This is a genomic window from Clostridium fessum (genome assembly GCF_003024715.1).
GTDB lineage: Bacteria > Bacillota > Clostridia > Lachnospirales > Lachnospiraceae > Otoolea > Otoolea fessa.
Genome location: NZ_PYLO01000002.1, coordinates 57,672 through 173,014, shown reverse-complemented (window position 1 = coordinate 173,014; position 115,343 = coordinate 57,672). Strand labels below are relative to the sequence as shown.

Sequence of the window (115,343 nt, the reverse complement as noted above, 5' to 3'; positions counted from 1 at the left end):
TGGAATGCTGTCGGCATTGATTTACGGTGTTTTGACTGTCACATTTATGGCAAATCAGAACGTAACGGGATTGACCCTGACGATTTTCGGCGTCGGATTAGCCAATTTTATCGGCGTCTTTATGCTGGAAAAATCAGAGAACGGCACCCTGAAACTTCCGGATGCGGTGACGGCACAGATGCGTAACATCCACATCCCGGGACTCAGTGATCTGCCGGTGGTCGGAGAATTATTATTTTCCTATAACCCGTTCGTTTATCTTGGAATCATCATCGCGATTGTGACGAGTTTCTACTTATATAAAACACAGGTTGGTTTAAATGTGCAGGCGATCGGAGAAAATCCGGGCGCAGCAGATGCGGCAGGTATCGAAGTTACAAAGTGGAGATACATTAATATCCTGCTATCCGGTGCGATCTGCGGTATCGGCGGCGCATATTGCTCGATGATCATCAACGGCGGCGTGTGGCTGCGCGACAGCGTCGGCGGTCTTGGCTGGATTTCCGTTGCCCTCGTTATCTTCGCGGCGTGGAAGCCGATCAATGTTATTTACGGTTCCTTTATTTTCGGGGCGCTGCGCGTGCTGAAATACTATGTGCCGAAAAACACGTATGCGATTCCAACGGCATTTTTCGATGCCCTTCCGTTCATTATCACCGCATTGGTGCTGGTGATCGCGTCGATGCGTAAGAATAAAGGGGCACATATCCCGGCGCATCTGGGCGAGAATTATTTCCGGGAGGAACGGTAGGAAAATGAAGGGGAACTTATAGGATTTGTGGGAGGGCTGCAAAAAGTAGTCACATGAAATAATAAGGGAAGCCCTTGATAGGTGATGTCAGATGGCGGCTTGAGATGATAGGACGACATCAGAAATGATATAGAAATAATAGAAAAGACGGTTGTTTGTCAAAGATTTTAAAGGGATAGAACAGAAAGATCGGACGAAAACCGTCTTTTTCTGTTTGAAATGGAAGGAAAGGTTATAAAACGATGTGGCAGGTTCGGAAATTCAGAAGATAAAAGGAAGAATTTGAAAAATGAATTTCGGACATAGAAAGGCTGATGGGAGGAAAATCTATGATTGCATCGAAACAGATTGCAGAAAATTATGTGGAGACGGGCAGAAAAAAGGCGGAACTTCCGGTGTCTCATATGCTGATACTCGGCTTTTTCGCCGGAATGTTCATCGCGCTGGCAGGCGCGGGGGCTTCGGTTGCCTCGGCAGCAATGACAAATGCCTCGGCATCGCGGATTGCTTCGGCACTCGTATTCCCGGCAGGATTGGCGCTGGTGGTCTGCACCGGGGCGGAACTTTTCACTGGGAACTGCCTGATGACGATCTCGGCGCTGCAGAAACGGATTTCCGTGGGTGGGCTGTTTAAAAATCTTCTGTTTGTCTATCTGGGAAATCTGATTGGCGCGATCTTTGTGGCGGTTTTATTTGTCTACGGGCATATTCCAAGCCTGTACGGCGGCGATCTGGCGCAGGTTCTTCTGAATACAGCCGTTTCCAAGGTGACCCTGACTCTGCCGGAGGTGCTGTGCCGTGCGGTCCTCTGTAATGTGCTGGTTTGTATTGCAGTCTGGGCGGCGATGAGCTCCGAGCAGGTATCTGGCAAAATTCTGGCGCTTTATCCGCCGGTGGCGATTTTCATTCTCTGCGGCTTCGAGCATTGCATCGCCAATATGTTTTACATCCCGGCGGGGCTGATGATCATGGGCGAGTATGGTCTGGCAGCGGAAGGGCTGACGATCGGAACCTTTATTCTCAATAATCTGATTCCGGCTACGATCGGAAATATGATCGGCGGGATGCTGGTGATTGGAGGCGGGTACTGGCTGGTGTATCTTCGGGGAACGAAAAATCGTGAAATAAAATGAATGCGTGAAAAAATGAAATAGGACGAAAGGGTATTTTTGTCTGGTCTCCATGTTAGGTTTGGAGTCGGGCGGAGGTGCCCTTTTTGTATTAGAATTGATGAAAAGTTTGACTTCTATTCCCAAGGAATATCTATGTTTAGCTGATTCAATTTTATCAAACAGAACAAATGTTTGCAAAGACTTTTGGAATGTGTTATACTAAGCATAATTACAGGGAAGACTGTGACTATAATGACTATAAAATAAGTCAGCAGCGACATGATAAAACAGAGCAGAGTCGATGATAATTGAGGTACAGATATGGCGAAGCAATATATAAAGATACGAGGTGCCAATGAGCACAATCTGAAAAATATTTCCATTGATATTCCGAGAAATGAGCTGGTCGTCCTGACCGGACTTTCTGGTTCGGGTAAATCATCTCTGGCATTTGACACGATCTATGCCGAAGGGCAGCGGCGGTATATGGAGTCCCTGTCGTCCTATGCGCGTCAGTTCTTAGGTCAGATGGAAAAGCCGGATGTCGAGAGCATCGAGGGCTTGTCCCCGGCGATCTCTATCGACCAGAAATCGACGAATCGGAATCCGCGTTCGACGGTCGGTACAGTGACGGAGATCTATGATTATATGCGTCTTTTGTACGCACGGATCGGTATTCCGCATTGCCCGAAGTGCGGTCGTGAGATCCGCCGTCAGACGGTCGATCAGATGGTTGACCAGATCATGGCGCTGCCAGAGCGCACAAAGATCCAGCTTCTTGCCCCGGTCGTGCGCGGTCGGAAAGGACGCCACGAGAAAGTGCTGGAGCAGGCAAAGAAGAGCGGCTATGTCCGTGTGCGGGTGGACGGCAGCTTATACGAGCTTTCCGAGGAGATCACGCTGGATAAAAATATCAAGCACAATATTGAGATTGTGGTCGATCGCCTGGTGGTCAAGCCGGGGATTGAGAAACGCCTTTCGGATTCGATTGAAACGGTCATGGGTCTCTCCAATGGTCTGATGCTGACCGATACGGCGGTGCGGGATGAAAATGGCGAAGAAAAGCACGATACCCTGACGTTCAGCCAGAATTTTTCCTGCCCGGACTGCGGTATCAGCGTGGATGAGGTCGAGCCGCGCAGCTTCTCTTTCAACAACCCATTTGGTGCGTGCCCGGACTGTTTCGGTCTGGGATATAAGATGGAGTTTGACGAGGATCTGATGATTCCAGACAAGAGCCTGAGCATCAATCAGGGTGCGATCACGGCGATGGGATGGCAGTCCTGCACGGACAAAACGAGCTTTTCCGGCGCGATCTTAAATGCATTGGCAAAAGAATACGATTTCAGTCTGGATACCCCGTTTGAAGATTATCCGAAGGAGATCCATGATATTTTAATTTACGGAACCGGCGGCAAAGTTGTGAAGGTGTATTACCGTGGACAGCGTGGCGAGGGAATTTATGATATTGCCTTTGAGGGGCTGATTCAGAGCATGAACCGCAAATACCGTGAGACGTTTTCTGATTCAATGAAGGCGGAATATGAGACATTTATGCGGATCACGCCGTGTCCAGCCTGCAAGGGGCAGCGATTAAAGAAGGAATCTCTGGCAGTCACGGTTGGCGGGAAAAATATTTTCGAGGCGACCGATATGTCGATCGTCAAATTCCGCGAATTTATCGATGCGCTGGAGCTGACGCCGATGCAGCAGGCGATCGGTGCGCCGATTTTGAAAGAGATTCGGGCGAGGATCAGCTTCCTTATCAATGTCGGTCTGGAATACCTTTCCCTGTCGCGTGCGACTGGCACGCTGTCCGGCGGCGAGGCGCAGCGAATCCGCCTGGCAACCCAGATCGGCTCCGGTCTGGTCGGTGTGGCATATATTCTGGACGAGCCGAGTATCGGACTTCACCAGCGGGACAACGACAAGCTTCTGGATACCCTGAAACACCTGCGGGATCTGGGAAATTCAGTTTTGGTGGTTGAGCATGACGAGGATACGATGCGCGCGGCAGACTGTATCGTGGACATCGGTCCGGGCGCAGGCGAACACGGCGGCGAGGTCGTGGCGATCGGCACAGCGGAAGAGATTATGAAAAATGAAAAATCGATCACCGGCGCATATTTGAGCGGGCGCATTCAGATTCCGGTGCCGTCCGAGCGGAGAAAACCGGCTGGCTGGCTGACGGTAAAAGGCGCAGCGGAAAATAATCTTAAGAATATCGACGTCAAATTCCCGCTGGGCGTGATGACCTGCGTCACCGGCGTTTCCGGTTCGGGAAAGAGCTCACTTGTCAATGAGATTCTTTATAAAGCGCTGGCAAAGAAGCTGAACCGAGCACACACGATTCCGGGAAAACATAAATCCATCGAGGGCGTCGAGCAGCTCGATAAGATTATCGCGATCGACCAGTCTCCGATCGGGCGGACGCCGCGTTCCAATCCGGCAACCTATACGGGGGCATTTGATCTGATCCGGGATCTGTTTGCGGCATCTACGGATGCCAAGGCAAAAGGCTACAATAAAGGACGTTTCAGCTTCAATAAAAAAGGCGGGCGCTGTGAGGCGTGCTCCGGCGACGGCATCATCAAGATCGAGATGCATTTCCTGCCGGATATCTATGTGCCGTGTGAGGTCTGCGGCGGCAAGCGCTATAACCGGGAAACGCTGGAGGTCAAATATAAAGGGAAAAGCATCTATGATGTCCTCAATATGACGGTCGAGGAGGCGATGAATTTCTTCGAAAATGTGCCGTCCATACACCGGAAGATTGCGACACTCTACGATGTAGGACTTTCCTATATCCGCCTGGGACAGCCATCCACCGAGCTGTCCGGCGGTGAGGCACAGCGAATCAAGCTGGCGACGGAGCTGAGCAAGCGTGGAACCGGCAAGACGATCTATATTCTGGACGAACCGACTACGGGACTTCATTTTGCCGATGTACACCGTCTGATTGAGATATTAAGACGTTTGTCGGATGGTGGAAATACCGTGGTTGTCATTGAGCATAACCTGGATGTCATCAAAACTGCTGACTACCTGATCGACATCGGACCGGAAGGCGGCGAGGGCGGCGGAACCGTGATTGCGAAAGGAACACCGGAAGAGGTGGCAGCGACGCCGGGATCGTATACGGGGAAGTATGTGAAGAAATATTTAAATGTTTAGGACAATAAGCGGGAATCCTCGGCAATTCAATTACCGAGATGAAAGCGCAGGGTGTGCATATCTGCACAATGCAAATAGTATAATAATTCTCATCCTTTGCTCTCAGTTGAGAAGCCCCCACCTCTTTAGGTGGCGAGTAATAACAAATTTGTCTCAGTGGGAGTTAGGTCTCCGATTGAGATAAACGCTCCGCGAGGATGCGCAGTGATTCTGCATAGAATATGCATTTTTACTTGCGGATAGGAATTTTCCGCACTGAAAATTCCGTACGATATCATACTGGTAGCGGATTTTGCCGATGCTTCGCTGACCAGAATCACGCGCCAAGTCTCACGGATGTTCGACTTGAATTGAATCGAAAAGCATTTTTCTGAAAAAAGTGCCTGAAAATACCGTAAAAATGGCTTGTCTTTAATTGCCGGGTATTTTATAATAAAAGTTACAGGAATTGACAGGAAGAGAACGTGGTATAGCTGCTGAACAGATTGCGACCGGTTATTTTTCGATTGGCGGCGATGGGGCTGGAACGGAGTGATTACCTGCGGTAGCAGTATGACTGTTACAGTTCACATGTTGTGCAAGCGTGTGACCATAAATCCTGGAAGTTGATTCGAAGCTACAAGTTGATGAAGTACGGATCGCAGCATAAAATTATAGGAGGAATACTCGTGGAGAAAGAGATGATCATTGTACTGGACTTTGGCGGACAGTACAATCAGTTGATTGCCAGAAGAGTAAGAGAGTGTAACGTATATTGTGAGGTTCATCCTTACACCCTGCCGCTGGAAAAAATCAAAGAGATGAACCCGAAGGGTATCATTTTCACCGGCGGACCGAACAGTGTATACAAGGAGGAATCTCCGAGATGTTCAAAGGAAATCTTTGATCTGGGAATCCCGGTACTGGGTATCTGCTATGGCGCACAGCTGATGTCCTACCTGTTAGGTGGCGAGGTTGCCACAGCACCGGTCAGCGAATACGGAAAGACTGAGGTAGAGGTAGACACAACATCTAAGCTGTATGAGGGTGTATCCCCGAAGACCATATGCTGGATGAGCCATACCGACTATATTTCCAAGATGCCGGAAGGTTTCCGTGTGACAGCCCATACTCCGGTCTGCCCGATTGCAGGTATGGAAAATGAAGAAAAAGGCTGGTACGGCATCCAGGCACATCCGGAGGTACTTCATACACAGGAAGGCTCCAAGATGCTGCATAACTTCGTATACAGTGTCTGCCATTGTGCAGGTGACTGGAAGATGGATGCGTTCGTAGAGAAATCCATCGAAGAAATCCGTAAAAAAGTAGGAAATGGTCGTGCCCTTCTGGCTCTGTCCGGCGGTGTAGACTCTTCCGTAGCAGGCGTCCTGATGGCGAAAGCGATCGGCGACCAGCTGACCTGCGTATTCGTCGATCACGGTCTGCTTCGTAAAAACGAGGGTGACGAGGTAGAGGCAGTATTTGGTCCGAACGGTCCGTACAAGCTGAACTTCGTCCGTGTCAATGCACAGCAGCGTTTCTACGATAAGCTGGCAGGTGTAACCGATCCGGAGCGCAAGCGTAAGATCATCGGCGAAGAGTTCATCCGCGTATTTGAGGAAGAAGCAAAGAAGATTGGCAAAGTAGATTACTTCGTACAGGGTACGATTTACCCGGATGTAATTGAGTCCGGTCTTGGAAAATCCGCTGTTATCAAGTCCCATCACAACGTAGGCGGACTTCCGGAACACGTAGATTTCAAGGAGATCATCGAGCCGCTGCGTATGCTGTTTAAAGATGAGGTCCGCCGCGCCGGTCTGGAGCTTGGTATTCCGGAAAATCTGGTATACCGTCAGCCGTTCCCGGGTCCGGGACTTGGCGTTCGTATCATCGGTGAGGTAACCGCAGAGAAGGTACGCATCGTACAGGATGCAGACGCTATTTACCGCGAGGAGATCGCAAAAGCAGGTATCGACCGCACACTCGGTCAGTACTTCGCAGCCCTGACCAATATGCGTTCCGTAGGCTGCATGGGCGATGTCAGAACCTATGACTATGCCATCGCACTTCGTGCCGTCCTCACATCCGACTTCATGACCGCAGAATCCGCAGAACTTCCGTGGGAAGTACTTGGAAAAGTCACAAGCCGAATTGTCAATGAGGTAAAAGGTGTAAACCGCGTACTGTATGATTGTACGGGGAAACCGCCGGCTACGATTGAGTTTGAGTGATGATATGAACTTGAAAAAGCCTTTATTTATGCGGGATGCAAACAAATTTGTTTAAGCACTGGCAACGATTTGGCAACATTTCGGGTATCACTCACTAAATAACAGAATACTTCAATAACAGAAAAACCTTGCTGATTTTCAGAAATGAAGCTGAAAGTCGGCAAGGTTTTTTGTGTATTTCGAGACAAAAATAACACGCTCTATTGGGATTCAGTGTCCTTTTTCAAGGCTTCTGTGAGATAGTCGCTTAACTCCTTTGAGGGGACTACTTTATGCCAGTGATTCGAGGTATCTAATTCAGGATATTTATACCGCCACTGGTCGTATTCCTCTTTGGTTATCTCTCCCTGTTCCAGACGGGCAGCTTGTTCCTGCCATGCGTGGAACATATCAAACATGGAGGAATAGGTGGAGCCGGTGGACTTGTCCAGTCGCAGACACACTTCTCCGTCAATCTCTCCGATTTTCAGCCCGTACATATCTTCCAGCGCAAAGAGCGTGTGCATAAGCCCGATATAGCTGTCAATCTCCGGGACTGTGATTGCTCGCGGGCTGACATCAAAGATATGTGCCATTTCTTTTACAAGGTCTTGCTTCGGCGTTCTGGCTTCTGATTCATACTGCGCCATACGGACATCAGAGGTCTTTCCGAGAAAACCGAGGATTTCGCCTAATTGCTTCTGCGTCATGCCTTTCCGATTGCGGAAAAAGCGGATTCGTTTGCCGATTGCCATAATAAAACCTCCGTTGTAGTTATAGTGATACAACCATTCTTGACTTAACCATTTCTGTTGAAGTTAGTATAACATGGTGCAATAGGAATAGCAAGAGGAACTTAAATAAAAAGAGTTAAGATTTTTCTGCAAACCACTTGACTTAACGGAACTTATTTAGTATTATGGATATAACTTAAACAAAAATAGTTAAATTGAGAAAGGGGAGGATAACCGAATGGTAGAAAAATCATTTATGACTGTGGAGGAAGTGGCAGCGGAATTGCGGGTGTCAAAGTCAAAAGCCTACCAGATTGTGCGGGAACTGAACGCAGAATTACAAAAACAGGGTTATTTGACGGTGGCTGGTCGTGTGAACGCTACATTTTTTCATAAAAAGGTCTGTTACAGCGATTAAGAGGAAAGGAGATGATTTGAATGGCTGTATACAAAGACAATGCTACGGGAACGTGGCGGGTAATCTATCGTTTCACAAACTGGAAAGGGGAGCGGAAGCAGACCCAGAAACGGGGATTTGCTACGAAGCGGGAAGCACAGGCGTGGGAGCATGAAGCCATGCTGAAACAGGGTGCAAAGCTGGATATGACGTTTGCCAGTTTCTTTGAGGTTTACGAAGCCGACAAGAAACAGCGTGTCAAGGAAAGCACATGGGAATCCAAAAGCCATGTAATCCGCACAAAGATTTTACCGTATTTCGGGAATCGGGAGATAGCGGAGATTGAAGCAAAAGACATTATCGCATGGCAGAATGAACTCATGGCGTACCGGGACGAGAAAGGGAAGCCCTATTCGGCGGATTATCTGAAAACCATACACGCCCAGCTTACAGCGATTTTCAACCATGCTGTGAACTTCTATAACCTGCCCTACAATCCGGCAAGGCGGGCTGGCACAATGGGAAATGAGGTTCCGAAAGAAATGGACTTCTGGACGAAAGAGGAATATCTGAAATTCTCCGAAGCCATGATGGATAAGCCCCGTTCCTATTATGCCTTTGAAATGCTTTACTGGTGTGGAATCCGCTCCGGCGAACTGCTGGCGCTTACTCCGGCTGATTTTGACTTCCAGAAGCAGACAGTCACAATCAGCAAGACATTTCACCGATCTAAAGGGAGTGATATTATCACAAGCCCGAAAACGAAAAAGAGTAACCGTACAATCAAAATGCCGCCATTTCTCTGTGAGGAAATGCAGGAATATATCAAAATGCTTTACGACATTCAGCCGAACGAGCGGCTGTTTACGGTCACAAAATCCTATCTCAATCACGAAATGGAGCGAGGGGCAAAGCAGGCGGGCGTAAAAAAGATTCGCGTTCACGACATCCGGCATAGTGCGGTTTCCCTGTTAATAGACATGGGATTTTCAGTGCTGGCGATTGGGGATCGTATGGGGCATGAAGCGGAGAAAATCACTTACCGCTACGCCCACTTGTTTCCTACGGTGCAGACGGAAATGGCAGAAAAACTGGAAATGGAGCGAATGACAAAGGAGGACGCAAATGGAAAGAACACTTGATTATAAAGGGCGGTGGCGCAATCATACAGTAGCGTTCCGGGTATCGGACGAAGAAGCGAAGCTGCTTAACGATTTGGTGGCATTGTCGGGTTTGACAAAGCAGGACTATATCACAAGGCGGCTGCTGTGCCGGGACGTAGTAGTACAGGGCAATCCGAGGGTGTATAAGGCTCTGAAAAATCAAATGGCGGCTATCTACGAGGAATTGAAGCGATTGGAAGCATTAAGCCCGGACAATGACGAACTGCTCTACACGTTGCAGGTAATCGCAATTACATTAGACGGTCTGAAAGGAGAAGATGAATGACAGAAAAAATGAAAACGACTGCTCCCGTATCATCTGTTGGCGCAGATGGGGCGCAGCCGCAATTAAAAAATTACAATGAAATTATAGCAAATGAAACAGCACAAATCAATCTGCAAGCCGCACAAAACCCGGAGAAATCCGGGAGCGGCGGGCTTCAAACCGTTTCCATGACGGAACTGTATGATACACTCTACCCGCCGAGAACGCCGGTTGTGGACGGGTTTCTCTATGGCGGCACTTATCTTTTTGTAGGTGCGCCGAAAGTTGGGAAATCGTTCTTTATGGGACAGCTTGCCTATCATGTGGCAATGGGGCTTCCGCTGTGGGATTATCCTGTCCGAAAGGGTACGGTGCTGTATCTTGCACTGGAAGATGATTATGCAAGGCTTCAGCGGCGGCTCTCCGGTATGTTCGGTGTGGAATGTGCGGATAACCTGTACTTTGCGACACAGGCAAAGACCTTGAATGAGGGCTTAGACAAACAATTAGAGGAATTTCTGAAAGAGCATACGGACGCAAGGCTGATTATCATTGACACGCTCCAGAAAGTGCGTGAGGTCGGTGGGGACAGGTACAGCTATTCCAGCGACTACGAGATTGTGACAAAGTTAAAGTCGTTCAGCGATAAATACGGTATCTGCCTGCTGGTGGTTCATCACACACGCAAGTTGGAATCCGAGGACAGCTTTGATATGATTTCCGGTACGAACGGGCTGCTTGGAGCGGCAGACGGGGCGTTTATCATGCACAAGAAAAAGCGCACTGACAATGAGGCGGTCATGGATATAGTGGGGCGTGACCAGCCGGATCAGGAACTGACTATAGAGTTTGACCGGGAGCGCTGCGTCTGGAAATTCAAAAAGGCAGAAACGGAACTGTGGAAACAGCCGCCGAATCCCCTGCTGGAAGCAATCAACAATTTTCTGACAGAAGATAAGCCGGAATGGGAGGGGACAGCAACAGAACTTGTGAGCCAGTTGCCGGATATGCAGATACAGGCAAACGTGCTTTCCAGAAAGCTGAATGTAGTCAATAGCCAGTTGCTTAATGATTATGGAATTTTCTATGACAATAAGCGGGGGCATGAAAGGAAGATTATTCTGAAACGGCTTGAGCCGAGAGAGTAAAAGCGACGATATGCGTCGGTTGCGACGGTATTTTTTACAGAGGGCTGGTATAGAAAATATCGACGCTATCGACGCAAACCGACGCAGAAAGGATTAAGTGATGAAAAACGTGCAAATTCCTTATGAATTGTTTGTATCTCTGCTCCGCTATCATCTAATGGAAGATGATGATTGTCTGAATGAAATCCGGCAGGGATTGGAGCAGAAATTGGATTCGCTGGTGCGCCATGAATTATATGCGAAATATAAGACTGCGCCCACACAGGAAGAACGGGAAAAAGCCAGACAGGAATATCTGGAAAAACGTGGAGTGTCGGACAACTTCCGCTGGTAGTTTTCCTTTGATAATAGACAGGAGCGTGTTACGCTCCTGTGGATAGAAGACAACGAGAAAGGTGTGATTCAATGATAATTCAGCCAGAATGGGGAACTCGGAACGTGAACAAATATTTATACGAAAGTGAAGCCCGGAGGATTGCTGCACTCAACGAAATCTTTGGAGATGTGGAACTGACTGTGGCAGAAATGCGGACGCTGGTATGGCTTGCCGGATGGGAGGAATGTACGGTGGAAAACGTACTTTCGGCTATCCGAAAAGCTATGGCGGCGGAAGCAAAGCGGCGGGAACAGCCGCTCCGTCCGTAGGACGGAAAAGCCCTCGGCAGAGCGCAAAGGCAGCTTTTGATGGACGGAACGGCTGTCAAAAGTGCTTTTGCGTTACTTTCGGCGAAAGTAACAAAGCCTATGCGCCGTATCCGGCGCTGATTACCCGGACAGGGAGAAAGGATATTGATTGAAGCGAACGATCAGCTTTATGACAGGAAAAGGCTCTGTCAACCATAACAGCAGAAAATTCCATGCAAAGAATACTGACCCGGAGCGAAGTTGTCTGAACGTGGAATACTGCAACGAAAATGTTAAAGACGTATATCACGAATGGTTTGATGAAGCACTTGCCCGGTACAATGAGAAACAGACCAGAAGTGACCGCCGGATTGATGATTATTACAATAAAATACTGCGTGGAAAGCAGGAAAAACCATTCCATGAAATCATTGTGCAGATAGGCGATAAGGACAATATGGGGGCAAAAACAGAGGACGGACAGCTTGCGGCAAAGGTACTTGATGAATATATGCAAGGTTTCCGGCAGCGCAATCTCACTTTGAGAGTATTTGCTGCCTATCTTCACATGGACGAAGCAACGCCCCACTTGCACATAGATTTTGTACCGTATACGACAGGAAGCAAGCGGGGGCTTGATACAAGAGTATCACTGAAACAGGCGTTATCTGCTCTCGGCTTTAAAGGCGGTACAAGACGTGAAACAGAATTAAATCAGTGGGTGGCTTATGAGAAAGAACAGCTTGCCGCTGTCATGCTGGAACATGGGATTGAATGGGAGAAGAAAGGCACACATGAAAAGCATTTATCCGTCTTGGATTTTGAGAAAAAGGAGAGGGCAAAGGAAGTTGCAGAGTTGGAAGCGAAGAAAGCGAAATTGCAGGAAGAAAATGCCGCTTTTCAAGAAATCAACGAAGATTTGCATGAACAGTTGTTACAGGTTGATGATGAGATTCGCTCCTTGCAGGAAGATTTACAGGAGTCCCGGCAGGAAGCAGAGAAAGCGCAGAAGCAGGCGGATAAATACCAGAAACGCATGAATGAACTTGCCCCTATGGTTAAGAACATGGAGAAGCTGGCGGCAGATTTTTCCGCAGATCCGGAGCAGACGCTTCCAGAAGCGGCGGTTGTAGAATCTGCAAAATCATACCGGGAGAAAAAGGCGAAACCTCTTGTAGTGAAAATGGTTCAAGTTATGCGCTCTATCTATTCGGCGTATCTGGATATTTCAAACAAATTTACGAAGCTGCAAGCGGCTTATAACAGGGAACGGAGCGGAAACGAGCGGTTGACAAACAGGCTGGAAGAAGTTTTAGACGAAAACAGGGAACTGCGGATAGTGGCGGCAGATTTTGGACGTATAAAGGCGGTGGTCGGCTCTGAAAAGGTAAACGCTGTTATTAACCGGGCGAAGCAACAGGAACAGATAGAAGCCGAGCAGAAACGGGCTATAAGGAGAAAATACAATCGGGAAGCCCGCTGACAGGCAGAGGGCTGCTTAAAGCCCTCTTAGCTGCCATGAAGCGAATCTCCGCCAGTTAGTCAAGAGCGGCGTAGTCGTTCAGTTTACTCTTGACTGGCTGGTGGGGATTTGCTATTTGTTTTTAAAATTACATGGATAATTGAGCAGGTATCTGGTAAAATGACCTTGCAGTATGAGAAAATTTAATTAGACAATCGTGTCTAATGGCGAAAATAGGGCATTTCTCGCTTTGTGTCGTGTTTTGCTGTAGACATTTATGGTAATGTGCAAGTGAAAGGAGGGGAAAGGAATGGATACGAAAAAGATAGGAGAATTTTTAAAGGTGCTTCGTAAAGAACGAGGATTAACACAAGAACAGCTTGCAGAAATTCTTCTTGTATCGGGAAGAACGATCTCTCGGTGGGAAACAGGAACCAATATGCCAGATTTAAGTATCCTTATCAAAATGGCAGAGTTCTATAATGTAGAAGTGAAAGAAATTTTGGACGGAGAAAGGAAAAGCGAGAGTATGGATAAAGAATTGAAAGAAACATTATCTAAAGTGGCAGACTATAACAAACTGGAAAAAGAGAGGGTAACAAAAGCCGGAAATATTGCATTTGGTCTAACCTTTGCTATTTGTGCGGCTGTGATAATTATTCAGCTTCTCATGGTGGGAGAATTGGCGATTGTGGCAGGAGAAACTGCTGTTTTACTTGTTGGTGGAGCGGCTTATATTGGAGTGATGACCTATAATGGAGTTTGGGAGACTGGTTCCAGATTCAAAAGTACGCCATTTACAGATGCGTTGATAGCTGTGATATGTGCCGGAGTATTTGCGGTGGCATTGGTTATTTGCTATATCAGATTAGGCGCAACAACGTCTCAAGCGGTTCATAGCGCACTTATATTTTTTGTGGGAATTGCCATAGTTGGTTTTGGGGTATTGAGAATACTGGCTTGTTTCAATCATAAAAGAAGAGAAAAAAGTATGCCGGACAATGAGACTGTACTGGTTAAAGAGCAACAGCCTGTAAATGTATTTATAGCGGACGGAAATATGCAGGCGGAAATGATAATAAGTACATTGAAAGATAACGGTATTATGGCATACGGACAGGATTTAGGAGATGCCGGATTTGCGTCTGTACGTTATGGCATGGGCAGAGGTATTGATGATAGGATTGCAATTATTGTACCCAGTGATAAAGCGGATAATGCAAAGCAAGTGATAAAGGAAATGGGGCTGGAGCAGAATGTTACGCATTAGGCGCTCCGAAAGACTTATTTTTCAAGGGATTTCAGAGATGATAAAAGGTGCTGCGATACTTTAATCTAAATCTCCGAAAATGAGCTTCTATTGCGTAACATTTCAAAAATAGGTTGTTAATCTGCGAGGATTTGCTATAATAAGGATGTAGAAATGGTTGCGATAGACTAAGCTGATTTTATTTTGAATGGAGAAAAATATATGCGTCTTAAGGATTGGAGTTTTTTGGGCAATTATGAATTTTTTACAAATAGATTACAAATGTTGGCAACGAATGATTTACCGGCTGAAAAATGGAGTTATGCAGGAAAAGAAGATTTTGGTATCTTGAGAAATTATCTGTATTTTACTTTTGAAAAATTGTGGAAAGAACGAGAAGAAGCTCCTGACAGTGATAAGCAAAAGTATATTTATATGGATGATAAAGTGGGTTGTTTTAATACAGGATTATATGATAAGACATGGCAGCCAATTTACTTTTATTGCATTAAAAATCCGATAGCTGGATTTCAAGAGTGGAGATTTACTGCGTTTTACAATAGTTACACGATAAAATTTGCAGATATTTCTAATTCTGCTGCATTAGATTTGCAGAGAGCAAGTTATTTTGATGATCCGAGTGCGTTAATATATGATATTAAGTTAGACATCATTCCACAGTGGGATCATATATTGTATGACGAGGAAAATTTTTTGAGAATACCTGAACAGTTACGTGCTAATGGTAAAGAGTTTTGTCAGAATTTAATTGATGGGGCTATCAGGTCAGTTAAGAAGCGCATAGAAGCTAATTATAAAACGGTTGTTCCGCAATTTTATAATGACAAAATTCAATTGTTAGCTCCTTTATACTTAACGAATCCAGATAAACCAGATTTAGCTTTGGTTTTATCTCTGAGTGATGATGGAACCGTTTATTATGGACATACATGTCTTACAACGGAAATGGCATATAATAATGCGAGACTAATTGCCCGTCCAGACAGTTATTGGCTTCAGCCTTAAATATTAGTTGACTTTTTGATGAAAACTGGATATACTATATTTGTTAGGTAAGTTAGCTATATGGTTATGCATTACTAGATAAGATTGTATTTTGATAATTGTTGTGTAATGTTATGTTTGGGGCAATAATCTTTTGGGATTATTGCCCCAAAGTTTTAGACAGAGTGGCAACATTTTGGCAACAGAAAATCAGCAAGCCAGAATAAATGATGTAATTGAAGTAAAAAACGGTGTGTATTTGCATAAAGCTTAAACAAATATAGTTAAGAGCAACAAAGGACACGCCGAGTTTGAATAACGGACTAAAATGCCGAAAGCCTGTATTTATGTGGGCTTCCGGCATTTGTTTTATCAAATGGCTCTAGTTTGGCTCTATTTGTGGGCGGAGTAATGTATAATCATTGCAGAGCAGATGCAGACAGCTATAGCTGAGAACAGCCGGACGGCACTTGACCAGAATGAATATGAAAGAAGATATGCTGACCTTACCGAAAAGTACAATACCATCAAAGCAGATTATGACAAGATTTCAGAACAGATTGAAAGCAAAAAGGCTCAGAGGGAATTATTCAAGGGATTCATCCGGGCATTGGAAAAGTAGGGTGCTTTGGTAGAGGAATTCGATGAGGGACTTTGGAGCAGCCTTGTGCAGGAAGTGGTGGTAAAGTCAAAGGATGATATACTATTCATCTTTAAGAACGGATTTAAGATAAAGACGAGATAAATTAAATCCTGATTTGACACATATTATAGTAGAAGAAAAAATTCAGAAAGTTGATTATAAAAGGTCAGATTCGTCAGTAACCATCGGGCTTGACGGGTTTGACCTTTTATATTGCAGAAATATGACATAAAATGGATATGCGAATTTGCCGATATAAGGTATAATAGAATTGATTAGAAAAAGGGGAAAATATGCAATGAATGTAGAATTGGAAAAATTTTTACATAAAACACCAGAAGATGCTTATTGGATAAATAAGCAGGGTAATAGGTGTTGTCAATCGGTTCATGGAAAAAGCTATGTAAGATATAATGAAGCAAAAAAGCAGGCTGATAGTAAGGCTATTGATAAAGAAATAATAATAAAATACACTTTGGACTACTTGAATAAAGTAGGAATTAAAACTACAAAAAATCCTAAATGCGAAAATCCTAAATGTATAGATTATGATAAGATTCAACAGAAGTTTCAGTTAAATGATCGCAGCGATTTAGTCTGGATGAAATTTACAAGAGATGGATATTTGGGTGTTGTAGCAGTAAGCGATGATGTGAATTTTGATATGCCAGAAGATTGGAGTGTGTATGATAAAAAACATATAGTGTACAATTCATATAAAAAGCGCAATGAAGAAGAATGGGTTCATAATTCAGCGGGAATCCTTGTTCATAAACTTGGAAAGGAATGGGATGAATCATTTGTGCTGATTTTTCCTTTAAAAGGGATTCCTGATGGTTATACCAGATCCGATGTGGAAACAGCAATTGGAAATATGTTGATAGAAAAAGATGTTCCGATTTTGGATTTTTACTCTCATATGTACTAAAGGAGGACGATAATATGGAGATTAAAAAATTGGCAAATGAAATGGTTGATACACTGAGAGAAAGTGTGTGGAATAAAATTGACCAAGAGGTGACCGATGAAAGATGGAACAATATAGGATTTGCAGCACAAGCAATGGTTGAGTCGGAAGTGCCAGAGCAACAAATTTTGAATATGCTTATAAAATATTGGGATTTGCAACCAAGTGAAGCAAAAGATATTTTACGATTTGCAAAGAAAAATAGTTTTAGAGAATGATCTAAATATGATGGGAATATCGTATTTTAAGTCGAGAACTACTGCTGGAAGCAGGCCAGTTGATTTTCCATTCAAAGTATTCGTCCTCTGAAATTTCTCCGCTTTTTAGCTGTTCTTTCTGTAAACACCATTCACGCAGAAATTCATTTACCAGACCATAATCAATCCACATACCGACAGGGCCATGAGCAGGCCATTCGTCACTATTATTATAGTGAACAGACTTATCATCAGAAGCGTTGCACATGCCGGGATTGCGGACAAGCTGGAACAGATGAAAGGTATTGCGGTTGTCCTCGTCAAGCCAGAAAAAGTCTGCATAATGTCCGCATGAAATCACTCTGTAAAGAACGAGACAGCTTGTATGAGAAGCAAACGATTTGAAAGGGCAGAAAAAGAAAATCGAGAGAACGTTGGAACGGTAAGAATTTGGGGCATGGCGGCGGCTGTGTCCCTTATTTCTTGTGGTAAAATTGCTAATGGTATGCTAAAATCAAGGAGCAAAGATAAAAACGCAACGTAAGAGAAAATTCCTTACAGAGCCGGTAGGTAGCCCGGCCGCACCATCTGGTGTAAGTAACCCTCCCTCCTTAGGGTCGTCCGTTCTTTGTTCATACAATCATTTAAGGAGGAATTGTCATGGACAAAGTATCAGGTAGATTGACAGTATTTTTTGAAGAACCATTCTGGATAGGTGTGTTTGAACACATATCGGAGAAGAAATTGTCTGTATGCAAGGTTACATTTGGTGCGGAACCGAAAGATTACGAGATATATGATTTTGTTCTGAAAAATTACTATCGATTGAAATTTAGTCCGGCTGTGGCAACTGATGTAAAAGAAGCTAGTCGCAATCCGAAACGGGTACAGAGGGAAGTGCGAAAACAGGTACAGAATACCGGGATAGGCACAAAGTCGCAACAGGCTTTGAAATTACAGCAGGAGCAGTTGAAAACTGAACGTAAGACTGTGAGCCGGGAAAAACGGGAAGTAGAGAAACAGCGGCAGTTTGAACTGAAACAGCAGAAAAGGAAAGAGAAGCATAGGGGTAGGTAATGCCTGCCCCGGCTTTTTGTTAAAATACACATTGTTACTCTTTAGTGAGTTTAGAATATTCATTTTACAGAAGTTGTCGATTGTAAAAGTGATACTGGTAATGATTTAATAGAATGCAGTTTATGTTGTGTAACGGAAGCAATGATATATTTCTTTAGCGGATATAAATACGTGGTGCTAGCACAATATTGGATTGTAGATAAAAGAGGCTGATGATGACAAAAGATGAATTTGATGCATTATTGATGTGCTGCAGGAATGATGAGGATATTCTCGATTTTGCACGAAAGTTTATAATTCATGGAATCCCCTATGTTTTTAATGGTCGTGAAGATGAATTTTTTGAATTTAGAAATAGAATTGGAAAACATTTTTCCATTGACTATTATCAAGTATATATTGTAGGTTCAGGAAAATTGGGATTTAGTTATTTAAAAGGAACAGAATTTAATTATGATTCTGATATAGATGTAGCGATTGTTAGCGAGGAACTGTACGATAGATATTTGAAATATATTCGGAAATTTCAGTATGATTTAGAACGTTCTAGAGAAAGATTAGTAGAACGGGAGTATAAGAATTATATTAAATTTTTGAAGTATATGGCAAAAGGCTGGATGAGACCGGATTTATTACCAATCAAAATTGAAGGAATTGATTTAAAAACAAACTGGTTTGATTTTTTTAATACAATTTCATATGATAAAAGTGAAGTTGGAAATTATAAAGTGAGCGCAGGTGTTTATAAAAGCTATAATTATTTAGAATATTATGCGATAAATAGTTTGAAAGAATACATACAAATATTAAAGGTAGAAAAGGAGACCGGAAATGAGTAAACAGATCACAACTTCCCCTAGTAATAGAAAAATATCAGCTTTATATAAAGATATAAAAAGAGAGAATCTTATTTTGCAACCCGATTTTCAAAGAAGATTCGTGTGGAATAATAAGCATAAAGAAAAATTTATTGACACAATATTGGAAGGGTATCCCGTACCAGAAATATATGTTGCACAAAGAGGGATAGATATAGAAACTATTGAATCAGAAGAAGTTGTGGTTGATGGACAACAAAGATTACATACAATTGTTGAGTATATAGATGAACCAGAGGAATCAAAGGTCTTTGGGAATATTGTAAAAAAGTATAGAAATCTTAGCAAAGATGAAAAAGAAGACTTTCTTAACTATACTTTATTGATTCGAGATTTAGGAGATATCTCTCCTGAAAATATAAAGGAGGTCTTTAAAAGAATAAACTCGACGCAATATGCACTGAATTCAATTGAATTACATAATGCGATATATGACGGAGAGTTTATTGCAACAGCGAAAGAAATTTTAGAAGAAGTAGATGTTACTAAATTACCGTTTTTTAGTGATTCTAAAATAAGTAGAATGGATGATTTATTATTCATTTTGCTTATTATGTCGACTGTTCAAGAGGGAGGGTATTTTGTTGGAGACAAATATATTGAAAAATATGTTGCTACGTATAATGAGAATTATCCAGATAAAAACAATGTAAAGAAGAAGATAGTTGATGTATTCTCTTTCATAAATGAATTATCTTTGTTGAACGATTCGTTGTGGATGAGAAAATCCTGTTATTTTACAATGTTTATTGAGATTTTTAAAGAATTTGAAAAAATAGAGAAGAAAAGAAAAATATTAAGAGAGTATTTACAAGAAGTGGAGAGTAAAGTAGAAGCAAATAAAAGCAGTAATGCTGATACTAATCAATATGCAAAATTTTATTCATATATTTATACCGGAACAAATAGTAGAAAAGCGCGGGTGGAAAGAGGCAATTTTTTGAGGAAAGAAATAATAGAACCAGTTATGGAAAATTGAATTTTAGATGGCTCTATTTTGGCTCTAAAAATTTGGACTGGCACAAATACGAGAGCATTTTTTGAAGAATATGGATAATAAATCCTTTAAAAAGCAGAGAAAAGCAGCCAGTTCAAATTATCCGCCGAGGAGTTTGAATAAACAAAAATGTTTAGTAAATCCAGCGTTTATGCGGGTTTGCGGCACTTTTAAAAGTCTTTTGATAACAAATTGATAACAGTTGCATGAGAGCCATTATTCTTGTAACCCGGTGGTTTTAGGGTTAGAGAATAATTGACAGGTGGTTGTGCAACAAATAAATCCATATTATAAACGAAGCCCTTAGCTGTGGGTATAAAACTCATAGCTAAGGGCTTTTGTCGTGCTTATTTATCTGGTTTGAGTTTGTCTTGAAACATTTCGACCGTAAATGGTAAACCACACATCTCTAGAACTACACCTCCAAGTTTGAGATAATGTTGGAAAAGTTGTACAATACACTTTTCCCATTTTTCACACTAGGAGGTCAATTATGAACACCAAACTTGCCACAGCACAGATCCGTGTAAAAAACTGGGCTGCTATTATTTAGGAGCGCAACGAATCTGGTCTGTCTGTCAAAGATTATTGTGCACAGCATCAGCTTTTATGAGACTCTTATTATTACTGGCTCCGCAAAGTGAAAGAGGTCCTGCTTGTAGAAAGCGGCTTTGTTGAAGTAACGCAGCCAAAGCAGTTCCCTGTGCAGAGGTCTGTAACAGCTGATCCAAATGAAATGTTAACGCTCAAATTCTTCTGGGGTTCCAGTAACCGGAAGATCAAAGGGCTGGTCTGGGAGGAAGACGGCTTCCTGCTTATTTATAAGCGGCTGGAGGCGGGAACTTTTCAATGGCCCCGATCGGAAGCGGAAGCCCGGAACATCACTTCGGAGCAGTATCATCTGCTCATGAGCGGATACTCCATAGATCCATCTGTCCATAAGATCGATCCAAAACATCCAGTGTGACTTTTGTACAAAACAGAGAAGTTTTCTGTTTGATTCGAAAGCCTGTATGGGGATAAAAAGTTCTGTTTTTTATCCGCTTAACATGAATTGTGGACAGTCTTCTCTGCCACATGAAAAGTAAGCCGGATCCACCTGTTTTCAGGCAGCCTGGAAGGTATTCTCTACAGAAAGAACTGCTTTTGGAGCAGGAGTTTTCCACCGTCAAAATACCGAAAAGATATCGGTCTGATTTTTGTGTTTTTTCGCTTCTTCTGTTATACTGGATCCATAAAAGCGAAGGAGACTGATCGTCCGTATGGCACTTGCGTTATCAAAAGAACAGCTGGCAAAACTGAATAAAAAAGATATCCTGTAGCTCTTGCTTGAAAGCATGGAGCAGGAAAAAGAATTACGTAGCCAGCTGGCTGTTCTTACGGATGAGTTGAAACGGACAAACCAGCAGATGCAGGTGATCCTTGAAAAATGGAACCTTGCGCAGGCAACTCGCTTTGGACGTTTTTCTGAAAAAATGACATATGATACCGGAGCCTGCCAGCAGTTGGAACTAGCCATCATGTACGCGGAATGTTTCAATGAAGCAGAAGCATGTTTTTTACGGCAAATCTTGCTAATAACCCCAGGTTTCGCCTATAATAGGATTCAGTATGAATAATAGAAAGAAGGGGGTTAAGCAATGCAGGCATATACATATATTTCTAAGGGAAAGTTTGAATTAGTGGAAAAACCAAAACCGGTGCTTATGCACGAACGGGATGCGATTGTAAAGGTAACACTGGCCAGCATCTGTTCCAGTGATCTGCATATCAAACACGGAAGTGTGCCGCGGGCGGTCCCTGAAATTACAGTCGGTCATGAGATGGTAGGAATTGTGGAAGAAGTTGGGTCAGCGGTGACCCATGTGAAGCCGGGGGACAGAGTCACTGTAAACGTAGAGACCTTCTGCGGTGAATGCTTTTTCTGTAAAAATGGATATGTAAATAACTGTACGGACGAGAATGGCGGCTGGGCCCTGGGATGCCGTATCGACGGCGGGCAGGCCGAATATGTGCGGGTTCCATTTGCAGATCAGGGATTAAATAAGATTCCGGATGGAGTGACGGACCGGCAGGCACTGTTTGTGGGAGATGTGCTGGCGACCGGCTATTGGGCGGCGAGAATCTCTGAGATCACGGAGGAAGATACGGTTTTGATCATCGGTGCCGGTCCGACGGGTATCTGTACCCTTCTCTGCGTAATGTTAAAGAAACCGAAACGAATTATTGTCTGCGAGAAAGATGAAAACCGCGTCCGCTTTATAAAGGAGCACTATCCGGATGTATACACCGTTTTACCGGAGGAATGTCTGGAATATGTTCAGAAAAACAGTGATCACGGCGGAGCCGATGTGGTTCTTGAGGTGGCAGGAGCATCCTTTACTTTCCGGTTAGCCTGGGAATGTGCAAGGCCTAATGCAATCGTCACAGTGGTAGCGCTCTATGACGAAGCCCAGACGCTGCCGCTTCCGGATATGTATGGCAAGAATCTTACCTTTAAAACCGGCGGTGTAGATGGATGCGACTGTGAGGAGACGCTTCGCCTCATTGCAGAGGGCAAGATCGATACGGAACCGCTTATTACCCATACCTATCCGCTTAGCCGGATCGAAGATGCATACGAGCTTTTTGAGAACAAGAAAGATGGAGTGATTAAGGTAGCGGTGGAGTGCTAGTTGGATAAAGAAAGGTAAGAGATACATGCAGAACATCAGATGGGCAGTTCTTGGAACCGGAGTGATTGCAAATGAAATGGCCGTGGCCTTAAAGAAAAACGGGCGAAACATCGATGCGGTGGGTAACAGAACCCATGAGAAAGCGGTTGCATTTGCAGAAAAATATGGGATAAAAAAGGTATATGATAATTATAATGACATGTTTACAGACCCGGATATTGATGTAATCTATATCACAACTCCCCATAATACCCATATTAATTTTATGCGCAGGGCAATTGAGAATGGAAAGCACATTCTGGTCGAAAAATCTATCACCTTAAACAGCCGGGAACTGGATGAGGCAATTGCTCTGGCGGATAAAAAGGGTGTTGTCATAGGTGAGGTCATGACGATTTATCATATGCCGATTTATAAAAAGCTTAAAGAGATTCTTGAGTCAGGGAAACTTGGAAAGGTGAATCTGATCACTATGAATTTTGGAAGCTTCAAAGAATATGATATGAACAACCGCTTTTTTAATAAAAACCTGGCAGGAGGTGCCATGCTGGATATCGGGGTGTACGCGCTTTCCTTTATTCGGTGGTTTATGGATTCCAAGCCGGATCAGCTTTTATCCCAGGTAAAACCGGCACCTACAGGAGTGGATGAACAGGCAGGATTGCTGCTGATGAATCAGGAAGGCCAGATGGCATCTGTCATGTTGTCGCTGCATTCCAAGCAGCCGAAAAGAGGCATGGTATCCTGTGAAAAGGGATATATAGAAATCATGGAATATCCGAGAGCCTGGGAAGCGAGAATCACCTATACAGATTCCGGAGAAACGGAAGTGATTCAGACCGGTGAGCATGCAGATGCGCTGGCCTATGAGCTGGCGGATATGGAGAAAGCCATCCGTGGGGATGCAGAATGCATGCATTTGGATTATACAAAAGATGTGATGGATATGATGACGGAATTCAGAAAAGAATGGGGATTTCAGTATCCGGAGGAGATGTAAATTATGGTACGAAAACACATCTTTTTTTCAGGTGATGTCCAGGGCGTCGGCTTCCGCTACCGCTCCTTTTATATCGCCCAGTCCCTTGGCCTGGCCGGCTGGGTGGAGAACCTGTGGGACGGAAGAGTGGAGATGGAAGTGCAGGGAAGCGAAGTTTCCATTCGGGAAATGTTAGCTAGGATTCAGCAGCAGAGATGGATCAACGTGGCGGATATGGAGATCACAGAGATTCCCTGTGAAGAAGAACGGGGATTTAAGATAAGATAAAAACGAGGGGGATGTTACTATGTTTATCAATTTTTCCAATCATCCAAGCAAACTTTGGGCAGAGGATGAGAGAAATGCGGCTCTTCAGTATGGCACGATTGAGGATCTGGCCTTTCCGCAGGTTCCGGAAGGCGCAGTCTAATCACTGGCTAAGCCAGTGGTCATGATTTGCATTACCAGAGCCAATTCCATTTTTGGGTGTATAAAAATACAGGAAAATGACAAAAAACATGTAAATTTTTAGTTGGCTTTTTAGCATTCTATGGTAGACTAATATGGTATATCAAAAAAATGGGAAGGAGACTCAAAAATGAGCCAAAAAGAAGAAAAAGGGCTAAAGTCCTTTAACAAGGGATTCCAAGTGCCAGATACCTACATTATCATCTTTTTAGTAGTTGTTATCGCAGCACTTCTGACATTTCTTGTACCAAAGGGATTTTACGAAACACAGGATATTTCATATATGATCAATGGTGTTGAGAAAACCCGTACAGTAATCAAGGACGGAAGTTTCCAGTATCTGACAGATGATGCAGGAAATGTAGTAACAGAAGGAGTAGCACTCTTTAGCGGAGATGGTGGAACAGGATTCTTCAACTATATGTATAACGGAATCGTAAATAGTTCTGCAATCGAGATTATCGCATTCCTTATGGTAGTAGGTGGTGCATTTGGTATCATGATCCGTACAGGTGCGATTGAATCTGGATTGATCGGATTGATCCGTAAGGCCAAGGGAGCAGAAAAACTACTGATTCCGATACTTTTCGTACTGTTTTCTCTTGGTGGAGCAGTTTTCGGAATGGGAGAAGAAGCGCTTCCGTTTACTATGATTCTTTGTCCGTTGTTTGTAGCAGTTGGATATGATTCAGTTATCGCAGTTCTTGTTACTTATGTTGCCACACAGATTGGTTTCGGTTCATCTTGGATGAATCCGTTCTCTGTAGGCATTGCACAGGGTATTGCAGGTATTGACGTATTCTCCGGTGCAGGATTCCGTATGGTAATGTGGGTCGTATTTACAGCACTCGGCTGTGGAATGACTATGTTCTATGCATCAAAGATTAAAAAGAATCCGACAATCTCAATCGCATATAAGACGGATTCATATTTCCGTGAGCAGAATGAAACAACAGGAATTGACGAAGGACATTCATTTGGTCTTGGACACATTTTAGCCCTTCTGACACTGGCTGTTACAGTAGTATGGGTAGTTTGGGGAGTTATGACTCAGGGATACTACATGCCGGAGATTGCAACACAGTTCTTTATTATGGGAATTGTTTCCGGTGTGTTTGGAGTTATCTTTAAACTGAATGATATGAAACTGAATGATATTGCAACATCTTTCAAAGATGGAGCAAAAGACCTGATCGGTGCTGCCCTTGTCGTTGCTATGGCACAGGGAATCATGCAGGTTCTTGGTGGTTCTGATCCGACAACACCTACAGTTATTAATACAATTATGTATAATATTTCAAATGCATTGTCTGGAGTTTCCGGAGCAGTTGCAGCCGTACTTATGTATCTGTTCCAGTCCGTATTTAACTTCTTCGTTGTATCCGGAACAGGACAGGCTGCCATCACAATGCCGATCATGGCTCCGCTGTCAGACCTGTTAGGTGTTTCGCGTCAGACAGCTGTAGTTGCATTCCAGCTTGGTGATGCATTTACAAACCTGATTGTTCCTACATCCGGATGCTTGATTGGATCTCTTGCAATTGCAAAGATTGAGTGGTCTAACTGGATTAAATTCATGTGGAAATTCCTTGGTGTCTTAATGATTGGTGCAATCATTACAGTTCTTGTTGCAGTTGGAATTGGATTCTAAAATATGTATTTTATCTCAGTCGAGAAGACTCCCACCTCTTTTGGTGGCGAGTAATAGCAAATTTGTCTCAGTGGGAGTGATTTGTGATGAAATTAATTCAGAATATTGATGTTTATGCGCCACAGCATCTGGGGAAAAAAGATGTACTTATAATCAATGATAAGATTGTTAAGATTAAAGATGCGGGTTCTATATCCGCAGACGGATTTCTTTCTGAGGCAGAAAGGATCAATGGAGAGGGGCTACTTTTAACTCCGGGATTCATTGATAGTCATGTTCATGTACTCGGAGGCGGTGGCGAAGGCGGATTCGCCAATCGTACTCCGGAAGCAACCATGGAAGGACTTACGAAGTTTGGAGTGACAACCGTTGTTGGCTGCCTTGGAACAGATGGAATCGGTCGTGATATGTGTGCACTGGTTGCAAAGACAAAAGGATTGAATGAGCAGGGAATGTCTGCATACTGTTATACCGGAAGTTATCAGATTCCGGTCCGCACGTTGACTGACAGTATTGTGAAAGATATTATGATGATTCAGGAAATCATTGGAACGGGAGAAATCGCGATCTCTGATCATCGTTCTTCACAGCCGACTTTCGAGGAATTTGCACGTGTCATTGCGGATACAAGGCTTGGTGGTGTTCTTTCCGGGAAAGCTGGCATTGTAAATGTTCATCTGGGCGATAGTCCGAGATGCTTAGATCTGATTGAACGAGTAGTCGATGAGACAGAGATACCGGCAACTCAAATACTGCCAACACATATCAATCGAAATGAGATGCTTTTTGGCAAGTCGATTGAGTATGCACTGAAAGGCGGAGCAGTAGACTTTACTGGAAATGAAGATATTGACTATTGGGAAACTATCTGTGATGAGGTACGTGTATGTAATGGTATCAAACGGATGTTAGATGCAGGAGTAAATCCTGACCGCATAACAATTTCTTCTGACGGGCAGGGAAGCCTTCCGATGTACAGTAGTGATGGCAAATTCCTTGGAATGGGCGTTGGACAGTCCAGCTGCCTTCTGAAGGAAGTAAAGGAATGTGTATTTAAAACAGAAATTCCTTTAGAAATAGCAATTTCTACAATTACATCGAATCCAGCAGATATTCTTTGTCTTAAGGGAAAAGGTAAGGTTGAAGAAGGCTATGATGCGGATCTTTGTATTCTCGACCAGGAACTTCAGCTTGTTGAAGTGATTGCAAAAGGGAATACAGTTTATAAAAAATAAAGGATATCAGATGTGAGAAGCATCAGTCACTTAGTTGGCTGGTGCTTTTTTGCGTGCTTATACAGTTGATAAAATGATAACCTTGCATAAAAAGAGATGCTGTCTGCTGGTAGAATTAAAAAGAATAGCAAGAATGAACAATATACAAGCGTGTGCAAGGGAGATTGTGGATAAAGAGATGATATATGCTTAGAAATGAAAGAGCAAGTTCTTAGATAGGGCTTGCTTTTTCTTTCCCTATAACAATAGATGGTGTATAATAGTCTTAATACAAAAATTTTGAATGCGTAATTAGCAGGGAACAAGGGAGAAGTAATGGAAGAACTCGAATTTTCACAAAGAATAGTAAAGATTTTGACAGGGAAAGCATTACAGGATACGTTAAGAAAAGCAGGAATGCAAGGATTTACTGTGCCGGGGTTTGCAAAAAATGTTAGCCAAGCACCCCCATCAATATTAGCAGCAGCAATGACCAAAAGAAAACGAGGAAAAGGTTTTCAAAGTGGGATTTTTTTGAAATGCTTATCAGAATTAGATGAAGATATTCTGGAGAGTAAACTTACCCAAAAGTGGCTTGAAGGAGGTGTAAGTAAAGAAGAAGCTGAAAGGGAGCTAAAAGATATTGAAATTTCTATATTGGAGAAACAAAAACAAAACGAGAATGTGCAAGATGGTATTGAAATAGAGGATAGTATCAAAACGGATGATAAAGACGATACTCAAGTTATAAAAAAACAACAGGAACGTATAAAAAAATTACAAGCTACGATACAAAGCTATAAAATAGCAAATGACAATTATAAAAAGGAAATAGAACAACTGAAAAGGGAAAATATCAAATTAGAGGCAAAAAATGCAGAAGAACTTAGGAATAAGACATTGATGGAGGATACCATAGAAGAACTAAACAATGAAATACATGAACAGAAACAGAAACTTGCAAAAATGGGAACAGAAATAGAAAAATATAAAAATATGTATGAAAATGCCCCCAAAGTCTTATGCTTCTCCAAGAAAGAAATTGATAAAGAAATGTTTCCATTTTATAATGTTGAATGGATTTGTGAATGGAAGAATGATTATGTAGAAACAATTGACTGGATAAAATACAGTGAGGTTTGGATTGCAGAAAGCGATTTTAGTTATTCAGAGACCAAAACAATAAAGAATCTGGCAAAAGGAAAAGTGATTATTGCACGTAATACGAATATGTTAATTACAAAGGTAGGAGGAAACAACTAATGGATATTCAAGATAGACAGTATATTGGAATTTTAGCAAGTGTGGATGAATCTTATGGGAGGGATAACGTTTTTATTAATAAAGGGTCTTATATTCAGTATAGAGTGAAATCGCTTTTGTTACCGCAGGAAAGCCCTAATTTTCTGTCGGGTTTTATTAGTTCATTTGAAGATGATTCTGAAATAAATGATGATGAATATTCGTCAGAAGAAGAACGGATTAACAATTTTGAAGAGACTGTGAAAGATAAACTATTTGTTTATTCATACAGGGTAAATGAAGAAGGACATGCTAATTTGGGAAATAGAAAAACAAGTTTGGTAAAACGTCCTGAAAAAATCACCAGGGACACTTATTTTTATGCAGTGCCAGTATTTTGCTCTAAAAATAATGATACCTCACGTGAATGGGAATTAGAGCGAAAATGGAGCCTATTTCGAGAATATGAAAACAAAGAAGAATTTATTGAGTTTTTAAAAAATAAAAAACCCGTTGGGAGTACATATGGCTATTATCCAGATGCGTTTACGCCATCTTTTGTAATTTGGTTGGACGATGATGGAACAATGTATGCTATTGGACACGTTATTGACAATAGACATAATACGCAAGGTGGATTAATCATTGAATGTGACAAAATTGCAATTGTTAATATTGATGAATTTGATGAGTTTTGGGTTTATCAAGCATCGCTAAATCCGACACTTATGTTTATTCCGGAAGAGATATATGCAAAAGTGGAAGATAAATTGTTAAAAACATCCTCTGTTGAAAAAATAGGAGAACGCGTGGAAATAGATTTGCAAAATAATTCTAATAAGATGAGAGAAAATGTTTCTGCAAATGCAGAAAGTACCAAATGGGAAGAAGAACTGATAGAGATAGATGTGAGTGAAAAAACAGATGACTTGATAATTAAATCTATGGATTATCATAGTCAAAAGCGTAATTTGTTTTATAATGTGAAAGATTTTGTGAATATTCATACAGCGCTTAAATGTAGTAGTTTAGTTATTTTATCAGGCCTAAGTGGAACAGGAAAATCTGCGATTGTAGATATCTATGCACGTGCATTGGGAATTAATAATACAGGCAACCCAGACGAAAATAGATTGTTGTTTATTCCAGTAAGACCATCATGGAATGATGATTCTGATCTGTTAGGATATGTTGATTTAGTTCATATGGTATATCGAGCATCGGATTCAGGATTTGTCGATTTTCTGGTTAGAGCTCAAAAAGAAGAAAATAAAAATAAGTTATTTATTGTTTGTTTTGATGAAATGAATTTGGCAAGAGTGGAGCATTATTTTAGTCAATTTTTGTCACTTTTGGAACGACCTGCAAACCAGAGAGAATTGCAATTATATGATAAGCAATATAGTGGAAGATTGTATAATTCAACAGAGTATCCAAACAGAATTAAGATAGGGGATAATGTTAAGTTTATTGGAACTGTAAATATCGATGAATCTACATATCATTTTTCAGATAAAGTTTTGGATCGCGCAAATGTAATACAATTAGACGTTTTGAACTATGCTAACATGTGGACGAAAACGAAATATGCTTCGTTAGGAAATATCAATTGGACGATAGATGATTATAATTCTATTACAGTTACAAACTCGGATGAGGATATGCAGTTAGTACATCAATTATTATGGGATATACATACATTATTGCATTCGGCAAATTCAAAATATGGTGTGGGACCAAGAATAGTAAAAAGTATTGAAATGTACTTATGGAATTTACCAAAATCAGGAATAGGTGAGTTTTCTTATTCGGATGGAATAGATTTACAGATCGCACAAAGAGTTCTCACAAAAGTTCGTGGACCAGAGAATCAGTTGGGAGAAATTCTAGATGAAAAAAGTGAAAATAATATCTATTTAATTTTTGATAAATACCATGATTTATCTAAGTTTAGTATTTGTAGAGATATTGTGCAGCAGAAACAAAAGGAGTTAGAGTCGTATGGATATTGTATCTGATTTGCCGTTTAAATTACAAGTTATCAAACAATTTCCGAAAGTATCTTATCAGAATGCAACATTTTTTTTAAGTAATCCTAAAGAACTTTGGTCACAGGAAGAAATAACATTGTCAATTGAAGAAAATGATGAGATTGAGATACTGTTTGACTCTGAAGATTCAGAGGCAAAATTATATTTAGAAGCATTAGATATTGTTCCAATAGATGATAGGAAAATAGCATATGACGAAAAGGGACATGTCTATAGGATGCCTAGTAGGGAACCGTTTACGCTTTATAAAGTTAATAGTGGATACGATGCACTTTGTGTAGATATGTTTCAAATCTCGGTATATTGTTACAAAAAATGGTACTATGGTACTTTTCAAGTTTTACCTAAACCAATGAGTGTAGGTGAATGGACAATGATGAAAGATGAGCTTGAAAAGGAAATGGTGGGATTAGCGCAAGATATTGTACGAAGAAATATAGGAGTTGGCAATCAAAAATATGGCGATGTACCACCTAAGGTATTATATAGTTTTATCATAATAAAGAAATATGCACAAACTGTTCTTGCTGCATTAATAGATATTGCTGAGAATCCAAGATGTGAAATTATGACACAATATAAAAACGTAGGCAATAACAGAAACTGCAGGTTTGATGAAGAGAGTATTCGAAGGTATGCAACTAGAGCTGGATCAGAAGCTACCTATAGAGTGCCAGAAAAAGTTACTAATTATGATATTCAAGATAACCGGTTACTAAAAATGATTCTTTTGGATTACGAAAAAAGATTAAATCAATTTTTGGTATTGTTGGATGAAATGGATGATTATTCAAAAACTTTTAATTCGGGACAAACAGAGCAGTATAAAAATGAATGGGAAAAAAGCATATTGGAATTTCGTATGGTAGCTAGAAAATTAAAAAAAATAACATCACTTCTAAAAACGAAAGAGTGGTATTTTTCAGTGAGCGATGTGACAGAGGCATATATTCCACATTCATTTATCATGGATACAAGATATAATACACTTTATCAAATGTATCTTGAATTAAGGAAAGATACATTTCAAGTGGAATTTGATTCGGAATTTTCTTATACATGGAAAAGAAGTAGCTATTTATATGAAATGTGGTGCTTTTTTAGAATATGTCACTTATTATCGGGAAAATACGAACCAGATGTTAGAGGATGGAATAATATATTTGCAGGGAAAATATTATTCCCGTTTCTTAAAGCGGGGACGGTGATGCAATTTTCGGATGGAGAAATTCTTCTTAAAGTGGTTTTTGATCAACCACTTCTTGTATTTAGTAATAAAAAAACTACGCATGAGGTGCCACTTTATATAGCAGAAACGCATGAAGCTTTAAAGATTCATAATAGACCAGATATATTGATTCATGTGTATGATGTTAAAAAAGAGTGGTACTTAGGGGCAATTGTATTGGAATGTAAATACAGAAAAATTAATTCATTTTGGACAGAAAACGGTGGGAGATCCAGTATTGGACAATTACAAGCATATTATAATAATACGCGATCAGATTATCATTTTGGTGGTAAAGGTAAACGTTTAAATATACGTCCAGTAAAGAAAGTAATTGTATTGACCCCAGATATACATGGTGACGGAAGGAGTCAAGAAGATTTTGGTATATTAGTTAAAAGTTTTAAGCCAACGGATACTGGTGAGTTAGTTGAATCAGTGACAGATGAATTAAATGCCGTTATTTCTGAATTGAAAGAAATTAGTCAAGAATTGCAGTGGTAGCGAAGTATAGAAAAAGTAATTCGAATAATTGTAAACAGCATATAATTTTAATGGATAGTTCTTGAGTTTCCGCAGAATGTAATTTTAAAATGAACACAGCTTCCCAAAGCACCAATCTGCTGAATTTTTGAAGCGTTGAGAATAGCAGTTTTACGAATAGGGGTACTTTAATAAGCCCCGCCGGAACCGGACTTTGGGAGAGTTATTTTTTTATCTATTTAAGCGACCAGCTTAAGGCAAAGTTGACGGTATATCGGACGTTTTGTCCGAAACCATAGCCTGATCCCTTCTTTTACATACGACAGTATGCCTGAGATACTTTTAGCCAGCCGATAATAGCTGAAATGGATTTTTTCTTTTATAGGGTCTGCTTTCTGTATGATTGCAACCTTCAGGGCATGCGTTTCTGATTTCATGGACATATGTGCCAGAAATGCCATGCACAGGGTAATATAAAAATTTAGGGCATTGATTGCAGTGAGCTTCCTTACACGGAAGTTTTCAAACTGAAACATCTGCTTTTTTAGAGGTTTCTGGGCTTTGTGCTTGCAAAATGCTTGCAGTAAGTAAAATTTCTTATAATTTGAAAATACCAAGATGAAAATATCAATGAAAATATCAAGGAAAGAAATCCCTTGACATTTCCCACCAACATGCCTAAAATAATAAACAGATTGCATACATGAAATCAATCAAACCAAACAAACAAACCAAAAGCTATGATCGTGTTCTATAAGATACTGTTTCCGGTCAGAGAGAAGAGGTCAGCGGCTGTGAGCCTTTTCCCGTTCAGACAGATATCCGAATTTCCCACGGGAGCTGCATTGCTGAAATTTAGAGTAGGCATTGCCGTCTGGTGTACGTTACATACCGGAAAGTGTCTGTGGCAGACGAAAAAATGACCTGCCGACAGGAAGCTGGGTGGTACCGCGGTATAGATATGATCGTCCCTTTGCACGTTTTGTGCGAAGGGATTTTTTTATGTCATGTCGCAAGCGACCGCGCGAGACGCCCGAATGTGCCAGAGAACATCCTTTATGCACAAATTTGTGTCCACAAGTTAAAGCAATATCAAGATAAAAAGCAACAAAAGTAATAGAAGGAGAGAAATCATGCAGGATTTAAAAGAACTGAATGAAGTGATCACTGCGATCAAAGAGGAAATCCGCCAGGGTGCGGATGCTCTGACGACTTCCAAGAGTGTCTATGAGTTTAAGAAGACCTTTCTGGATAATAAGCAGGGCAGAATTGGTCTGCTGATGAAAGAAATGCGCAATGTTGCCAATGACCAGAAAGCGGAATTTGGTAAGACTATCAACGGCGCCAAGGAGTGGGCAAACAATTTCTTTGACGAGCTGGATCAGAAATTAAAAGAGAAAGAGCAGCAGCAGCGCTATGAATCGGAGAAGATTGATATCACGATGCCGCCGGTTAAAATCCGTTACGGTAATCTGCATCCAGTTACGACGGTCCGCAATCAGCTGACGGATATCTTCACCTCTATGGGATTTGAGGTATATGAGGGAACCGAGATCGAGACCGATTATTATAACTTTACAGCTTTAAATACACCGCAGGATCATCCGGCGCGCGATATGCAGGATACATTCTATCTGTCTCCGGAATTCTTGCTCCGTACCCAGACATCGGCTGGACAAGTTCATGTCATGGAAGCGAAAAAACCGCCGATCAAGGTTGTTTCCCCGGGTAAAGTATTCCGTTCTGACGATGATGCGACCCATTCTCCGATGTTCAGCCAGATGGAAGGTCTGGTTGTTGATGAGGGCATCACCCTGTGTGATTTAAAGGGTATGCTGGATATGTTTGTTCAGAGAATTTTCGGTGAGCAGACAAAAACGAGACTTCGTCCGTCCTATTTCCCGTTCACGGAGCCGTCTGTTGAGGTCGATGTAAGCTGCTTCCAGTGCGGCGGCAAGGGTTGCCGTCTGTGCAAGGAAACAGGCTGGATCGAGGTCCTCGGCGCTGGTGTGGTAAATAAGAAGGTACTGGAAAACTGCGGCATTGATTCCAATAAATACAGTGGATTCGCATTCGGATTGGGTCTGGAGCGTATCGCAATGCTGAAATACGGCATCAACAACATCAAGATGCTTTTTGAATCTGATCTGCGTGTGCTGGATCAGATCGATGACTGATCAGGACAGGAGGATTAGAAATGCTTGTACCGTTAAGCTGGTTAAAAGATTATGTAGATATTAATATTTCCGCAGATGAGCTGGAGAAGAAGCTTTTTGACTGTGGATTTGAGGTAGAAGAAAAATGGCAGGTTGGCAAGGATATCAGCGGCATCGTCGTTGGTTATGTTGACTCCTGTGAGCCGATTCCGGAAACACATCTTCATGTGTGCCAGGTCAATGTAGGTGGTCCGGAACTCTTACAGATCTGCTGTGGCGCTGACAATGTAAAAGCTGGCGGAAAATTCCCAGTTGCCATGATTGGCGCGAAAGTATATGCAACTGCAAAAGATCATGTGACGATCGAGGGCGTGGCTACCATTAAAAAGGGTAAATTGAGAGGTTATGAGTCCCAGGGTATGCTGTGTTCCGGTACCGAGCTTGGCTTAAACGAGGATCTGTATCCGGGTGCTGGTTACAACGGATTGCTGGTTTTGCCGGAGGATGCGGAAATTGGTTCGGATGTCAAAGAGCTGACTGGCTTAAATGACTGGATCTTCGATGTTTCTATCACGGCAAACCGTCCGGACTGCCAGAGTATTTTCGGTCTGGCAAGAGAGGTTGCCGCCGCACTGGGCGAGCCGCTCAAGACACCGGCACTGGATTACACTGAGACAGAAGTTGAGAAAGAAGGCTTCAACGTAACGGTAGAGGCACAGGATCTTTGCCCGCGTTACATTGCACACTATGTATATGACGTAAAACTGGGTCAGTCCCCGGCATGGATGAGACGACGTCTGGCTTTGGTAGGGAATAATTCCATTTCCAATATTGTTGATATTACAAACTATATCATGCGTGAGTTAGGTCAGCCGCTTCATGCGTTTGACTGCGATTATCTGGAGGGCAATGCGATCAACGTAAGACGCGCGGCCGAGGGCGAGAAGATCGTGACGCTGGATGAGAAAGAATTTACCTTAAATCCGAACAATCTGGTTATCTGCGACGGCAAAAAGCCGGTAGCACTTGCCGGAATCATGGGTGGTTTAAATTCTGAGGTCCGTGATACCACGACGGAAGTGATGTTCGAGGCAGCTAAATTTGCCCGTGACAACATCCGCAGAAGCTCCCGTGCATTAGGACAGGGATCCGACGCGAGCCAGCGATATTCTAAGGGCGTCGATGAGTACACAACCGAGATGGCGATGAAACGTGCCCTGCACCTGGTTGAGGAGCTGGGAGCTGGTAAGATTTCCAAGACCCATAAAAATGTAAATACCGGAAACTCCTTAGAGCCGACCACCTTCAAGACAAGTGTTAAGAAGGTAAACGCTGTTCTGGGTATTACCGTTCCGGACGAGGATATTTTACGCATCCTGACTGGCTTAAACTTCCAGCCGGAGATCAACGGCGACGAGCTGATCATGCATTTCCCGGCATACCGCGAGGATATGGAAGATTACCCGGATGTTGCCGAGGAAGTGATCCGTATGTATGGTTACGATCACATCACATCGACCTTCCTGCCGAGCGCTAAGGTGACGATCGGTGGAAGCAACCTGCGTCAGAGAACAATTCTGAAAGTAAAGAGAACGCTGTGCAGTGTTGGCGCATTTGAGGGAATCCACTATTCCTTCTTCTCCCCGTCGGATCTGGATGAAATGGGATTTGCAGAGGACGCGCCAGAGCGCAGGGCGATCCGCATCATGAATCCGATCAACGAGGATCTGTCCCTGATGAGAACAACACTGGCACCGCAGATGATTCATGCGATGGGACGCAACCAGAAGAGAGGCATCTTCGAGGGACGTATCTTCGAGATTGGAAATGCATTTATTCCGAAGTCCCTGCCTCTGACGGAATATCCGGAAGAGCGGGAGACGCTGTGCATCGGTGCATTTGGTAAGGAAGAGTCCTTCTTTACCTTAAAGGGAATGGCAGAGGCAGTTGCCGATGTTTTAAATATTACTTTTAACTATGAAAAAGCAGAGAAACCGTTCCTGCATCCGTATCAGACCGCAGCGATCTTCTGCGAGGGCGAGGAGATTGGTTACCTCGGTAAGGTAAAATATGAGATCATGAAGGAAGAGGCAATGCGCGAAGATGCGTATGTGTTGGAGATCAGCATGAAAGCGCTGGAGAAATGGTATGGAAAAGCCAAAGTATTTGAGCCGCTTCCAAAATTCCCGGAGGAAAAACGTGATCTGGCGCTGGTTATGGACAAAGACATCACCTGCGGACAGGTTGAGGGCTGTATCCGCGAGGCTTGTGCTTACGTCAAGGATGTTAGTCTGTTCGACGTATACGAGGGCAGACAGATCGCAGCCGATAAGAAATCGATGGCATTTACCGTTCTCTTCACTCCGAAGGAAGAGGCGTTCAAGGCAGATACCGTTGACGGATATGTCAAGAAAGTGCTGAAACAGCTGAATAAGACGTATGGAATTGAGCTGAGAAGCTGATTTTGAAGGAAAGAAAAGGCTGCTGTCCAGAGAGAGAAACTTTGGACGGCAGTCTTTTTGTGTAATAGGAAATTCCTTGGAATTCCCTATTACACAAAAAGGCACTAACGTGCCAATGATGCGCACTCGCGCGAAGCAGAAACATGTCGCAAGCGACCGCGCTCGGCGCGAGAATGTGCCAAGGCACATTCTTTTTCACGTTCATAAAAAAATGTTTGATGATAAGTTTGATTATGCTTCATTTTCTATTCGTATAATCACAATATCATTTAATTTCAAAACCATATTTTTCTGCGGAAGCACCGACAGATCATCGCGCAGCACCAGAAATATCTTGATATTCTGCTCTTCTTCCATCTCTTCAATGGTTTTTCCGGCATACCGTTTATCGACGAAAACCTCGGCAATTTCCTGAATATCCGCGTCCTTCATGCTGGACAGGCTGCTCTTGCGCTGGTACTGTTCGACGAAACCGGCGCTGATGATACCGGTTGGGATCGCGACGGCACCGACACCGAGGTAGGCGATGCAAATCGCCATCACGCGCCCAAGTGTTGTGACCGGGTAAATATCGCCGTAACCGACGGTCAGCAGCGTGGACATACTCCACCAGATGCCGCTGAATGCATTGCGGAAAATGTCCGGCTGAGCGTTGTGCTCGACACTATACATGCACATGCTGCTCGCCAGCATCAGCACCATGACGATGAACACAGAGGAAATGATCTGGTTCCGTTTTTCATAGAGTACGGTGGTAATGATGTTGAACGAGTCGTATTTCGCATTGAGCCGGAACAGATGGAAAATCCGCGCCACGCGCAGCATACGGAAAATGATGAAGCCCGACAGAAAAAAGACCGGGATGATCGTCAGCAGATCCACCACTCCATCAAAGGAAATGAGAAAGCAGAACCGGGCGCGTCCCGGCGTTTTTTCTGGATAGAGATAGTCGGCAGTCCAGATGCGCAGCGCGTATTCAATACAGAAAATCAGGACACTGGCATGTTCCAGCATGGTAAACAGACCACCGAAGGATGTTAATTGATCAAATGTTTCCAGAAACGTGACAATGATATTGCAGATGATCGTGAAGGTGATGAAAATATCGAATGCACGGCTGATACGGTTGCTCTTGTCGCCGATCTGGATGATGTTAAATATTTTTTCTTTCATAGTGGATATTTTTATAATAATTTTTGGGTGAATGTGTTTCCCTGTTGGTATAAAAGAGGGGGGTTATCTCAGTCGAGAAGACTCCCACCTCTTCAGGTGGTGAGTAATAGCAAATTTGTCTCAGTGGAAGCCTTGTCTCCGACTAAGATAAACGCTCCGCGAGGATACGCAGTGATCCTGATAGGAATATGTCAGCTTCGCTGACCAGGATCACGCGCCAAGTCTCACGGACGTTCGACTTGAATATAGTTACAGATATTATTATTGTATCATTTTCAGGCATCCCTTGCAATCTTTCTGGTGTCTGGGTATAATTTCTGTAGGTAATTTAAAAAGGTAAAATGCTTTGTTTAGAACGGTCGCATTTAAAATAGAAGGTGCCGTATAATAGCAAGCATACTCACAAAGGAGGAATACGATGCTGTTTATTTATTATCCAAAATGCAGTACCTGCCAGAAAGCGAAAAAATGGCTGGATGCACAGGAAATTTCATATACAGAGCGCCATATCGTGGAGGAAAATCCGACGTATGAGGAATTGAAGAAGTGGCAAGCGAGAAGCGGGCTGCCGATCAAGAAATTTTTCAATACGAGCGGGATGCTATATAAGGAAATGCAGTTAAAGGATAAGCTGCCGCAGATGAGCGAGGACGAACAGTTGAAGCTGCTTGCCACCAATGGGATGTTGGTAAAACGCCCTGTCATTGTGGATGGAGATACTGTTTTAACGGGATTTCGGGAGAAGGAATGGGAAGAGAAGCTGCGGTGATGGACTGGGATCAGAAGTTTCCTTTCTTACGTGAAAAAGGACACGTGGTCTCGCTGATTGGCGGAGGCGGAAAGACGACGCTTCTGTATGCGCTGTCGGCGTACTGCACGGCGAAGGGATGGCGGGTGCTGACGGCGACGACGACGCATATTCGGAAGCCGGTAAATGTGCCGTGGATTGTGGTAAATGAGGAAGAAAATACCGCGTGGGAGAATGCCAGAAAAGAGCGCGATCGTCTCTGGCAGCAGGGAACCTATGTCGTAGCCGGAACCCCAGCCCCACACGAAAAATTGACAATTCTGCCAGAATCGATTCGAAGCGAGTGGATTTCGGATGCAGATATCACATTTCTGGAGGCGGATGGCGCGAAATGTCTTCCGTGTAAATTTCCGGCGGCGTATGAGCCGGTGATACTGCCGCAGAGCGATATCGTGCTGGCGGTTGCGGGGCTGAGTGCCCTGTATCGTCCGCTGGGGGAGGTGTGCTTTCGGGCGGAACTGGCGATTGAGGCGTGGAACAGGGATGTGTGCGAGTATGGGGACGCAGCTTATCCCAAAGAAGGAAAAAGACTGCTCAAAGAAGTGCCCATTTCGAAAGATACGCCTTTGACCCCAGAACTTCTGGCGTGGCTTCTTGGTAGCGAAAACGGTGCCAGAAAAGATATATCGGGGCGTTCGTTTTTTGTGGTTCTGAACCAGGCGGACACGTCAGAGCGCCGGGAGGATGGCAGAAAGGTACTGGATATCCTGAAACATAGCTACGGAATTCAGGGAATTTTAACTTCCTTTTCAGAAACAGAACGAAATCAGGGGTGAGAAAAATGAGTGAGAAAAAGGACATTGTATTTTGTACGGGCGGCGGCTGTACGGCGAAGCTGGGAGCCGGTGTTTTAAGCCGCATTTTGGAAAAACTACCGCGCGGCGAGAAGGATCCGAATCTTTTAGTCGGATATGACAGCCGGGACGATGCGGCAGTGTATCAGGTTACGGAGGAGCTGGCGCTGGTACAGACGGTTGATTTCTTCCCGCCGATGGTGGACGATCCGTATATTTTTGGACAGGTTGCAGCGGCAAATGCGCTGAGCGACGTGTACGCGATGGGCGGTGAGGTCAAGACGGCGCTGAATCTGGTGTGTTTTCCGGAATCAATGGATTTGAATGTTCTGGGACAGATTTTACAGGGCGGCGCGGAGAAGGTGGCAGAAGCAGGCGGCATTCTCGCGGGCGGTCACTCGATTGCGGACACGGGCGTGAAATACGGTTTGTCCGTGACGGGACTGGTAAATCCGAAAAAGCTGTACGCCAATGATGCCGGACAGCCGGGCGACCGCCTGATTTTGACAAAGGCATTGGGTGTTGGGCTGATTTGTTCGGCAAACCGCGTCGGAGAAGTGACAAAAGAGCAGATGGACGGAGCGGTACAGTCGATGACGACGCTCAATAAAACAGCGGCGGAAATCAGCCGGAAGTACACGGTTCACGCGTGCACAGATGTGACTGGGTTCGGTTTCCTGGGACATCTGCATGAAATGATGGGGCGCGGGCTGTCGTGCGAGATTGATGTGAAGCATATCCCGGTGCTTCCGGGCGCACGTGAGTCGGCAGATGCGTTTTTATACACGGCGGCAGGACAGAGAAACCGCAACCATGTCGGGGCGGCGGTGCAGTTTGAAAATGTACCGTTTTCAATGGAAGAGGTCTTGTTTGACCCGCAGACCTCCGGCGGACTTCTGATGGCAGCTGCCCCGGATGAGGCGGAGAAACTGGAACAGGAGCTGCAGAACGTCGGGCTTCCGGCGCGGATCGTGGGAACGATCACGGAACCGGGAGAGGTTGAAATTTTTGTACGAGGATAGGAGGAAACAGAAATGAAGAAAGTAGATGCAAGAGGAGACGCATGCCCGATTCCGGTCGTAAAGGCAAAACACGCGATAGAGGAACTTTCGGGTGCCGGACAGGTGGAAGTGCTGGTGGATAATGAGATTGCAGTTCAGAATCTGACGAAAATGGCGGAGCAGAAGGGCTATCAGAGCAGTGCAAAGAAGCTGGCGGATCAGGAATATCAGGTTATCTTTACGGTGGGTGAACAGACAGAAGAGGAAAAAGCACAGGCAGGAGCCGGATGCGAAGCCTGTATTCCGGACAGCCGTACCGATACCGTGGTTGTGATTGCCAATGATAAGATGGGCGAGGGCAGTGAGGAACTTGGAAAGACGCTTTTGAAGGCATTTACATTTGCCCTGACCCAGCAGGACAACTTGCCGAAAACCATTCTTTTCTATAACGGCGGAGCCAGTCTGACCTGTGAAGGATCTCCGATGCTGGAGGATCTGAAGACACTGGAGGCAGAAGGTGTGGAGATCCTGACCTGCGGCACCTGCCTGAATTTCTATGGTCTGACCGAGAAGCTGGCAGTCGGCGGTGTAACCAACATGTATGTCATCGCTGAAAAAATGCTGGGCGCTGGAAATGTGGTAAAACCATGATTTATATGGACAATGCGGCGACTTCGCTTCAAAAGCCGCTGCAGGTGGAACAGGCAGTCCTTGAGGCGCTTCGCACCGCAGGAAATCCGGGGCGCGGCGCGCATGAGGCAACCTTACATGCTTCAAGACTGGTGTACGGGGCACGTGCGGCAGCAGCAGAATTGTTTGATGCGGAAGATGCGTCGCGGATTGCCTTTACGGCAAACGCAACGGAGGCGCTGAACATAGCCATTTCCGGGCTGATTCGTCCGGGCGATCACGTGATCACGACGGTCTGTGAGCATAATTCGGTGCTGCGCCCTCTTTACCGTCTGCGTGATCAGGGAGCGACGCTTAGTTTTGTGGGTGTGGATGCGCGTGGAAATCTAAAATATGAAGAGTTGGAAGCATTTCTGCGCCCAGAGACGCGTGCGGTGGTAATTACCGGCGCGTCCAACGTGACAGGAAATGTGACGGATCTTTCCTATATTTCTTCGTTTGTTAAACGGAATGGACTGCTTCTGATTGTGGATGCGTCGCAGACTGCAGGGGAAGAACTGTTTTCCGTGCAGAAGCTCGGAATCGACGTGCTCTGTTTTACCGGGCATAAGGCGCTTCTGGGACCACAGGGAACCGGCGGGCTGTATGTGAAGCCGGGACTTTCGGTGGAACCGCTTCTGGTTGGCGGCAGCGGCATTCACAGTTATGATGAACACCATCCGAAGGAAATGCCAACGGCACTCGAAGCCGGGACGCTCAATGTCCATGGTCTGGCGGGGCTGGCAGCAGGCATCCGTTACCGGATGGATCAGGGGATCGAGAAATTGCAGAAACGGGAGCGGGATTTAACACGCCGTTTTTACGAACAGGTGAAGGAAATTCCGGGCATCATTGTGTATGGAGATCCGGCGGCAAAAAGTCATGCGCCGATCGTCTCCCTCAACCTTGCCGGGGAAGATTCGGCACGTGTGGCGGATGCACTCTGGGAAGAATACGGCATCTGCGTCCGCGCGGGGGCACACTGTGCGCCGCTCATGCACCGGGCGCTTGGAACGGTCGGTCAGGGAGTGGTGCGGTTCAGTTTTTCGCATTTTAATACGGAAGAGGAGATTGAGAGGGCAGCAGAAGCAGTTCGGGCGCTGGCAGAAGAAGCGTAGGGGAGAAATTGGTAGTATGAGAGAAAAACATCCATTTATCGTACTGTCCTTTCAGACAACTGTGGCGGCGATGGAATGGGAAAAACGATGTATGGAAACGGGCATTTCGGGACGTTTAATTCCACTTCCGAGGGAGATTTCTGCCGGCTGTGGTCTTGCGTGGCGGATGCGTCCGGAAGAGTGGGAGCAGTGGAGCGGACGGATAGACACTTCTGTTTATGATAAGGTGTCGTGTGTGTGGCAGTAAAAAGAATTACTCTAAAAGCAGAAAACACAATCAAAAGAATTATTTGAAGAAGAAGCTGCATAAACAGGTAATGGAAATAATAGTAACAAAAGTGAGATAGGAGAAGGCATCCTCATGAAACGAGATGATTTAATTATTGTGCGCGGCGGCGGTGACCTGGCAACTGGAACGATTCATCGGCTCTGGGCGGCAGGGCTTCGGGTGCTGGTGCTGGAGATTGAAAATCCGGCGGCGATCCGGCGACAGGTAGCTCTGTGTGAGGCGGTTTATACAAAAACAACTGAGGTCGAGGGGCTTCGTGCTGTCCGGATTGATCGATATGAGGAGGCAGAAGCGGTCTGGCAGGAAAATAGCGTGCCGATTTTGATTGATCCGAAAGGTGTGTCGATTGGAGCGCTGAAACCGGCTGTTGTGATCGATGCGATTTTGGCAAAGCGAAATCTTGGAACCCGCCGGGATATGGCACCGCTCACGATTGCACTTGGTCCGGGCTTTACGGCAGGTGAGGATGTGGATGTTGTGGTGGAGACAAAGCGCGGTCACCGGCTGGGGCGAATTATCCGCGAGGGTGCGGCAATCCCGAATACGGGGATTCCGGGCGTGATCGGTGGATACGGTGCAGAGCGGGTGATTCACGCACAGGCAGCTGGTATTTTCAAAAATGTGCGTGTGATCGGTGATATCGTCGAAGCCGGGGACACGATCGCGGAGATTTGGCAGGAGGACGGAACGAAACTTCTGGTTCAGACACAGATCACGGGCATTCTGCGAGGTCTTTTGCGGGATGGTTATCTGGTGACGGAACATTTCAAGGTAGCAGATGTTGATCCGAGAAAAGAGGAACTTTCCAACTGTTTTCTGATCTCGGACAAGGCGAGATGTATCGCGGGAAGTGTACTGGAGTTGGTGTGTGCCCAGTTATGGAAGTAAAAGAGAGACTATAGCAATAGTTCCTTTGAGAAAAATTCTAAGAAATTTCATCCTAATCATTGACGTATAGCAAAAAAACAGCGTAAAACTTTCTGGATAAGCTCCTTTGGCAGGCAGCTTTGATAAACATCAGGATCTGGTTTTGGAAGATGATCTCTATGATTGTTAGAATCTTCATGTCATAGGAAACTTCGTCCTATGACACAAAAAATGCTCCGCGGAAAAGCACAGCGAACTATAAAGACGCTGTGCCTTCCGGGTTTTCTTCCCCTTCATTTGCTTTCTCCATGGTGACAATCGGCTGGATGGCCTCATCGGTGTAGCGGACGCGCAGAACTGCCTGCGGCCAGTTAAGCTTAATGAGGGCTGTTTTCTGCCGCTCTTTTCCGGCTTTTTCGATTAGGTCGAGCAGTTCACGCAGAACTTCCTTTGTCAGATAGCCGCCGCGCCAGTGAAACGTCAGTGTTTTTCCTTTTTTGGCCGCCTGTAAGGAGCGCTTGTAAACGTCCTCCTGTTTGGTAAAGGAGAGCTTCTTTTCTTTATAATAGAAATGGTCGCTGTCCGTGCAGGCAGGCGCCGGGGCGATGAGCGGTTCGTGGTCGCGGAAGATCGCCTTGTCGTCGAGATTGAAGTAATCGTAGCGGATCTCCTCCCCTGTCTGGCTGCATTTGCCGAGACTGTTGTCGAAGGTAGCGTCCAGATGGTAGTACGTTTTCCCGATCTTGACGATGTTCCAGGTATGGCGGTATTTGATGCCCTTTTCAGGGTTATTGCCGCAGAGCGCGATCATGCACCAGATGCCGAGCGTATCACAAAGAATTTTGACCGATTTGGCGATGCCCTCGCAGACGCCGACACCCTGTCCCAGAGGTCCGATGATCTCATGGGAGTAGGGCTTTTTTAATTTGTCATAGTGAACGTGTTCGCAGATAAAATCGTGGATATAGCGTTCTTTTTCCAGTTCAGTCAGCTTCATTGCCGGGCGGGCAAGTTTTTCGACGCGGGCGTCCATCGCTTTCTGATGTTCGCGGATCTTGCCCTTGTCAAAGAGGTATTCCGGTATCAGAATCAGGTTCGGGGAATCTGGGTAATACTTATATTTAAAGCCGGAAGCCCAGAAAATCTCCGGGTGATCGAGCCGCAGTTCAAAAAATACATTGCTTAAATCCTTTCCCTCCAGGCGCGGAATCTGAAATTCGTCGGAGAGATTGGTAAGCCCCTGCTGCATGGCGCGGTAGGCGGCTTGCTGGTTCTTGTTCATGTGATTATAGTAAAATGGTTCCATTTTGATATTCCTTTGTAACTCTTTATATTTTAGTGTGATTCAGCCGCTTTCTCAATCTGCCCGGATTCCGGGTCAAACCAGACGCGATCGCCCTCATCGATTCCGGTATCATAGAGTGCCTGATCCGCGGTGCGTATCGTATATTCTGGATGCTCTGAGAGGTTTGCATTTTCAGTTGTGTCCAGCAGACGGACACAGACCATCGTTTCCTGTCCGTCCGGGCGTTCTTCACAGCCAAAATCGGCTTCGTATATTTCTAAAACCCGGCAAAGACGCGGGAATGTTTGATTGTTGTTCATTGTGTATATGCCTCATTCCATGAGAAAATTTCTGTTTTTATCTTTTTAATTTTAGCAGAAGATGATAAGGCAGGCAAGTAGAGAAGAAAGGGAGGAAATAAATTAAATGCGAAGCCACGGCAAATTCCGTTACTGGGCATGATGCGTGAACAGTAACGATGGGGCGGCTGGGAAGAAAAGCGGGAGGGGGGGGGGAAAATTTGAGGGGAAAATTGCTGGCAGATACTTGTAATTCTAATAAAAACAGGTAGAATAGAAGCTGTCTATGTCCGCGGGAGACGGACATAAAAGTTACAATCACGGGGGTTATAAGTAAATGGCAAAAAAGAAAAACAGCTTCAGCGGTTCGCTGGGGTTTGTGCTGGCAGCAGCCGGAAGTGCTGTCGGTGTAGGAAATATCTGGCGTTTTCCGTATTTATGTGCGAAAGACGGAGGCGGACTGTTCCTGCTGGTGTATCTGGTGCTGGTGGTGACATTTGGATTTGTACTTCTGACGACGGATGTGGCGATCGGCAGAAGAACGAAGGAGAATGCGCTGCGGGCGTTTGGAACGCTGCATCCGAAGTGGAAGTTTGTTGGATACCTGACGTTTCTGGTTCCGATGTTAATTATGACGTATTATTCGGTCATCGGCGGATGGATCACGAAATATTTCTTTGAGTATTTGACGACATCCGGCAGGGATGTGGCGGAGGACGGATATTTTACATCGTTTATCACGGAAAAGAATGCGCCGCTGATCTTCACGGGAATCTTTCTGGCGCTCACAATCTGGGTTGTATACAGAGGTGTGGAGAAAGGAATTGAGAAATTTTCCTGTTTTATCATGCCGGGACTGATCCTGTTAGTCATCGGAATCGCGATTTTTTCACTGACGCTTTCCTACACGGACGCGGATGGGACGGTCCGGACGGGAATACAGGGATTCCTCGTCTACGTGCGCCCGGATTTTACGGGACTGACGGTAAAAGGATTTCTGGAAGTACTGCTGGATGCGATGAGCCAGCTCTTTTTCTCACTGAGTGTGTCGATGGGAATTATGGTAACATATGGCTCTTATGTCAAAGATGAGATCGATTTGAATAAGGCGACCAACCAGATTGAATTTTTTGATACAGGTGTGGCGCTTCTGTCCGGCATGATGATTATTCCGGCGGTCTTTGTATTTTTAGGACGCGACGGCATGGCGTCCGGTCCGAGTCTGACCTTTATTTCGCTTCCAAAGGTATTTCAGGCGATGGGCGGCGCCGGTCATATCGTGGGACTTGCATTTTTCCTGATGCTTGGCTTTGCGGCGCTGACATCCTGCGTTTCTGTCATGGAAACGCTGGTTGCCAACTGCATGGAAGTGTTTGGAAAGACGAGAAAACAGATGTGTGTGATGGTCGGAAGCTATTCCCTGCTCACGGCGGTTCTCATTTGTCTGGGCTACAATGTTCTGTATTTTGAGTTGAAGCTGCCGAACGGTTCCACCGGACAGCTGCTTGATGTGATGGATTATATCAGCAACAGCTTCCTTATGCCGATCATTTCCTTCTTAACCAGCATCCTGATCGGATGGGTGGTCGGACCGAAGTGGATCGTGGAAGAAGTCGAGAAAAATGGGGAACATTTTTCAAGAGCAGGTATGTACAGCTTCTTAATCCGGTATATTGTGCCGGCTGTCATGCTGGTTCTTTTCCTGGTATCGACCGGGTTTATTAATATGCTGTAATGAAAAATGGTTTTAGCCGATTTTCACGGAAAGTGCGAGAATTGGTTAAAACCTTTTTTATAGAAAAATGCGTCCCATTATTCTTCACGGTCATCCGACTCGATCTCATAGGTATATCCGGCATTTTCGATCGCCTGAATTGTATCCTTGATGCCCTGTCCGCCTGCTTTTTTTATAGGATTCAATAAAAACAGGAATCTGTTCGGAATAAAACCTATTAAATACGTAGGAAAATAGGAACTATTAAAACCGATTTTATCATTTTTACCGGCTAGTGTCAACTTATAAAATTGTAAAAGTTTACAATCAAAACTGGACAATATATCGATTTTTTGCTATGATAAGCTAGTTAGAAAAAACTAACTTGCAGAGAACGTGAAAACGCAGTAAATTAGGTGCATAGGTGTGAAAGCTAGGCAGCCTGATTGGATAGAGTGGAGAAACAATGCAGTATTTGTGGATAAATCCGGTTTCTGCCGGGATGTGTGAGGAAGATTCGCTGAAGCGTTTTTTAGAACGGCATGGTCTGACGCGGGTCGAGTGCCGGGGCGATTGGGGACGGATCGTCCGGGAAAGATATGAAGCTAGTCTGCGGGCGGGCGTGACGCTTGCGGATGCGCGCTGTCCGGAGGCGGTTCGGCTGCTTGAAGAGATACAGAAGGAGCCGGAAAACGAATCTGGAATTGAAAACCTGAAAGTTGCCCCGATCGAGCCGATTTTACTTCACTGTGCGCGGGAATTAAGCACGCGTCCGGATCTGGCGGATGGGGAGAAGATCATCACGACGCCATGCCAGAGTCTTGCGGTGCTTGGAAATTCGCTGGGACTTGAGAATACGCGGTTTATCGCATGGAATCGTCTGGCGGGCGGTGAGGTGTGCGTCCGGGCGATCGAAGACAGCCCGATTCCGCCGGGGTATTTTGCGGGAATCTGCCGGAAAGATGGACAGGCGGCGAAGGTAGAGAGTGTCAGCAGTTCGGAGAAAATCCGGGCATATGTGGAGAGCGGAAGCTGGAAGCAGGCGGATCTGCTGGAACTTTTGTATTGTAAGGATGGATGCCATCACGGGGATGGCGTGCAGACAGAGTGAGAGAAATCTGCGGTTCATGGAAAACGCTTGAGGAAGCGGAAAATGCATGAATTGCGGCAAAAGAATGGGAAGAATGAAAGAAACGAAGAAATTCAAGGATAATTGGCAGAAATACTTCGGTCCGGCGCTGGGAATCGGAGCGGTATTTCTGATCTGGTGTTTGGTCTGCCGCATGGAGATGGTCAGTGCGTATGTGCTGCCGTCCCCGGCGCGGGTGTGGACGAGCTTTTTAAAAATGGTGAAAACCGGGGAACTGTGGGGGGATATTTCAATCAGTTTCCTGCGTGTCATGAAGGGATTTGCGATTGCGTTCCTGTTTGCCTTTGTGCTGGGAATGTTCCGGGCGCTGTTTCCGGGCAGCAGCGTTTACTATGAGTATATTGTGCAGTTTTTCCGCAATGTCCCGCCGCTCAGCATGATTCCGCTGCTGATTCTCTGGTGCGGAATCGGAGAGACGACGAAGACGGTGATTATTGTGCTGGCGTCCTTTTTCCCGATGTACTTAAATATCGTGAAGGGATTTACCGGGTGCGATTCGAAACTTCTGGAAGTGGGCGATATGTTCGGCTACTCGAAGCGCCGCAAATTTTTCCGCATCATTCTGCCCTATGCGATGGCAGATATTCTGGTCGGAATGCGGATCGGGCTTGGCTATAGCTGGCGCGCCATTATCGGTGCGGAGATGGTGGCGGCGTCCACCGGGCTTGGACATATGATTTTATTTGCGCAGCAGATGTCGCGGACCGACAAGGTGATCGTGGGGATTCTGGCGATCGGGGCAGTCGGATATGTGACGGACCGCCTGTTTGGATGGATGATAGGATTTGTGCTGAAAGGATCCGGGGAAAATGGCTGGAATTGAACTGATTGATATTCATAAAACATACCTGGTGGATAACCGGGAGATTCCCGTTTTAAACGGGATCAACCTGTCGCTTCCGGCGGGGAGAATCACTGTGATTCTGGGGCAGAGCGGATGCGGGAAAACGACGCTTCTGCGGCTGACCGGAGGACTGGAGACGGCGGACAGCGGAGAGATTCGCTGGGAGAGCGCCCACAAGACGGCATTTGTCTTTCAGGAACCGCGCCTCATGCCGTGGTTGACCGTCTGGGAAAATGTGGTGTTCGGGCTTTCAAAAAAGGAGACAGATCCGGGGAAAATAGAGGCGGTTATCCGCACGGTCGGATTATCTGGATTTGAAAAAGCATATCCGGCACAGCTCTCCGGCGGAATGCAGCAGCGGGCGGCGATCGCGCGGGCGCTGGCGTATGAGCCGACCTTTATCATGATGGATGAGCCGTTTGCCGCACTTGACTATTTTACAAGGGAACAGATGCAGAAAGAGCTTCTGCGCGTCCAGCAGGAGCGCAGTGCGAGCATTCTGTTTGTGACGCACAGCATCGATGAGGCACTGATTCTGGGAAGCCAGATTGCGGTCATTGAAAAGGGCATGGTCAAGGCGCTCTATGAGGTCAAGGCGCCGCAGGAAGAGAGGAATCTTTTGGAGGATGAGATGATAACCCTGAAAAGGGATATTATAAATAATTTACATTTTATTTAGAGGAGGAACGATTATGATGAAACGATGGATGGCAATGGGAATGGCACTCTGCCTTACCGCAGCTTCCCTGGCAGGCTGCTCAGGTACAAAAGATGCGGCTGAGAGCACGCAGGCAGAGGCAGAAACCAGCGCAGAGGAGGAGACAGCGAAAGAATCTGATCTGGATAAGCTGACCTTTACGTATGTAACTTCTCCGCTCAATGTGCCGACGATCATCGAGAAAAATCAGGGTATTTTTGAAAAAACATTTGGCGATATGGGGATTGAGGTTGATTATGCGGAGCTGACCTCCGGGGCAGATCAGACACAGGCGCTGGCTTCTGGCGATGTGCAGGTTTTGTATGCGGTTGGCGGTACTTCGGTGATTCTGTCTGCAGCAAATGGAGCGGATATCAAGGTATTAAATATGTACAGCCGTTCTCCGAAGGCATTCTGTATGTATTCTAAGGATGAGTCCCTGACGACGCCGGAAAGTCTGAGAGGAAAGACAATCGCAGGACCGACCGGAACCAACCTGCATGAGCTTCTCGTTTCCTATCTGGCAACGGCTGGCATGACGATCGACGACGTTAACTATGTCAATATGTCGATCCCGGATGCAAAAGCAGGTCTGGACGGCGGCAGTGTAGACGTGGCTCTGGTTGCTGGCGCAACTGCTTACAATGCAGGGCAGCAGGGTTACCACCTGGTAGCCGACGGCGAAGGCCTGATTAAGGCGATCATTGCAGTGGCAGTGACACAGAAATTCTATGACGAGCACCCGGAGATCATCGAGAAGCTGGAAGAAGCACAGACCGAGATTGCTGATTTCATGGAAGAAAAATCGGATGAGACGATGCAGATCGTAGCCGATGAGCTGGATCTGGACACCGATGCAGTCAGAAGCATGTACGATCTCTATGATTTCTCTACCGAGATCACAGATGATGACAAAGAAGGCTTCCAGAAGACCGCTGATTTCATGTATGAATCCGGCATGATCGACGAGGCATTTGATGTAAAACAGTTATTTATTGAAAAATAATCAGTGAACATTTGAGAGGATAAACGATTGAAAAGCAGCTCCCGGAGTGTGGATTCCGGGGGCTGCTTTTACGATTGCATATGCAATTATGAAAATACGGAATGTTTACGCTAATACCTTTTTAATCGCTTCTAACAGCTCATCATACGTCTCATAAGCCGGAATCTGCGGATATTCTGCCTTGATCTCCTCCGTCGTGCGGAAGAGGAAGCCCGCCTTGCTTGCCTCAATCATGGCGAGGTCGTTGTGGCTGTCGCCGCTGGCGATCGTCTCGAAGCCGCAGGACTGGAGTGCTTTGACGGTTGTATATTTGGATTTCTCACAGCGCATCTTAAAATCGGTAATCTCACCATTTTCGCTGACAACCAGAGAGTTGCAGAAGATGGTCGGATAGCCAAGTTTCTTCATCAGAGGTCCGGCAAACTGGGAGAAGGTATCGCTGATGATGATTACCTGAGTGATTTCTTTTAATTTGTCTAAAAACTCCCTTGCGCCCGGAAGCGGATCAATTTTAGAGATCGTTTCCTGAATTTCCTTGAGTCCCAGTCCGTGCTCGCGCAGGATGTTTAAACGGTAATTCATCAGTTTGTTATAATCCGGCTCATCGCGGGTGGTGCGTTTTAACTCCGGGATTCCGGTTTCTTCAGCAAATGCGATCCAGATTTCCGGCACTAATACACCTTCTAGATCTAAACATACAATATCCATGTCTCCTCCTGTCTGATACAACGCCTGTCAGCGCTGTGTTCGGTTGAAAAATTTGCTTTCTATTATAGACGAAATGCAGGGGAAATACCAGAGAAATTTGAGAAAAGATGAAAGAATAGAAAAAAGTGCGTTACTGGGCACGTATGCGTGAACAGTAACAAAAGTGCCAATTATTCGCGGTGAGAAAGATTCAGAAGTGAAGAGTTGGCATCATATAGCAGCAGAGTGGTTATCAATAGAATTAAAAAATACCAAAAAAGGGAGTCTCTTTTCGTGAGCGAGAGACTCCCTTTTTGGCACCTATAGTCGGGTTATAATTTGATTTTGATGAAATCATTAGCAATGCGCCGGTTTATTCATTTCAGATCTTTTATCGTTTTCTGTCTTCGAAGCAGTCGATTTCGAAAACAGTACTTTACCGGAATGAACCACAATAATGACACCCAGAACCATCAGCAGAACCGCGATGATAAGCTGCAGTCCTTCTACCATAAAGACAGCGGTTCCGGCATTGTAAGCCTTTACCAGTGCGATGCAGCGCTCAACGAGTGCGGTGAAGGTAACGCACAGCATAACAACCAGTGGAACCAGCAGCGTGCGGTTTTCACGGCCGGTGACGCGTAAGAAGACGCACAGGGTGATGAGAACCAGGGCGCTTAACAGCTGGTTGGCGCTGCCAAACAGCGGCCAGATGTTGGAATAGCCAATCTGGGTTAAAATGTAGCCGCATACCAAGGTGATAACCGTTGCAAAATATTTGTTGCAGAGAAGCTTTCTCCATCCTTCGGCGTGTTCCATGTTATCGACACTGAACAGCTCCTGGAAGGACATACGTCCGATACGTGCAACGGAATCCAGGCTTGTCAGGGCAAGTGCGGAGACGCACATCGTCATAAAGCACTGGGCAGCGTAAACTGGGATTCCGAACATCTCCAGGAATCCGGCAACACCGGAGGAGAAGATAGCAAACGGAGTACCGGCTGCAGGCGTGCCATCAGCGGAAGCGGCAGCACCGGCAACGCACAGAGCCAGGACAGCCAGTAAACTTTCCAAAAGCATAGCGCCGAAGCCAACTTTCGGCATATCCTTTTCATTGGTGATTGCCTTGGAGGAAGTACCCGAGGAAACCAGGCTGTGGAAACCGGATACGGCGCCGCAGGCAACGGTTACAAACAAAATCGGGAACAGGTCACCGGATTTCTCATTGTGGAAACCAGTGTAAGGCGCCAGGTTCATTGCCGGATGTGCGACAAGCAGTCCAACGACGGCACCGATAATCATACCGGCAAACATAAAGGTTGTCATCAGGTCACGCGGTTCCATCAAAAGCCACATAGGAAGAACGGCTGCGAGGAAAATGTAAGCGAATACCATGTAGGACCAGTTCGCCTTGGTGGTAATGAGCGGGCAGTTCATGCCGATGACGAAAGCAGCTACCGTGCAGACAAGTCCGAGCACGGTCTGTTTCCAGCCATGGAACTGAGCTTTTTTCTGAATCAGTCCAAATACAACGGCAAAGGCAATGAACAGGAGGGAAATGCTTCCGGCTGCGCCATTGACAGTTGCTGCGGCGGATAAGCTGGTCACGCCGTCTACCGTCTCATATGCATTGAATGTACCGGCAACCATGTCGGCAAATGCTGCGATTACAATTAAAGTAAAGAGCCAGCAGAACAGAAGGAACAGTTTTTTGCCGGTTTTGCCGATGTACTGTTCAATCAGAAGTCCCATCGATTTGCCTTCATTTTTGACGCTGGCGTACAGGGCACCGAAATCGGTAACAGCGCCGAAGAAGATGCCGCCGAGGATGATCCAGAGAAAGACCGGAACCCATCCAAAGACAGCCGCCTGGATCGCACCGGTGACAGGACCGGCGCCGGCGATGGATGAAAACTGGTGGGCAAATACAACCCAGCCATCGGTCGGAACATAGTCCTGACCATCTTCTTTTGTGACAGCCGGTGTCTTGGCGTTTGGATCAATGCCCCATTTATGGGCGAGCCATCTGCCGTAGAGCAGATAACCAGCCGCCAGACAACAGGCTGCGATAACTACGATAACTAATGTGTTCATAAAGATACCTCCATTCCCATAGGTCAAATGGTTTTTAGTGTCCCGGCAGTTTGCCGGAGTTTCGGGAGCGGGGAAACAAAAAAGCCTCTGTCCTCCTGAAACTTTTAAAAGTTCAAGAAGACGGAGGCGTAAGCATCCGCGGTACCACTTCTTTTACCGGCTGTAAAGCCGATCTCTCAGCCATATCCATCATTCTGAATATGTTCCTCTCTAACGGTAGGAATCCGAACCGGATTACTGGTATCCTACATGCGTTTGTCCGGTCAGCTCACAGGGGATAACTTCCATCGGCGTTACTGTCTTTCATCGCCCGACAGCTCTCTGAAAACGTGGAAAATTGGAAATCGTGTCCTGCTCAATGCTTTTTACAAGTACGAATTATAGACTTTTTTGAAGGAAAGTCAATCGAAAAAATAGCCGGAAGTTTGTGACAGAAATTTTACAAATCCGTCATTTTGACAAAAAAATCACAACCAAGAAATTTAACAACTGCTTATCTAGAAGTCTGAGTTACTGTTTACGCATACGTGCCCAGTAACAAGTCGGAAGCATTCCTGTGTTAAAACTTCGAAAAAACTGGACACACCCTTATTTTGCTGTATAATAGGTAATTGTCGGTTCTTTTTAGGGCTGACAATTACTTTTTGTTTAAATTGGGAAGAAAAAGGGAGAGTTTGAGGTATGGAAAAAATACGTCCAATGTTGTTTACAACATTGAAGAAGTATTCCGGCGCACAGCTGATGTCAGATGTGATAGCGGGTATCATCGTAGCGATCATCGCGCTGCCGCTTTCGATCGCGCTGGCGCTGGCTTCGGGTGTAGGTCCGGAACAGGGTATCTACACGGCGATTGCAGCCGGATTTGTGATTTCATTTTTAGGGGGCAGCCAGGTACAGATTGCAGGTCCAACGGCAGCATTTGCAACGATCGTGGCAGGTATTGTGGCGAAGAGCGGCGTGGAAGGGCTGGCAGTTGCGACGATCATGGCAGGTATCATTCTGGTTATCATGGGATTCTGCCATTTTGGTTCACTGATTAAGTTTATTCCGTTTACAATCACGACCGGCTTTACCTCCGGTATCGCGGTGACGATCGTCATCGGTCAGTTGAAGGATTTCTTTGGCGTAACCTATCCGGCAGGCATGGAGACGATCGAGACGATGCAGAAGCTGAAAGCGTTCGCGGCTGGATTCGGAAGTGTCAATCTGCACGCGATCATCGTCGGCGTGGTGTGTCTGGCGATTCTGATCGTGATGCCGATGATCACGGAAAAAATTCCGGGATCGCTGGTAGCGGTTATTGCAGGTATTTTAATGGTAAAATTCCTGCCGCTGCATGTGAATACGATCGGCGACCTTTACACGGTCAGCAACAAGCTTCCGGCGTTCCGTCTGCCGGTGTTTAGCTACGATGTGATTCAGGGTTCCCTGTCGGATGCGTTTACGATTGCAGTTCTGGCGGCGATTGAGTCTCTGCTTTCCTGCGTGGTAGCGGACGGCATGATCGGCGGAAAACACCGTTCCAACACGGAGCTGGTGGCACAGGGCGCGGGTAATATTATTTCCGCCCTGTTTGGCGGTATTCCGGCGACGGGCGCGATCGCGCGTACCGCAGCCAATGTCAAAAATGGCGGCCGTACCCCGGTTGCAGGCATGGTTCATGCGGTTGTCCTGCTTCTGATTCTGGTAGTTCTGATGCCGTGTGCAAGCTGGATCCCGATGCCGACCATCGCGGCAATCTTGTTTATGGTTGCCTACAATATGTGTCAGTGGAGAACCTTCGTCCGTCTGACCAAGACGGCTCCGAAGAGTGATATTGCGGTTCTGGTGATGACCTTCTTCTTAACCGTTATCTTCGATCTGGTTGTAGCGATCGAGATCGGTATGCTGTTATCCTGCCTGCTGTTTATGAAGCGGATGAGCGATGAGACGGGCGTCAGAAGCTGGCTCTATGTCGAAGAAGTAGAGGAGCAGAAGCGCAAAGAGCAGGAAGTAAGAAAAGCGAAAAAAGCCGGAAAAGAGCTTTCAGTGGAAGAGGCACAGCTCTTAGCGGCAGCTGCAGAAGATGAAGAAGCAGCCATGAAAGAACAGGCACGTTTGCGGGAGATTCCGAGAGAACTGGCTGTTTATGAGATTACGGGACCGCTGTTCTTCGGTGCAGCAGACCGCATCAACCAGATTGAAACCCGCGAGGAGACGAAATGCCTGGTTCTTCGTATGCGTGCCGTTCCGGCGGTTGACAGTACAGCGATGAATTCGATGGTTGCCCTCTATGAGCGCTGCCAGAAGAACGGCGTTACATTGATTTTGTCCCATGTCAACGAGCAGCCGATGCACGTGATGGAGAAGGCAGGATTTGTGGATATGATCGGACGCGCTCATTTCTGCCCGAATATCGAGGCAGCACTTGATCATGCGGACGAGGTGCTGGGGAAATAATTATGGACATCTATCGGAGAATGGAAGAAGTATTTAGGCGCATTCCGGACGGCTGCGTGACGACTTACGGTCAGGTCGCGCTCCTGTGCGGTGCGCCGCGCCATTCCCGCCAGGTGGGATATGCACTCCGCACCAACCGCCTGGGCGATGTCCCGGCATTCAGGGTGATTAATTCCAAGGGCTTTCTAAGCGGCGCGGCGGCATTCGACTATCCGGGACAGCAGAAAAAACTGCTGGAACAGGATGGAATACGGGTGGACTCCACCGAGGACGGCGACCGCGTCGATTTGAAACAATATGGATGGAAACCTTCGATTGACGAGGCAGAAGAATTGTATGCGTTGTTTCGGAAGTTGGGGATCTGAGTGGGAATCAAGGAAAATGCATCTGAATGAGATGTTGGTAAGCTAAAGAAGTGAAATGAGATGGATAAGATGGCAGACGATAGGGGCTGCATCTTATCCATTTTTAATAGACATTTCTGACCGTTTATTATTAAATTGCCTCCGCGATCTGCCGTGCCACATAGACACCGCTGGCAGATGCATGGGAAAGGGAATGGGTAATACCGCTGCCGTCACCGATGACGTAGAGTCCATCATGACAGGTCATCAGGTTGTGATCCACTTCCACCTCCATGTTGTAGAATTTTACCTCCACTCCATAGAGAAGAGTGTCATCATTCGCCGTACCCGGTGCCACCTTATCCAGGGCATAAATCATCTCGATAATACCGTCCAGAATCCGTTTTGGGAGAACCAGGCTCAGATCACCGGCAGCCGCATTGAGGGTTGGAACCGTAAAAGATTCATTGATTCGCTGCTGCGTGCTTCTTTTTCCGCGGATCAGGTCTCCAAAACGCTGCACAATTACACCACCGCCCAGCATGTTGCTGAGTTTTGCAATACTCTCTCCATATTCATTGGAATTCTTGAAGGGCTCTGAAAAATGTTTCGCTACCAGAAGGGCAAAGTTCGTGTTATGGGTCTGCTTTGCAGGATCCTCGTAGCTGTGACCATTTACCGTTACGATGCCGTTGGTATTCTCATTTACCACAGCTCCCTTGGGATTCATACAGAAGGTGCGCACGTAATCCTCGTATTTTTCCGTACGATACACGATCTTACTCTCATAGAGTTCATCTGTAAGATCCGAAAAGATCTCAGCCGGCAGTTCAACCCGGACACCCAGATCCACACGGTTGGAATTCGTATGGATATCCAGGTCCCTGCATACCTTCTGCATCCACTTACTGCCGCTTCGTCCGGCGGAAATGATACATTTCGTACCCTCAAAGGCTGTATCATCGCTGTAAACCTTGTAACCCTTCTCGGTCTTCGCCACGGTTTCGATGGCACAGTCAAAATAGAAATCTACCTTATCTTTCAGATGATCATAGAGGTGCTCCAGAACAATATAATTAATATCCGTACCCAGATGGCGGACCGAAGCATCCAGAAGATGCAGGCCGTGCTGCATACAGGTTTTCTTGAATTTTGTTCCCGCAGTGGAATACAGCTTCGTGCCCTCCCCGCCAAAACGGAGATTGATTCCATCCACATATTCCATCAGTTCAATGGCTGTCTTTTTTCCGATATACTCATAGAGAGTGCCGCCGAAATCATTGGTAATGTTGTATTTTCCATCAGAAAATGCACCGGCTCCGCCGAATCCACTCATGATGGAGCAGCATTTGCAGTGAATACAGGACTTGATTTTATCACCATCAATGGGACATTTACGGTGCTCCAGCGGATGTCCCACCTCAAAAACAGCGATCTTTAAATCCGGTTTACGTTCCATCAGCTCATAGGCAGAAAAGATACCGCCGGGACCGGCGCCGATAATTAACACATCATACATATTGAAATTCTCCTTGTTTTCCTAAAATTTGATTCCCTCTTTCTGTATTATAGCATAAATTCGAAAAAATAGGCAGCGCGTCATGCGCTGCCCCGAAACAGTATCCCCCATGTCGTCATGGCATCTTCCGTTATCATATCATCACCTCAGAATAAAGCTTTTTTTATGGCTGTAACCATCAGCCTGATTCCCTTTGTAAAATTACCGGAGGTGTTTTCGAGCCTGATGACCTCTCCGGTGATTCTTGGCAAAGGGCTGGCGTTGGGACTTGTATCTACCTTTTTTCCGTTTGTAAGCTACACACTGGGACTCCGCCAGATGGAGGCAGGAAAAGCCTCGGTTTTGGCGTTTGCTGAGCCGATGGTGGCAGCTGTGGCTGGGATTGTGGTATTTGGAGAAATGCTGCGGGTTGAAAATGTGCTGGGCATTCTTTTGATTTTTACGGCATTGGTGGTGTTGAACAGCCGGAACGTAAAACGGTAAAATCAGGGGCTAATCGATAATGGAACTGTGACGAAAACACGGATCACAAATCTTAAACGGATATCCAACCGGCAGCATCCGTCCGCAGCGCTGGCAGCGGGCGATATAGCTTTTTTTGCCCTTGGACAAATACTGCATGATCGTGCCTTCAGTGCGGCTGCGTTCCTGTTCGAGCCAGTCCTCGTCGATGATCTTGTCAAAACGGTGGGAGAACTGGTAGTAGAGGTCGAGCTTGCGGTAATATGTTTCGTATTTCTGCAGCCCCAGCTTGGAGCCGGCGCCTTTGTCCGGGTGTTTCAGGCGCTTGTCCGCCGGGTAATCCTTGCAGTAGCGCAGCCATTGCAGGACAACCTGATGATCCTTGATATCGATCGGACAGCTGATCATACGGTAGAGAATCCGTTTGTCATCGAATCCGTAGATATCGTCTCTGTAGCGTTCTGCCTGCGCATAAAGGCTTAAAATCTCATCGACGCTGACCTTTTCAAACGGAGGCGTCGGCTCAACGGATTTCCAGACTTTGATGATAACGTCCAGCGGCTCGTCCAGATCGAGGAGAATCTGTGGGAAACCGAGGCTGACTTTTTCGATTGGTTCTTCCTCCTGAGTAAGCTGTTCCCGGATATAATCAAGGGATTCCTGCCCCATCGCGTTGACGTAGCCGGTGTCAAAGAGTCCGAAGCGTCCGGCGCGCCCGGCGATCTGCTTGACCTCCGGTACGGTCAGACCGCGCCGGGTGGTACCGTCAAATTTCTGGGTCTGGACGAATACGATACGCCGGACAGGTAGGTTGAGTCCCATGCCGATCGCGTCGGTGGCGACGACCACCTTGGTTTTGCCGCTGGTAAAAAGCTGCATCTGGCGTCGGCGGATCTCCGGCGGCAGGCTTCCATATATAACACTTGCCTTGATACCTTCTTCTTCCAGACGGCCCGCCACATCCAGCACAGATTTTTTGGAAAATACGACGAGTGCATCGCCGGGAAGAACACTTTCCGGGAAGGAAAATGGCGTGTCCTCACAGATGAGCGCAGTTTTGCGCTGATACCGGCAGATGGCAAGGCTGTCGCCGCACAGATGGATCAGGTGTGTGACAGCAGATTCAGCGGCGGGACTCATGCAGACATGGATTTCGTGAGCTTTCAGTCCCAGAATCGCCTTTGTCCAGCAATGCCCGCGGTCTGGATCGGCGGTCAGCTGCGCCTCATCAATCACGGCAATATCGTATTCCTCGGAGAAATCTGCCATCTCGATCGTCGAAGCTGTGATCCGGCTGTCATCGTCGGCGATACACTCCTGACCGGTCAGCATGGTGCTGGGAACGCCGCAGTCGTGCATTTTTTCATATACCTCAAGCGCCAGAAGGCGCAGCGGACCGAGGTAAGTGCCCTTTTTCGCTGTTTTTAAGCGTTCCAGCGCGTGAAATGTTTTGCCGCTGTTGGTCGGTCCGATGTGGAGAATGAAACGGCGGTTCATCGCCATAGTCTCCGGAAATTCCAGCTCTGGGCGGGATGGGACGAGATCCATGATTTTATACTGGATGACGTAGCGCTTATAGATCTGGTAAAGCTCCAGAAGTGTCTGCGTGCAGAGCTGACCATCCAATTCTGTTTCCAGATAATTCAGAAAATCCACGGAAATATCATCGCGCTGGGCGGGCAGAAACATTGCCTCATCCAGGCGGATGAGCTGTGGCAGCAGGCTGGTTTCAATGAGCTTTGTGACAGCATCGTTGTGCGAACGGTACGCAAAATAAGCCAGATTTTTGATCTGGCGGTGCCATTCCTCCAGCGAGAGGCTGGTGACCTGTGTCGGTTTGGTGCGTTTCAGTGTTTTAAACAGCCGGTTGGTCCGCTCGCTCAGATCGCGGGGGCGGGAACTGGTCTTTCTTTTTTTCTTGCTTGCCGCCTGATACTGGCGGATATATGTCTGAAGAAGCTGGTTTGGCTCGATCATTTGAAAGTCTCCTCTTTATGTAAATATCCTGTCCGATAAATCTTCTGGTTTAAAGCTTCATTTGATATAGGAATGTTTCTATTATCGCAGAAGTTGCATGGATGTGCAAGAACGGGAAATCAGATTGCAGAAAAATATAAAAATATTTGATATAATAAGAACACTTAGTTAAAACAGAAAGGTCAACATCTATATGGCATCAAACTATAAAACGGGCGCCAGCCTGAATTTAACTCCCTTCGAAATGCAGCTTCTAAGCCGCAGCCCCCTGTTTCGAGGCGCGGGCGAATCCGGAATCGGGGAGATGCTGTCCTGTCTGGGGGCGGAGGAACGCAGTTATGAAAAAGAAGAAATGATTTATCGCGCGGGGAATACGGTCACATCTCTGGGTGTGGTGATGCACGGAAGTGTGATGATTGTCAACGATGATCTGTGGGGCAACCGCAGCATTCTAGACCGGGTAGAACCGGGACAGATTTTTGCGGAGACATATGCGTGCGTGCCGGGGGAAAAGCTGCTGGTCGATGTGTTTGCAGCGGAGGTGACGGAAGTGCTGTTTTTAAATGTTGGAAAAATGCTGTCGCAGTGTCCCAATTCTTGCGGACATCACACGCAGCTTATCCGCAACCTGCTTGCAATCTCGGCGCAGAAAAACTTGCAGCTGTCCCGCCGGATCTTCAATACATCGTCGAAATCCATCCGGGGACGGCTTCTGTCGTACCTCTCCGATCAGGCGGTAAAAAATGAGAGCGAGAGATTTGATATCCCATTCAACCGCCAGCAGCTCGCCGACTATCTGGGCGTGGACCGATCGGCGCTGTCGGCAGAGCTGGGGAAAATGCAGCGGGAAGGGCTTCTGGAATTTAGAAAAAATCACTTTCATTTATATGAAGAGGTTAGAAGCTTGTAGATTACAAACAAAAATACCCTGTCAGGAGCATTAAAATCCGACCGACAGGGTATTTTTAGTGAAAATCCCTATGGGTGTAACAAGACCGGCTGTCCATTCCCTATACTTTCCTGCACCGGCTGTTTCAGCATATCCAGAAATGCCTGTGCCGCCGGCGTCAGCGGGCGCATCGGGTTTTGCAAGACGAGGATCTGGCGCTTCGGGATAGGAATATTTAGGTGAAGCTGGAACACGCGGTAGTTGAGCAGGTAGTTCCGGGCAAATTCCGAGGGAACAAAGCCGATTCCCAGATTGTGGGAGACGGTCGGGGCGATCAGGTCGTTGGAAGAAACTTCGATGCTCGGGTGCAGATCCAGCCCCTGTTCCTCAAAGAGATTGTCCCAAAAAAGCCGCGTCGTCGTGCCGGACTCCATGCTGACAAGTGGGTGCATACAGAGCTCTTCAAGGGAGAGTGTGCGGTTCTGCAGCTCGGAAAAACGGTTTCCGGCGATGACGATGTCCTGGAACTCGGAAACCGGCATCACGTGAACCAGATCCAGCTCCTTCATGATCTCGTGGATCGGAGAAATGATGACGGCAAAGTCATTTTCCCCGGCCTTTAAGGAAGAAGCGGTGATCGGCGCAGAGTTGGAATGAATCTGCACGGTCACATTCGGAAAACGCTGCTGGAATTGTTCAATATAAGGAAGCAGAAAGAAGCGCATTGTCAGCTCGCTCGCACCGATCGAAACCTTGCCGCTCTGACTGTTCGTGTATTCTTTTAAAAGCTCTTCCGCTCGTCCCATCTGCTGGCAGGGACGCTTGATCTGGCGGAACAGGATCCGCCCTTCATCGGTCAGGGTCACGCCTTTTTGGGAGCGGTTGAAAAGTTTGCACTGAAGCATATCTTCTAAATTATGAATGTATTTTGTTACGGTTGGCTGCGTGAGGCAGAGATTCAAAGCCGCCTGGGTAATATTCTGGCATCGAGCCACCTCATAGAAAACCTTGTAGTAGTCGAAACTGATGTCCATGTATGTAGTTGAAATCCTTTCTGTATGTCGGACTGTTTCTGCCTGATTGAAACAGTGTTTATCTGATTTTATATCTGTACGTGTATTTACCAAATATAGTCACACTTTATCGTATTTTTCCAGAAATGTCCAGCCACAATAACGATTACCAATAACTATCACCATTCATTTTATCTATGGATATAGGAAAAAAATATAATTTTACCATTTGTATTTCTGGGAGTAAGATCGGGAACAGACGGGAAGAATGTGGAGACACAGGAGAAAACGTTACTGGACACGTATGCGTGAACAGTAACTAGAACACGTGGCGGCATCGGGAAATGAAAGAACAATAGCCGGGGCAGCCGCGGGAGAACAACCCGGAGAGAGGAAGTGACAGTATGGGAGATCTGGGTGCGACCCTGATCAAGGAATTGAACTGTGAGACAGCCTTTACAATTGGCGGGATCGGCATATCAGAATCCGTTGTGGTTACATGGATCATGATGGCAGTGGTGCTCGTGGTTTCACTGATTGTGACGCACGGTCTGAAAGTTGAACATCCCGGACGCGGACAGCTCCTTCTGGAGAACGCTGTTACGTGGCTGCAGGGCATTGGCGAGGGAATCCTCGGAGAGGAAGGAAAAGGCTATGCGCCGTATCTGACATCCGTGCTGATGTATCTGGGCGTGGCGAACCTGCTTGGTATACTGGGATTCAAGCCGCCAACCAAGGATTTGAACGTCACGGCAGCACTGGCGCTGATGAGTATTGTGCTGATTGAGACAGCAGGGATTCGGGTCAAAGGTTTAAAAGGATGGTTAAAGAGCTTTACAGAGCCGATCGCCATCGTGACACCGATCAATATCATGGAGGTATTTATCAAACCGTTGTCGCTGTGTATGCGACTGTTCGGAAACGTGCTGGGCGCGTTCGTCATCATGAAATTGATTGAATACATCCTTCCGGTAGGGCTTCCGGTATTGTTCAGCGCTTACTTTGATATCTTTGACGGTCTGATTCAGGCGTATGTATTTGTCTTCCTGACAGGGCTTTTTATCAAGGAATCAATCGAGTAATAGAAGAGAAATAGAAAATTACAAAAAGGAGACTTTATTATGGGTACAATCATTGCAATCGGAGCAGGTCTGGCAGTTCTTGCAGGCGCAGGAGCCGGAATTGGTATCGGAATCGCCACATCTAAGGCGACTGAGGCAGTCGCAAGACAGCCGGAGGCAGAGGGAAAAATCACAAAGATTCTATTGTTAGGTGCGGCACTTGCCGAGGCAACTGCTATTTATGGTTTCGTTATTGCCCTTTTGATTATTATTCTTTTAAGCTGATACGATAGAAAACGAAAGGTGGGGCAAGGCTATGTTACGGTTGGACATCAACCTGGTTTTTACGATCATCAACCTTTTAATCTGGTATGCAATTATCCGTATTTTCCTCTTTAAGCCGATCAACAAAGTGATCGATAAACGGAATGCAGCCATTCAGGAAAAGTATGATGAGGCAAAAAAAATGCAGGAAGAAGCGCAGGCGGAGAAAGAGAAATACGCAGCCTGCCAGGATGAAATAGAAGCAGAGAAAAACAAGGTGCTGGATGCGGCGCGTGCGAGTGCACGTGAGGAAGGACGCCAGCTGATTGAAAACGCCCAGAAAGAGGCAGATAAAGTCGTCCGTAAGGCGGGCGAGGATGCACGCCGGGAGAAGGACAAGATGCTCGAACAGGCGAAGCATGAAATTTTGTCGCTGGTTCTGGACGCGGCGGCTGGTTCGATGAACAAGAAGTCGGATGACAGCGCTCTTTATGATGAGTTTTTGAAGAAAGCGGGTACGACGGAGAATGAAGAAACTTGATGTCTATTTACAAGAAATAAAGAGGCAGAAGATTTCTGTCGATGATCTGCAGCATGCGGCTGAGATACTGGCTGCGACACCGCAGCTTCCGGCAGAGCTTGAAAATCCGGATTTGACCCGTGAGAAGCGGGAAGATCTGGTTCGTAGCCTGTTTCCGCTGGCAGTCCGGGGAATCATCGAGGTGCTGGCACAGGATCAGACAATGAAAATGATGCCGGATCTGATTAAGGAAGCGGAGACGTTTGAAAAGCCGGATAAATATCTGCGCTGTGTGCTGGAATATGTCAAAGAGCCGGATGAAAAACAGGCAGCCGGAATCCGGAAATTTCTCTCGGAGAAATATCCGGGACGGGAACTCCGGATTGTGAAGGAAGAAAAGCCGGAGCTTGGAAGTGGTTTTATCCTCCGGGTCGGAAGTGAGGAATATGACTGGAGCACGGAGGGAAGAAAACGGGCACTGGCAGATAAATTAAAGAATCTGGTAAAAGAGCCGGATTCGGGTGATTTCCTTACCCAGAAGGGAATCATCGGGATTCTGAAAGGAAATCTGGATGGAATCGACATTTCAGCCCGTGAGATCGGTACGGTCAGCCGGGTGGGCGACGGCATCGCCTATGTGGATGGAATCGACCACGCAATGTATGGCGAGATCGTGGCGTTTGACGGTGATGTGAGAGGCATGGTACAGGATATCCGGTCGAAGGAGATCGGCTGCATCCTCTTTGGACATGCGAACACCATCGGAGAAGGAAGCCGCGCGATGCGGACCGGCAAGATGGCAGGTATCCCGGTTGGCGAGGGATTTTTAGGGCGTGTTGTAGATGCGCTGGGCAATCCGATCGATAATAAAGGTGAGATTGAGGCTGCCGGATACCGTCCGGTGGAGTCCCCGGCGCCGGGTATCATCGAACGTCAGTCGGTTGATACCCCGATGGAGACCGGTATCCTCTCGATCGATTCGATGTTCCCGATCGGACGCGGACAGCGTGAGCTGATCATTGGCGACCGCCAGACCGGTAAGACCTCGATCGCGGTGGATACGATGCTGAACCAAAAGGGAAAAGACGTGATCTGCATCTATGTGGCGATCGGTCAGAAGGCTTCAACGGTATCGAGACTGGTTCATACACTGGAAAAACACGGGGCGATGGAGTACAGCATCGTGCTGGCAGCGACGGCGAGTGATCCGGCGTCCTTACAGTATATCGCGCCGTATGCAGGAACGGCGCTGGCAGAATATTTCATGCATCAGGGAAAAGATGTTCTGATTGTCTATGACGATTTATCGAAACACGCGGTTGCGTACCGTGCACTGTCTCTTCTGATGGAACGTTCCCCGGGACGTGAGGCATATCCGGGCGATGTATTCTATCTGCATTCCCGTCTGCTGGAGCGCTCGGCGCGGCTTTCGGATGAACTGGGCGGTGGTTCAATCACAGCGCTGCCGATTGTCGAGACACAGGCGGGTGATGTGTCGGCGTATATCCCGACCAACGTTATTTCCATCACAGATGGACAGATTTTCCTGGAAAGTTCGCTGTTCTTCGAGGGCATGCGCCCGGCGGTCAATGTAGGGCTTTCGGTATCGCGTGTCGGCGGCGCAGCGCAGACCAAGGCGATGAAGAAGGCAGCCGGAAGCGTGCGTATCGACCTGGCGCAGTACCGCGAGATGGAAGTATTTACACAGTTCAGTTCCGATCTGGATCCGGCAACCAAGGCACAGCTTGCCTACGGCAGCGGTCTGATGGAGCTGTTAAAACAGCCGCTTGAGCATCCGCTCTCGATGGAAGAACAGGTTGTGATTCTGTATGCGGCGACGAGCCATCTGCTGGTAGATATTCCGAAGGAAAAGCTGAAGACATTCCAGGGCGGTCTTTACGAATATATGAGAAGCTCCTACCCGCAGGTGGGCGATGCACTCCGCACGACGAAGACACTCAGCGAGGATATCCAGCGCGAGATTGCGAAGGCGGTGGGCGAGTACAAGGCAAAATTCCTGAAAGCACAGGGAAATGCGCTGGAGGCAGCCACAGCGGATGCAAAACTGGATAAGCAGTAAGGCGGTGATGGAAGATGGCAGGACTCAGAGAGATCCAGAACCGGATCCGGAGTATTCAGGATACGCGCAAGATCACGAACGCGATGTATCTGATATCTTCGACGAAATTAAAGAAAGCCAGAAAAGAACTGGCAGAGACGGAGCCGTATTTCTATGCATTGCAAAATGTCATCCGGCGTATCCAGAGGCATCTGCCAAACATGGAAAGCCCCTATTTTGAAAAAGAAGGACACCAGTCGAAAAAAACGGGGCTGCTGGTTATTTCCGGCGATAAAGGGCTGGCGGGTGCTTATAACCATAATATCATGAAGATGGCGGATACATTTTTAAAGGATCCTTCCCGCGAGGTACATCTGTTTGTCATCGGTGAGACGGGGCGGCAGTTTTTTGCCTCCCAGCACATCCCGATTGAAGAAAATTTCCAGTATACGGCGCAGGATCCGACGTTTAACCGGGCAAGGTGGATTGCTGGAATGCTTCTGGAACGATATTTGTCGGGTGATTTGGATGAGATCCATGTCCTGTATACAAGAATGGAAAATGTGATGCAGAGTGTGGCGAAGGATAAAAGGGTGCTTCCGATTACCAAGCCGGATATGCACGGAATGGCGATTCCGGTCGATGTGCGGCTGGAGGAGTTTTCCCTCCGGCCAACGCCGGAGGAAGCAATGAATGCGATCGTTCCGAACTATGTAGCCGGATTTATCTACGGCGCGCTGGTTGAGTCGTTCTGCAGCGAGCAGAATGCCCGTATGATGGCGATGGATGCGGCGACGGATAATGCGGATGCACTTTTAAAAGATTTGAATACGATGTACAACCGGGCGCGGCAGGCGGCGATCACACAGGAGATCACCGAAGTATGCGGCGGCGCGGCTGCACAGAGACGAGAACGAGAAGAGGAGATGAGAGTGTGATGGGAGAACAGGCGGCAGAGACAAAAAAGACCGAAACCAGCCTGCCGGAAGGCAAGATTGTCCAGGTTTCCGGTCCGGTTGTCGATGTGAAATTTGAGAGCGGTCCCCTTCCGGAGATCCGGGACGCGCTCACAGTAGAAAATCAGGGAAAGACGTGTGTGATGGAAGCTGCCAAGCACATGGGAAATAATATCGTCCGCTGCATCATGCTGTCGGCAAGCGAGGGCTTGAGCCGTGACATGAAGGTAACACCGACGGGAGAAGGCATTTCCGTTCCGGTTGGCGAAAAGACGCTTGGACGTTTGTTTAATGTTTTAGGTGAGACGGTAGATGGAGGAGAAAAGCTGGATGGTGAGGAGCACTGGTGTATTCACCGGGATCCGCCGCCATTTGAGGATCAGAGCCCAGTCGCGGAGATTCTGGAGACGGGCATCAAGGTTATTGATCTTCTGGCGCCGTATTCCAAGGGCGGAAAAGTCGGTCTGTTTGGCGGCGCGGGCGTCGGAAAAACAGTCCTGATTCAGGAGCTGATCCGGAATATTGCGATGGAGCAGGGCGGTTATTCTATCTTTACGGGTGTCGGTGAGCGTTCCCGTGAGGGCAATGACCTCTGGAGTGAGATGAAGGCATCCGGTGTTCTGGAAAAGACAGCGCTCGTGTTTGGACAGATGAACGAGCCGCCGGGAGCTCGTATGAGAGTTGCAGAGACCGGTCTTACGATGGCAGAATATTTCCGTGACAAAATGCACCGGAATGTGTTACTATTTATCGATAATATTTTCCGTTACGTACAGGCAGGTTCGGAGGTTTCAGCGCTGCTTGGGCGTATGCCGTCGGCGGTTGGTTATCAGCCAACGTTAGCGAATGAGATGGGCGAGCTGCAGGAGCGGATTGCCTCGACGAAAGATGGTTCGGTCACTTCAATCCAGGCAGTCTATGTACCGGCGGATGATTTAACCGATCCGGCACCGGCGACTACCTTTACCCATCTGGATGCGACTACGGTTCTTTCCAGAAAGATCGTAGAACAGGGTATCTACCCGGCGGTCGATCCGCTGGAATCCTCGTCCCGTATTCTGGAACCGGATGTGGTCGGAGAAGAACACTATGAGACGGCCAGACGGGTGCAGGAGATTTTGCAGAAATACAAGGAATTGCAGGATATCATTGCAATTCTGGGTATGGACGAGTTGTCTGAGGAAGATAAGCTGACCGTCGGCCGCGCAAGAAAGATACAGCGTTTCTTATCCCAGCCGTTCCACGTGGCGGAGAACTTTACCGGTGTACCGGGCAAGTATGTGCCGTTAAAGGATACCGTCAAGGGCTTTAAGGCAATTCTGGATGGTGAGATGGATGCGTACCCGGAGGCAGCATTCTTCAATGTCGGAACGATCGAGGATGTAGTGGCAAAGGCGAAGGCTTTAGAGAAACAGGAGGCGTAGGAACGGATGGCAGATTTTCATGTAAAAATCATATCCAGCAACCGGACATTCTATGAGGGAGTCTGCCACTGTCTGATCCTTCCGGCGGTGGACGGTGAGATGGCTGTCATGGCGCACCATGAGAGCGAGATCGTGGCAGTCAAAGCGGGAGAAATGCGTTTCCAGGTAACAGAGGACGGTCCGTGGGAGGCGGCAGTCGTCGGGCAGGGCTTCTGTGAGATCGCCAACAACCGTGTTATGTTGCTGGCAGATACGATCGAGAAACCGGAGGAGATCGACCGGATCCGGGCGCAGGAGGCATTAGAGCGTGCGAAAGAGCGGCTGCGCCAGAAACAGAGCATTTCCGAGTATTACAGCACCCGCGCGGCGATGGCGAGAGCGCTGGTTCGTCTGAAAGAGACGGAAAAATTTGTGGACTAGGTGCGTTAGAGGCGGATTTGAGCCTGATGTAATTTTGTGGCAGATGCGGTTCAGAAAGAAATGACAGAAAATCAGTAAGAATGGAGAACAGGGCATGACATTACTTCAGTTAAAATACGTGGTGGAGGTGGCGGCAGCCGGAACCATCAGCGGGGCGGCAAAAAAACTTTATATTGCACAGCCGAGCCTCACGGCGGCGATCAAGGAACTGGAGCATGAGATTGGATTTTCCCTGTTTACCCGCACGAACAAGGGCGTGGTGATTTCCCCGGACGGGGAAGAATTTCTGGGGTATGCGAGACAGGTGATCGAGCAGGCAAACCTGATCGAGGAGCGCTATTTTGGCGCTGTGCCGCAGAAACGCCAGTTCTGTGTCTCCACCCAGCACTATTCCTTTGCCGTTGAGGCGTTTGTCGATCTGATCCGCGAGTACGGCGGAGAAGAGTACGATTTCCGTATCCGCGAGACGCAGACGTATGAGCTGATTGAGGATGTGGCGAAGCTTAGGAGCGAGGTTGGCGTGCTGTATCTGAACCGTTTTAACGAGACGGTGATCCGCAAGACGCTGCGGGAACACGACCTCAAATTTACGCGGCTTTTTATGGCAAAACCGCATGTATTTATCGGTGCGGCCAATCCGCTTGCAAGCCGCAGTTCTATTACCCTGTCGGATTTGGAACCTTATCCGCGTCTGTCCTATGAGCAGGGCGAGCACAATTCCTTTTATTTCTCCGAGGAGATCCTCAGCACGCTGGACAGCCGCAAGGACATCCTGGTGTCCGACCGCGCGACCCTGTTTAATCTTCTGATCGGGCTGAATGGGTATACGATCTGCAGCGGTGTCATCAATGAGGAACTGAACGGACCGAATATCGTGGCGATTCCGCTTGATGTGGACGATTATATGGAGATCGGTTACATTACCCACAATCGCGTGACACCGGGACGGTTTGCGGGACTGTATATTGAGGCGTTGAAGCGGAGAGTGGGAGTGCCGGTTCCCAAAGTGTCTACCCGTGAACCAATAACCAGAATTCCTGTTTCCGACAGGTGATTTTTTGGTTTGACTTTTTTTAAAACAGGAAATATAATAATACCGAAACGAGTAGCAAACGAGCGTAAATCCAGTTTTTGCTGCTCTTTTTTTTATTATTCCATAAAGAATGTGCCAAGGTGCATTTTTTATTAAATTTCATAAAAATGCCATTAAAAAGTGTGTTGCAAAATAAATGCTTTTGAAATAAAGTCTTCCGGAATGGGAAAACATGAGTCAATCCGAGAGTCTTACAGAAAATATTCAAGGAATGTGCATAACCTATATTTGCTGTCACAGAAAGATGTGGGGAAAGAGGAAAATTTATTGTTGAAACCGTTTTATTTGCTGCCATTTTTAATGTGACAAATCGCAATCTTTTGCCGAAGATAGATTTATATGGAAATAGGAACGAAATCGGAAAGAGGATGATAGAATGCGGCAGAATAGAGGAATGATTTCATGTCAGCGTCCATAATCAGCACTTCCTTTTTGTAAGAAATGTGGTATACTCGATAGAACATGAAAACCATATTAAAAAGGTGAAAAGCAGAATGAATCATATTTCAATTACAACCCTGGAAGCGCCGGAGCTGGATATCTACGCCCGGCTGAGCGAGGGGCAGTTATTTCATTATAATGAACCAAAGGAAGGTCTTTTCATTGCGGAAAGCCCGAAGGTCATCGGGCGGGCGCTCGACGCGGGATATGAGCCGGTTTCTTTTCTGATGGAAGAACGCCATATTGAGACAGAAGGGCGGGAGATTCTGGAACGCCCGGAGTGTGCGGGAGTGCCTGTGTTTACGGCACCATTTGATGTGCTGACGCGCCTGACCGGCTTTAAACTGACGCGCGGGATGCTGTGTGCGGTGAAACGGAAGAAAATGCCGGGGATCGAGGAAATCTGTGCAGGTGCCAGACGGATCGCGATTCTTGAGAATGTAGAAAATCCTACGAATGTGGGGGCGATTTTCCGGTCAGCGGCGGCGCTCTTTATGGATGCGGTGCTTTTGACACCGGGATGCAGTGACCCGCTGTACCGCCGCGCAAGCCGTGTCAGTATGGGAACAGTGTTTCAGGTGCCGTGGACGTACATTCCGAAGGGCGACTGGACGGAGAACAGTATGGAAACGCTTAAGAAGCTGGGATTTTGCACGGCGGCGATGGCGCTCAGTGACCGTTCCGTGAGTATCGCGGATCCGGCGCTTTCGCAGGAAGAAAAATTAGCAATCATTCTCGGAACCGAGGGTGACGGGTTGGCGGCATCGACGATCGCGGCGTGCGATTACACCGTGAAAATCCCGATGTCACACGGCGTGGATTCGCTCAACGTGGCAGCAGCGAGTGCAGTGGCGTTCTGGCAGCTGGGCATGGGAAATAGGAAATAAAGTTCTGGCTGTGTAAAAAAAATGTACATTGGTTAAATGCGTTTCAAATGCCAGAAATGAGTGCGGAAATGGATGGAAAGAATCGTTTGGAGGAAGGAGAAAATAGAATGAAGTGTCCAAAATGCGGACAGGAAGCAGTTGGAAATTTTTGCAGTAACTGCGGAACTCCGCTTGTAAATGATACAGTACGCCGAGAACAGGAAACGGTGGGAAGAAAGCCGGAAAATAGCTATGACGACGGTGATTCAGAACAGCGGAATCCAGCTCGGATGGAATCGGATGAGAAAAAGGCGGAATCCGGCTCTGGATCGAAACGAAACAGTCAGGAAAAGCGGAGCAGCCAGAGTCAGGACGCACAGAAGCGTGAGGAAGAGCGCCGCGACAATGAACGCTGCCAATCCCAGGCACAGGAGGATGCCCGCCGCGACCGTGAAGCGGCATCGCGCAGACGACAGGACGCGAGACGTTCTTCTTCCAGCGCGAAAGAGGATAAGCGGGATGCAAAACAGCAGAAGCAGATGGAAAAACGCCTTCATGCTCTGGAGTCGGAGCGGGAGCGCTCAGAGCGTCAGAAAAATCGGATGGAGCGCAGCCACCAGCGGGAACTGGAACGCCAGTCCCGGGAGGCAGAGCGCACCAGACGGGCGGCGGAGCGCAGTGAGGCACATACGCAGAGTGACTCAAATGACGGTCCGTCCGTGCTGGATGTGACGGCAGCCGGAGTAACCGGCGTGGTTGTGCTGATGGCGCGCGTGATGCAGGCAGCCAGTTTTCTTCTGATGGCGGGAATCACCTGGGCGAATGCGAAGGCATTTCGGTATGGCGGCGACGATCTGGGCTATATCGGAACTATGATTACCGAGGAAAATTATGGTCTGGGACTCTATGTAGGGATTGGCGTATTTCTGGTACTGATGGGCGCGATCTGGTGCTTGTGGATTCTGTCAGGCAAGCACGCGGGTGGTAAAGTACGGCTGCAAAAATACGATACGGGGCGCGGATTTATCCCGTTTATAATCATCCTTGTTCTGGTATTAGTAGCCGGTCCGGCAGCGTACCTGATGCCGAAGAATGCGGGCAGCTTACAGCCGATTGTAGACGGCGGCTATGCGGCGCTGGAGGCGATCAATGCGAACCACGGATTTCTGCTGTTCTGCAGCATCGGAGGCGCGATCCTTTCGTTTATCCGGAAAATGCTGCTGGTATAATTTTATAATTCATCTAATTGCCCGAACTGATACCCCATTTCCTCCCATTTTGCCAGAAGTTCATCGAGAATCTGAGCGTTGGTCTGCGAAGTGCTGTGCAGAAGGACGATCGCGCCGGGGTGGATGCGCGTCAGAAGCTTGGAAAATGCTTCTTCTTTGGATGGCTGCTGATCCTGCATCCAGTCCACATAGGCGAGACTCCAGAAAAAGGTCTTGTAGCCGAGCTCCTTTGCCATCTGCAGGTTCGATTCACTGTATTTGCCCTGCGGCGGACGGTAATATTTTTTCATTGTCTGCCCGGTGACGGACTGGTAGAGTGTTTCCAGGGCAGTCAGCTCCTTTTCAAATGCTGCTTTGTCGGAAATGCGGGACATATCGGGATGGTGATACGTGTGGTTGGCGACGGTGTGACCCTCTGCGATCATCTGTTTTACCAGTTCAGGACTGGTTTCGAGATAGTTGCCGACGACGAAAAAGGTTGCCGGGACATGGTGTTTTTTCAGTGCTTCCAGAATGGCAGGTGTGCAGCCGTTTTCATATCCGGCGTCGAAGGTCAGATAGATGACGGGCTTGGAGGTATCGCCTACATAGAAAGCATCAAAATTTTTTAAAGTGTCGGCGGAGGCATTGCCGACCGGTGTCTGCCCTGGACTGGGAAATCCAAGTCCCCAGTTTCCATCTGCGGAAACCGGAATCGAACCGGAATCAAAGGCAGGCGGGAGCGAGCCACAGGCGATAACAGGCGCTGAAACCGTGTGCCCGGATGGACGGCGCAGGAAATGTGCGGCAGTCTGCCCGGCGAAGAAAGCGATGGCAAACAGGGCGGGAACCAGCAGCGGGGAAATGATGTGCCGGAAACGTGATGGAACAAAATGCATGGGAAAATGAATGAACATGATGTGACCTGAAAGATATATTTTCATAAATATATGAAAGAAGGGGGAACATCATGTTTTTATTATAATTTGCTGTCCGTGAAATGCACCGAATCGGAAAAACCAAGCGGTACCATATAACAAATTTTATGTGCTGACATAACAAATTAATGCTTGTCATGCCCTTTGTACCTATGTTATTATTATAACGATGCTTAGATGAGATGCTCCGAACCCTTGAACAAGGGGAGCTGGATGAAAAGCAGACCATGAAATTATGATGAAATAAATAAGAGAAACAAGGAGGATGTTGAAGGATGAAGCCTTATAGCGAGATGACGAAAGAAGAACTTCTGGAACTTAAGCGTGATCTGAGCGATCAGTACCGGGAGTTTCAGGGCAAGAATCTGACGCTGGATATGTCACGCGGTAAGCCAAGTGCAGAGCAGCTTGATTTATCGATGGGAATGATGGACGTACTGAGCAGCGACAGTGATCTGACCTGCGAAGATGGGACAGACTGCCGCAATTACGGCGGTCTGGACGGTATCAGCGAGGCGAAGGAGCTGTTAGCGGATATGATCGAGGTTCCGGCTGACAATATCATTATCTATGGAAACTCCAGCCTGAACGTAATGTACGACACCATCTCCCGTTCTGTGACTCATGGCGTTATGGGAAATACCCCGTGGTGCAAGCTTGACAAGGTTAAATTCCTGTGTCCGGTACCGGGATATGACAGACATTTCTCCATTACTGAATATTTTGGCATCGAGATGATCAACATTCCGATGACCGCAGATGGTCCGGATATGGATCTGGTAGAGCAGTATGTGACCACCGACCCGACCGTAAAGGGAATCTGGTGCGTTCCGAAGTACTCTAACCCGACCGGCAATTCCTACTCCGATCAGACGGTACGCCGTCTGGCACGCATGCATCCGGCAGCTCCGGACTTCCGTATTTACTGGGACAATGCTTATGGCATCCACCATTTATACGATGATGAGCAGGATCATGTGCTGGAGATTCTGGCAGAATGTAAGAAAGCCGGCAACCCGGATATGGTTTACAAATTCTCTTCAACCTCCAAGATTACGTTCCCGGGTTCCGGCATTGCGGCAATCGCAACCTCCCACAATAACCTGGATGATATCAAGAAGCAGTTAAAGATTCAGACTATCGGTCATGATAAAGTGAATCAGCTCCGCCACGTGCGTTTCTTCAAGGATATCCATGGCATGGTAGAGCACATGAGAAAGCACGCCAACATCCTGCGCCCGAAATTCGAGGCAGTTGAGAATATTCTCGACCGCGAGTTAGGCGGACTGGAGATCGGTACCTGGACCAAACCGCACGGCGGCTACTTCATTTCCTTTGATTCACTGAACGGCTGTGCGAAGGAGATCGTTGCGAAGTGCAAGAAAGCAGGCGTTGTCATGACCGGAGCCGGTGCGACCTATCCATATGGAAAAGATCCGGAAGACCGCAATATCCGTATTGCGCCGTCTTATCCGCCGCTGCAGGATCTGATCACGGCAACCGAGCTGTTTGCACTCTGCGTTAAGCTGGTCAGTGTCAACAAGCTGTTAGAGGAAATGTAATAGCAGGAGTAACTGTAAATGCAGAAGACAGTTACGTTTCAATCATAAAACTGCCGGATCAGAGTCCGGTGCGTTACAGAAAGTACAGGAATTGTATGGGGATGTCGAAGGACCGCTGCCCATACAATTCTTTTTTCGGAGAAAAAGTGATGATAAAGGAAAAGTTATCCCTGATCTGGGGGAAGTTTGTAAACAGGGAGACGATATCGTATCTGATATTCGGCGTTCTGACGACGCTGGTGGACTGGATTTCCTATGCGGTTTTCCGCCACAACGGCATGAACTACCGTATGGCGACGATCTGCTGTCAGGCGGCGGCGATCCTGTTTGCATATGTGACAAACAAGATCTGGGTATTCCGAAGCTACAATTTCCGCCCTGTATATCTTCTTAAGGAAATGGCTTCGTTTTTCTCCTGCCGTATTCTCACATCGGTGTTCACGTATGTGGCGATGATCGTGATGGTAGACGGCATGGGAATCAAACAGGATATGATCTGTAAGATTGTGGTATCAGCGATCTCGCTGGTGCTGAATTATATTTGCAGTAAATTATTTATTTTCAAAAAGAAAGAATCCTCGAAATAGGGCTGTGTGGGGAAATGACAGCGGAAATGGATGCTGAAGACAGACCGGAAAAGCCGGAAAGAGTAGAGAAAACGCCGCCTGAACAGGATTCTGGATGGAGGGAAGATGGAGCAAAGAGAACGAGACGAAAGTTCCAGTAAACTGGAAGAAGCACTCAGGGAGCTTACGGGAGCGGAGACAACGGGGAAAATAGAGGAGTATGAGAACGAGCGGGAAGGTGCGGACGTGGATTCGGAGACCGCCTGTACAGATATGAGACGCGCTGAACGAATGCCGGCCTGGAGACAGGAAGAAGATGCCAGAAAATCTAAACTTTCAGAGTCCAGAGCAGATGTCGTTAATGAGTTGAATGATGATGACTGGGAGCAGGAAGAATTAGATGAATTAGATGAGTGGGATGAACCAGCGAAATCACCCCGCGGAATGGGCCGCCTGGCTGCGGTTTTCCGTCCGTCGGATGATCTCCTGGCGGCATTTTTCCTGCCGGTGGTGATTTTGATCCTGATTTTTGCATACCGCGGTATTTTCCCTTTTGGGCAGGAAAGCTTCCTGCGGACGGATATGTACCACCAGTATGCGCCATTTTTCTCGGAATTCCGGCATAAGCTTTTAAGTGGCGAGAGCCTGCTTTACAGCTGGGATGTCGGCATGGGCGTAAACTTTGCCGCGCTCTATGCGTACTATCTGGCGAGCCCGTTCAACTGGCTGCTGCTGTTATGCCCGTCGTCCCTGATTATCGAATTTATGACCTACATGATCGTGTTCAAGAGCGGTCTGGCGGGTCTTTCGATGGCGTGGTATCTGAAAAAGCACACGGGTTCGCAGAAGTTTGGAGCGTGCTATTTCGGCGTATTCTATGCGCTGTCCGGCTATATGGCGGCGTATAGCTGGAATATCATGTGGCTGGACTGCATCGTGCTGCTGCCGCTGATCCTGCACGGCCTGGAGCGGCTGGTGCGCGAAAAAAAAGGGCTTTTTTACTGCCTGATGCTGGGACTTTCAATCCTGTCCAACTACTATATATCAATTATGATATGTCTCTTCATGGTGATTTACTATGTGGCGCTCTTGTTTCTGGAGAAACGGCCGGGATGGAAAGATTGTCTGCACAGCTTTTTCCTGTTTGGTGTGTATTCGCTTCTGGCGGGTGCGCTGGCGGCTGCGGTGCTTCTTCCGGAGATTGCGGCGCTGCAGAGTACGGCGTCTGGCGATTTTAATTTTCCGACCACACTGGAAATCTACTTCCCGATCTTTGACATGATCGCGCGGCACATCGGAAATGTACAGGTGGAGACGGGACTCGACCATTGGCCGAACCTCTACTGCGGCGTGGCAGTCTACATTTTCATGGGGTTGTATTTTTTGAACCGCCGGATTGCGATCCGGGAAAAGGTTGTGTACGGTGTGCTGCTGCTCTTTTTCTATGCCAGCTTTTCGTTCAACGTGCTGAATTTTATCTGGCATGGCTTCCATTACCCGAACAGCCTGCCGTGCCGCCAGTCGTTTATCTATATCGTGCTGGTGCTGACGATGTGTTTCCGGGCGTATCTATATCTGGATGAAATATCCAAACGGCAGTTTGCCGGGGTGACATCCGCCGCGATTGGCTACGTGATTCTGGCAGAAAAGCTGGTGACGGACGATGCGTTTGAGCCAGTTGTCTGGTATGTGGCAGTGGTGCTTCTGCTGCTGTATCTGGGCGTCTTTTATTTCTATCAAAATAAAGAACATTTCGCGTTCACGGCGGCGCTTCTGGCGATGGCGCTGGTAAGTGTGGAGGCGCTTGCCAATATGGCGGCAACGAGTATTCCGACGACGAGCCGGACTGATTATGTGGCAGACAATCAGGATGTTGCAGCGGTGACAGAGCCGCTCAAAAAGACGGAATTTTACCGGATTGATAAAACGAATGCGCGCACGAAAAATGATGGCGCGTGGATGCATTTTCCATCCGTATCTCTGTTTTCATCGGTGGCAAATGCCGGGGTGACGGATTTCTTCAAACAGATGGGCTGCGAAGGTTCGACGAACGCATACAGCATCGTGGGAAGTACGCCGCTGGTGGATTCGTTATTTTCAATCAAATATGCACTCTATGAGGGCAAGCAGGACAATCCGCGCCTGTCGCTCTATGCATTTTCAGGTGACACGTACCTCTATGAGAATCCGTGGACGCTGCCGCTCGGCTTTATCCTTCCAGATATAGTGGAAACGGGCTGGAAGCGCGATCTTTCTTCGCCAGCGGATGTCCAGAATGATTTATCGGATGTGCTGGGCGTGCCGGAGTGCCTGATTTTCACGGACGGGGAGGAGCAGGGGAATCGTTTTTCCTTTACAGCACCGGAGGATGGGGAGTATTATATAAGTGTCGCAAACCGTCAGATTGATTCGGTTAAACTGGATGTCGGCGGGGAGAGCCGCAGCATTGATACGTTGAAACGCGGGTATCTGGTGGAAACCGGATATGTGAAGGCAGGCACATTGATTCTGCTGGAGAGCAATGACAGTGCCGGAAGCATGGACGCGAGCGCGTACCGCTTTGACGAAGCCGGGCTGCGTGCGCTCTATGAGCGCCTCAACCAGCATCCATTTGAACTGGAAACATTGGGCGAGGAGGCGATGAAGGGCACGATCGACGCGGGCGAGGGCGGAACGCTGTTCCTCACGATCCCGTATGACGAGGGCTGGACGGTCACGGTGGATGGAAAAGAAGCTATCACGCGTCCGGTCTGGAAGGCATTTACCGGCGTGGAACTGACGGCGGGAACCCATACGGTGGAACTCAGGTATTATCCGCAGGGACTGCATGAGGGACTGCTGATCAGCGGAGGTGCGCTGTTTGTGCTGGTGGTGATTGTGGCTTCTATGTATATAAGGAAGAAGAAGCATGGGAAAACTTCTGCAAAATGAGAAGAACGGTGGAAAAAGAGCCGGATGGCGATTTAAAACTGAGAAATTGAGATACAAAATTTATAGAAAAGAGGTTAAAATCATGAAAAAGCTGGAAGAATATGTAAGAAGCATTCCGGACTTCCCGGAGCCGGGTATTATTTTCCGCGATATTACTACGATTTTACAGGATGCAGACGGACTGCAGCTTGCGATCGACGGAATCCAGAAATCCTTAGAGGGCGTGGATTATGATATCGTGGTTGGTCCGGAGTCCCGCGGGTTTATTTTCGGTGTGCCGGTTGCATATGCGATGCACAAGGGATTCGTGCCGATCCGCAAGAAAGGCAAACTGCCGTGCAAGACGGTATCTGTAAGTTACGATCTGGAGTATGGCAGCGCGGTGCTGGAGATGCATGAGGATGCCATTAAACCGGGGCAGAAGGTAGTCATTGTTGACGACCTGATCGCAACCGGCGGAACGACCGAGGCGATTATCAAGCTCATCGAGAAGCTGGGCGGCGAGGTTGTAAAAATCTGCTGCGTGATGGAGCTGGCAGGCTTAAAGGGACGCGAAAAACTGAACGGATATGCGGTAGATGCCCTGATTACCTATGAGGGAAAATAGGTAACGGTTCACGGGCAGGCACTTTTGGAACCGAAAGTGCCGTAAGAAAACGTGGTGGCAGCAGGAATTTGCCGTATTAAAATGCGAAGCCACGGCAAATTCCGTTACTGGGCACGTATGCGTGAACAGTAACAAAATAGTTTGCCGTTGCATTTTTTGTCAAATATTCGTATAATAGGGATATTCTATATAATATTTTATTTCATTTGCGTGAACCGCTTTCCGGATTCCGAACGGCAGGCGTTTCAGTTATCTACGGAAGGGTCAGGAGGCATATATGGGAAATTTGGATAAAATAAAAAAGCTGGATCAGGAAATTGAAGCGCCGGCGGATTTTACGAGTCCGGAGGTACTGTATAATGAGTTGATTGCCGCCATTCGCAAGTACCATCCGTCGGATGACATCAGCATGATTGAGAAAGCGTACCAGATCGCGTATGACGCACACAAGGACCAGAGGCGTAAATCAGGTGAACCGTATATCATTCATCCGCTTTGTGTGGCGATCATTCTGGCGGATCTGGAGCTGGATAAAGAGACTCTGGTGGCGGGTATCCTGCACGATGTCGTGGAAGATACGGTCATGACAGAGGAGGAGATCACGGCGATCTTTGGCGAGGAGGTAGCGCTTTTAGTAGACGGCGTTACCAAGCTGACCCAGATCTCGTGGACGATCGATAAAGTAGAGATTCAGGCGGAAAACCTGCGTAAGATGTTCTTAGCGATGGCGAAGGACATCCGGGTTATTCTGATTAAGCTGGCAGACCGTCTGCACAATATGCGGACGCTTCAATATATGAAGCCGGAAAAACAGAAAGAAAAGGCGCGTGAAACGATGGATATCTACGCGCCTATTGCTGATCGTCTCGGTATTTCCAAGATCAAGACCGAGCTGGATGATTTGTCTCTCAAATATCTCCAGCCGGAGGTTTACAAAGAATTGTCCGAAAAACTGGCGCTCCGTAAGGACACCAGGGAGGCGTTTATCCATAAGATTATGGATGAAGTCAAGAAACATATGGACGATGCGGGCATCGAAGCCAAGGTAGACGGCCGTGTGAAACATTTCTTCAGCATCTATAAAAAGATGGTAAACCAGGACAAGACGCTGGATCAGATCTATGATATTTTTGCGGTCCGGATTATCGTGGAGAGCGTGAAAGACTGTTATGCGGCGCTCGGTGTCATCCATGAGATGTACAAACCGATTCCGGGACGTTTTAAAGATTATATTGCCATGCCGAAACCGAATATGTACCAGTCGCTGCATACGACTCTGATTGGCAGCAGTGGACAGCCGTTTGAGATTCAGATCCGCACCTATGAGATGCACCGTACCGCTGAGTATGGTATCGCGGCACACTGGAAATATAAGGAGAGCGGCAGCAGCAAGGCGGCGATCGACAGCGCCGAGGCAAAGCTTTCCTGGCTGCGTGAGATCCTGGAATGGCAGCGGGATATGTCCGATAATAAAGAGTTCTTAAGTCTCTTAAAGAGTGATCTGGACCTCTTTACGGATGATGTATACTGCTTTACCCCGACGGGTGATGTCAAGAACCTGCCGAGCGGTTCCACACCGATCGATTTTGCGTATTCGATCCACAGTGCGGTCGGCAACAAGATGGTTGGTGCCCGTGTCAACGGAAAACTGGTCAACATCGATTATGTCATTAAAAATGGTGACCGTGTCGAGATTATTACCTCCCAGAATTCCAAGGGACCGAGCCGCGACTGGCTGAAACTGGTTAAGAGTACACAGGCGAAGAATAAGATCAACCAGTGGTTCAAGAGCGAGCTGAAAGAGGACAATATCCTGCGCGGCCGTGCGCTTCTGGATAAATATTGTAAGGCGAAGGACATCAATTATTCGGAGTTAAATAAACCGGAATATATGGAAAAGGTCATGAAGCGCTATGCGTACCGTGACTGGGATTCCGTTCTGGCATCGATCGGACATGGCGCTCTCAAAGAGGGACAGGTCATCAACAAGATGCTGGATGAGCGCAACAAGAAGTTAAAGAAAGAAGTAACCGACACGACGATCCTCGATAACATGGCGTCGGATGGAAACAAGGTTCCGGTGATCGCAGCCGGGAAGTCGAAGAGTGGTATCGTTGTCAAGGGAATCCACGATCTGGCGGTTCGTTTTTCGAAGTGCTGCAGCCCGGTTCCGGGCGATGAGATCGTCGGATTTGTCACAAGGGGACGCGGTATCTCGATCCACCGGACGGACTGCATCAATGTGATGAATCTGCCGCAGGAAGAGCGTGAGCGCCTGATTGAAGCCGAGTGGCAGCAGCCGGAAGCACAGACGGGCACGGAAAAATACTCCACCGAAATCAAGATCTATGCGAACAACCGCATCGGTATGTTTGTGGATATTTCCAAGGTATTTACCGAGCGCCAGATCGATATTACCTCGATGAATGTGCGGACAAGCAAGCAGGGCAAGGCGACGATCGTCATGACGTTCGATATTCACGGAATTGAGGAATTAAATAAATTATCTGATAAACTCAGACAGATTGAAGGAGTATTAGATATAGAGAGAACTGCCGGATAAGCGGTTCTCTCTATATTTCACAGGTACTTACACCCTGTGAAAGTTTCACATATTATTAGGAGGAAAAGATGGAGATAAAACGGCTGATCGTGGGAATGGTCCAGACGAACTGTTATATTGCGGTGCATCCGGAGACGAAAGAAGCTGTGATTGTCGATCCGGGCGATGAGGCGGCGCGGATCGAGGATGCACTGGCGCAGACCGGAGCGAAGGCAAAGGCGATTCTGCTGACTCATGGACATTTTGACCATGTGACGGCGATGGAAGAGCTGAGACGGGATCTGGGCGTGCCGGTCTATGCCTGTGAGCAGGAGCAGGCGGTCTTGGCGGATCCGGATAAGAACCTGTCCGTCCAGTTTCAGGGCGGCGGTCTGCATCTGAAAGCGGATATGCTTTTGAAGGATGGAGAGACGTTCGAGGCAGCGGGCTACACGTTCCAGATGCTTCATACACCGGGACATACAGAAGGTTCCTGTTGTTATTATGTAAAATCAGAGAAGGTGCTGTTTTCGGGAGATACCTTATTTGAAGGTTCTTACGGACGCATCGATTTCCCGACTGGAAGCGGACGTCAGATGATTCATTCGGTGGCAGATATCCTTCTGAACCTGCCGGATGATACGAATGTATATCCGGGACATATGGGATATACGACGATCGCCGACGAAAAACAGTACAATCCGCTGGCGGGATACAGGGGGCGCGAAGCATGATAGCGATTTTGTTAAATGACGCGTCCTTTGAACAGGATATCCGTGAACTCCTGATGGCATTTTATCCGGGCGAGACATTTACGCACAAGGAGGAGGAAGCCGGGGAGGCGGATCTGATTGTGCGGGGAGTCCGGGACGGAAACTCGTTTTCCCTGGATGTGACGCCGGTGAAGAAAGAAGCTGTTCACTTTGCTTTGATTTATCCGGATTTTTCCAACCGTTTTGAGACGAAAAATGAGATCAAACAGACGTTATACCGTCTTTTGAGTGCCCAGACCGGCAGAGAGCTTCCGTGGGGAACGCTTACCGGTATCCGTCCGACGAAGATTGCGCTCACGAAGCTGTATGATGGATGGACGGACGAGCAGATCGAGACCTATATGCGCGAGACGTATTTTACCAGCAAGGAAAAGATCGATCTGAGCATCGACGTGGCGGAGCGCGAGAGACGCCTGCTGTCCACGATCGATTATGAGAATGGGTATAGCCTGTATGTGGGAATCCCGTTCTGTCCGACGACCTGCCTGTACTGTTCGTTTACGTCGTTTCCGATTGTGAAATGGGAAAAACGGATGGACCTCTACAAAGAGGCGCTTTTTAAGGAAATGGAATATGTGGCGGAGCAGATGAAGGATCGCCCGCTTTCGACCATCTATTTTGGAGGCGGCACACCGACCTCGTTAAATCCGCAGGATCTGGATGAGATCCTGACAAAGGTGGAAGAATTATTCCCGGTGGAACAGGCAGTTGAATTTACCGTTGAGTCGGGACGTCCGGACAGCATCACGCGCGAAAAGCTGCAGGTGCTCCGGAATCACGGCATTTCCCGTATTTCCATCAATCCGCAGACGATGAAGCAGGCGACGCTTGACCTCATCGGACGCCGTCATACGGTGGAGGATGTGAAGGAAAAATTCCTGCTGGCGCGGGAGCTGGGATTTGACAATATCAATATGGACCTGATCGTGGGTCTGCCGGAGGAGACGATCGACGATGTCCGCCAGACAATGGAGGAGATCAAGGCACTCAGACCGGACAGCGTGACGGTGCATTCGCTGGCGATCAAGCGCGCGGCGCGCCTGAATATCTATAAGGAGCGCTACGGAAATCTGAAGATTGTCAATACACAGGAGATGATTGACCTGACCGCGCAGTATGCCGAGGAGATGGGACTGAAACCGTACTATCTCTACCGCCAGAAAAATATGGCGGGCAATTTTGAAAATGTCGGTTATGCGGTTCCGGGCAAGGAATGTCTCTATAATATATTGATTATGGAAGAAAAACAGACGATCGCCGCCTGCGGTGCGGGAACGACCACCAAGGTTTATTTCCCGGCAGAAAACCGGATTGAGAGGGCGGAGAACGTCAAGGAAGTTGAGCAGTATATCGACCGGATCGATGAGATGATCGGGCGGAAAGAGAAGCTGCTTGGCGGAAAAAAGTAAAAATTTACAGATACTCACAAAGACTATAGAAGGAGTTTGACACATGGCTTTAAAGAAAAAACCAGTTACAGGCATGAAGGACATTCTTCCGGGCGAGATGGAGATCCGGGATTATGTGCTGAATATCATCAAAGATACCTACCGCGGATACGGCTTCTCGGCGATCGAGACTCCGTGCGTGGAGCACATTGAGAACCTGACCAGCAAGCAGGGCGGCGACAATGAGAAGCTGATCTTCAAGATTTTAAAGAGAGGCGAGAAGCTGAACGTCGAGGCAGCACAGACAGAGGCAGATGTCGTAGACGGTGGTCTCCGCTATGACTTAACTCTGCCGCTCAGCCGTTATTATGCAAACAATTCTGCTAATTTATCAGCGCCGTTCAAGGCGCTGCAGGTCGGAAGCGTATGGCGTGCCGATCGTCCGCAGAAGGGACGTTTCCGTCAGTTTGTACAGTGTGATATCGATATTTTAGGTGATGCGACAAACCTGGCTGAGATCGAGGAGATTCTGGCGCTTACCAAGGCGCTGAAGCGCATCTGCCCGGACAAGGCATACACTGTCCGCGTCAATGACCGTGCGATCTTAAAGGGCATGGCAGATTACAGCGGATTTCCGGAAAATGAGACCGATAAGGTATTTATCATTCTCGATAAGATGGATAAGATCGGTCTGGACGGTGTCCGCGAAGAGCTGCTTGCAGAAGGTTATGCGCCAGAGGCGGTTGAGAAATACACCGGACTTCTGGCAGAGATTCAGAACGATGCGGCAGGCGTCCGCGCGCTGGGCGAGAAGCTCTCCGGCGTGATGGATCCGGCAAAGGCAGAGAATCTGGCAACGATCATGGAGACAGTTAAAGCGGTTGCAGACATCGAATTCGGTCTTGAATTTGACCCGACGCTGGTGCGCGGCATGGGCTACTATACCGGAACGATTTTTGAGGTTTCCATGGAAGGCTTCGGCGGCTCCGTTGCAGGCGGCGGACGTTACGACAAGCTGATCGGCAAATTTACCGGCGTCGATACACCGGCGTGCGGATTCTCCATCGGTTTTGAGCGTATCATCACGATCCTGATGGATTCCGGTTTCAAAGTACCGGAGGCAGCCGGCAAGAAAGCATTCCTGTATGAGAAAGGTTTAAGCGGCGAGCAGTTCCGTGCCGTCTTAAAGAAAGCACAGGAAGAGCGCGCTAACGGCACCCGCGTGGCAGTCGCACAGATGAACAAGAACAAGAAATTCCAGAAGGAGCAGCTGGCGAAGGACGGCTACGAGGAGATCGTGGAATTTTACAAAGACAGTTTGAAGTGATTCAGTTTTTGAATTTTTCAGATAAAACTATAATAAACGGAGGAAATACTATCATGGCAGAATCTATGGCAGGACTGAAACGTTCCCATCGCTGTACCGAGCTGGGAACTGCCAATATCGGTGAGAAAGTAACCGTTATGGGCTGGGTTCAGAAGAGCAGAAATAAAGGCGGCATTATTTTCGTGGATCTGCGGGATCGTTCTGGTATCCTGCAGCTGATCTTCGAGGAAGCTGACTGTGGCGCTGAGAGCTTTGCAAAGGCAGAAAAGCTGAGAAGCGAGTTCGTTATCGCCGTAACCGGACGCGTAGAGGCACGTTCCGGTGCAGTAAATGAAAACTTAAAGACAGGTGCGATTGAGATCCGCGCGGATTACCTCCGCATTTTGGCAGAGTCTGAGACACCGCCGTTCCCGATCGAGGAGAACTCCAAAACCAAAGAGGATCTTCGCCTGAAATACCGTTACCTGGATCTGAGACGTCCGGATATCCAGAGAAACCTGATGACAAGAAGCCGCGTGGCTATCCTGACCCGTGCATTCTTAGCAGAGGAAGGCTTCCTTGAGATTGAGACTCCGACTCTGATTAAAAGTACTCCGGAGGGCGCGAGAGACTATCTGGTACCGAGCCGTGTACATCCGGGCAGCTTCTATGCACTGCCGCAGTCTCCGCAGCTGTTAAAACAGCTTCTGATGTGTTCTGGATATGACCGCTACTTCCAGCTGGCACGCTGCTATCGTGACGAGGACTTAAGAGCCGATCGTCAGCCTGAGTTTACCCAGATCGATATGGAGCTTTCCTTCGTTGACGTTGAGGACGTTCTGGATGTCAATGAGCGTCTGTTAAAGAAGCTCTTCAAGGAGATCTGCAATTACGATCTGCAGCTTCCGATCCAGCGTATGACCTGGCGCGAGGCAATGGATCGTTTCGGTTCCGATAAGCCGGATCTGCGTTTCGGCATGGAGTTGAAAAACGTATCGGATGTAGTAAAAGACTGCGAGTTCGTTGTATTTAAGAGTGCACTGGAAAATGGCGGCTCTGTCCGCGGTATCAACGCAGAAGGACAGGGCGCTATGCCGAGAAAGAAGATCGATGCGCTGGTTGAGTACGCAAAAGGCTTTGGTGCAAAAGGTCTTGCATATCTGGCAATCCATGAGGACGGTACCTACAAGTGCTCCTTCTCCAAGTTCATGAAGCCGGAAGAGCTGGATGCACTGGTGGCTGCTATGGGCGGTAAGCCGGGCGATCTGCTTCTGTTCGCAGCTGACAAGGATAAAGTTGTATTTGATGTACTTGGAAACTTACGTCTGGAGATCGCTAGACAGCTTGACCTCTTAAAGAAGGATGATTTCAAGTTCCTGTGGGTAACCGAGTTCCCGCTGCTTGAATATTCAGAGGAAGAGGATCGCTACGTAGCTATGCACCATCCATTTACCATGCCGATGGAAGAGGATCTTCCGCTGATCGATACTGATCCGGGCAAGGTACGTGCAAAAGCATACGATATCGTCCTGAACGGTACCGAGATGGGCGGCGGTTCTGTCCGTATCCATCAGGCAGACATCCAGGAGAAGATGTTTGAGGTTCTTGGATTCACGAAGGAGAAAGCACAGGAGCAGTTCGGCTTCCTGTTAGACGCATTCAAATACGGAGTACCGCCGCACGCTGGTCTGGCTTACGGTATGGACCGTATGGTTATGCTGATGGTCGGCGCAGACAGCATCCGCGACGTCATCGCATTCCCGAAGGTAAAAGATGCTTCCTGCCTGATGATGGAAGCACCGTCTCAGGTTGATCCGAAACAGCTTGAAGATCTTTCCATTGGTGTGGTCGAGAGCGATGAAGCGGAGAAGACCGAAGAATAAAATATAAGATATGGAACAGCCTGGGAAGACTGTGAAATAGAAAGCAAACAGGGCTGGATGAGAAATGCAGGGAAATACTGGATTTTGTCGGACAGTCCTGTTTTGCGTGTGAGATGAAAAAGTTCCATTTGTCCTTGGCAACTGAATATATAAATTGCTTGCATTGGGGAACTCAGGAGGATGGAAAAGGACTCTCTTTTCTATATGTGGCAGAAACTATGAATCTTTTGTGAACCTATGGAATCTCCCACCCGAATCTGCTAAAATACAGACAGATTGAGAATGTAATCAGGATATGACAGCGTGGAAAAAGGTTCTGTCATACACGGCAGAGTAAAATAAATGAGGTGAAGATTTTATGGATAAGATTAAAATACTGGTCGTGGACGATGAGGCGAGGATGCGGAAGCTGGTGAAGGACTTCCTTTCGATTAAAGGGTATCAGGTGCTGGAAGCCGGGGACGGCGAGGAGGCGGTGGATCTGTTTTTCCAGCAGAAGGACATTGCGCTGATTCTTCTGGATGTGATGATGCCGAAGATGGACGGCTGGGAGGTTGTGAAGACGATCCGCAAGTATTCGCAGGTGCCGATCATCATGCTGACGGCGAGAGGCGAGGAGAGCGACGAGCTGCAGGGCTTTAATCTGGGCGTGGATGAGTATATTTCCAAACCGTTCAGTCCGAAGATCCTGGTCGCACGTGTGGAGGCGATCCTGCGCCGCAGCAACGGCGGCAGCCAGGATGTGATCGATGTGGGCGGCATCCACATTGATAAGACGGCACATCAGGTCAGCGTGGATGGAAAACCGGTGGATTTAAGCTACAAGGAATTTGAGCTGATGACGTATTTTGCAGAGAATCAGGGAATTGCGCTTTCGAGAGAAAAAATTCTGAATAATGTATGGAATTATGATTATTTCGGCGATGCGCGGACGATAGATACGCATGTGAAGAAGCTTCGGAGTAAGCTGGGCGAGAAAGGCGAGTACATCAAGACGATCTGGGGCATGGGCTACAAATTTGAGGTAAGCGAATGAAACGTTCGGTCCGATGGAAATTTACAATCATATTTGCCGGGTTGATGACGGTTGCAATCGCGCTTATCTGGTGTATCAATAACTGGTTTCTGTCCGGATATTACCAGAATTATAAGATTCATACGCTGGAAAAGGGATATCGGGCGATTGACGCGATTATCCAGGATGAGGTCCGGAATGGCGAGAGTTCGCTGGAGGACGCACAGGCGGAGCTGAATTCGGGTTGGAAAGAGTACCAGAAGTCGAAAGATGGAAGTTCTGATATGGACAGTGCGGATGGCGGTTCGGCTCAGTCTGGTAAAAATGGAACCGGTGATAGGGCTGGCGATGAGACACAGGATGCGTTGGGTGAATATGCGGAAGGTGACACGGTGGTGCTGGAGGATGACTCGGAGGATGCATCGGCGGATGCATCGGCGGATGCACTGGATGGGGAGGAAGCTTCGAGCGGCGGTGTCCGGCTGGCAAATGTGATCCGCGAGCTGCGTGACCGGTCGAATATTTCCCTGCTTTTATATGACAGCGAGAGTGACCAGACACTCGTCTCCTCGGCGCGGGATGTGGAAGTCATGCGTGACCGGGTGCGGCGCTATATCGTCGGTCATGCGGGGGCGAAGCGGGATGTATTGCGGGAATATGACAACTACATGATTCAGAAGACGTTTGACCCGCTCAGCAAGACGTTTTATCTGGAAAGCTGGGGATTTTTCTCGGATAATGCGACCATTTTCATCATGACGATGCCGATGGAGAGCATCCATGAGAGCGCGGCTATCTCAAACCGGTTTCTGATGTTTGTTGGAATCGTGGTAATTCTGGCGGGAAGTATTCTGATTTATTTTATTACCCGGCACATTACGATGCCGATCAAACGGCTGTCGGAGCTGTCGGAAAAGATGTCGAACCTGGATTTTGATGCCCGCTATGAGACAAGCCGCCGCTCGACGGAGGAAATTGATACGCTTGGAAACAGCATGAATGTGCTTTCGGAGCGCCTCAAGACAACGATCGGGGAACTGAAAGAGGCGAATGCACAGCTTAAAAAGGGTATTGACGAGAAAGTGCAGATCGATGAGATGCGGAAGGAGTTCATTGCGAATGTGTCGCATGAGTTAAAGACGCCGATCGCGCTGATTCAGGGCTATGCGGAAGGACTCGTCGAGGGCATGGCGGAGGACAAGGAGAACCGCGATTATTACTGCGGCGTTATCATGGACGAGGCTGGGAAAATGAATCGGATGGTGCGCCAGCTTCTGACCTTGACGGCGCTGGAATTTGGGGGAGAACGGCTGTCTGTGGAGCGGTTTGACCTGACGGAGCTGATTGCCAGTGTGATTTCTTCTTCCGGTGTGCTGCTTAAGCAGAATGAGCTGACTGTGGATTTTGACGGGAAGGAACCAGTCTACGTCATGGGCGATGAATTTAAAATAGAGGAAGTCATCACCAATTATCTGACGAACGCGATTCATCATGTGGGCGGCGGGGAGAAGAAGATTCAGATCCGGATTGACCACCGGCGCGATGGAAAAGAGGTCTGCGTGGAAGTGTTTAACACGGGAAATCCGATCCCGGACGAAGCACTTCCGAACCTCTGGACGAAGTTTTACAAGGTAGATAAAGCGAGAACGCGGGAATATGGCGGCAGCGGCATCGGGCTTTCGATCGTCAAGGCGATCATGGAGATGCACCATAAGGCGTGCGGTGTGAAGAAACATGAGAACGGTGTGGAGTTCTGGTTTACGCTGGACACGGCTGGTGAAAAATGAAAATAAAATTTTGCCAGAGACAGAATCTTAGAATTATGAAATATGTTTCAGAATCGTGATTTGCATTATATATGAGATGATATAAAAAACACTTGAAAATACAGGGAATTTCGGCAGCCTGGGGCAAAAATATTTTGTCCCAATATGGTTGAAATTCCCTGTATTTTTGCGTTTTTTTGTCCGAAATTAAAATCTTAAATAAATATAAAAGATCCGTCATTTCCTTGACAACGAAAAGAAAAGAAAATATAATAACAACGTAACAAGATTTAATAATTATGTAACATTTCGACCGATAGATAACACCACAGCGATTGGGACTCGATTCTTTTGTTTCAGCAATATCTGCGGGAATCACAAAATCTAATTAAGGAGTTTTGAAGCATGAATTTAAATAGAACAAAGAAACTTTTCAGTATGGTATGCGTGTGCTCAATGCTGACCATTGGCAGCGCGCAGGCAGCTTTTGCGGGGCCGTCTACAGGTTATGAGAGCGACATGGTGGCAACCGTGGCAGCAGACCTTTCGATCTATGCGGATGAGGATGAAAACTCAGAAGTAGTAGCGATGGCTGAAAAGGGCGAGTCCTATGACGTAGTTGGAAAGGCAGATGACAGCTGGATCAAGGTAGCGGCCGGTGAGATGGAAGGCTATTTGAAGGTTCAGAGTAGCGTTATGCTCAGCAAGGCAGAGGAAGCAGCTGCAGTCGCAGATGCATTTGTCGCAGAGCAGAGCAATCTCTCGACCAGAGAGCAGTTAGTCAATTATGCACTGCAGTTTGTAGGTGGACGTTATAAATTTGGCGGCAGCGACCCGCACACAGGGGTTGACTGTTCTGGTTTTACGAAATATGTGATGCAGCACGGTGCCGGTGTGAGCCTGAACCGTTCTTCAACTTCCCAGTCCAAGCAGGGTACAGCAATCAGTGCTGACCAGATGCAGCCGGGCGACCTGATTTTCTACGGAAGCGGAAGAGGTATCAACCATGTAGCGATGTATATCGGCGACGGCAAAGTGGTACATGCTTCAACTGAAAGGACCGGCATCAAGACTTCCCCATGGAACTACCGCACACCGGTTAAGATTGTGAACGTGCTGGGTTAAGAATGAATTTACGAAACATCTGCATTGAACCTTTTCATGAAAAAAGGGTTGGATGCAGATGTTTTTTGATTTCATAGGAAATTGCGTCCGATGAAACAAAAAAATATTACTGGCATAAAAAGTAAGAATTACCCTGCATACTTTCGCAGTAAAATTCCATACTAAGACCTGTAACAAGAAAGTGACGGTTAAGCGGCTGTTCACAGGAAGCCGGAACCGACACGTAGAAAACCTGACAGGGCAGGAATTTAGGAGGAATGACTTATGTCAAGCAAAAACAGTTACAGCAACTATGATAACAGTGCCGAGAAAAACAGCACCAAAAATGCATCCAAGAACAGCTCTAATTATGGTTCCAACCAGAGCCAGAACCGCATGCAGAACCAGAGCCAGAACCGTTCCAGAAATAGCTCTAAAAACCAGTATCAGGACAAGACAGAGGATGATTACAGCGATTGTGACTGATGAGACAGGCAGATAAGAGAAAAAATAGTGAATGCCGGGAATGCGGAATATCCACCGTTTCCCGGCATTTGTTCGTCTTTTGTACTTTCGTGCCAATGGAAGAGGCTGCCGCATCTCCTCTGACACCTGTCCGCCGGACAAAGCATATATTAATATTACATAGAGGTAAAAAAGAAATCGGGTTCTGTCAGAAACCGTTTTTGTATAAAATGAGGAGGGATGACGGATGTATCAGACCATACCGGTGCGGTATCTGGACGCGTGGCTGGAGCAAGGGTACACGGGACGGCTGATTGACCTTCGGACGCCGGAAGAATATAATGTGTCTCACCTCTGCGAGGCGGAAAATATTCCATTTTTATGGCTTCAGGATAACCGGCAGACACTTACAGGTGAACGTCCGCTTCTGTTTTACTGTGCGCGGGGGAGTGAAAGCCTTCTGGTGTGCGGCTGGTATGACCGGATGGGATATGAGGTTTATAATCTGGGCGGCGGTTACCGCTTTTATCAGGGGAAGTATCAGTGCAGCCTGAGATAGACACTTTTGCCGCGGCTTTTCATTGACAGATGCAGACCAGTCAACTAGAATAAAAATGGTGAAGACTGTAATGAAAATAAAAGGATTCTTTGCATGAAATGATTTGGCAATGAATCCACAGAGAGATAAGAGGAAAAAAGATTGGAACGATATGAACTGATTGCTCCCTGTCATTTTGGACTGGAAGCAGTGTTAAAAAAAGAGGTAGTGGATCTGGGCTATGAGGTTACCGAGGTGGAAAATGGCCGCGTAACCTTTATCGGCGATGCGGAGGCGATCTGCCGTGCGAATATTTTTCTGCGGACGGCGGAGCGCGTCCTTTTAAAAGTGGGAAGCTTCAAGGCAGTGACCTTTGACGAGCTGTTTGAGGCGACCCGTGCGATTCCGTGGGAGAAATATCTTCCGAAGGACGGTAAATGCTGGGTTAAAAAGGCGTCGTCTATTTCGAGTAAGCTGTTCAGCCCGTCAGATATCCAGAGAATTATGAAAAAGGCGATTGCCCGTCATATGCAGGAATATTACGATCTGGACCGGATGCCGGAGACGGGCAATGAATATCCGCTGCGCGTCTTTTTCTATAAGGATCAGGTGACAGTCGGTATCGATACGAGCGGCGAGTCGCTGCACAAGCGCGGTTACCGTCAGATGACGAGTAAGGCGCCGATCACGGAAACACTGGCAGCGGCGCTGATTCTTCTGACTCCGTGGAAAGCGGACCGGATTCTGGTCGATCCGTTCTGCGGAAGCGGTACTTTCCCAATCGAGGCGGCGATGATCGCGGCAAATATGGCACCGGGCATGAACCGTTCCTTCCTGTCGGAGAGCTGGACAAACCTGATTCCGAAGAAATGCTGGTACGACGCGATCGATGAAGCGACCGAGATGGTGGATGATACCGTAAAGGTAGACATTCAGGGCTACGATATTGACGGAGAGGTAATCAAGGCGGCGCGGGAAAATGCGGAGAGAGCCGGAGTGGATCACATGATTCATTTCCAGGAGCGCCCGGTGGCGCAGCTGAGCCATCCGAAGAAATATGGCTTTATTATCACAAACCCGCCTTACGGCGAGCGTATCGAGGAGAAAAAGAACCTTCCAGCGCTCTATAAGACGATCGGTGAACGGTTTAAGGCGCTGGATTCCTGGTCGATGTACCTGATTACCGCGTATGAGGACGCAGAGCGCTATATTGGCAGGAAAGCGGACAAGAACCGGAAAATCTACAATGGTATGATGAAGACGTATTATTATCAGTTTATGGGTCCGAAGCCGCCGAGAAGAAAAACGGGGGATCAGGTTGAAGCGTAATGTTTTCTATGGGGCGCTTCTGGTGCTTCTGCTGGGATTTCTGGTACGCGAGAACCGTCTGATTCATATTCCGAAGCAGGTGGAAAAGACGGAGGAGAGCGCCGAGTGGCAGCCGGAGTGGTATGAGCAGATGGCCGAGGAGATTAATGACAGCCCGATCACGCTGGAAGTCGATGGAACAATGGTCGATCCGCAGCTTGGAAGCTTGAGAATGTCGCAGGACGGGCAGTTTATGATACCGTATGGGATGCTGCCGGACGCGCTTTCCTGTGCGGCGCTTCTCTACGATGGAAACCGGCTTGTGATGGAGCGCGGCAATACTCATGCGGAGATGACGGTCGGAAGCCCGGAACTTTTGCTTGGGGAGGAGAGCCAGACGATTGCAGCACCCCCAGAGTGGGAAAATGGAATCCTGTATGTGCCGCTTGAGGCGGTGACGGAGGTATTTTCCTATGAAGAAAATTGGGATGCAGAGAACCGGAAAATGGAACTGACCGGGTCAGAGGATCCAGCCACGTTTTTGCCGGAATCCTATGATTACCGGAAGGCTGGCCGGGCACCGGCGGTTAAAAACCAGGGGAGTCTCGGAACGTGCTGGGCGTTTGCATCGGTGATGGCGCTGGAAAGTCGTGTCCGGCCGGAGTGGAATGTCAGCTTTTCGGAGGATCATATGTCCCTCCGGAACAGCTTCCATTTTTCACAGAATGCCGGGGGTGAGTATACGATGTCGATGGCGTATCTGCTGGCGTGGCAGGGGCCGGTGCTGGAAGAACAGGATCCATACGGCGACGGCTATTCGCCTGACGGTTTAAGCCCTGCTTGTCATGTGCAGGAGATACAGGTGTTGCCGGAGAAGGATTATGAGGCGGTTAAACGGGCGGTTTATCTGTACGGAGGCGTTCAGAGCTCCCTGTATACGGCGATGGTCAGTGACCGCGACGACACGCATTATTACCGGAAAGAGACAGGGGCGTACTGGTATAATGGCGATGAGAAGCCAAATCATGACGTTGTGATCATCGGCTGGGATGACCACTATTCGAGAGACAATTTTAACCAGCCGCCGGAGGGGGATGGCGCGTTTATCTGCGCCAACAGCTGGGGCGGCGAATTTGGGGACGATGGGTATTTTTACGTGTCCTACTATGATACAAATATTGGGATCCACAACATTCTCTATTCTGGAATCGAGTCGGCAGATAATTACGACCACATTTACCAGACAGATCTGTGCGGCTGGGTCGGGCAGCTCGGTTACGGAAAAGAATCGGCATTTTTTGCCAATATTTATACGGCAGAGGAGAAAGAAGAGCTGGAGGCAGTCGGTTTCTATGCAACCGGGGAAAATACATCGTATCAGGTATATACCGTGACGGACGCCGAGGGCAGCTCCCAGTTCGGGCGGCGCAGAAAGGTGGCTTCCGGGGAGGTTGCGAACGCCGGATATTATACGGTTTTGCTGGATAAGACGGTGACGCTGGAGGCAGGCGAACGGTTTGCCGTGATTGTCGAGATCACGACGCCGGGAGCGATTCATCCGGTGGCGATCGAGTACAGTTCGTCGGATAAGGGACTGACGGTCGATTTAAGCGACGGTGAAGGCTATATCAGTTACCGCGGTTCCTCCTGGGAGCGCGTGGAGACGGAGCAGAACTGCAATGTCTGTCTGAAAGCATATACGAGGAAGGTGGATTCCTAGAAGCGATTGCCAATACGGATTGAGGGCATGGCAGAAGCCGTTTTCGGAAAACGGTGATTCGGAATGTCGGGATATGAAAAGCCATGCTGTTTGAGGATAAAGGAGCGAGAAAAAGTGAGCGAGAAAATTATATTTGCGACGGGAAATGCGGGAAAGCTGAAAGAGATCCGTGAGATTTTAAAGGATTTAAACCGTGAGATTGTTACGATGCGCGAGGCTGGATTTGAAGGCGAGATCGAGGAAAATGGAACCACCTTCCGCGAGAATGCAGAGATCAAGGCGAAGGCAGTCTGGGAGAAGACGGGCGGCATTGTGCTGGCAGATGATTCTGGACTGGTGATAGATTATTTAAACGGCGAGCCGGGCGTTTATTCAGCGCGGTATTTAGGGGACACACCGTATGAGGAAAAGAACCGGATTTTGATTGAGCGCGTGAAGGATGCAAAAGGAAAAGAGCGGAGCGCCCGTTTTATGTGCAATATCGCGGCAGTGCTGCCGGATGGCAGAGTGCTTCACACAGAAGCGGCGATGGAGGGCGAGATTGCAAAGGAAGCGGCTGGAAACGGCGGATTTGGATATGATCCGATTCTCTGGCTGCCGGAGTACGGCAAAACGTCAGCAGAGCTCACGATGGAGGAGAAAAACCGTATCAGCCACCGGGGCAAGGCGCTGGAGCGGATGAAAGATGCGCTGAAGGAGGCGCTTGGCGAGAGATGAAAAAGATATTAATTACAAGCGACACCCACCGTCGGGATGGTAATCTGCTGGAAGTCATCCAGAATGAAGCACCGTTTGACATGTTCATTCATCTGGGTGACGCCGAGGGAAGTGAGGACATGATTACATCGTGGTGTAAGGAGCAGAACCCGGACTGCGAGGTCTATATGGTGCTGGGAAATAATGATTTTTTCTCCCATCTGGACCGCGAGAAGGAGATTTCGATTGGAAAATACCGCGCATTTCTGACCCACGGTCATTTTTATAGCGTATCGGTTGGGACGGAGCGCCTGATCGATGAGGCACAGGATCGCGGCGTGCAGATTGCGATGTTTGGACATACCCACAAGCCGTATCTGGAGCGGCGCGGGGATCTGACTGTGTTGAATCCGGGCAGTCTTTCGTTTCCGCGCCAGGAGGGCAGACGCCCGAGCTACATGCTCATGGATCTGGATGACGAGGGCGAGGCGCATTTTACGACCTGCTATTTGTAGAGGTCTGTTATTGGGCACATATGCGTGTCACTGTTCACGCATACGTGCCCAGTAACTATGCGTGAACAGAAACCGAAAAAGCAAATATCCGCATATTGACGCATTTTCGGTAAATTGTTATAATGAGAGAGATTGTGAAAAAGGTACTTATCAATGATTCAATCGACCCAATAAAGATGCCGGGGACGGAGGTTTCGTTTCCGAGGCAGGAGTATGACATGAAACTGGAAGCTTTAATTCAAAATATGACGGATCAGATCAAAGAGGCGCAGCTAAAACTTGGTTATGCCAGGGAGACGATGCGCCTTTATTATCCGCTTTCTTCCCTGAATGCGATGCTGGAGATGCAGGAGACGGATATCCGGGAGCTGGCGAAGAAGATACGGCATGATCTGGAGGCGAAGAAGGAGAAAATGGGAGATACCCAGATTCGGATCCACGCCGATCGGATCGTCTTTACGATCCCGCCGGATTTTGTGGAGTATGTCCATGAGCAGGTGCCGGAACCGCCGTTTTTAAAAGAGCTGATCCAGTTGTTTCGGGAAAAGCACGCCTGCACAAAGGAAGAGATTACCGCTGTGTTTGAAAAATTCGGCGCGTATGAGTGCCGGCAGATGCCGGACGGCATGGATTTTGATTATGTCATTTATTTTACAGACAGCAGCATCGATGCATATGATTACTGCATCCGTGAGGAGATGGGGCACACGATTTACCACCGATTTGCACGGGCTGATTTTGAGGCATTGATGACGATTCAATAAAAAGGAGATTAGACGGATGGAAAACGAGACAAAGCAGACAAATACGAATGAACAGGAGCCGGATATCTTCGCACAGAAGTTAAGAGAGGCAGATTCCTTATATGCCATTCTTTCCGGATGTACGAAAGAGCCGTATGTATACTGTGATCCGGAAACAATGGATGATGCCATCCTGCTGTTTACGGACGAAGAGGGCGCAAAGGCAGGCGCACAGAAGCTGGCAGAGCAGCAGATTCCGGTAGGAATCGCGAAGGTAGACAGAAAGAGCCTTCTGCTTTTCTATACCAGCCTTTACACGATGGGTGTCAATGCTATCCAGGTACACGTGGGCGAGGAGCAGAAGATGATTCAGCTGACCGAGTTTGTAAGACGCAAAGACCCGGAGGAGAGCAAGAATGGAAAAGTCTGGGTGGAGAACCCGGAGCTGCACCTGACGATGCTTTACTATATGCAGGATCTGCGCCGTCAGCCAAATCAGGAGATTACGCCGGAATTAAACGATTTACAGGAGGAGATCGGCGCGCACTTCACGAAGGGCCGCTATATCGTGCCACTTCCAGAGGAAGGAAATGGCATTCCGCTGGTTAAATTAAAGAGCGGAGATATTTTCCAGCCGATCTTTACGGATGTGATCGAGTTCCAGCGTTTCAACCGTGAGAAGAAATTCCGCCCGGTTGTCGTAGATGCGCTCAAGCTGGCTCAGGTACTCCCGGAGGAGGCAAAGGGCATCGTTCTCAATCCGCTGGGCGTTAATATGCCGCTGACCGTACAGAAAGTAAAGAAGCAGCCGGAAGCACCGGTCCAGAAGCCGGTATCCGTAGAGGCACAGATCGACGCAGCTATCCGCGAGGTTCAGGCAGAGGCTGGAAGGGAGTAGGAAAGGAAAGAGTATATGTATCAGGCAGCAGACGCAAGATATGATGGAATGACCTACAACCGCTGCGGCAGCAGCGGACTCAGGCTCCCGGCAGTTTCGCTGGGATTCTGGCATAATTTTGGCAGCACCGGCGTCTATGAGACAATGCGGAAGCTGTGTTTTACCGCTTTTGACAATGGCGTCACGCACTTTGACCTAGCCAACAATTATGGACCAGAGCCGGGAAGTGCTGAGGAAAATCTGGGACGGATTGTAAAGGAAAATTTCATGCCATATCGAGACGAGCTGATCATCAGCACGAAAGCCGGATACGAGATGTGGAACGGCCCTTATGGAAACTGGGGCAGCCGCAAATACCTGCTTGCAAGCCTCGATCAGAGCCTTACACGCCTGGGACTTCCGTATGTAGACATTTTTTACCATCACCGGATGGACCCGGAGACGCCGCTTGAGGAGACGATGGGAGCACTCGATCAGGCAGTTAAGAGCGGAAAAGCTCTCTATGCAGGACTTTCCAACTACAATGGACAAAAAATGCAGGAAGCCGCTGCGATCCTGCGCGATCTGAAATGCCCGTTCGTCATCAATCAGAACCGCTACAGCATCTTTGACCGCACGATCGAAAACAACGGCTTAAAAGAAGCCGCTGTCAAAGAAAAGAAAGGTCTGATTGCATTCAGCCCGCTTGCACAGGGAACCTTAACCGACCGTTATCTGTACGGCATCCCAGCCGACAGCCGCGTCATGACCGACGGCAGATTTCTCAAAAAAGACCAGCTCACCGAAGAAAAAATCAGCCAGATCCGCGCCCTCAACGAGATGGCCGGACAGAGAGGCGAAAAACTCTCCCAGATGGCGCTCAAATGGGTCATGAAGGATCCTGTGGTAACCAGCGTTCTCATCGGTGCGTCCAAACCGGAGCAGATATTAGATAATCTGAAAATGTTGGATGGGGCACCGTTGAGCGAGGAAGAGCTGCTTAAAATCGATCAAATTTGTGGAATAAAATAAACAGAAAACGCCCAGCGGCGCAATTATGCGTATCTGCTGGGCGTTTCCGTCCGTGTTGGCAAACCATATCTATTTAACCGCCACAACCACCCTATTCGGCAGGCAAACCAGCGATTCCCCACTCTCTGAAACGGTTCCCTGCTTCACACAGAGCTTGTCCGGGCAGTCTGCCTCTTCGATCCGGGCACATCCATCTTGAATCACCAGATGATTTTGTCCCCCCTGATACCCGTCGATCCAGGTGTCTATCTCCTCATCCAGCCGGTAGGTGGCGACGGTTGTTCCATTGACACTGACATCAACGGTAAAAGCATCCTTCTGGCGCTGCAAGCGCACAACCAGAAAACCGATGAGTATGACGGCTAGAAGAACCAGAATCAAAACAAAATCATTTCTATTTTTCTTTGATTTCATCAATAAATGCCTCCGCTCCATCCGAGTAAATCAGTTTATAATCATCCGTGATAAAATAAGCATAAATGCCATCCATTGAATTGATGAGTTCCAGGCCCTTATCCAGTCCCATCGAGAAACAGGTCGTGCTGAGTACATCGCCGTCCACCGAACGCGGGGAGACGATCGTCACGGAAACCAGTCCGTTCTGGTACGGATAGCCTGTTTTCGGGTTTAACAGGTGATGGTAATTGACACCGTTTTTTTCAAAATGGCGCTCATAGACGCCGGAGGAGACAACGGACATGTCATCAATATTCAGATCGGCAAAGACCGTTGCATAGTCGGCAAACGGTTTCTGCAGCCCGATGCGGAACGGCTGGTGGTTTGTGCGCTCACCGACACAGAGTACGTTGCCGCCCAGGTTGATGATGGCGCTTTCGACGCCGGATTCGGTCAGATAGTCTTTCATGCGGTCGGCAATGTAGCCCTTGGCGATGGAGCCGAGGTCAATCGTCGTGTCCGGGGAGAGGAAGGTTAAAGTATTTCCGTCAAGTTTCACATTTTTCCAGTTGACGCGTTCTGCCGCCGCTGTTATGTCATCCTCCGCCGGGATCACGTGCTCGTCGCTGGTAAAATTCCAGAGAGAACTGAGCGGTTCGATCGTCAGGTCGTAGGCACCATGGGAAACCTCACTGTAATGCAGTCCTTCAGAAATCATCGCCGCCATATCGTCGGAGACGGTAAAAGTCGTCTCGTCGGCGCTGCGGTGGTTTAACTTGTAAAGCTCGCTGCCCTCGATCGTCTTGCTGAAACGGTTTTCGTACTCCTGGCACATGTCCACACAGTGGTCAAGGATCGCTTCATCCTGCGAATCATAGAGTGTGATGTTGACAAATGTATTCAGCAGAAACGCGGAACGGCTGATCGGCTCCCGGCGGGATTTGCTGAAAAGAAGCGCCGCGCCGCAGCCAAAAAATACGACGGCAAGAAGTGTCAGAAGCGCGGATAAATCCTTTTTTTTCATAAAGAGCTCCATTCTTAAAAATATCGAAAATTCGGTTTGAAACTATGTTTGCAAAAATGTCTGCAACTACTCTAACAAAGGTTGATAGGAAAGTCAAGATTACGGCCCAGAAACTAAATGCACCGGCAGCCAGAACGTTACTGGGCACGTATGCGTGAACAGTAACGCCAGAACTGTATCGTACGGAATTTTTAGTTCAGAAAATTCCTATCTGTGAACAGTTACGCGCTTTACAAAACTAAAAATTTTTACTAATATATTTATAGAGGTATACAGAGGAGGAAGAAATGCAGAAAAAAGGACGAGCAGGCACATCCAGAGCCGGAAAAATCGCTTTATATGGAATGATGACAGCGCTGGCATTTCTGCTGAGCTATGTCGAGACCCTGATACCGCTCAACCTGGGCGTTCCGGGGATCAAGCTGGGATTGGCGAATCTGGCGTCGATCGTGAGCCTGTATCTGCTGGGAGCCGGTGCGGCAGCGGCGATTGCATTGGTGCGTATCGTGCTGGTAGGATTTACGTTTGGAAACCTGTCGATGATGCTGTATAGTCTGGCAGGTGCTGCGGTCAGCCTTCTTCTGATGGTGGTGTTCCGCCGGTTGGACTGGTTCGGCGTGACCGGTGTCAGCATCCTGGGTGGTGCGGGACACAACATCGGGCAGCTTATCGTGGCGGCGCTGGTGGTGGAAAATGCGAGTCTGTTCTACTATCTTCCGGTGCTTCTGGCAGCCGGAACGGCAGCGGGGGCGCTGATTGGGCTTCTCGGAGGAATCCTGGTAAACCGCTTAAAATGTCTGGATTTGACAAAATTTATGTAAATGGAAGCCACAAGAGTAAGAGGATGTACAGTGACTGTTCATATGCAGGCATTTTTGGAACCGAAAATGCCATGAGATAAGGTGGCGCAATGGTATACGGGCAGCTAAAGTTATAAAAAGGATAAGAATGAAACAGCAAGGTTGTTTTTCAGTCAGGAGGATAGGGTATGGCAGTATATGAAGCAATCAGAAATTTAGTACAGTACGGAGTCAATACGGGGCTTCTTCAGGAGTCGGATCGCATTTACGCGACGAACCAGATTCTCGAGGTTCTGGGACTGGATGAATATGAAGAACCACAGGGCGCATGCAGGGAGATTTCACTGGAAGAGACGTTGGATGCCCTGCTTGATTATGCACATGAGACGGGCGTTTTGAAGGAGGACGGCGTGGTGTACCGCGATCTGTTCGACACGAAGCTGATGAACTGCCTGATGCCGCGCCCGAGCGAGGTGATTGGACATTTCTGGAAATTGTATGAGGAATCGCCGGAGGCGGCAACCAATTATTATTACAAATTGAGCCAGGATTCCAATTACATCCGCCGTTACCGTGTTTCCAAGGATATGAAATGGAAAACGGATACAAAATACGGGGAGCTGGACATCACGGTTAATTTATCCAAGCCGGAGAAAGATCCGAAGGCAATCGCGGCAGCCAAACTGGCAAAGCAGAGCGGTTATCCGAAATGCCTCTTATGCAAGGAAAATGAAGGCTATGCCGGACGTGTCAACCATCCGGCGCGCAATAACCACCGCATTATTCCGATCACGGTCAATGACAGCCAGTGGGGCTTTCAGTATTCGCCGTATGTGTATTACAATGAGCACTGCATCGTGTTCAACGGTGTGCACACGCCGATGAAGATCGAACGGGCAACGTTTGTCAAATTGTTTGATTTTGTGAAATTGTTCCCGCACTATTTCCTGGGGTCCAATGCGGATCTGCCGATCGTCGGCGGTTCGATTTTAAGTCACGACCATTTTCAGGGCGGACATTACACGTTTGCGATGGCAAAAGCGCCGATTGAACAGAAATTTGAGATGGAAGGCTTCGAGGATGTGGAAGCCGGAATCGTTAAATGGCCGATGTCAGTTCTGCGGACCCGTTCCAAGAATCCAGACCGCCTGATTGATCTTGGTGAAAAAGTGCTGCGTGCATGGCGCAGCTATACGGATGAGGATGCTTTTATTTATGCTGAGACGGACGGAGAACCGCACAACACGATCACGCCGATTGCCAGAAAAAATGGCGATTTCTATGAGCTGGATCTGGTGCTCCGCAATAACATCACGACGGATGAGTATCCGCTTGGTGTTTACCATCCGCACGCGAAGCTGCATCACATCAAGAAAGAAAATATCGGTCTGATCGAGGTCATGGGTCTGGCGGTGCTCCCGTCCAGATTGAAACAGGAGCTTGCCGATCTGGCGGAGGCGATCCTTTCCGGAGGCGATATCCGTTCCAATCCAGAGCTTGAAAAGCATGCGGACTGGGTGGATGAGTTCCTGCCGAAGTATGAGCATATAACAAGTGAAAATATAAACGAAATCCTGCAAAAAGAGGTAGGTCTTGTCTTTGAGCAGGTACTGGAAGACGCGGGCGTATATAAGTGTACGCCGGAAGGCAGTGAGGCATTTGCCCGGTTCCTGCGCTCAGTGGGCTTCCGATAAAGAGGAGATAATGGAGAGAGATTTATTTTTAAGAAAATATCGGATCGAACAGGAAGACTTTGACGCGGCGGGCGTTTCCTGGGAGGAATTGACTGCGATCGCGGATCATTATGCGACGATCGAGGGAAAGCTGCGGGAGATTGGCAAGGATTTTGTAGATAAGTATCTGTATGATATTGAAAAAGCGGGGATCCATTCCTACCGTTACCGTACCAAGGCACAGGGGCATCTGCTGGAGAAGATCATCCGCAAGAAAAAAGAGCAGCCGGAGAAATTTGCCCAGCTGGGAGTTGATAATTACTGGAAATACGTGACGGACCTTATCGGTATCCGTGTATTCTTCCTGTACCGTGAGGATTGGCGTCATTTCCATGAATACATCACATCGGCGTTTGAAAATGCCCCGGAGCAGTATGTAAAAGACCGTGAGCGCGATTTTGACAACGATGAGACACACTGCTACATTGCAGAGCGTCCGAAGGTATACCGCCGAAACGGGGACAGCCGGATCTACGATGAAAATGTGATCGAAATCAAGTCAGGCGGTATCTACCGTTCCCTTCACTACATCATCAAATACCGCGGTTACTACGTCGAGATTCAGGCGAGAACGCTGTTCGAGGAGGGGTGGAGTGAGGTTGACCACGACATTGTTTATCCGTACCACAAGGACGACGTGATGCTGCGCGATTTCTCCCGTCTGTTAAACCGGCTCTCCGGCATGGCGGATGAAATGAGCTCGTATTTCCGCCGGATGAAGGTGGAGAAGGAGTTTGAAGAGGTCCTGCTCGGAGAATATAAGGAAGACAAAGAGGCGAAGCTGCTCGCAAGTATGCGGGAGCTGCTGGGGAAAGAAGAACGATAAGGAATAGGGAAAAGATAACTGGATCAAAAAACAGGCATTGGAATGCTGCTATCCACACAGTGGTGGATGAAGAGCATTTCAATGCCTGTTTTGCTGTCATAGGTCTATGAATCTGGCGTTACTGGGCACGTATGCGTGAACCGTGACAATCTGGCTGATTCTAAGGACAGATGCCAGATAGGAATGATGGATAATTGGAAGCACATGGAGCTATAATTATAGATCCAGCTTCAAATCGCCTTCCTTGATCCATCCGGCTTTCCGGCAAAGTGCGCCGAAGAACAGGGTCAAAACAGCCGGAAGCACGAAGCAGATGAGCAGGATGCCCGGCCACATCATCGAATTTCCACTTCCCTGCATGGCGGTGTAGATGCCGATCGGTCCGACGAGACCGCAGGTTCCCATGCCGGAACCGGCTGGAATATTTTCCAGATGGAAGACCATCGTGGAGAGCGGACCGGTGACCATCGAGGCGAGTGTCGGTGGAATCCAGATTTTCGGGTTCCGGACGATATTTCCCATCTGGAGCATCGAGGTTCCGAGTCCCTGTGCCAGAAGACCACCCCATTTATTTTCACAGAAGCTTAAAACGGCAAATCCGACCATCTGCGCGCAGCAGCCTGCGGTGGCGGCACCGCCTGCCAGACCGTCGAGGCTTAACATGATGCAGATTGCCGCACTGCTGATCGGAAGCGTCAGGGCGATGCCGATCAGGGCAGAAACCAGAATACCCATGAAAAGCGGCTGCATGACGGTCGCTGTCTTCACCAGATTTCCGAAAGCGGTCATGAATGCGGAGACGCCCGGACCGACAAACTGTGCGGCCAGGATGCCGGAGATGATGGTGACACCCGGGGTGACGAGAATATCAACCGGTGTCTCTTTGGAGACGATTTTTCCAAGCTCGGCTGCGATGATGGTGGCAACGAGCGCGCCGACCGGACCGCCGAGTTCATTGCCCGCGATGCCGACGGTAGCGGCGGAGAAAAGGACGAGCGTCGGTGCCTTTAAGGCGTAGGCAATCGAGACGCCGAGCGCCGCACCGGTCGCGCTCTTGGCGTAGCCTGCGATCGTAGTAAAAATTACAACGCCTGTTTTTTCCCCCAGCGTGCCGAAAATGGTACCGATCAGAAGAGAAGCAAACAGACCAAATGCCATCGCGCCCAGCGCATCGATGAGATACGTCTGAACGGAGATGACAACCTGCTTCCGTTTCAGAAAAGCTTTCACACGTTCCATATTGATAGAACCTCCCAGAGTAAAATAATTGTGAACGGAATGAATCGTTTCAGCCATTCCGGTCAAATAAATGGCTTACACATGTCTTGACAGGTGTAATGGACGTTTGTATTTTAACACGAAATGGAGAAAATACAAGAGAAAATATAGAAAAAAGTAAAAAAGTTATGGTACAATAAAAAATAATTGACGAGGTGTTTTCGAAAAAGTATGTTCGATCCGAGGGGAGGTATTTCATGCAGAGACGAATTTGTCCGATTTGCGACCATCCGATCAAGTATGGTCATTATTGTTCTTTTTGTAAACAGTGGATCCGGAATCCTAACTATGTCAATGCAACTTATTATCTGAATGAGCGCCACCCGGCGCATGAGACGGACTGTGAGTACCACAATGCGGGATCTGCCTCGTGGGAAACGAGTGCAAGGGCAGGCACAGATGCCATCCGCACGCTTGCGGACCGGGCGAAGGCATATTCCCAGACGCAGAAAGCAGCAGGCGCAGGCAGACAGGCATCCGTCCGGACACAGAACCAGAACAGTATGTCGTATCAGACAACGCAGAGACGAAGCGCGGTGCAGCAAGAAAAAAATCAGAAAAAGAAGGGGAAAATGAGCCTTGTGCTGGTGATTTTACTGATTTTGTTTGCTTTGTCTGGAATTAATTATCTGTATCGTATGTTTATGTATTTTATTTGGTTTCTATAGATTTCACCTATGGCAAGATATAGAAAATCAATCCAGAAGATAGCTGCCGGAAGTCTGGCGTTCATTGGGGAAATATGGTATACTGAGCAAAAATCATATAGAATACATAGGCAATAGAGGTCCGGGGCAGAACCGGACGAAATGATGAGAACAGGAGATAAATACGATGAAGATTAAGGATATTTTAGCCAAAGGACAGCCGACGCTTTCGTTTGAAGTGTTCCCGCCGAAGGAGGAGAGCAACTTCGCTTCCGTTGAGAAAGCAGCGCTTGAGATTGCAAAGTTAAATCCGTCATTTATGAGCGTGACCTACGGAGCAGGCGGCGGCACAAGCCAGTATACGGTCCAGATCGCATCGGATATCCAGAGCACCTGCCAGGTGCCGGCGCTGTCACATCTGACCTGCGTCTCCTCGACCCGTGAGAAGGTGCACAGTGTCCTGCGCGAGATTCAGGCACACGGAATTGAGAATGTCCTGGCACTTCGCGGCGATATTCCGAAAGACGGCAAGGTAGAAAAAGATTATCAGTATGCATCCCAGCTGATCCGCGAGATCCGTGAGACCTGCCCGGAGCTGTGCATCGGCGCAGCCTGCTATCCGGAGGGACATGTGGAATCGGTCAACAAGACGGTGGATATCGGGCATCTGAAAGAAAAAGTGGAAGCGGGCTGTGATTTTGTGACGACCCAGATGTTCTTTGACAATAATATCCTTTATAATTACCTATACCGTATCCGAGAAAAAGGAATCACGGTTCCGGTTGTCGCAGGCATCATGCCGGTGACAAACATAAGTCAGATCAAGCGCATCTGCAGCATGTCCGGCACCTACCTTCCGGCACGCTTCAAGGCGATCGTAGATCGTTTTGGTGATAACCCGGCAGCGATGAAGCAGGCAGGTATCGCCTATGCAACTGAGCAGATCATCGATCTGATTGCGAACCATGTAAATGGAATCCATGTATATTCAATGAATAAACCGGATGTAGCGGCGCAGATTAAGAACAACCTGTCGGAGATTCTGTAATGGCGGAAGTCAATCGGAGAGAAATATATCGGTATTTAGGAATTAAAGGGCAGCAGGAGCCGGATCCGCAGACGAAAGATCTGGTGGAGGACTGTCTGGGAGAATTAGAGCGGTCCGTCAACTGCCGGAGCTTTTACAGACGCTATCCGCTGACGCTGCTGCCAGATTCAGAACTTGATTTTACGTGTTTTAAAGTAAAAAGCCGGGCGCTCAGCCGCAATTTAAAGGACTGCCAGGAGGTCATCCTTTTTGCGGCGACGCTGGGGGCTGGTGTGGATCTGCTTCTGCGCAGATACAGCCGTCTTTCGATGAGCCGGGCGGTTGTCCTGCAGGCGTGCGCGGCGGCACGGATTGAGAGTTACTGCAATGAAATCAATGACAAATTAAAAGCGGAGGCAGCAGAAGAAGGACTCTATCTGCGTCCCCGCTTTTCGCCAGGTTATGGAGATCTGCCGCTTTCGTGCCAGCCGGATTTCTGCCGGGTACTGGAAGCGGAAAAGACGGTGGGGATTACATTGACGGAAAGTTTTTTGATGATGCCGTCCAAGTCGGTGACGGCGGTCATCGGAGTATCGAAGATAGCGGCGGGCTGTGTGAAAGAGGGCTGTGAGGTCTGTTCAAACAAAAACTGCCTGTACCGGAGAGATAAATAAGTAAGAAACAAAAAACAGAGAGGAAGCTGACATGGGTATACGGGAAGATTGGAACGATAAAATACTGGTATTTGACGGAGGAATGGGAAGTCTTCTGCAGGGAGCCGGGCTGAAACCGGGCGAACTGCCGGAAACCTGGAATATCAAGCATCCGGAGGTTCTGGTAAAGATCCATGAGGATTATCTGAATGCGGGCGCGAATATTATTTTATCGAATACATTCGGCGCGAACCGCCTGAAATACAATGAGGCAGCCGAGTTTAATCTGGATGAGATCGTGGATGCGGCGATGAAAAATGCCCGGACAGCGGTAGAACACTGCGGCCGTGGTTATGTAGCGCTGGATCTGGGACCGACCGGACGCCTTTTAAAGCCAATGGGTGATCTGGACTTTGAGGAGGCGGTCTCCATCTATACCGAGGTGGTAAAGGCAGGCGTGCGAGGCGGCGCGGATCTGATTCTGATCGAGACGATGAGCGACACGTATGAACTCAAGGCAGCGGTTCTGGCGGCAAAGGAAAATTCCGATCTTCCAATCTTTGCAACCACAATTTTCGATGGAAAAGGCAAACTTTTAACCGGCGGAACACCGAAGTCCGTTGTGGCACTTTTGGAAGGTCTGGGCGCGGATGCGCTCGGAATCAATTGTGGATTAGGTCCGGTTCAGATGAAGCCGATTGTGGAAGAACTGCTTCGGTATGCGTCGATCCCGGTGGTTGTCAATCCAAATGCGGGACTTCCGCGAAGCGAGGGAGGAAAGACCGTATATGATATTGATCCGCCAGAATTTGTCGAGGAAATGAAAGGAATGCTGGAGATGGGCGTTTCGGCAGTCGGGGGCTGCTGTGGTACGACCCCGGAGCACATCCGTCTGCTGGCAGAGATGTGTAAGGGCAGAACGAGAAAGCCGATCGAGCCGAAAAATGACACTCTCATCACTTCCTACGCGTCGGTAGTTGAGATGGGAACCGATCCGGTCATTATTGGCGAACGCATCAATCCGACCGGAAAATCAAAATTCAAACAGGCGCTGCGCGATCACAACCTGGAATATATCCTGCGCGAGGCGATCACCCAGCAGGAAAATGGCGCTGCGGTGCTTGACGTCAACGTGGGACTGCCGGAGATCGATGAAGTGGCGATGATGCGCGAGGTCGTACAGGAATTGCAGGCGGTGACCGAGCTTCCGCTGCAGATTGATACGACTGACACAGAGGCGATGGAACAGGCGCTGCGTATTTATAATGGAAAGGCACTGATTAACTCTGTCAATGGCAAACAGGAGGTCATGGACGCTGTATTTCCGCTGGTAAAACATTACGGCGGCACGGTGGTTGCTCTGACGATCGACGAGGAAGGCATTCCGGCGACGGCGGACGGACGTATGGCGATCGCGCGGAAAATCTGTGCGGAGGCGGAAAAGTATGGCATCCAGAAAAAAGACATCGTGATCGATGCGCTTTGTATGACGATCAGCTCCGAGCCGACCGGCGCGCTGGTGACACTGGAGACGGTGCGCCGTGTCCGCCAGGAACTTGGCTGCAATACGATTCTCGGCGTTTCCAACATTTCCTTCGGATTACCGCAGCGTGAGATTGTCAACTCCAATTTCTTTACGATGGCGATGCAGAGCGGTCTGACCGCGGCGATCATCAATCCAAATTCGGCGGCAATGATGCGTTCTTATTATAGTTACCGGGCTCTGGCAGCACTGGATGAACACTGCGGCGATTATATTGAGCAGGCAGCGCGGCTGGCGATTCCAAAGGCAGGTGCGGGCGGAGCTTCCGGCGCAGGTGCAGCAGGCAGCGCAGGTTCGGGTGCCCCGGCGGCAGGTGCAGCTGGAGCTTCCGGCAGTGCGGACACTGGCAGCCAGGCATCCGGTCCGGAGCATCAGCTTACGGTCAGTGTGGAGAGAGGTTTAAAAGAGCAGGCGGCATCGGCAGCCGGGGAACTCTTAAAGACCATGGATTCCTTGACCGTCATCAATTCCTGCATGATCCCGGCACTCGATAAGGTCGGAAAGGGGTTTGAGGCAGGCACCGTCTTTCTGCCGCAGCTTCTGATGAGTGCGGAGGCGGCAAAATCGGCGTTTGAGGTCATCAAAAACCAGATGGAGTCCTCCGGGGAAGCAGGAGAGAAGAAGGACAAGATCGTGCTGGCGACCGTCAAGGGCGATATTCATGACATTGGAAAAAATATCGTAAAAGTATTATTGGAGAATTACAGCTATGATGTGCTGGATTTAGGTAAGGACGTAGCTCCGGAGGCGATCGTGGAAGAGACGATCAAGAACCATGTAAGACTGGTCGGTCTGTCCGCCCTGATGACGACCACCGTGCCGAGCATGGAGGAGACGATCAAGCAGCTCCGCAAGGAAGCACCGTGGGCGAAAGTCATGGTCGGCGGCGCGGTTCTGACCCAGGAATACGCGGATATGATTGGAGCAGATGCGTATTGCCGCGATGCGATGGCGTCTGTTAATTATGCGCAGCAGGTGCTGGTCTAACGCTTGACAGTCTGCCTTACTTAGACTAAAATTAGGGTAATTAAAACTAAGAATTGACGAGGGAGGGACAGCTATGGTATCGAAGAAAGTGAAAGTGGTTAATCCATCGGGACTTCACCTGCGGCCGGCTGGCGTGCTTTCGCAGACCGCGATGAAATTTAAGAGCCGGACTCTGATTGAGTGCGGGGAGAAACATATTGTGGCAAAGAGCGTGCTGAACGTGATGGCAGCGGGTATCAAGTGCGGCACCGAGATCACGGTTGCCTGCGACGGACCGGATGAGGAAGAAGCGCTGAAGACGATTACCGAGGCGATCGAGAGCGGACTCGGAGAAGAACTGGAACAGTAAGGTATCAGCCATTGCCTGCATAGTGTGCGGACGGTGACACACATATCAGAACCAGAGGGGGATATTGCAGAACGGCAGAAATTGCAGTTGTGCAGGTATCCCTTTTTAGATGGAAAAGAGGGGTTTTTATGGAACTGAAAATTTACGAACACAAAGCGCAGTATTATGAAACCGACCAGATGGGAATCATTCACCATGCAAATTACCTACACTGGTTTGAGGAAGCGCGGATCGACATGATGGAGCAGATGGGAATGGGATATGACATCATGGAAAAACAGGGGATCATAAGCCCGGTGCTGTCGGTTCACTGCGATTATAAGAGCATGGCGCGGTTTGGCGAGACGGTGCAGGTGCTGGTTCAGATGAAGGAATACAACGGCATCCGCATGACGCTGGAATACACGGTTTTTGACAAGGAAACGGGCGCAATCCGCTGCGTGGGCGAGAGCCGCCATTGTTTCCTGACCCGCGACGGAAAGCCGGTTTCCCTGAAACGCAACTATATCGAGATGGATCGTGCGTTTAGGGAATACAGCGAACAGAGCCAAAAAGAAGAGTAAATGCTGACTGATTCGAAAATGACAGATGCGCTTATAAAGTGCTTGAAAAGCGGGGAAATTATGGTATGATGTAAAAGATAAAAAAAAACGCAGAGTAGGAATACAGGCGTTAAGTGCTGGTTGAACAGGGAGTTGTCAGCCGGACGAAGAGACCCTCCGGGGTTTCGCGGTCAGTATTCCGCATCCCGCTGCATCGTTGATACAATCTATCTCCTGATGTGGTTCGAGAGATCTGCAGAAAAGGAGGTATTTTTTTATGAAAAAATTTGCAGTATGTTATCAGGCATCCTTTCAGGAACTGAAACACGTGAAAACACTCACGACTGCCGCCATGCTGATGGCTGTCTCCGTTGTTCTGGGATACTTCACGATTGAGGCTGGTCCGTATTTGAAAATCGGATTCGGCGGTGTGGTCAACCAGTTTGTCTACTACCTCTTCGGTCCGGTGGCTGGAGCGGTCTATGGCGGAGTCTTGGACCTGGTCAAATATGTCGTAAAGCCGACAGGGGCATTTTTTCCGGGATTTACGCTGAATGCGATGCTGGGCGGCGTGCTATATGGCACAATTCTGTATCGGAAACCGCTTACCTTCCGCCGGGCGCTCTGGGCGGATCTGGTGGTGGCGCTGATCTGCAACATATTTTTGAACACACTCTGGCTTAGCATGATGTCTGGAAAAGCAATGATGGTGCTTCTGCCGATGCGTGTGCTTAAGAATCTCATCAAGTGGCCGGTGGATGCAGCACTCTTTTATCTGATTGCAAAACGGATGGAGAGTCTTGGACTTGTGCGGATGATCCGTAAATTCCAGGCGGAGTGATGCTGGAGGATTCGTTTTGAGCAAAAGGAAACATACATGGACAGCGAAAGTCTGCAGGCACGGTGGCTGCATGCCATGAAAGGAACCGTTTATGAAAAAATGCATCATGCATGATGGAGGAAAACAGATGAGAGAAAAAGCAGTTTCGCGGAGCCGGGAACATTCGAAGGATGTGGCGCTTTGCGGTCTGTTTGCGGCGCTGGTCGCCGTGGGGGCATTTATCAAGGTTGTCATTCCGACCGGCGCAGATACCATGAACTTCACCTTGCAGTGGTTTTTCGTGATGCTGGCAGCATTTCTGCTGGGCTCCAGACGGGCATTTACCAGTGTGGGTGTCTATTTGCTGATTGGACTTGCGGGCGTCCCGATCTTTGCACGCGGCGGCGGTCCGGCGTATCTGCTGCGCCCGACCTTTGGTTTTCTGCTGGGATTTCTCCTTGCGGCGTGGGTCATGGGAAAGGTCTGTGAATGTTTGAATTCCTGGAAAATGGGAGCGCTGATGACGGCGGCGACGGCTGGATATGTGGTATATTATGGAATGGGAATGGTTTATTTCTATCTGATTACCCATCTCGTAACCCTGCAGCCGATCGGCTGGAAAGCGATTGTGCTGGTTTACTGCCTGCCGGAGATGCCGGCGGATTATATTCTCTGCATTCTGGCGGCGATCATGGCAAGACGGCTGCGCCCGATGGTACAGGCGTATCTGTAGAGAAAAATGAATAGGATATAAAAAAGACAGACAGTCTGAATGCAGTGTAGCAAACGGGCTGTCTGTTTTTGTCTCATAGAAAACGTTACTGTTCACGCATACGTGTACAGTAACGGCACATTCTTTTGTAACGCTGCCAGTTGTGTTTGCCCCCTATCATTTTTGCAGAAAATATGGTAAAATGTACGGAGATTACGACAGGGGAGGATTTGGGCGTTACAGGTTTTTGGTCTTGGAAAACGTCTGAAGAGGATGCAAAAACGAAAACCAGCGAACGATCAGAATCCAACCTGATAAAAAGGAGAAGTATGTATGAGTGAGAATTGCAGTCATAATTGTTCAAGCTGCGGCGAAACGTGTGCCAGCCGGACGATGGAGAGTTTCCGGGTGCCGTTAAATCCACAGAGTTCAGTTAAAAAAGTAATTGGTGTAGTCAGCGGCAAGGGCGGCGTCGGAAAATCCCTGGTGACATCCCTGATGGCATGTAAGATGCGTGCGAGAAACAACCGCGTTGGCATTCTTGATGCAGATATTACAGGACCGTCGATCCCGAAGGCATTTGGCATTCACGGCATGGTAGGTGTGACAGCGGATCAGCTGATGCTGCCGCGCACGACCTCGACGGGGATAGAGATTCTTTCTTCGAACCTGATTCTGGAGCATGAGACGGATCCGGTAATTTGGCGTGGACCGGTTGTGGGCGGCGTGATTAAGCAGTTCTGGAGCGAGGCACTCTGGAAGGACATTGATTATATGTTTGTCGATATGCCTCCGGGAACCGGCGATGTGCCGCTGACTGTATTTCAGTCCCTGCCGCTGGCAGGTATTATCATTGTGACTTCCCCGCAGGAGCTGGTTTCGATGATCGTGGCAAAAGCGGTCAACATGGCGAAGAAGATGGATATTCCGATTCTGGGACTGGTTGAAAACATGAGTTATCTGGAATGTCCGGACTGCGGAAAGAAGATTTCTGTGTTCGGTGAAAGCCATATCGAGGAGACGGCAGACGAGTATGAGATTCCGGTGCTTGCGAAGATTCCGATCGATCCGTCGATTGCGTCCAAGGTGGACGAGGGGCTGGTTGAGTATGTGGAATCCCCATGGCTGGATGCGGCGGCTGACGCAGTGGAGAAGGCATAAAAGAATATAGATATATAGAAGAGGTGGAAGAATACAAATGAATATTGCTCAGAATCCCAACAGCGAGCTGAGCCATTTCGCGGTCAATACGCCTCAGGTGTTTGAGATTCCTGAGACATTCCGGGAGACGGCAAGGCAGTTTCAGGAAGCGATGATGCAGTACAGCTGCGCGATTCGAGAGTTTAAGACGAAGCTGGAAGTGCTCAACGATGAGCTTTCCATGCGGAATGCAAGAAACCCGATCGAGATGATCAAGGCGAGAGTGAAGAAGCCGAAGAGTATTGTAGAAAAACTGCAGCGGCGCGGACTTCCGCTTTCGATCGAATCGATGGAGTCCAACCTGGATGATATAGCGGGTGTCCGTGTGATATGTTCGTTTGTGGACGATATTTACGAGATCAGCCGGATGCTGGAACGCCAGGATGATGTGACCATCATTGCGATCAAGGATTATATCAAGGCGCCGAAGGAAAACGGCTACCGCAGCTACCACATGATCGTGGAAGTACCGGTATTCTTTTCAAGCAGTAAGAAAAATATCCGTGTGGAAGTCCAGATCCGCACGATCGCCATGGATTTCTGGGCGAGTCTGGATCACCAGCTCAAGTATAAAAAGCAGCTGGATGCCCAGGAAGCCGCAGAGATCGGTGCGGAGCTGAAAAAGTGCGCGGATGTCATCGCGGAGACAGATTGCAAGATGTTAAGCATCCGTCAGAAGATTGAGGAAAAACATCCGACGCAGGAAGAATAGTCGTGATGTAAACGAATAGCTCATGTATCGGGGTGCTTTTGGCGGCTGAAGCGCCTGCCATATCTTTAATACATAAAATAGGACAGGGTTTCGGTAATTCGGAACCCTGCTTTTTTATAGATCGAGAGTGCCGGATAATTGTCACTGCTGACGTGAAGAACAATTCGGGTGCAGCCGCGCGCGATCAGATCGTTTAAGACCAGACAGAAAGCAGCTTCACCGATTCCTAGTCCGCGGCAGAGGTCATGGACCCGGAAACCGTAGAAACAGGCATGAAATGTGCCGGGAACGTCCGAGACGGGCTGCATACGCGCCATGCACACGGCAGCCGGAGAGCACATCGGATCCGGCGGAGTCTCTAAAAATTCATAGGTCAGAATTGTAACGGCCGGATCTGGATCATCGGCGCTGTGGAAGCAGTCCCAGCAACTGTCGGGATCAACACTTTCGTTGACGTCACCTTCCGGTGCAGAAGTGCAGGTAAAGGTAAGCGGGCGTTTTTCAACCATGGGAGAGTCAAAGCGTTCGGCCGCCGGGTCAAAGTCCCATTTCATCTGATATTCCTGATCAACGCGGTCAGCGTGAATGGCTTTCATCGTGGCAGCCGTATCAGCAGATTCCGGGTCAACCGGAAATAGAATATCGTGCTCACCGGAGATGTCGCAGGCTTTTTCTAAGAGTGCGGCAAAATATCCGCGTCGGCGCAGGGAAGGGCGGGTGAAGGCGATGCATTCGACGGGTTCCTCGTCCGAAGAGCCATCCGGTGGAAGGATCATTCCCATGATGGCTGCAAGTGTCTCTGATTCATCCAGAAGAAGCAGGAAACAATTTCCGTCTTCAAATGGAAAAGAAATGTGGATCGGCTGCGTCTTCTGGCATTCATTCAACAGTGCCAGGATCTGTTCTGCCTGTCTGGCAGAGAGAGAGTTTGTCTGAATTAAATTCATAACTTCTAATCCTTTCTTTCTTGCAATACAAAGTGTACCAGCTACAAAAGCAGCTGAGAAGATAAGTCTTTCATAAAGATAAACGTATTTGCGGATAAAAACTTCACGTTTTTTGGATCGAAAATGTCTGGATTTTACGAATCGGAAAAGCTTACCTGTATCGTATAAAAAAGACGCAAAAAATTCAAGGAAATTGACAGAATTTATGCTAATTTTCATATTGTCCTATAAATTTGGGAGTGATAGAATAGAGGCATTAAATACGAAAGGTGAAGACATCATGAAGTACTTGAAAGAAGTGACAATTATTTTTGGCATCACAATGCTGGGAGAGTTTTTGAACTATCTGCTTCCGTTTCCGGTTCCGTCCGGCGTATACGGATTGTTCATTCTTCTGCTTCTGCTTTGCACAGGTGCATTACATACAGAAGATGTGGCGGAAGTGGGAGATTTCTTCCTGGATACGATGCCGATTATGTTTATACCGGCAGGTGTAGGTCTGCTTGACAGCGTGCAGGAGGCGGAGTCCATCCTGGTGCCGCTGACAGTGATTACCGTGATTTCGACGGTATTTGTTATGGTTGCGACCGGGTGCGTGGCGCAGAGCATCATCCGCAGAAAGAATAAAGGAGGTGCGAAAGCATGAATGGACTGATTCATTCTTCTCTTTATTTTGGAATGCTGGTCAGCGTTGGCGCGTATATGTTGGGCGTCTGGCTGAAAAAGAAGACCGGCTGGGCGATTTTAAATCCGCTGCTGGTTGCAATTATAGTTGTGATTG

General features: G+C 47.8%; 109 protein-coding genes, 1 riboswitch and 1 other annotated feature (2 of these 111 cut by a window edge). Of the genes, 95 read left to right on the top strand and 14 right to left on the bottom strand.

Annotated features, from left to right (window positions below; genetic code table 11):
- From C7U56_RS05850 to guaA, 4 genes are all read left to right on the top strand, one after another.
- Window positions 1-751, top strand: partial view of an ABC transporter permease gene (locus C7U56_RS05850; protein ID WP_107000561.1) — the 3' portion only. 212 nt of this gene lie to the left of the window's left edge; only the last 751 of its 963 coding nucleotides appear in the window; its start codon lies beyond the left edge, outside the window; the stop codon is at window positions 749-751.
- Window positions 752-1,080: 329 nt separating this feature from the next.
- The gene (locus tag C7U56_RS05845) at window positions 1,081-1,884 is read left to right on the top strand and encodes a formate/nitrite transporter family protein (protein WP_181357187.1); all 804 of its coding nucleotides are present in this window, start codon (window positions 1,081-1,083) and stop codon (window positions 1,882-1,884) included.
- A 300-nt stretch (window positions 1,885-2,184) separates the two neighbouring features.
- Window positions 2,185-5,037 (top strand): excinuclease ABC subunit UvrA, encoded by a 2,853-nt coding sequence (gene uvrA / locus C7U56_RS05840; RefSeq protein WP_107000559.1) that lies wholly within the window; start codon window positions 2,185-2,187, stop codon window positions 5,035-5,037.
- 668 nt (window positions 5,038-5,705) lie between these two features.
- The gene (guaA, locus tag C7U56_RS05835; protein WP_107000558.1) at window positions 5,706-7,247 is read left to right on the top strand and encodes a glutamine-hydrolyzing GMP synthase; all 1,542 of its coding nucleotides are present in this window, start codon (window positions 5,706-5,708) and stop codon (window positions 7,245-7,247) included.
- 200 nt (window positions 7,248-7,447) lie between these two features.
- Here the strand turns inward: guaA and C7U56_RS05830 are convergent, their stop codons facing one another.
- On the bottom strand, window positions 7,448-7,981 hold the full coding sequence (locus tag C7U56_RS05830; RefSeq protein WP_008374034.1) for a helix-turn-helix domain-containing protein: 534 nt from the start codon (window positions 7,979-7,981) through the stop codon (window positions 7,448-7,450).
- A gap of 217 nt (window positions 7,982-8,198) precedes the next feature.
- On the opposite strand from C7U56_RS05830, the gene C7U56_RS05825 reads away from it, so the two are divergent.
- The 29 genes from C7U56_RS05825 (at window position 8,199) to pheT (ending at window position 36,641) form a co-directional block, all read left to right on the top strand.
- Window positions 8,199-8,378, top strand: a complete 180-nt coding sequence (locus C7U56_RS05825; protein ID WP_008374033.1) for a MerR family transcriptional regulator — start codon at window positions 8,199-8,201, stop codon at window positions 8,376-8,378.
- A 20-nt stretch (window positions 8,379-8,398) separates the two neighbouring features.
- A complete protein-coding gene (locus C7U56_RS05820; protein ID WP_107000557.1) occupies window positions 8,399-9,499 on the top strand; it encodes a site-specific integrase in 1,101 nt (366 codons plus the stop codon).
- A complete protein-coding gene (locus C7U56_RS05815) occupies window positions 9,483-9,806 on the top strand; it encodes a plasmid mobilization protein (RefSeq protein WP_107000556.1) in 324 nt (107 codons plus the stop codon). Before C7U56_RS05820 ends, C7U56_RS05815 begins: the two co-directional genes overlap by 17 nt.
- The gene (locus tag C7U56_RS05810; protein WP_107000555.1) at window positions 9,803-10,933 is read left to right on the top strand and encodes an AAA family ATPase; all 1,131 of its coding nucleotides are present in this window, start codon (window positions 9,803-9,805) and stop codon (window positions 10,931-10,933) included. Before C7U56_RS05815 ends, C7U56_RS05810 begins: the two co-directional genes overlap by 4 nt.
- Window positions 10,934-11,033: 100 nt before the next feature.
- A complete protein-coding gene (locus C7U56_RS05805; RefSeq protein ID WP_008374025.1) occupies window positions 11,034-11,267 on the top strand; it encodes a hypothetical protein in 234 nt (77 codons plus the stop codon).
- 104 nt (window positions 11,268-11,371) lie between these two features.
- Window positions 11,372-11,578, top strand: coding sequence for a hypothetical protein (locus C7U56_RS05800; RefSeq protein WP_233430202.1), 207 nt, complete (start codon window positions 11,372-11,374; stop codon window positions 11,576-11,578).
- Window positions 11,579-11,747: 169 nt separating this feature from the next.
- Window positions 11,748-13,040: a plasmid recombination protein gene (locus C7U56_RS05795; RefSeq protein ID WP_107000985.1), complete on the top strand. Its 1,293-nt coding sequence runs from the start codon at window positions 11,748-11,750 to the stop codon at window positions 13,038-13,040.
- Window positions 13,041-13,329: 289 nt separating this feature from the next.
- Complete coding sequence (locus C7U56_RS05790; protein ID WP_008374019.1) at window positions 13,330-14,289, top strand: helix-turn-helix domain-containing protein; 960 nt, start codon at window positions 13,330-13,332, stop codon at window positions 14,287-14,289.
- Window positions 14,290-14,490: 201 nt separating this feature from the next.
- Window positions 14,491-15,294 (top strand): DUF3825 domain-containing protein, encoded by an 804-nt coding sequence (locus C7U56_RS05785; RefSeq protein WP_107000554.1) that lies wholly within the window; start codon window positions 14,491-14,493, stop codon window positions 15,292-15,294.
- Between the two features lie 412 nt (window positions 15,295-15,706).
- On the top strand, window positions 15,707-15,895 hold the full coding sequence (locus C7U56_RS05780) for a hypothetical protein (protein WP_107000553.1): 189 nt from the start codon (window positions 15,707-15,709) through the stop codon (window positions 15,893-15,895).
- A gap of 319 nt (window positions 15,896-16,214) precedes the next feature.
- The gene (locus tag C7U56_RS05775) at window positions 16,215-16,844 is read left to right on the top strand and encodes a hypothetical protein (RefSeq protein WP_107000552.1); all 630 of its coding nucleotides are present in this window, start codon (window positions 16,215-16,217) and stop codon (window positions 16,842-16,844) included.
- Window positions 16,845-16,858: 14 nt separating this feature from the next.
- Entirely contained in the window at window positions 16,859-17,101 is a 243-nt protein-coding gene (locus C7U56_RS05770; protein WP_107000551.1) for a hypothetical protein, read from the top strand.
- A gap of 364 nt (window positions 17,102-17,465) precedes the next feature.
- A complete protein-coding gene (locus C7U56_RS15575) occupies window positions 17,466-17,624 on the top strand; it encodes a hypothetical protein (RefSeq protein WP_181357186.1) in 159 nt (52 codons plus the stop codon).
- 116 nt (window positions 17,625-17,740) lie between these two features.
- Window positions 17,741-18,157, top strand: a complete 417-nt coding sequence (locus tag C7U56_RS05760) for a YjdF family protein (protein WP_107000550.1) — start codon at window positions 17,741-17,743, stop codon at window positions 18,155-18,157.
- Window positions 18,158-18,372: 215 nt separating this feature from the next.
- Window positions 18,373-18,996 (top strand): hypothetical protein, encoded by a 624-nt coding sequence (locus C7U56_RS05755; RefSeq protein ID WP_107000549.1) that lies wholly within the window; start codon window positions 18,373-18,375, stop codon window positions 18,994-18,996.
- A complete protein-coding gene (locus C7U56_RS05750) occupies window positions 18,989-20,014 on the top strand; it encodes a DUF262 domain-containing protein (protein ID WP_107000548.1) in 1,026 nt (341 codons plus the stop codon). Before C7U56_RS05755 ends, C7U56_RS05750 begins: the two co-directional genes overlap by 8 nt.
- A gap of 658 nt (window positions 20,015-20,672) precedes the next feature.
- On the top strand, window positions 20,673-20,999 hold the full coding sequence (tnpB, locus tag C7U56_RS05745; RefSeq protein ID WP_333493379.1) for an IS66 family insertion sequence element accessory protein TnpB: 327 nt from the start codon (window positions 20,673-20,675) through the stop codon (window positions 20,997-20,999).
- 370 nt (window positions 21,000-21,369) lie between these two features.
- Entirely contained in the window at window positions 21,370-21,651 is a 282-nt protein-coding gene (locus C7U56_RS05740) for a hypothetical protein (protein ID WP_107000547.1), read from the top strand.
- A 21-nt stretch (window positions 21,652-21,672) separates the two neighbouring features.
- Window positions 21,673-22,707, top strand: coding sequence for an alcohol dehydrogenase (locus tag C7U56_RS05735; protein ID WP_107000546.1), 1,035 nt, complete (start codon window positions 21,673-21,675; stop codon window positions 22,705-22,707).
- 25 nt (window positions 22,708-22,732) lie between these two features.
- A complete protein-coding gene (locus C7U56_RS05730; protein WP_107000545.1) occupies window positions 22,733-23,707 on the top strand; it encodes a Gfo/Idh/MocA family protein in 975 nt (324 codons plus the stop codon).
- A 3-nt stretch (window positions 23,708-23,710) separates the two neighbouring features.
- Entirely contained in the window at window positions 23,711-23,974 is a 264-nt protein-coding gene (locus C7U56_RS05725) for an acylphosphatase (protein ID WP_181357185.1), read from the top strand.
- A gap of 19 nt (window positions 23,975-23,993) precedes the next feature.
- On the top strand, window positions 23,994-24,116 hold the full coding sequence (locus C7U56_RS16110) for a hypothetical protein (RefSeq protein ID WP_267895299.1): 123 nt from the start codon (window positions 23,994-23,996) through the stop codon (window positions 24,114-24,116).
- A gap of 168 nt (window positions 24,117-24,284) precedes the next feature.
- Window positions 24,285-25,805: a putative basic amino acid antiporter YfcC gene (gene yfcC, locus C7U56_RS05720; RefSeq protein WP_107000543.1), complete on the top strand. Its 1,521-nt coding sequence runs from the start codon at window positions 24,285-24,287 to the stop codon at window positions 25,803-25,805.
- 86 nt (window positions 25,806-25,891) lie between these two features.
- Window positions 25,892-27,040, top strand: a complete 1,149-nt coding sequence (gene iadA, locus C7U56_RS05715) for a beta-aspartyl-peptidase (protein ID WP_107000542.1) — start codon at window positions 25,892-25,894, stop codon at window positions 27,038-27,040.
- 315 nt (window positions 27,041-27,355) lie between these two features.
- Complete coding sequence (locus C7U56_RS05710; protein WP_107000541.1) at window positions 27,356-28,282, top strand: hypothetical protein; 927 nt, start codon at window positions 27,356-27,358, stop codon at window positions 28,280-28,282.
- Entirely contained in the window at window positions 28,282-30,279 is a 1,998-nt protein-coding gene (locus C7U56_RS05705; RefSeq protein ID WP_107000540.1) for an McrB family protein, read from the top strand. Before C7U56_RS05710 ends, C7U56_RS05705 begins: the two co-directional genes overlap by 1 nt.
- Window positions 30,263-32,044: a DUF2357 domain-containing protein gene (locus C7U56_RS05700; protein WP_107000539.1), complete on the top strand. Its 1,782-nt coding sequence runs from the start codon at window positions 30,263-30,265 to the stop codon at window positions 32,042-32,044. The genes C7U56_RS05705 and C7U56_RS05700 overlap by 17 nt, the downstream gene beginning before the upstream one ends.
- A gap of 1,112 nt (window positions 32,045-33,156) precedes the next feature.
- Window positions 33,157-34,200, top strand: coding sequence for a phenylalanine--tRNA ligase subunit alpha (pheS, locus tag C7U56_RS05690; RefSeq protein WP_022359088.1), 1,044 nt, complete (start codon window positions 33,157-33,159; stop codon window positions 34,198-34,200).
- Between the two features lie 20 nt (window positions 34,201-34,220).
- Window positions 34,221-36,641, top strand: a complete 2,421-nt coding sequence (pheT, locus tag C7U56_RS05685) for a phenylalanine--tRNA ligase subunit beta (RefSeq protein ID WP_107000538.1) — start codon at window positions 34,221-34,223, stop codon at window positions 36,639-36,641.
- A gap of 231 nt (window positions 36,642-36,872) precedes the next feature.
- Here pheT and C7U56_RS05680 read toward each other — a convergent pair whose 3' ends face one another.
- The gene (locus tag C7U56_RS05680; RefSeq protein ID WP_022359086.1) at window positions 36,873-37,814 is read right to left on the bottom strand and encodes an ion transporter; all 942 of its coding nucleotides are present in this window, start codon (window positions 37,812-37,814) and stop codon (window positions 36,873-36,875) included.
- Between the two features lie 418 nt (window positions 37,815-38,232).
- Here C7U56_RS05680 and C7U56_RS05675 point away from each other — a divergent pair, with 418 nt between their 5' ends.
- From C7U56_RS05675 to yqeB, 7 genes are all read left to right on the top strand, one after another.
- The gene (locus C7U56_RS05675) at window positions 38,233-38,583 is read left to right on the top strand and encodes an arsenate reductase family protein (RefSeq protein WP_022359085.1); all 351 of its coding nucleotides are present in this window, start codon (window positions 38,233-38,235) and stop codon (window positions 38,581-38,583) included.
- Window positions 38,562-39,398 carry a selenium cofactor biosynthesis protein YqeC gene (gene yqeC / locus C7U56_RS05670; RefSeq protein ID WP_233430201.1) on the top strand — a complete coding sequence of 279 codons (837 nt, stop codon included), beginning with the start codon at window positions 38,562-38,564 and terminating at the stop codon, window positions 39,396-39,398. The genes C7U56_RS05675 and yqeC overlap by 22 nt, the downstream gene beginning before the upstream one ends.
- Before the next feature lie 5 nt (window positions 39,399-39,403).
- Window positions 39,404-40,438: a selenide, water dikinase SelD gene (gene selD, locus C7U56_RS05665; protein ID WP_107000536.1), complete on the top strand. Its 1,035-nt coding sequence runs from the start codon at window positions 39,404-39,406 to the stop codon at window positions 40,436-40,438.
- 12 nt (window positions 40,439-40,450) lie between these two features.
- Window positions 40,451-41,068, top strand: coding sequence for a sulfurtransferase-like selenium metabolism protein YedF (yedF, locus tag C7U56_RS05660; protein ID WP_022359082.1), 618 nt, complete (start codon window positions 40,451-40,453; stop codon window positions 41,066-41,068).
- Window positions 41,065-42,204: an aminotransferase class V-fold PLP-dependent enzyme gene (locus C7U56_RS05655; protein WP_107000535.1), complete on the top strand. Its 1,140-nt coding sequence runs from the start codon at window positions 41,065-41,067 to the stop codon at window positions 42,202-42,204. Before yedF ends, C7U56_RS05655 begins: the two co-directional genes overlap by 4 nt.
- A 16-nt stretch (window positions 42,205-42,220) precedes the next feature.
- Entirely contained in the window at window positions 42,221-42,451 is a 231-nt protein-coding gene (locus C7U56_RS05650; RefSeq protein WP_107000534.1) for a putative Se/S carrier protein, read from the top strand.
- A 114-nt stretch (window positions 42,452-42,565) separates the two neighbouring features.
- Window positions 42,566-43,381: a selenium-dependent molybdenum cofactor biosynthesis protein YqeB gene (gene yqeB / locus C7U56_RS05645; RefSeq protein WP_107000533.1), complete on the top strand. Its 816-nt coding sequence runs from the start codon at window positions 42,566-42,568 to the stop codon at window positions 43,379-43,381.
- Window positions 43,382-43,616: 235 nt separating this feature from the next.
- Here yqeB and C7U56_RS05640 read toward each other — a convergent pair whose 3' ends face one another.
- Window positions 43,617-44,666 carry a transglutaminase domain-containing protein gene (locus tag C7U56_RS05640; protein WP_107000532.1) on the bottom strand — a complete coding sequence of 350 codons (1,050 nt, stop codon included), beginning with the start codon at window positions 44,664-44,666 and terminating at the stop codon, window positions 43,617-43,619.
- A 29-nt stretch (window positions 44,667-44,695) separates the two neighbouring features.
- Window positions 44,696-44,965, bottom strand: a complete 270-nt coding sequence (locus C7U56_RS05635) for a hypothetical protein (protein ID WP_107000531.1) — start codon at window positions 44,963-44,965, stop codon at window positions 44,696-44,698.
- A 316-nt stretch (window positions 44,966-45,281) separates the two neighbouring features.
- Here C7U56_RS05635 and C7U56_RS05630 point away from each other — a divergent pair, with 316 nt between their 5' ends.
- From C7U56_RS05630 to C7U56_RS05610, 5 genes are all read left to right on the top strand, one after another.
- Window positions 45,282-46,679, top strand: coding sequence for a sodium-dependent transporter (locus C7U56_RS05630; RefSeq protein ID WP_107000530.1), 1,398 nt, complete (start codon window positions 45,282-45,284; stop codon window positions 46,677-46,679).
- A 445-nt stretch (window positions 46,680-47,124) separates the two neighbouring features.
- Window positions 47,125-47,769: a hypothetical protein gene (locus tag C7U56_RS05625; protein ID WP_107000529.1), complete on the top strand. Its 645-nt coding sequence runs from the start codon at window positions 47,125-47,127 to the stop codon at window positions 47,767-47,769.
- 46 nt (window positions 47,770-47,815) lie between these two features.
- Window positions 47,816-48,631, top strand: a complete 816-nt coding sequence (locus C7U56_RS05620; RefSeq protein WP_233430200.1) for an ABC transporter permease — start codon at window positions 47,816-47,818, stop codon at window positions 48,629-48,631.
- On the top strand, window positions 48,618-49,331 hold the full coding sequence (locus C7U56_RS05615) for an ABC transporter ATP-binding protein (protein ID WP_107000528.1): 714 nt from the start codon (window positions 48,618-48,620) through the stop codon (window positions 49,329-49,331). The genes C7U56_RS05620 and C7U56_RS05615 overlap by 14 nt, the downstream gene beginning before the upstream one ends.
- 13 nt (window positions 49,332-49,344) lie before the next feature.
- Entirely contained in the window at window positions 49,345-50,355 is a 1,011-nt protein-coding gene (locus C7U56_RS05610) for an ABC transporter substrate-binding protein (protein ID WP_333493378.1), read from the top strand.
- Between the two features lie 105 nt (window positions 50,356-50,460).
- Here C7U56_RS05610 and thrH read toward each other — a convergent pair whose 3' ends face one another.
- Both thrH and C7U56_RS05600 read right to left on the bottom strand, forming a co-directional pair.
- The gene (thrH, locus tag C7U56_RS05605; RefSeq protein WP_022359071.1) at window positions 50,461-51,063 is read right to left on the bottom strand and encodes a bifunctional phosphoserine phosphatase/homoserine phosphotransferase ThrH; all 603 of its coding nucleotides are present in this window, start codon (window positions 51,061-51,063) and stop codon (window positions 50,461-50,463) included.
- A 336-nt stretch (window positions 51,064-51,399) separates the two neighbouring features.
- Window positions 51,400-53,136 carry a carbon starvation CstA family protein gene (locus tag C7U56_RS05600; RefSeq protein WP_107000527.1) on the bottom strand — a complete coding sequence of 579 codons (1,737 nt, stop codon included), beginning with the start codon at window positions 53,134-53,136 and terminating at the stop codon, window positions 51,400-51,402.
- Between the two features lie 113 nt (window positions 53,137-53,249).
- Window positions 53,250-53,504, bottom strand: a binding site (T-box leader).
- A gap of 313 nt (window positions 53,505-53,817) precedes the next feature.
- Between C7U56_RS05600 and C7U56_RS05595 the strand changes: the two genes are divergently transcribed.
- Together C7U56_RS05595 and C7U56_RS05590 are read left to right on the top strand one after the other, a co-directional pair.
- Entirely contained in the window at window positions 53,818-55,575 is a 1,758-nt protein-coding gene (locus tag C7U56_RS05595) for a SulP family inorganic anion transporter (protein WP_107000526.1), read from the top strand.
- A gap of 2 nt (window positions 55,576-55,577) precedes the next feature.
- Window positions 55,578-55,940, top strand: coding sequence for an MGMT family protein (locus C7U56_RS05590; RefSeq protein ID WP_107000525.1), 363 nt, complete (start codon window positions 55,578-55,580; stop codon window positions 55,938-55,940).
- Window positions 55,941-56,070: 130 nt separating this feature from the next.
- On the opposite strand, the gene C7U56_RS05585 is transcribed toward C7U56_RS05590, so the two are convergent.
- The gene (locus tag C7U56_RS05585) at window positions 56,071-57,438 is read right to left on the bottom strand and encodes an NAD(P)/FAD-dependent oxidoreductase (protein WP_107000524.1); all 1,368 of its coding nucleotides are present in this window, start codon (window positions 57,436-57,438) and stop codon (window positions 56,071-56,073) included.
- A gap of 165 nt (window positions 57,439-57,603) precedes the next feature.
- On the opposite strand from C7U56_RS05585, the gene C7U56_RS05580 reads away from it, so the two are divergent.
- Window positions 57,604-57,921, top strand: a complete 318-nt coding sequence (locus C7U56_RS05580) for an EamA family transporter (RefSeq protein WP_181357184.1) — start codon at window positions 57,604-57,606, stop codon at window positions 57,919-57,921.
- A 9-nt stretch (window positions 57,922-57,930) separates the two neighbouring features.
- Here C7U56_RS05580 and C7U56_RS05575 read toward each other — a convergent pair whose 3' ends face one another.
- Window positions 57,931-59,877: an SUV3 family DEAD/DEAH box RNA helicase gene (locus C7U56_RS05575; protein WP_107000522.1), complete on the bottom strand. Its 1,947-nt coding sequence runs from the start codon at window positions 59,875-59,877 to the stop codon at window positions 57,931-57,933.
- Window positions 59,878-60,070: 193 nt separating this feature from the next.
- Between C7U56_RS05575 and C7U56_RS05570 the strand changes: the two genes are divergently transcribed.
- Window positions 60,071-60,787 (top strand): Crp/Fnr family transcriptional regulator, encoded by a 717-nt coding sequence (locus tag C7U56_RS05570; protein WP_022359065.1) that lies wholly within the window; start codon window positions 60,071-60,073, stop codon window positions 60,785-60,787.
- Window positions 60,788-60,855: 68 nt separating this feature from the next.
- On the opposite strand, the gene C7U56_RS05565 is transcribed toward C7U56_RS05570, so the two are convergent.
- Complete coding sequence (locus tag C7U56_RS05565; protein WP_107000521.1) at window positions 60,856-61,800, bottom strand: LysR family transcriptional regulator; 945 nt, start codon at window positions 61,798-61,800, stop codon at window positions 60,856-60,858.
- Window positions 61,801-62,183: 383 nt separating this feature from the next.
- On the opposite strand from C7U56_RS05565, the gene C7U56_RS05560 reads away from it, so the two are divergent.
- From C7U56_RS05560 to C7U56_RS05515, 10 genes are all read left to right on the top strand, one after another.
- Entirely contained in the window at window positions 62,184-62,861 is a 678-nt protein-coding gene (locus tag C7U56_RS05560; RefSeq protein ID WP_107000520.1) for a F0F1 ATP synthase subunit A, read from the top strand.
- Window positions 62,862-62,900: 39 nt separating this feature from the next.
- On the top strand, window positions 62,901-63,125 hold the full coding sequence (atpE, locus tag C7U56_RS05555; RefSeq protein WP_022359062.1) for an ATP synthase F0 subunit C: 225 nt from the start codon (window positions 62,901-62,903) through the stop codon (window positions 63,123-63,125).
- A 31-nt stretch (window positions 63,126-63,156) separates the two neighbouring features.
- On the top strand, window positions 63,157-63,645 hold the full coding sequence (locus tag C7U56_RS05550; protein WP_107000519.1) for an ATP synthase F0 subunit B: 489 nt from the start codon (window positions 63,157-63,159) through the stop codon (window positions 63,643-63,645).
- Window positions 63,632-65,704: a F0F1 ATP synthase subunit alpha gene (atpA, locus tag C7U56_RS05545; protein WP_107000518.1), complete on the top strand. Its 2,073-nt coding sequence runs from the start codon at window positions 63,632-63,634 to the stop codon at window positions 65,702-65,704. The genes C7U56_RS05550 and atpA overlap by 14 nt, the downstream gene beginning before the upstream one ends.
- A gap of 14 nt (window positions 65,705-65,718) precedes the next feature.
- A complete protein-coding gene (gene atpG, locus C7U56_RS05540; protein WP_107000517.1) occupies window positions 65,719-66,621 on the top strand; it encodes an ATP synthase F1 subunit gamma in 903 nt (300 codons plus the stop codon).
- A complete protein-coding gene (atpD, locus tag C7U56_RS05535; protein WP_431833072.1) occupies window positions 66,621-68,063 on the top strand; it encodes a F0F1 ATP synthase subunit beta in 1,443 nt (480 codons plus the stop codon). The genes atpG and atpD overlap by 1 nt, the downstream gene beginning before the upstream one ends.
- Before the next feature lie 6 nt (window positions 68,064-68,069).
- Window positions 68,070-68,483: an ATP synthase F1 subunit epsilon gene (gene atpC / locus C7U56_RS05530; protein WP_107000516.1), complete on the top strand. Its 414-nt coding sequence runs from the start codon at window positions 68,070-68,072 to the stop codon at window positions 68,481-68,483.
- Window positions 68,484-68,577: 94 nt separating this feature from the next.
- Entirely contained in the window at window positions 68,578-69,537 is a 960-nt protein-coding gene (locus C7U56_RS05525; protein WP_107000515.1) for a LysR family transcriptional regulator, read from the top strand.
- A 533-nt stretch (window positions 69,538-70,070) separates the two neighbouring features.
- Window positions 70,071-70,904 (top strand): TrmH family RNA methyltransferase, encoded by an 834-nt coding sequence (locus C7U56_RS05520; protein WP_107000514.1) that lies wholly within the window; start codon window positions 70,071-70,073, stop codon window positions 70,902-70,904.
- A gap of 107 nt (window positions 70,905-71,011) precedes the next feature.
- Entirely contained in the window at window positions 71,012-72,112 is a 1,101-nt protein-coding gene (locus tag C7U56_RS05515; protein ID WP_107000513.1) for a zinc ribbon domain-containing protein, read from the top strand.
- Between the two features lie 2 nt (window positions 72,113-72,114).
- On the opposite strand, the gene C7U56_RS05510 is transcribed toward C7U56_RS05515, so the two are convergent.
- Window positions 72,115-73,008 (bottom strand): polysaccharide deacetylase family protein, encoded by an 894-nt coding sequence (locus C7U56_RS05510; RefSeq protein WP_233430199.1) that lies wholly within the window; start codon window positions 73,006-73,008, stop codon window positions 72,115-72,117.
- Window positions 73,009-73,304: 296 nt separating this feature from the next.
- Between C7U56_RS05510 and C7U56_RS05505 the strand changes: the two genes are divergently transcribed.
- The 21 genes from C7U56_RS05505 (at window position 73,305) to C7U56_RS05405 (ending at window position 98,366) form a co-directional block, all read left to right on the top strand.
- The gene (locus C7U56_RS05505; protein WP_107000512.1) at window positions 73,305-74,591 is read left to right on the top strand and encodes an aspartate aminotransferase type Ic; all 1,287 of its coding nucleotides are present in this window, start codon (window positions 73,305-73,307) and stop codon (window positions 74,589-74,591) included.
- A 149-nt stretch (window positions 74,592-74,740) separates the two neighbouring features.
- Entirely contained in the window at window positions 74,741-75,178 is a 438-nt protein-coding gene (locus C7U56_RS05500) for a GtrA family protein (RefSeq protein ID WP_107000978.1), read from the top strand.
- A 105-nt stretch (window positions 75,179-75,283) separates the two neighbouring features.
- Entirely contained in the window at window positions 75,284-78,088 is a 2,805-nt protein-coding gene (locus tag C7U56_RS05495) for a YfhO family protein (RefSeq protein WP_107000511.1), read from the top strand.
- Window positions 78,089-78,170: 82 nt separating this feature from the next.
- Entirely contained in the window at window positions 78,171-78,695 is a 525-nt protein-coding gene (locus C7U56_RS05490) for an adenine phosphoribosyltransferase (RefSeq protein WP_107000977.1), read from the top strand.
- A gap of 277 nt (window positions 78,696-78,972) precedes the next feature.
- Complete coding sequence (locus tag C7U56_RS05485; RefSeq protein ID WP_022359323.1) at window positions 78,973-81,258, top strand: RelA/SpoT family protein; 2,286 nt, start codon at window positions 78,973-78,975, stop codon at window positions 81,256-81,258.
- Between the two features lie 68 nt (window positions 81,259-81,326).
- The gene (locus C7U56_RS05480) at window positions 81,327-81,971 is read left to right on the top strand and encodes an MBL fold metallo-hydrolase (protein ID WP_022359324.1); all 645 of its coding nucleotides are present in this window, start codon (window positions 81,327-81,329) and stop codon (window positions 81,969-81,971) included.
- The gene (gene hemZ / locus C7U56_RS05475) at window positions 81,968-83,419 is read left to right on the top strand and encodes a coproporphyrinogen dehydrogenase HemZ (protein WP_107000510.1); all 1,452 of its coding nucleotides are present in this window, start codon (window positions 81,968-81,970) and stop codon (window positions 83,417-83,419) included. Before C7U56_RS05480 ends, hemZ begins: the two co-directional genes overlap by 4 nt.
- 43 nt (window positions 83,420-83,462) lie before the next feature.
- On the top strand, window positions 83,463-84,725 hold the full coding sequence (gene hisS / locus C7U56_RS05470; RefSeq protein WP_107000509.1) for a histidine--tRNA ligase: 1,263 nt from the start codon (window positions 83,463-83,465) through the stop codon (window positions 84,723-84,725).
- Window positions 84,726-84,778: 53 nt separating this feature from the next.
- Window positions 84,779-86,587: an aspartate--tRNA ligase gene (gene aspS, locus C7U56_RS05465; protein ID WP_107000508.1), complete on the top strand. Its 1,809-nt coding sequence runs from the start codon at window positions 84,779-84,781 to the stop codon at window positions 86,585-86,587.
- A gap of 358 nt (window positions 86,588-86,945) precedes the next feature.
- Window positions 86,946-87,623: a response regulator transcription factor gene (locus C7U56_RS05460; RefSeq protein WP_022359328.1), complete on the top strand. Its 678-nt coding sequence runs from the start codon at window positions 86,946-86,948 to the stop codon at window positions 87,621-87,623.
- A complete protein-coding gene (locus tag C7U56_RS05455) occupies window positions 87,620-89,389 on the top strand; it encodes a sensor histidine kinase (RefSeq protein ID WP_107000507.1) in 1,770 nt (589 codons plus the stop codon). Before C7U56_RS05460 ends, C7U56_RS05455 begins: the two co-directional genes overlap by 4 nt.
- Before the next feature lie 384 nt (window positions 89,390-89,773).
- Window positions 89,774-90,493 carry a C40 family peptidase gene (locus C7U56_RS05450; protein WP_022359330.1) on the top strand — a complete coding sequence of 240 codons (720 nt, stop codon included), beginning with the start codon at window positions 89,774-89,776 and terminating at the stop codon, window positions 90,491-90,493.
- Between the two features lie 264 nt (window positions 90,494-90,757).
- On the top strand, window positions 90,758-90,958 hold the full coding sequence (locus C7U56_RS05445) for a hypothetical protein (RefSeq protein ID WP_107000506.1): 201 nt from the start codon (window positions 90,758-90,760) through the stop codon (window positions 90,956-90,958).
- Window positions 90,959-91,184: 226 nt separating this feature from the next.
- Window positions 91,185-91,496: a rhodanese-like domain-containing protein gene (locus tag C7U56_RS05440; protein ID WP_022359332.1), complete on the top strand. Its 312-nt coding sequence runs from the start codon at window positions 91,185-91,187 to the stop codon at window positions 91,494-91,496.
- A 141-nt stretch (window positions 91,497-91,637) separates the two neighbouring features.
- Window positions 91,638-92,804, top strand: a complete 1,167-nt coding sequence (locus tag C7U56_RS05435) for a THUMP domain-containing class I SAM-dependent RNA methyltransferase (RefSeq protein ID WP_107000505.1) — start codon at window positions 91,638-91,640, stop codon at window positions 92,802-92,804.
- Window positions 92,794-94,503 (top strand): lectin like domain-containing protein, encoded by a 1,710-nt coding sequence (locus tag C7U56_RS05430; protein ID WP_107000504.1) that lies wholly within the window; start codon window positions 92,794-92,796, stop codon window positions 94,501-94,503. Before C7U56_RS05435 ends, C7U56_RS05430 begins: the two co-directional genes overlap by 11 nt.
- A 114-nt stretch (window positions 94,504-94,617) precedes the next feature.
- Entirely contained in the window at window positions 94,618-95,220 is a 603-nt protein-coding gene (rdgB, locus tag C7U56_RS05425) for an RdgB/HAM1 family non-canonical purine NTP pyrophosphatase (protein WP_107000503.1), read from the top strand.
- Complete coding sequence (locus tag C7U56_RS05420) at window positions 95,217-95,714, top strand: metallophosphoesterase family protein (protein WP_107000502.1); 498 nt, start codon at window positions 95,217-95,219, stop codon at window positions 95,712-95,714. The genes rdgB and C7U56_RS05420 overlap by 4 nt, the downstream gene beginning before the upstream one ends.
- A 134-nt stretch (window positions 95,715-95,848) precedes the next feature.
- Window positions 95,849-96,478 carry a DUF3877 family protein gene (locus C7U56_RS05415; RefSeq protein ID WP_181357183.1) on the top strand — a complete coding sequence of 210 codons (630 nt, stop codon included), beginning with the start codon at window positions 95,849-95,851 and terminating at the stop codon, window positions 96,476-96,478.
- A 16-nt stretch (window positions 96,479-96,494) separates the two neighbouring features.
- Entirely contained in the window at window positions 96,495-97,355 is an 861-nt protein-coding gene (locus C7U56_RS05410) for an SseB family protein (protein WP_022359338.1), read from the top strand.
- Between the two features lie 15 nt (window positions 97,356-97,370).
- Window positions 97,371-98,366 carry an aldo/keto reductase gene (locus tag C7U56_RS05405; RefSeq protein ID WP_107000500.1) on the top strand — a complete coding sequence of 332 codons (996 nt, stop codon included), beginning with the start codon at window positions 97,371-97,373 and terminating at the stop codon, window positions 98,364-98,366.
- A 69-nt stretch (window positions 98,367-98,435) separates the two neighbouring features.
- Here C7U56_RS05405 and C7U56_RS05400 read toward each other — a convergent pair whose 3' ends face one another.
- Window positions 98,436-98,780, bottom strand: coding sequence for a NusG domain II-containing protein (locus C7U56_RS05400; protein WP_181357182.1), 345 nt, complete (start codon window positions 98,778-98,780; stop codon window positions 98,436-98,438).
- Window positions 98,761-99,786 carry an FAD:protein FMN transferase gene (locus tag C7U56_RS05395; RefSeq protein WP_107000498.1) on the bottom strand — a complete coding sequence of 342 codons (1,026 nt, stop codon included), beginning with the start codon at window positions 99,784-99,786 and terminating at the stop codon, window positions 98,761-98,763. Before C7U56_RS05395 ends, C7U56_RS05400 begins: the two co-directional genes overlap by 20 nt.
- A 287-nt stretch (window positions 99,787-100,073) precedes the next feature.
- On the opposite strand from C7U56_RS05395, the gene C7U56_RS05390 reads away from it, so the two are divergent.
- The 3 genes from C7U56_RS05390 to C7U56_RS05380 all read left to right on the top strand — a co-directional run bounded on the left by C7U56_RS05390 (window position 100,074) and on the right by C7U56_RS05380 (window position 103,145).
- The gene (locus C7U56_RS05390) at window positions 100,074-100,607 is read left to right on the top strand and encodes a Gx transporter family protein (RefSeq protein WP_107000497.1); all 534 of its coding nucleotides are present in this window, start codon (window positions 100,074-100,076) and stop codon (window positions 100,605-100,607) included.
- Window positions 100,608-100,774: 167 nt separating this feature from the next.
- A complete protein-coding gene (gene galT / locus C7U56_RS05385; protein ID WP_107000496.1) occupies window positions 100,775-102,280 on the top strand; it encodes a UDP-glucose--hexose-1-phosphate uridylyltransferase in 1,506 nt (501 codons plus the stop codon).
- A gap of 10 nt (window positions 102,281-102,290) precedes the next feature.
- Window positions 102,291-103,145, top strand: coding sequence for a RelA/SpoT domain-containing protein (locus tag C7U56_RS05380; protein ID WP_333493377.1), 855 nt, complete (start codon window positions 102,291-102,293; stop codon window positions 103,143-103,145).
- Between the two features lie 216 nt (window positions 103,146-103,361).
- On the opposite strand, the gene C7U56_RS05375 is transcribed toward C7U56_RS05380, so the two are convergent.
- Complete coding sequence (locus tag C7U56_RS05375; protein WP_022359346.1) at window positions 103,362-104,384, bottom strand: PTS sugar transporter subunit IIC; 1,023 nt, start codon at window positions 104,382-104,384, stop codon at window positions 103,362-103,364.
- A 236-nt stretch (window positions 104,385-104,620) separates the two neighbouring features.
- On the opposite strand from C7U56_RS05375, the gene C7U56_RS05370 reads away from it, so the two are divergent.
- The 10 genes from C7U56_RS05370 to C7U56_RS05325 all read left to right on the top strand — a co-directional run bounded on the left by C7U56_RS05370 (window position 104,621) and on the right by C7U56_RS05325 (window position 113,615).
- Window positions 104,621-105,091, top strand: a complete 471-nt coding sequence (locus C7U56_RS05370) for a hypothetical protein (protein ID WP_107000495.1) — start codon at window positions 104,621-104,623, stop codon at window positions 105,089-105,091.
- Window positions 105,092-105,257: 166 nt separating this feature from the next.
- Window positions 105,258-106,118, top strand: a complete 861-nt coding sequence (gene metF, locus C7U56_RS05365) for a methylenetetrahydrofolate reductase [NAD(P)H] (RefSeq protein ID WP_107000494.1) — start codon at window positions 105,258-105,260, stop codon at window positions 106,116-106,118.
- Complete coding sequence (locus C7U56_RS05360) at window positions 106,118-106,771, top strand: vitamin B12 dependent-methionine synthase activation domain-containing protein (protein WP_107000493.1); 654 nt, start codon at window positions 106,118-106,120, stop codon at window positions 106,769-106,771. The genes metF and C7U56_RS05360 overlap by 1 nt, the downstream gene beginning before the upstream one ends.
- A 31-nt stretch (window positions 106,772-106,802) precedes the next feature.
- Window positions 106,803-109,280 (top strand): homocysteine S-methyltransferase family protein, encoded by a 2,478-nt coding sequence (locus tag C7U56_RS05355; protein ID WP_107000492.1) that lies wholly within the window; start codon window positions 106,803-106,805, stop codon window positions 109,278-109,280.
- Window positions 109,281-109,353: 73 nt separating this feature from the next.
- The gene (locus C7U56_RS05350; RefSeq protein ID WP_022359351.1) at window positions 109,354-109,629 is read left to right on the top strand and encodes an HPr family phosphocarrier protein; all 276 of its coding nucleotides are present in this window, start codon (window positions 109,354-109,356) and stop codon (window positions 109,627-109,629) included.
- Window positions 109,630-109,757: 128 nt separating this feature from the next.
- Entirely contained in the window at window positions 109,758-110,192 is a 435-nt protein-coding gene (locus C7U56_RS05345; RefSeq protein WP_107000491.1) for an acyl-CoA thioesterase, read from the top strand.
- 88 nt (window positions 110,193-110,280) lie between these two features.
- Window positions 110,281-110,385: riboswitch (THF riboswitch) on the top strand.
- 63 nt (window positions 110,386-110,448) lie between these two features.
- Entirely contained in the window at window positions 110,449-111,012 is a 564-nt protein-coding gene (locus C7U56_RS05340) for a folate family ECF transporter S component (RefSeq protein ID WP_022359353.1), read from the top strand.
- A 127-nt stretch (window positions 111,013-111,139) separates the two neighbouring features.
- Entirely contained in the window at window positions 111,140-111,724 is a 585-nt protein-coding gene (locus C7U56_RS05335; protein WP_022359354.1) for a biotin transporter BioY, read from the top strand.
- 312 nt (window positions 111,725-112,036) lie between these two features.
- Window positions 112,037-112,864: an Mrp/NBP35 family ATP-binding protein gene (locus tag C7U56_RS05330; RefSeq protein WP_022359355.1), complete on the top strand. Its 828-nt coding sequence runs from the start codon at window positions 112,037-112,039 to the stop codon at window positions 112,862-112,864.
- Window positions 112,865-112,901: 37 nt separating this feature from the next.
- Entirely contained in the window at window positions 112,902-113,615 is a 714-nt protein-coding gene (locus tag C7U56_RS05325; RefSeq protein WP_107000490.1) for a GTP pyrophosphokinase, read from the top strand.
- A 65-nt stretch (window positions 113,616-113,680) separates the two neighbouring features.
- Here the strand turns inward: C7U56_RS05325 and C7U56_RS05320 are convergent, their stop codons facing one another.
- Window positions 113,681-114,562, bottom strand: coding sequence for a GNAT family N-acetyltransferase (locus C7U56_RS05320; protein ID WP_181357181.1), 882 nt, complete (start codon window positions 114,560-114,562; stop codon window positions 113,681-113,683).
- Window positions 114,563-114,842: 280 nt separating this feature from the next.
- Here C7U56_RS05320 and C7U56_RS05315 point away from each other — a divergent pair, with 280 nt between their 5' ends.
- Complete coding sequence (locus C7U56_RS05315; protein WP_107000488.1) at window positions 114,843-115,208, top strand: CidA/LrgA family protein; 366 nt, start codon at window positions 114,843-114,845, stop codon at window positions 115,206-115,208.
- On the top strand, window positions 115,205-115,343 hold the start of the coding sequence (locus C7U56_RS05310; RefSeq protein ID WP_107000487.1) for an LrgB family protein. 554 nt of this gene lie beyond the right edge of the window; 139 of the gene's 693 nt are visible here — the first part of the coding sequence; its start codon is at window positions 115,205-115,207; the stop codon falls past the right edge of the window. Before C7U56_RS05315 ends, C7U56_RS05310 begins: the two co-directional genes overlap by 4 nt.

Excerpts from the sequence above, each read along its gene's own strand:
- C7U56_RS05370 (WP_107000495.1), top strand. The coding sequence starts at position 104,621 with ATGCAGAGACGAATTTGTCCGATTTGCGACCATCCGATCAAGTATGGT.
- C7U56_RS05460 (WP_022359328.1), top strand. The coding sequence starts at position 86,946 with ATGGATAAGATTAAAATACTGGTCGTGGACGATGAGGCGAGGATGCGG.
- C7U56_RS05775 (WP_107000552.1), top strand. The coding sequence starts at position 16,215 with ATGAATGTAGAATTGGAAAAATTTTTACATAAAACACCAGAAGATGCT.
- C7U56_RS05650 (WP_107000534.1), top strand. The coding sequence starts at position 42,221 with ATGAGAGAAAAACATCCATTTATCGTACTGTCCTTTCAGACAACTGTG.
- C7U56_RS05450 (WP_022359330.1), top strand. The coding sequence starts at position 89,774 with ATGAATTTAAATAGAACAAAGAAACTTTTCAGTATGGTATGCGTGTGC.
- C7U56_RS05355 (WP_107000492.1), top strand. The coding sequence starts at position 106,803 with ATGGGTATACGGGAAGATTGGAACGATAAAATACTGGTATTTGACGGA.
- C7U56_RS05330 (WP_022359355.1), top strand. The coding sequence starts at position 112,037 with ATGAGTGAGAATTGCAGTCATAATTGTTCAAGCTGCGGCGAAACGTGT.
- C7U56_RS05320 (WP_181357181.1), bottom strand. The coding sequence starts at position 114,562 with ATGAATTTAATTCAGACAAACTCTCTCTCTGCCAGACAGGCAGAACAG.
- C7U56_RS05520 (WP_107000514.1), top strand. The coding sequence starts at position 70,071 with ATGAATCATATTTCAATTACAACCCTGGAAGCGCCGGAGCTGGATATC.
- C7U56_RS05325 (WP_107000490.1), top strand. The coding sequence starts at position 112,902 with ATGAATATTGCTCAGAATCCCAACAGCGAGCTGAGCCATTTCGCGGTC.
- C7U56_RS05640 (WP_107000532.1), bottom strand. The coding sequence starts at position 44,666 with ATGGAACCATTTTACTATAATCACATGAACAAGAACCAGCAAGCCGCC.
- C7U56_RS05750 (WP_107000548.1), top strand. The coding sequence starts at position 18,989 with ATGAGTAAACAGATCACAACTTCCCCTAGTAATAGAAAAATATCAGCT.
- yedF (WP_022359082.1), top strand. The coding sequence starts at position 40,451 with ATGAAGAAAGTAGATGCAAGAGGAGACGCATGCCCGATTCCGGTCGTA.
- C7U56_RS05420 (WP_107000502.1), top strand. The coding sequence starts at position 95,217 with ATGAAAAAGATATTAATTACAAGCGACACCCACCGTCGGGATGGTAAT.
- C7U56_RS05585 (WP_107000524.1), bottom strand. The coding sequence starts at position 57,438 with ATGTATGATGTGTTAATTATCGGCGCCGGTCCCGGCGGTATCTTTTCT.
- pheS (WP_022359088.1), top strand. The coding sequence starts at position 33,157 with ATGCAGGATTTAAAAGAACTGAATGAAGTGATCACTGCGATCAAAGAG.
- C7U56_RS05785 (WP_107000554.1), top strand. The coding sequence starts at position 14,491 with ATGCGTCTTAAGGATTGGAGTTTTTTGGGCAATTATGAATTTTTTACA.
- C7U56_RS05700 (WP_107000539.1), top strand. The coding sequence starts at position 30,263 with ATGGATATTGTATCTGATTTGCCGTTTAAATTACAAGTTATCAAACAA.
- C7U56_RS05615 (WP_107000528.1), top strand. The coding sequence starts at position 48,618 with ATGGCTGGAATTGAACTGATTGATATTCATAAAACATACCTGGTGGAT.
- C7U56_RS05805 (WP_008374025.1), top strand. The coding sequence starts at position 11,034 with ATGAAAAACGTGCAAATTCCTTATGAATTGTTTGTATCTCTGCTCCGC.
- C7U56_RS05730 (WP_107000545.1), top strand. The coding sequence starts at position 22,733 with ATGCAGAACATCAGATGGGCAGTTCTTGGAACCGGAGTGATTGCAAAT.
- C7U56_RS05580 (WP_181357184.1), top strand. The coding sequence starts at position 57,604 with ATGGCTGTAACCATCAGCCTGATTCCCTTTGTAAAATTACCGGAGGTG.
- atpD (WP_431833072.1), top strand. The coding sequence starts at position 66,621 with ATGGGAGAACAGGCGGCAGAGACAAAAAAGACCGAAACCAGCCTGCCG.
- aspS (WP_107000508.1), top strand. The coding sequence starts at position 84,779 with ATGGCAGAATCTATGGCAGGACTGAAACGTTCCCATCGCTGTACCGAG.
- C7U56_RS05485 (WP_022359323.1), top strand. The coding sequence starts at position 78,973 with ATGGGAAATTTGGATAAAATAAAAAAGCTGGATCAGGAAATTGAAGCG.
- C7U56_RS05510 (WP_233430199.1), bottom strand. The coding sequence starts at position 73,008 with ATGTTCATTCATTTTCCCATGCATTTTGTTCCATCACGTTTCCGGCAC.
- C7U56_RS05505 (WP_107000512.1), top strand. The coding sequence starts at position 73,305 with ATGAAGCCTTATAGCGAGATGACGAAAGAAGAACTTCTGGAACTTAAG.
- C7U56_RS05480 (WP_022359324.1), top strand. The coding sequence starts at position 81,327 with ATGGAGATAAAACGGCTGATCGTGGGAATGGTCCAGACGAACTGTTAT.
- C7U56_RS05560 (WP_107000520.1), top strand. The coding sequence starts at position 62,184 with ATGGGAGATCTGGGTGCGACCCTGATCAAGGAATTGAACTGTGAGACA.
- C7U56_RS05795 (WP_107000985.1), top strand. The coding sequence starts at position 11,748 with ATGACAGGAAAAGGCTCTGTCAACCATAACAGCAGAAAATTCCATGCA.
- C7U56_RS05375 (WP_022359346.1), bottom strand. The coding sequence starts at position 104,384 with ATGGAACGTGTGAAAGCTTTTCTGAAACGGAAGCAGGTTGTCATCTCC.
- C7U56_RS05400 (WP_181357182.1), bottom strand. The coding sequence starts at position 98,780 with ATGAAATCAAAGAAAAATAGAAATGATTTTGTTTTGATTCTGGTTCTT.
- C7U56_RS05725 (WP_181357185.1), top strand. The coding sequence starts at position 23,711 with ATGGTACGAAAACACATCTTTTTTTCAGGTGATGTCCAGGGCGTCGGC.
- C7U56_RS05655 (WP_107000535.1), top strand. The coding sequence starts at position 41,065 with ATGATTTATATGGACAATGCGGCGACTTCGCTTCAAAAGCCGCTGCAG.
- C7U56_RS05515 (WP_107000513.1), top strand. The coding sequence starts at position 71,012 with ATGAAGTGTCCAAAATGCGGACAGGAAGCAGTTGGAAATTTTTGCAGT.
- yfcC (WP_107000543.1), top strand. The coding sequence starts at position 24,285 with ATGAGCCAAAAAGAAGAAAAAGGGCTAAAGTCCTTTAACAAGGGATTC.
- atpA (WP_107000518.1), top strand. The coding sequence starts at position 63,632 with ATGAAGAAACTTGATGTCTATTTACAAGAAATAAAGAGGCAGAAGATT.
- C7U56_RS05455 (WP_107000507.1), top strand. The coding sequence starts at position 87,620 with ATGAAACGTTCGGTCCGATGGAAATTTACAATCATATTTGCCGGGTTG.
- C7U56_RS05600 (WP_107000527.1), bottom strand. The coding sequence starts at position 53,136 with ATGAACACATTAGTTATCGTAGTTATCGCAGCCTGTTGTCTGGCGGCT.
- C7U56_RS05395 (WP_107000498.1), bottom strand. The coding sequence starts at position 99,786 with ATGAAAAAAAAGGATTTATCCGCGCTTCTGACACTTCTTGCCGTCGTA.
- yqeB (WP_107000533.1), top strand. The coding sequence starts at position 42,566 with ATGAAACGAGATGATTTAATTATTGTGCGCGGCGGCGGTGACCTGGCA.
- C7U56_RS05350 (WP_022359351.1), top strand. The coding sequence starts at position 109,354 with ATGGTATCGAAGAAAGTGAAAGTGGTTAATCCATCGGGACTTCACCTG.
- C7U56_RS05440 (WP_022359332.1), top strand. The coding sequence starts at position 91,185 with ATGTATCAGACCATACCGGTGCGGTATCTGGACGCGTGGCTGGAGCAA.
- C7U56_RS05735 (WP_107000546.1), top strand. The coding sequence starts at position 21,673 with ATGCAGGCATATACATATATTTCTAAGGGAAAGTTTGAATTAGTGGAA.
- C7U56_RS05390 (WP_107000497.1), top strand. The coding sequence starts at position 100,074 with ATGCAGAAAAAAGGACGAGCAGGCACATCCAGAGCCGGAAAAATCGCT.
- C7U56_RS05790 (WP_008374019.1), top strand. The coding sequence starts at position 13,330 with ATGGATACGAAAAAGATAGGAGAATTTTTAAAGGTGCTTCGTAAAGAA.
- C7U56_RS05820 (WP_107000557.1), top strand. The coding sequence starts at position 8,399 with ATGGCTGTATACAAAGACAATGCTACGGGAACGTGGCGGGTAATCTAT.
- C7U56_RS16110 (WP_267895299.1), top strand. The coding sequence starts at position 23,994 with ATGTTTATCAATTTTTCCAATCATCCAAGCAAACTTTGGGCAGAGGAT.
- atpG (WP_107000517.1), top strand. The coding sequence starts at position 65,719 with ATGGCAGGACTCAGAGAGATCCAGAACCGGATCCGGAGTATTCAGGAT.
- C7U56_RS05495 (WP_107000511.1), top strand. The coding sequence starts at position 75,284 with ATGGAGCAAAGAGAACGAGACGAAAGTTCCAGTAAACTGGAAGAAGCA.
- C7U56_RS05570 (WP_022359065.1), top strand. The coding sequence starts at position 60,071 with ATGGCATCAAACTATAAAACGGGCGCCAGCCTGAATTTAACTCCCTTC.
- C7U56_RS05380 (WP_333493377.1), top strand. The coding sequence starts at position 102,291 with ATGGAGAGAGATTTATTTTTAAGAAAATATCGGATCGAACAGGAAGAC.
- C7U56_RS05500 (WP_107000978.1), top strand. The coding sequence starts at position 74,741 with ATGATAAAGGAAAAGTTATCCCTGATCTGGGGGAAGTTTGTAAACAGG.
- C7U56_RS05445 (WP_107000506.1), top strand. The coding sequence starts at position 90,758 with ATGTCAAGCAAAAACAGTTACAGCAACTATGATAACAGTGCCGAGAAA.
- iadA (WP_107000542.1), top strand. The coding sequence starts at position 25,892 with ATGAAATTAATTCAGAATATTGATGTTTATGCGCCACAGCATCTGGGG.
- galT (WP_107000496.1), top strand. The coding sequence starts at position 100,775 with ATGGCAGTATATGAAGCAATCAGAAATTTAGTACAGTACGGAGTCAAT.
- hemZ (WP_107000510.1), top strand. The coding sequence starts at position 81,968 with ATGATAGCGATTTTGTTAAATGACGCGTCCTTTGAACAGGATATCCGT.
- C7U56_RS05550 (WP_107000519.1), top strand. The coding sequence starts at position 63,157 with ATGTTACGGTTGGACATCAACCTGGTTTTTACGATCATCAACCTTTTA.
- selD (WP_107000536.1), top strand. The coding sequence starts at position 39,404 with ATGAGTGAGAAAAAGGACATTGTATTTTGTACGGGCGGCGGCTGTACG.
- pheT (WP_107000538.1), top strand. The coding sequence starts at position 34,221 with ATGCTTGTACCGTTAAGCTGGTTAAAAGATTATGTAGATATTAATATT.
- thrH (WP_022359071.1), bottom strand. The coding sequence starts at position 51,063 with ATGGATATTGTATGTTTAGATCTAGAAGGTGTATTAGTGCCGGAAATC.
- C7U56_RS05315 (WP_107000488.1), top strand. The coding sequence starts at position 114,843 with ATGAAGTACTTGAAAGAAGTGACAATTATTTTTGGCATCACAATGCTG.
- C7U56_RS05815 (WP_107000556.1), top strand. The coding sequence starts at position 9,483 with ATGGAAAGAACACTTGATTATAAAGGGCGGTGGCGCAATCATACAGTA.
- C7U56_RS05810 (WP_107000555.1), top strand. The coding sequence starts at position 9,803 with ATGACAGAAAAAATGAAAACGACTGCTCCCGTATCATCTGTTGGCGCA.
- yqeC (WP_233430201.1), top strand. The coding sequence starts at position 38,562 with ATGGGAAGAGAAGCTGCGGTGATGGACTGGGATCAGAAGTTTCCTTTC.
- C7U56_RS05345 (WP_107000491.1), top strand. The coding sequence starts at position 109,758 with ATGGAACTGAAAATTTACGAACACAAAGCGCAGTATTATGAAACCGAC.
- C7U56_RS05780 (WP_107000553.1), top strand. The coding sequence starts at position 15,707 with ATGCAGACAGCTATAGCTGAGAACAGCCGGACGGCACTTGACCAGAAT.
- C7U56_RS05575 (WP_107000522.1), bottom strand. The coding sequence starts at position 59,877 with ATGATCGAGCCAAACCAGCTTCTTCAGACATATATCCGCCAGTATCAG.
- C7U56_RS05705 (WP_107000540.1), top strand. The coding sequence starts at position 28,282 with ATGGATATTCAAGATAGACAGTATATTGGAATTTTAGCAAGTGTGGAT.
- C7U56_RS05755 (WP_107000549.1), top strand. The coding sequence starts at position 18,373 with ATGACAAAAGATGAATTTGATGCATTATTGATGTGCTGCAGGAATGAT.
- metF (WP_107000494.1), top strand. The coding sequence starts at position 105,258 with ATGAAGATTAAGGATATTTTAGCCAAAGGACAGCCGACGCTTTCGTTT.
- C7U56_RS05335 (WP_022359354.1), top strand. The coding sequence starts at position 111,140 with ATGAGAGAAAAAGCAGTTTCGCGGAGCCGGGAACATTCGAAGGATGTG.
- C7U56_RS05490 (WP_107000977.1), top strand. The coding sequence starts at position 78,171 with ATGAAAAAGCTGGAAGAATATGTAAGAAGCATTCCGGACTTCCCGGAG.
- atpC (WP_107000516.1), top strand. The coding sequence starts at position 68,070 with ATGGCAGATTTTCATGTAAAAATCATATCCAGCAACCGGACATTCTAT.
- C7U56_RS05610 (WP_333493378.1), top strand. The coding sequence starts at position 49,345 with ATGATGAAACGATGGATGGCAATGGGAATGGCACTCTGCCTTACCGCA.
- C7U56_RS05710 (WP_107000541.1), top strand. The coding sequence starts at position 27,356 with ATGGAAGAACTCGAATTTTCACAAAGAATAGTAAAGATTTTGACAGGG.
- atpE (WP_022359062.1), top strand. The coding sequence starts at position 62,901 with ATGGGTACAATCATTGCAATCGGAGCAGGTCTGGCAGTTCTTGCAGGC.
- C7U56_RS05635 (WP_107000531.1), bottom strand. The coding sequence starts at position 44,965 with ATGAACAACAATCAAACATTCCCGCGTCTTTGCCGGGTTTTAGAAATA.
- C7U56_RS05595 (WP_107000526.1), top strand. The coding sequence starts at position 53,818 with ATGGAAAAAATACGTCCAATGTTGTTTACAACATTGAAGAAGTATTCC.
- C7U56_RS05620 (WP_233430200.1), top strand. The coding sequence starts at position 47,816 with ATGAATTGCGGCAAAAGAATGGGAAGAATGAAAGAAACGAAGAAATTC.
- C7U56_RS05630 (WP_107000530.1), top strand. The coding sequence starts at position 45,282 with ATGGCAAAAAAGAAAAACAGCTTCAGCGGTTCGCTGGGGTTTGTGCTG.
- C7U56_RS15575 (WP_181357186.1), top strand. The coding sequence starts at position 17,466 with ATGAGAAGCAAACGATTTGAAAGGGCAGAAAAAGAAAATCGAGAGAAC.
- C7U56_RS05340 (WP_022359353.1), top strand. The coding sequence starts at position 110,449 with ATGAAAAAATTTGCAGTATGTTATCAGGCATCCTTTCAGGAACTGAAA.
- C7U56_RS05410 (WP_022359338.1), top strand. The coding sequence starts at position 96,495 with ATGGAAAACGAGACAAAGCAGACAAATACGAATGAACAGGAGCCGGAT.
- C7U56_RS05770 (WP_107000551.1), top strand. The coding sequence starts at position 16,859 with ATGGAGATTAAAAAATTGGCAAATGAAATGGTTGATACACTGAGAGAA.
- C7U56_RS05825 (WP_008374033.1), top strand. The coding sequence starts at position 8,199 with ATGGTAGAAAAATCATTTATGACTGTGGAGGAAGTGGCAGCGGAATTG.
- C7U56_RS05680 (WP_022359086.1), bottom strand. The coding sequence starts at position 37,814 with ATGAAAGAAAAAATATTTAACATCATCCAGATCGGCGACAAGAGCAAC.
- C7U56_RS05525 (WP_107000515.1), top strand. The coding sequence starts at position 68,578 with ATGACATTACTTCAGTTAAAATACGTGGTGGAGGTGGCGGCAGCCGGA.
- C7U56_RS05830 (WP_008374034.1), bottom strand. The coding sequence starts at position 7,981 with ATGGCAATCGGCAAACGAATCCGCTTTTTCCGCAATCGGAAAGGCATG.
- C7U56_RS05760 (WP_107000550.1), top strand. The coding sequence starts at position 17,741 with ATGGACAAAGTATCAGGTAGATTGACAGTATTTTTTGAAGAACCATTC.
- C7U56_RS05405 (WP_107000500.1), top strand. The coding sequence starts at position 97,371 with ATGTATCAGGCAGCAGACGCAAGATATGATGGAATGACCTACAACCGC.
- C7U56_RS05590 (WP_107000525.1), top strand. The coding sequence starts at position 55,578 with ATGGACATCTATCGGAGAATGGAAGAAGTATTTAGGCGCATTCCGGAC.
- uvrA (WP_107000559.1), top strand. The coding sequence starts at position 2,185 with ATGGCGAAGCAATATATAAAGATACGAGGTGCCAATGAGCACAATCTG.
- hisS (WP_107000509.1), top strand. The coding sequence starts at position 83,463 with ATGGCTTTAAAGAAAAAACCAGTTACAGGCATGAAGGACATTCTTCCG.
- C7U56_RS05740 (WP_107000547.1), top strand. The coding sequence starts at position 21,370 with ATGGAGCAGGAAAAAGAATTACGTAGCCAGCTGGCTGTTCTTACGGAT.
- C7U56_RS05625 (WP_107000529.1), top strand. The coding sequence starts at position 47,125 with ATGCAGTATTTGTGGATAAATCCGGTTTCTGCCGGGATGTGTGAGGAA.
- C7U56_RS05360 (WP_107000493.1), top strand. The coding sequence starts at position 106,118 with ATGGCGGAAGTCAATCGGAGAGAAATATATCGGTATTTAGGAATTAAA.
- C7U56_RS05675 (WP_022359085.1), top strand. The coding sequence starts at position 38,233 with ATGCTGTTTATTTATTATCCAAAATGCAGTACCTGCCAGAAAGCGAAA.
- C7U56_RS05565 (WP_107000521.1), bottom strand. The coding sequence starts at position 61,800 with ATGGACATCAGTTTCGACTACTACAAGGTTTTCTATGAGGTGGCTCGA.
- C7U56_RS05845 (WP_181357187.1), top strand. The coding sequence starts at position 1,081 with ATGATTGCATCGAAACAGATTGCAGAAAATTATGTGGAGACGGGCAGA.